This window comes from Lentzea sp. NPDC042327, from assembly GCF_040647275.1.
Classification (GTDB): domain Bacteria; phylum Actinomycetota; class Actinomycetes; order Mycobacteriales; family Pseudonocardiaceae; genus Lentzea.
The window spans coordinates 1-113,537 of record NZ_JBEZBX010000017.1; the positions used below are offsets into that span (position 1 = coordinate 1).

The window sequence follows — 113,537 nt, forward strand, 5'->3', positions numbered from 1 at the left end:
TAGCTACTCAAAGGAATACTCCTGACGAGGAGTATTCATATTACTGGCTGTGTTATCGGCACGCTGTTGAGTTCTCAAAGAACACGCGCTCACCGCAGCTCATCTCCGAGGAGAGTCACTTCCGGGGCTGTGTCAGGCTTAGAAGTCTTTCGCCGCGCTCCGTTCCGGTGTTTCCCGGCCCGTTCCGCGCTGGCAGAGAGAAATTTACACGGTGGCCTCCCAACATCCAAATCGGGGGTCCGCCACTACATCTGCGCAGGTCAGACCTCGCACGGAAGGCCTAAACACCCCAAGATCGACGCACAGTGTGACCGGGGCCACGTCGAAGATCTTGCACCTGGCCTCACCGAGGTGCGCTGGGCAGGTGCACGGTCACCGACAGGCCACCCGCCGGCACGGCCACTGCCTGCACAAACCCGCCGTGCGCGGCCACGGCGGCGCGCACGATCGAGAGTCCGAGGCCGGTGCCGGACTGGCTGGTCCGGTCCTTGACGCCGCGGCGGAACGGCTCGAACAGCTCCTCGACGCGGTCCGGGGCGATGAGCTGACCTGACGACGACACCCGCAGCACCGACCACTGCGGGCCGGTTTCGACGGTCGTCTCGATCCAGCCGTTGACGTGGTTGTGCCGGACGGCGTTCTCCAGCAGGTTGCCCGCGATGCGCTCCAGCAGTGCCGGGTCGCCGACGGCGAGTGCGGGCGCACAGCGGAAGACGGTGCGCAGATGGCGTGCCTCGGCCTCCGCGCGCACGGCCCTCCACGCCGACTCGACCAACGCCGACAGGTCGACGGGTTCGCGGACCGCGAGTCCGATGCCGTCCGTGCGCGCGAGCAACAGCAGCGCGGACACCAGTTGTTCGGCCCGCTCCCCCGCCGCGCGCACGACGCCGGCCATGCGCCGCAGCTCTTCGACGTCGGCGTCCGGGTCGGACAGGGTCACGTCCAGCTCGGTGCGCACCACGGACAGGGGGGTGCGCAGTTCGTGCGACGCGTTCGCGACGAACCGGCGCTGGGAGTCGAAGGCGGCTTCGAGGCGGTCGAGCATCGCGTCGAAGGTGTCCGCGAGCTCCGCGACCTCGTCGCGCGGCCCCTCCAGACGCAACCGCGAGCCGAGCGACTCGGCGGACAGGCGTTGTGCGGCTCCGGTGACGTCGTGCAGGGGCTTGAGCACCCGGCCGGTGAACGTCCACGCCAGCACGGCCGCGGCCAGCACCATGCACGCGAACGCCACCAGCCCCGCCCGCACGAGGTCCTGGCGAGCTGCGGTGGTCAACGCCTCCGTCAACACCGTCACGTCGACGTTGACGCCGTCAACGTTGACTTGACTGCCTGCGGGGAACGACGGTGACGAGTCGAAGACGCGGCCGACCAGCACCCACCCGAGCGCGAGCAGCACAGCACTCACCACCGCGACCAGCGCGGTGGTGAGGAGCGTGATCCGGAGCCTCAGCCCCGGCCCGCGCCGTCGCACGTGTCAGACCTCTGCAGACCCGATCGAGGCACTGGGCACCCGGTAACCGGAACCCACCACGGTGTCGATGATGCCCGGCTCGCCCAGCTTCTTGCGCAACGTCATCACGGTGACGCGCACGGTCGTGGTGAACGGGTCGGCGTTCTCGTCCCAGACGCGTTCGAGCAGCTCCTCGCTGCTGACGACGGAGCCCTTGGCGGCGAGGAGGACCTCGAGCACGCCGAACTCCTTGCGGGTCAGCTCGATCGGCGTCCCGCCGCGGGACACGGTCCGCCGTGCGGGGTCAAGCTCGACGTCCTGCGCCGAGAGCACGGGCGGCGTCGCCGGCGTCGCGCGGCGGGCCAGTGCGCGCACGCGTGCGACGAGCTCGGGGAACGCGAAGGGCTTGGCGAGGTAGTCGTCGGCGCCCAGCGAGAGCCCGGACACGCGGTCCTCGATCGACCCGCTGGCGGTCAGCATCATGACCCTGGTCAGCGCGCCGGAGCTGAGGATCTCCTTGCACAGCTCGTCACCGGACATGCCGGGCAGGTCCCGGTCGAGGACGACGACGTCGTACCTGGTGACCGTCGACTTCTCGTGCCCGGTCTCGCCGTCGTAGGCGACGTCCACGGCCATGCCCTCGCGCCTCAGGCCGCGAGCGATCGCGTCGGCCAGCGGCACCTCGTCCTCGACTACCAATATCCGCACGCCACAAAGGTGCCACAAACACCTGAGAAGGCGCTTAACGGCACCTTCACAGGCCCTGTCGGATCTGCTCCTCCGTGCGGGCGGCCGCGGTCCGCAGGAACCGCAGCACCGCGGCCAGCTCGGTCTCGTCGAACGAGCCGAGGTCGGCCAGGTGCCGTTCGTTCAGCGAGTCGTAGAGCCCGCCGACCCGGCGCACCGCGTCGTCGTCGGGTTCGATGACGACCTTGCGCCGGTCGTGCGGGTCCGGCACCCGGCGCACGTACCCGGCCCGGACGAGCCGCTCGATCATCCGCGAGGCGGAGCCGCTGGTCAGGTTGACCCGCTTGGCGAGCTCGCCCGGAGTGGCCGGGCCGTCGTTGGCCAGCACGAACAGCGCCTGGAGGTCTGTCCAGTTCATGCCGAGGCGCTCGGCGAGCATCCCGTTGAACTGGATCACCGGGATCTGCCACCTGGCCACGGCACGCAGGACCTCGTCCAGCAGCTGCGTCATGGTCGCGAGCATACGAGCGCCGCACAATCACTGCGCAACGCAGCTACTGTGCGATACAGTCACTGCGTGATGCAGCAAATCTGGTACGACCACCCCGTCTGGATCGTCACCGAACCCGGCCTGGCGAAGGAGGTGCTCACCGACAGCCGGTTCGCCAAGGACACCGCGCTCGCGCCGAAGCACTGGGACGCCGCGACAGCGGGCCTCGAACCGACAGCCGGACAACAGCTCGCGATCACCACGCTCGACGGTGAGCCGCACGCGGAGCTGCGCAAGGCCTTCGCGCCGCTGTTCAACGCCGCGAAGCTGCGCGCGTTCTACCCCCGTGTGCGATATATCGCGGAGCAGCTGCTCGGTGAGCTGCCCGACGAGGTCGACCTCGTCGAGGACTTCACGCCGCGGTACCCGCTGGCGGTGCTGTGCGAGCTGCTCGGCATCCCCGCGCACCACGTCGAGACGGCGATGACGTCGTGCCGCCTGATGCTGGTCGACTACCCGGCGCACGTCCCCGCCGCCATGGCCGGTTTCGCACGGCTGTCGGCGGAGGCGACCGCGGAGCTCCGCATGCCGCCCGGCACGACCGAGCAGGACCTGCACTACCAGGTGTTCACGATCCTGTTCGCCGGGCAGATCACCACCGACCTCGCGGCCGGCTCGCTCGTCGCCCGCCTGCTCACTACCGACGAGCCGCCGGACGTGCTGGTGCGGGAGTCGTTGCGGGAGCACCCACCGGCGCCGTACACGCTGTGGCGCTTCACCACGGCCGAGGTGGACCTCGGCGGCACGAGGGTGCCCGCGGGCTCGCCCGTGCTGGTCGACCTGACCCGCGTCCCGGACCTGGTGTTCGGGCACGGCCCGCACTACTGCATCGGCGCGCAGCTGGCCCAGCTGGAGCTGCGCGCCCTCGCGGAGACCTTCCGGACCGCCTACCCGAACGCGCGGCTGACCGCCGTCCCCACCCGCACCGAACCGGTCGGGATCATGGGCGGCCGGCTGCGCTCGTTGCCGGTCAGGCTCGCCTAGGCCGGTCCACGACGACGGTCGACGCCGCCTGCAACGCCCGCAGCTCCAGCAGCGCCGGGTGCTCCTCGGCCAGCCGGGCGGCGTTCAGCAACGACCGCAGCGCTGCGGTCTCCCCGCGCGCCCGTTCCAGCGCGGCCCGTCCCTCCGCGGCCGCGACCAGCTCGGCCAGCGCCGCACGGCGCAGCTCACCGGGCATCACGACGTCGCGCACGGCCACCTCGGCAACGGAGATGCCCAGCTCTTCGGCACGTGCGGCGACACCGGCGGCGACCTCGGCCGCGATGGCCTCGCGCTCGGGGTCCACCGCCGAATGTGCGCGCGTGAGCACCGAACCGCGCAACGCCAGCTGCACGGCCGTGTACAGCTCAGCTTCGGGAGACGCTGACTCGACGATGAACCTCGTCGGCGACGACACCGCCCACCGCACCACGACGGTCACGCGCACCAGCACACCGTCGGAGGTGGGCACGTCCTGCGCCGCCGGGGTCATCGTGCGCGGGCGGACGTCGACGCGGTGCAGCGCGGCCCGCCACGGCAGGCGGTGCCGGCCGGGACCGACCTCGCCCACCAGCACACCGCGGTCGAACCGGACACCCCGCTCCCACGGGTACAGCGTGTGCTTCACCATCTCTCCCCCCTCGGTCCGGGTACACCACGACCCCGGCCGGCGGGACGGCGGGCGGGCGTCCACAAGGGACGCGCAGGGCCCGACGTCCCCGTGTGCGACCGGGGTCGTGGTTCCAGGATTCGAACCTGGTGCTTTTAAGGCACCCAGTGCCCGCTTCGATCGTGGAACCCGGGCGAGGAAGACCTGCCGGGCCACCGGGGAGCGGGCGCGAGGAGGAGGCTAGCCGACCTGCTTGTCCGCCCGCGCGTCGATTTCCACCGGCAGGCACTCCAGGCGGGCCGCCCACTCGGTGACGCGGCGCGCCACGTCCTGCGCGGTGATGCCGCACAGCGACAGCACCTCGCCGCGCGAGCCGTGGTCGTGGAACTGCTGCGGCAGGGCGATGTCGCGCAACGGCACCTCGACGTCGGCGTCGCGCAGCGCGGCTGCGAACGCCGAACCGAAGCCGCCGTGGCGGCCGCCGTCCTCGACTGTCACGACGAGCTTGTGCGCCGCGGCCAGCTCCACGAGGTCATCCGACATCGGGTAGATCCACCTCGGGTCGACGACCGTCACGCCGATGCCCTGGTCCTCAAGCCGTTGCGCGGCTTCCAGCCCCAGCTCGCCCAGCGCGCCGACCGTGACCAGCAGCACGTCGTTGCCGGAGCGGCGGAGCACGTCGACCGAGCCCACGCGTTCCACCGCGGGCAGGTCCTTGCCCACGGACGCCTTCGGGTAGCGGATGACGGTGGGCGCGTCGGAGATGTCCACGGCCTCGCGCAGCTCCTCGACCAGCGAGGCGGCGTCGCGCGGCGCCGCCACGTGGACGCCGGGGATCACGCCGAGGATCGACATGTCCCACATGCCGTGGTGCGACGCGCCGTCCGGGCCGGTGACGCCCGCGCGGTCGAGCACGACCGTGACGCCCTGCCGGTGCAGCGCGACGTCCATGAGCAGCTGGTCGAACGCCCGGTTGAGGAACGTGGCGTAGACGGCGACGACCGGGTGCAGGCCGCCGATGGCGAGGCCGGCGGCGGAGGTCAGCGCGTGCTGCTCGGCGATGCCGACGTCGAAGAAGCGCTCCGGGAACGCCTTGGCGAACGGGTCGAGGCCGGTGGGCCCCTGCATCGCGGCGGTGATCGCCACGACGTCGGAGCGCTCGCGGCCGACGTCGACGAGCGCGTCGGAGAACACGTGCGTCCAGGTCCGGCCGGCCGGCTTCACGTCCTCGCCGGTGATCGGGTCGATGATCCCGGTGGCGTGCATCTGGTCGGCCTCGTGGTTCTCGGCCGGCGCGAAGCCCATGCCCTTGCGGGTGACCGCGTGCACGATCACCGGGCCGCCGAACGACTTCGCGCGCTGCAACGCGGACTCGAGCGTCGCCTGGTCGTGGCCGTCGACCGGGCCGATGTACTTGAGGCCGAGGTCCTCGAACATCGCCTGCGGCGCCAGCGCGTCCTTGATGCCGCGCTTGGCGGCGTGCAGGGCGGCGTAGAGCGGCTTGCCGAAGAACGGCGTCTGCTGCAGCGCGCTCTTGCCCTTCTCCAGCACGCGCTCGTAGCCGGGCCGCAGCCGCAGCGACGACAGGTGGTCGGCGAGACCACCGATCGTCGGCGAGTACGAGCGGCCGTTGTCGTTGACCACGATCACGACCGGGCGCGTCTTGTCCGCCGCGATGTTGTTCAGCGCCTCCCAGCACATGCCGCCGGTCAGCGCGCCGTCGCCGACGACGGCGACCACGTGGCCGCCGCTGCCGTTGATCTGCTTCGCCTTGGCCAGGCCGTCCGCGTAGGACAGCGCCGTCGAGGCGTGCGAGCTCTCCTGCACGTCGTGCTCGGACTCCGACCGCGACGGGTAGCCCGACATGCCGCCCTGCTGGCGCAGCCGGTCGAAACCGTCGCGCCGGCCGGTGACGATCTTGTGGACGTACGACTGGTGCCCGGTGTCGAACACGATCGGGTCCTGCGGCGAGTCGAACACCCGGTGCAGTGCCACGGTCAGCTCGACGACACCCAGGTTCGGGCCGAGGTGCCCGCCCGTCTTGGACACCTTGTCGACCAGGAAACGCCGGATCTCCTCGCACAGCTGCGTCAGCTGCGCCTCGTCCATCCGTTTCAGATCAGCCGGTCCGTGCACGGACTCCAGCAGGGTCACCACGCCACCTCACTCCTGAAGACTTCGGCTCAGTCTACGGAGACGCGACTGAGACGCATGGTCAGCGCGTCTCAGGTACGAGCAGGGCGATGCACTCCACGTGGTGGGTCATCGGGAACGCGTCGAAGGCCCGCAGCTGGTCGAGCCGGTACCCCTGAACTGTGAATTCGGCCAGGTCACGTGCCAGTGCGGCGGGGTCGCAGGCCACGTAGACCACCCGCTGCGGACGGCGCCGTGCGACTTCAGCCACAACGACCTTGCCCGCCCCCTTGCGCGGTGGGTCGAGGACCACGACCTGCGGGTCCTCCACCGGCAGCGGACGGGTCACCAGGCGTTCTACCTTGCCCACGACCCACTCGACCTGGGGCATGCGCCGCAGGTTGCGCCTGCCGTCCTCGACCGCGCCCGGGAAGGACTCCACGACCAGCACGGACCCGGTGTCGCCGACCTGGCGGCCGAGCACCGACGCGAACAGCCCGGCGCCGCCGTAGAGGTCCCACGCGCGCTGGCCGGGCTCGGCCGCGGCCCACTGCCCCACGACGGTCGCGAACGTGTCCGCCGCCGCCGGGTGGACCTGCCAGAAGCCGTCGGCGGAAATTCGCCACTTTCGGCTGGCGGCCGTCTCGACGGCCGTACCGGTTCCGGCGCGTCGCACGGTGTGTCGGCCGCGCACCTCACCCACATGGCGGTTGCCGTCACCGTCTTGGACGATCGTCAGCTCCTGCGCCCGCCACCTGCGGTCGGTCACGGCCTCGACCATGCCCGGCCGGCTGATCACACAGTGGTCGACCGGGATCACATCGTGGGAACGGGTGCCGCGGAAACCGGGTCGCCCGTCACCGTCGACGGCCATCCGGATGCGGGTCCGCCACTCCAGCGGCCCGCCCGGCAGCGCCTCCACGACCACGTCCCGCTCGATCTTGCCGAGACGGCTCAGCTGCTCGCGGACGACCTGCGCCTTCAGCTCCCGTTGCGCGTCCCACGCCACGTGCTGGAAGTCGCAGCCGCCGCACAGCCCCGGCCCGCTGAACGGACACGGGGCCTCGACGCGGTCCGGTGACGCCTGGAGGACCTCCACGGCGTCCGCACGGCAGAACGACCCGCCGTTGTCCTCGTACACGGAGGCGACAACGCGCTCACCGGGCAATGCGTGGCGCACGAACAGAACACGGCCCTCGTGCCGTGCGACGAAGTGCCCGCCGTGCGCGACGGGCCCCACCTCTACCTCGAAACGTCGTCCTACCCAGCTCACCGGTCGTCAAGTCCCCTCCGGACAGCGCCGGGCGCGATGACGTCCTTGTCGCGGACCTTGGCCGCAGACGTGAGCTGCCAGGGCACGCTCGTCACCATCACTCCCGGCTGGAAAAGCAGCCTTCCCTTGAGCCGCAACGCGCTCTGGTTGTGCAGCAGCTGCTCCCACCAGTGGCCGACCACGTACTCGGGGATGAACACCGTAACGACATCGCGCGGGTTGTCCGACCTGACCCGCTTCACGTAGTCGAGGACGGGCTTGGTGATCTCGCGGTACGGCGACTCGATGACCTTCAGCGGGACCTTGAAGTTCTCCCGCTCCCAGTCCGCGACGAGCTTGCGGGTGTCGCCGTCGTCGACGTTGACCGTGACGGCCTCCAGCACGTCCGGACGGGTGGCCTTGGCGTAGGACAGCGCCCGCAGCGTCGGCATGTGCAGTTTGGACACCAGGACCATCGCGTGGTTGCGGGCCGGCAGCGTGCGGACCCGCTCCTGCTGGCGCAGCTCCTCGGCGACGGTGTCGTAGTGCTTGCGGATCGCGGTCATCAACGCGTAGATGGCCGCCATCGCCGCGATGGCGATCCACGCGCCCTTCGTGAACTTCGTGATGAGCACGATGATCAGCACGGTCGCGGTCAGCGCCAGGCCGAAGGTGTTGATCATCTGGGAGCGGCGCATCCTGGTGCGCGCCTGGGCGTCGGTCTCGGTCCTGAGCAGCCGCTGCCAGTGCTTGATCATGCCGAGCTGGCTGAGCGTGAACGACACGAACACGCCCACGATGTAGAGCTGGATCAGCCGGGTGACCTCGGCGTCGAACGCGATCACCAGCACGACCGCGAAGCCGGCGAGGAACAGGATGCCGTTGGAGAACGCCAGCCGGTCGCCGCGGGTGTGCAGCTGGCGGGGCAGGTAGCGGTCCTGGGCGAGGATCGAGCCGAGCACCGGGAAGCCGTTGAACGCGGTGTTCGCGGCGAGCACCAGGATGAGCGCGGTGACGCCGGCGATGAAGTAGAAGCCGGGCGGGAAGCTGTCGAACACGGCGTGCGCGATCTGCGCCACCATCGTCTTCTGCTCGTAGCCCTCAGGGGCGTTGGTGATCTGCTGCGCGGGCGACTCGGCCATCCGCACGTCGGTGAGCTGGGCGAGGATGATCAGGCCCATCAGCATGACGACCGAGATGCCGCCCATCAGCAGCAACGTCGTCGCGGCGTTGCGCGACTTCGGCTTGCGGAACGCGGGCACGCCGTTGCTGATCGCCTCGACACCGGTCAAAGCGGCGCAACCGGACGAAAAAGCCCGCAGCACCAGGAACACGAACGCCAGTCCCATCAGGTGGTCCGACTCGGCGTGGATCTCCAGGCCCGAGCTCTCCGCGCGCATCTCGTCGCCCAGGACGAAGCCGCGGAACAGCCCGTAGCCGATCAGGCCGAACACGCCGATCATGAACGCGTAGACGGGGACGGCGAACGCGCTGCCGGATTCGCGGATGCCGCGCAGGTTCACCGCCGTCAGCAGCACGATGGCCGCGACCGCGAACTCGGCCTTGTGCGTGGCGACGAACGGGATGGCCGAGCCGATGTTCGCCATCGCCGCGGAGATCGACACCGCGACGGTGAGGATGTAGTCGACGAGCAGGGCGCTCGCCACCGTCAGCCCCGCCCTGCGGCCCAGGTTGACCGTCGCGACCTCGTAGTCACCGCCACCCGACGGGTAGGCGTGCACGTTCTGCCGGTAGCTGGCGACCACGGTCAGCATCACGACCACGACCGCCACCCCCACCCACGGTGCCATCGCATAGGCGCTCAAGCCCGCCACCGACAGCATCAGGAAGATCTCCTCCGGCGCGTACGCGACCGACGACATGGCGTCGGAGGCGAAGACCGGCAAGGCGATGCGCTTGGGCAGCAGGGTGTGAGCGAGGCGATCGCTGCGGAACGGCCGTCCGACCAGGAGGCGTTTGGCAGCGGTGGCGAGCTTGGACACGGCCAGAGCGTAAGGGGTCCGCTCACCGGGACGGGCTAATGCTCGGTAGGTTCTGCGCAGAGTTCGCCTGAGGAGGCATTCGGTGCACGTGGTGATCATGGGTTGTGGGCGGGTGGGGGCGTCCCTGGCCAAGGCCCTGGAACGGCTGGACCACCAGGTCGCCGTGATCGACAAGGACGCGCAGTCGTTCCGCAGGCTGGGCGGGGACTTCCACGGCCAGCAGGTCGTCGGGAACGGGTTCGACCGCAACGTGCTGATCGAGGCGGGTGTCGAGCGCGCCGGCGCGTTCGCGGCGGTCTCCAGCGGCGACAACTCGAACATCATCTCGGCGCGGGTGGCGCGGGAGACGTTCGGCGTGGAGCACGTCGTCGCGCGCATCTACGACCACAAGCGGGCCGCGGTGTACGAGCGGCTGGGCATCCCGACGGTGGCGACGGTGCCGTGGAGCACCGACCGGTTCCTGCGCATGCTGCTGCCCGAGGGCGCGGCGACGGCGTGGCGCGACCCGTCCGGCACGGTGGCGGTGCTGCCGGTCGAGGTCGACGAGCGGTGGGTCGGCCGGCCGGTGTTCGAACTGGAGGCCGCGGTGGGGGCGCGGGTGGCGTTCCTCATGCGGTTCGGCACGGGCGTGCTGCCCGACGCGAAGACCACGGTGCAGGCGGACGACACCATCTACGTGGCGGCGCTGTCCGGCACGGTCACCGACGTCGCGGCCGCGGCGCTGCAGGCACCGGAGGAGAGCTGATGCGGATCGCGATCGCTGGTGCGGGTGCGGTGGGGCGGTCCATCGCGCAGGAGCTCGTCCAGGACGGGCACCAGGTCATGCTGATCGAACGGGACCGGGCGCACTTCGACCCGAACTCGGTGGAGCAGGCCGAGTGGGTGCAGGCCGACGCGTGCGAGCTGTCGTCCCTGGAGGACGCCGGCATGCAGCTGTGCGACGTGGTGATCGCCGCGACCGGTGACGACAAGGTCAACCTGGTGGTGTCGCTGCTCGCGAAGACCGAGTTCGCGGTGCGGCGCGTGGTGGCGCGGGTGAACGACCCGACGAACGAATGGCTCTTCACCGAGTCGTGGGGGGTCGACGTCGCCGTGTCGACGCCGCGGTTGCTCGCCGCGATGGTCGAGGAGTCGGTGACGATCGGCGACGTGGTGCGGCTGCTGACGCTGCGCCAGGGCCAGGCGAACCTGGTGGAGATCACGCTCGACGAGTCGACGCCGTTCGCCGGGCGCGCGGTGTCGGAGCTGACCCTGCCGCGTGACGCCGCGCTGGTGACGATCCTGCGGGGCGGGCGGGTCATCGTGCCACAGCCGGACGACACCCTCGAAGGCGGCGACGAGCTGCTGTTCGTCACGACCGCCGCGGTCGAGCAGGACATCAAGTCCGCGCTCGGCTACTGATATACCGCATATCGGATACTGCATATCGGATATGGGCTCGGAGCTAGAGCTCATATCCGATATATCGCGTGCTGATGTACTGGATATCGGATATCAGGGTGCGTTCCAGTGCTGGTCGTCGCCGCCATGGCAGTCCCATAGCTGCACCGCGATGCCGTTAAACCGGTTGGGACCGGCGATCTCGACCGCTGCGCTGTGGCTGGTCGTTCCCGGCTTCAGGAGTGTCATGCGGCCCCGACGTCGGCATCGGACCGCATGACGCACCGATCGAGCGGTATCTGCGGAGCGCATCCGCGCACTTACCAGCTGTGAGCGATCAGTTGCCCCTGGTCGGGCGCGACGAAGCGCGGCGGGTCGAGGTCGCCCGCACGCGGGCGTCCGAGCTGTTCTTCGGTCTGGGAGACGAGGAAGCCGCTGTCGCCGTGCTGGACGAGCTGACAGCGGCGGCACTGCCCGCGGAGCTGGAACGCGCGGTCCTGCACACCGCGGCGGAGTTCGCGGTGGAGGCCGCACCAGTACCGGTGCTCCGGCTGGTCGGCGCGCTGCTGCTCGCCGTGGACGAACGGGCCGGCCGGCGGGTGCTCGCGGTCGCCGACCGGCTCAGCGGCCACCACACCGACGCCATCGCGCGGGCCGCAGCCGATGACGAGGTCTGCACGGCGAGCCTTCTGCTCTCCGGTGACCTGGCGCCGGCCGAGGAACGTGCCACGCGGACGTTGGCCGAAGAAGGGCACCGCCCGGCATCCCAGGTGTCGTCGCGGGTGTTGTTGAGCCAGAGCGCGCGCATGCGCGGACAAGCGGCGGCGGCTGTGCGGATCAGCGCCGAAGGCCTTCCCGAGCCGAACGCACCGCTGACGCTGTGGGACGTCGTGCTGCTGGCCGAGTTCGCCGCCGGAGCCGCACTGCGGGGGCAGACCGATCGCGCGCAACGCGCACTGGCCGGCGCCGAGGCCGGGTTGCGACCGGCCTGGCGCGTGGCACGGTTCGCCGTCGGTGGCGCACGGTCGTGGGTGCTCGCGAGTGCGGGACGGGTCGATGAGGCCGTGCAGGCAGCATTGGACAACGCCGCCGCCGCATGGGCCCACGGCGCACATTCCGAGGAAATCGTGTCGCTGCACGACGCCGCACGGTTCGGGGCCGACACCTCACCGCGTCTGCTGGAACTGGCGAAGTCGCGCAAAGACCCGCTCACAACCGCATACGCCACCCACGCGCAGGCGCGCGCATTGCGTGACCCGGCGGGGCTGGAGGAGGTGGCAGCGGCGTTCCTGGCGTGCGGTGCCACGTTGTTCGCCGCCGAGTCGATCGCCGAGGCCGGCCGCCTGTCCCGCCTGCACGACCGGCCCCGCGACGCGGACCGGTTGGAACGGCAGGCCGCCGCGCTCGCCGAGTCGTTCGACGGCGCGACCACACCGGGCCTGGCGGTCACGAGCACGCTCGTCGCCCTCACCCACCGCCAGCGGGAGATCGCGCGCCTGGCCGTGGCGGGGCTGACGAACACCGAGATCGCCGACCGCCTGGCCATCGCCAAGCGCACCGTCGACAACCACCTGCACACCACGTACGCGGCAGTCGGCGTCACCGGGCGGTGCGGGCTGCGCGCGCTCTTCGGCCAGTGCTAGCGAGCGACCGGTACCGCGACGAGCCCCGTGTGGAACGGGACAGGGCCGGGCTTCCTCGCGGAGGCCCGGCCCTGTCCGTGTCGAAAGTGCGTCAGTCGCGGGACTTCTCGCGCGACTCCTGCTCGACGGTGCGCTTCAGCTCGTCCATGTCCGGGGTGAGCAGGTCGTCGGCCGTGCGGGCGAGGACCTCGTCGGTCTCCGCGGCGAGCTCGGCCTCCGCCTCCCGCTCGGCTGCTTCCTCCGCGGCCTTGAGGCGCTTGTCGGCGCGGCGGACGGCCCACACGGTGGCGACGAGGGCGATGGCCATCAGCGGGTAGCCCATGCCGAGGCGGGCGACGGCCAGCCAGCCGACCTGGTCCTCCTCGTAGAGCCAGCGCTGCACGACGAAGCGGGCGAAGAAGACGAGCGCCCACACGAAGGTGGCGATGTCGTAGTCGCGCAGTGAGGCCTTGTCGGAGCGCCAGGAGCGGTCTCTGCCGTTGAGGAACGCCCAGATCACGCCGGCCAGCGGCCAGCGCACGAGGATCGACAGCAGGAACGCGCCGCCGTAGACGACGCTCTGCCAGATGCCGAACAGGAAGAAGCCCTTGGCCTCACCTGTCTTGTAGGCGATGAACGCGGCGATGCCGACGCCGAAGACGGCGGAGATGGCGGGCTGGATCGTGCCCTTGCGGACGGCGAGGACCACGCCGATCACGACGGCCGCCGCCAGGGCGCTGATGATCGCGGCCATGAGGTTCTTGGCGGCGAAGTTGACGATCACGAAGACGACGACGGGCAGCGAGGAGTAGAGCATTCCGCTCACTCCGCCCATCTGCTCGAGGACGGTGGGCTGCTTTTCTTCGGTCTTGGCTGAGGTCATGAAGCGATCTGCAACTCGTAATAGGGGTTGTAGAGCACCTTGCGCCCGTCGCGCACGGCGATGCGGCCACGGGCCTTGATCGTCCGACCAGGCTCGATGCCCGCGATGCGACGGCGGCCGAGCCAGACGAGGGTGACGCCCTCGGTGCCGTCGTAGAGCTCGGCTTCCAGGGTGGCGGCCGCGTCGCGGGGGCAGAGCTCCACGCTGCGGAGCCGGCCCAGGACGGTGACCTCCTCACCGGACTTGCAGTCGCAGGCCTTCACCGCGCCGACGGCCTCCGCTTTCCGCGACAGGTCGTCCGCGTCGAGCTCGGCGACGTCGCTGGTCAAGCGACGCACCAAGCGGTGCCAATAGCCGCCCATCCCCGACTCCTGCAGTGCCTTGGTGGCCCAGTGGTGTGGACCGTCTGACAGTGAGGGTACGCACGAGGGCGGACAATCTCGGCCGTGCCTGTCGAGACTGTCCTCCTGCTGCCCGGTACCGCCTCCGACGCCGTGTTTGTCCGTTCCGTCTTCACGGACCCGTTGTCGCAGGTCGGAGCAGTGATTGACGCTCCGCACGCCCGCACACTCAGTGAACGGTTGACGGCACTGGAACACGCCGCCGCAGAGCACCCGATCGTGGTGGGGGGCGTCTCGCTCGGCGCGCACGTCGCCGTGTCGTGGGCGGTCCGCAACCCGGACCGGTGCGCGGGGCTCGTGCTCGCGCTGCCCGCGTGGAACGGCAGCCCGGACGGCGCACCGGCCGCACTCGCGGCGAGGGCGAGCGCGCAAGTCGTTGCGGCACATGGGATCGACGCGGCGCTCGCCGGCACGTCCGGCTGGCTGCACGACGAGCTGCGGCGCGCCTGGCACGGCTACGGCGAGCTGCTCGTGCCGCACCTCGCCGAGGCGGCCGAGTCGGTCGCGCCGACCCTGGCGGAGCTGAGGTCCCTCGACGTGCCCGCGGGGATCGTCGGCTGCGTCGACGACCCGGTGCACCCGGTCGAGGTCGCACGCGCGTGGGCGGACGCACTGCCGCGCGCCGTGCTGGTGGAGACGACGCTGGACGCCTACCCGCACGCGCTGGGGCGTGCGGTGCAGGCGTGGCGTCGGGCGCAGGGGCGTTAGCCCTGCTGCTGCTGGATCTGCCGGGCGATCGCCTCCGGCAGCTCGACGGGCAGCGGGGTGCGGGGCGGCATCGGCTGCTCACCGCGCACGACCACGGTGCCGCGGATCATCTCGCGCAACGCCGCGGCGTTGTGCTCGAAGTGCTCCTCGGGACCGGCGGCGACACCGCGCAGCATCCAGCGCGGGCCGTCGATGCCGACGAAGAGGATCTGCACGCCCTGGTTGCGCGCGGTGATCTCCTCGCCCCACTCGCCGTTCTCCCGGTTGATGCGGGCGCCGTCCTCCTTGAGGCCCGCGATCAGCTCGGCGCCGACCTCCTTCCAGAGGCCACCGGACTTCGGCGCGGCGAACGCGCTCACCGTCAGCTGACCGACGGGCGTGAGGATGTGCACCGCGCGCACGGATGCGCTCTGCTGGTCCATCTCGACCTGCAGCTGGGCCTCGTCCGGCATGGGCAGCAGCACTGAACCCAGGTCGAGCCGCTGCACGTCGTCCTTCGGTGCGACGGTCGAGTCCCACGGGCCTTCCACGTCGTCGAAGACCTCGTCGTTCTCCAGGCCGGTGTCAACGCCCCCCGCGGAGTGACGACCGCGCTTGCGGCGCCTTCCGAACATCCCTTACCCCTCGGTCTCTGTGGTTGCCGTGCCGGCGAGCACCACGTGCCCGCCGGTCGAGCCGTAGCCCCCCGCACCGCGCTCCGTCTCCGGCAGCGCCGTGACCTCCCGGAACACCGCGTGCTCGACGCGTTGCACGACGAGCTGGGCGATCCGGTCGCCGCGCGAGAGGGCGATCGGCTCACGCAGATCATGGTTCACGAGGCAAACGCGGATCTCACCGCGGTAGCCCGAGTCGATCGTCCCCGGCGTGTTCACCACGCTCAACCCGACCCGCGCGGCCAGGCCGGAGCGGGGGTGCACGAAGCCCGCGAACCCGTCGGGGAGCGCGATCGCGACACCGGTGCCGACCACCGCGCGCTCGCCTGGTGGAATGACCACGTCCGACGTGGTGACCAGGTCGGCGCCCGCGTCGCCGGGACGGGCGTAGGCGGGCACGGGAACCCCCGGATCGAGCCGGGTCAGCAACACCTCGACGCTGGACACGGCGGCCGAGATTACCCTGACGACGTGAGTGAGACTGCCGTGACCGCCACTACGACCTTCCGCGAGCGCCTGTACGTGACGTGGTGGATCTGGCCGCTGCCGCTGCTGGCCGCCGCTCTGCTGGCCGCCGAGGTGCACATGGGGTTCCCCGGGGTGCGCTCCTGGCTGCCGTACGCGGTCCTGCTGCCGCTGACCGTCCTGCTGATCGTCCGGATGGGGTCGACGAAGGTCGAGGTGTCCGGCGGTGAGCTGCACGTGGGCGAGGCCCACATCCCGCTGGAGCTGCTGGGCGAGGTGGAGGTCATCGCGCCGGAGGCCCGGCGCGCCGCCATGGGTCGTGAGCTCGACCCGGCGGCGTTCGTGCTGCACCGCGGCTGGGTCAAGCCGATGGTGCGCGTGCGGGTGACCGACCCGGAGGACCCGACGCCCTACTGGCTGGTCAGCACCCGGCACCCCGAGCGGCTCGCCGCCGCGCTGAAGGCCTGAGGTTTCCCCGAAAGGCTGAAGTTCGACGGTGCCGTCGAGGTCGGTCAAACACAACTGGGCGCCACCCGTGCGGGTGAGCGCCCAGTGCTGTTGAGGCCTGCGGATCAGGCGCAGTCGCGGCAGATGTACACGCCGCCGTTGTCCTCGGCGAGCCTGCTGCGGTGGTGCACCAGGAAGCACTTGGAGCACGTGAACTCGTCGGCCTGCTTGGGCAGGACCTTGAACGTGAGCTCCTCGCCGGACAGGTCGGCTCCGGGGAGCTCGAAGTTCTCCGCGCTCGCGTCCTCGTCGACGTCGACGACGCCGGACTGCGTCTCGTTCCGCCGGGCCTTCAACTCCTCGAGGGAGTCCTCAGCGAGTTCGTCCGCCTCGCTGCGACGCGGCGCGTCGTAGTCGGTCGCCATCTTCTTCACCCCTGCGGTCTACGGAGACTGTTCGTGTCGCTGGTTAACGCTCCAGCGCCCTCTTTTGTGCCCCACGTCAAGGTGACGTAGGTCTCTCGCACTCCGTGGCAAGCCAACCCCCTTGACGTGACCGTCGGCTTGATCGACATGTGTGCGGAGCGCGCAGAGGGTAGCTCACTGCCCGAATGACCCGACATCGGGTTACCCCTTACCGACCGGACGGGTGACACAACCTTTCTACGCTGGACCGATACCCTGTGCGGGAGCACCTTCGGCTCGGCGTGCAACCTCGCTCCGGGCAGGTACCGTCCTGACTGAGAGCGACCGGGCCGGTGCGGTGGGTCACGTGCGCCGCGGCGCACGCCGGCCGGGCAGGGCCTAGGCTGATCAGAGGGTTGGAACACGGGGAGGGCTTCGGACGTGGGACCCGCATCGGGAAGCTTGACGCCGTACAAGCGGCGCCGGCCGGTACCCGCGCTCATCCTGTTCACGGTGCTGCTGGTCAGCTCCGTCTTCGTGTGGGTGGAGGTGCTCGGCAGCGCCAGTGACGTGGACGCGGCCATCAGGTGCAACCCGCCCGGCGGCACGACCACGAACGTGACGAGCGTGGTCGACCCGGCGGCGGCACCGGTCGCGCCGCCGCCCGCCCTGGGCACGGTGCTGGAGCACGACGCGCTGGACCGCACGAACCCGGTTCCGGTGGGTGACGTGAACTTCCGCGTGGTGAACGCCTCGACGCAGCGCAACCACGCGAAGGCCGTGGCGGTGATGCTCACCGAGCTCGGCATGAAGCAGGCGGCCGAACCCGGCAACGACCCGGTCTACCCCGCGGGGGACATGAACTGCCGCGGCCAGCTCCGCTTCGGTGCGCCCGGCGCCCAGGCGGCGCGGACGTTGTCGCTCGTCGAACCGTGCCTGGAGCTGGTGCGCGACGACCGCCAGGACGCGACCGTCGACGTGTCGGTGGGCAAGAAGTTCGACGAGGTCAAGCCGAACAGCGCCGCCCGCAAGGTCCTCGACCAGCTCAAGGAGTGGGCGGACCAGCAGCCGGAGCAGCAGGGCGGTCAGGTCGCCGAGCCGAACCCGCCGACGCTGAACGCCGACAACGTGGCCGCGGCCCGTGAAGTGACCTGCTGACCTCTCGTCCCGCTCCACCCGGCCGTGAGCCAGACGGCTCCAGCTGAGTCCAGGTTGACTGGACAGCGATCAGTCATCAGTTGACCGGATCAACCCACATGTTGATCCGGTCAACGTGCACGAGCCGCGTCAATCAGACCTTGCCGAAGCCCGACTCCACCAACGCCGTGTACATGGCGTCGGCGACACCGGGCGCGGCGGCGAACGTGGCGTCCTCCCCCAGCTCCGGCGACGTCCCCGGCAGCCGCACCACCGCACCCGCCTCGGCGGCGACCAGCGCGCCCGCCGCCCAGTCCCAGCGGCCCAGGCCGTGCTCGGCGTAGGCGTCGAGGCGACCGGCGGCCACCGAGCACAGGTCGAGCGAGGCGGCACCGGCACGGCGCATGTCCCGCACGCGGGTCGACATCGCTGCCCAGGTGTCGGCCTGGCGCTGACGGCGTTCGGCGCGGTACTCGAAGCCGTAGCCCAGCAGCGACAGCGACAGGTCCGTGGCCGCCGACACGCGCACCGGTTCGCCGTCGAGGAACGCGCCGTGCCCGCGCGCCGCCGTCCACATCCGGCCGGTCGCCGGCTCGAAGACCGCGCCGGCGACCGACTCGCCGTCGAGCTGCGCCGCGATCGACACCGAGTACCAGGGGATGCCGTAGAGGTAGTTGACGGTGCCGTCGATCGGGTCGACGACCCAGGTCAGGCCGGAGCCGACGGACCCGCCCTCCTCCTCGCCCAGCACCGGCTCACCGGGCCGGGCCTCGGACAGACGCGTCCGAACGAGTTGTTCCGAGGCGCGGTCGGCTTCCGTCACCACGTCGGTGGAGGTGCTCTTCGTGTCGAACGACACCACCGCGGACGCGCGCATGCGCTGGACGAGAGCACCTGCTTCCCGTCCGATGGCTGCGGCGATGTCGACGAGTGGCCGGGGATCAAGCACGACCGGTTCCCTCCTGCGTCACTAGCACGGGACTATCGGACAACGTCAGGCTAATGTCTGCGCACCACGGTTACTGAATCGAGTAGGAAGGACCACGGGGATGGGCATCACCCGCGGGTTCGGTGTGGACATCGGCGGCTCCGGCATCAAGGGCGGGCTGGTCGATCTCGAAACCGGCTCACTGGACGGCGAACGGATGCGGATCCCCACGCCCCAGCCCTCGACTCCCGACGCGGTGGCGGACGTCGTCGCCGAGATCGTCGAGAAGTTCCAGTGGGACGGACCGGTCGGCGTGACGCTGCCGTGCGTCGTCAAGCACGGCGTCGCGCACAGCGCCGCGAACGTGGACAAGGGCTGGATCGGCTGCGACGCGGCGTCGTTGTTCGCCGAACGCCTGGGCCGCAAGCCCGAGGACATCGTCGTGATGAACGACGCGGACGCCGCCGGCATCGCGGAGATGTCGTACGGCGCGGGTGTGGACAGGCTCGGGACCGTGGTGCTGCTGACGTTCGGCACGGGCATCGGCAGCGCGGTGTTCCTGGACGGCAAGCTCGTCCCGAACACCGAGTTCGGCCACCTCCAGGTCGACGGGCACGACGCGGAGAAGCGCGCGGCGGCGTCGGTCAAGGAGGAGAAGGAGCTGTCCTGGGAGGAGTGGACGCCCAGGGTCAGCCGGTACGTCAACGTGCTGGAGGACCTCATCTGGCCGGACCTCGTCATCGCGGGCGGCGGCGTGAGCAAGAAGGCGCACAAGTGGCTGCCGTTGCTCAAGGTGCGCACGGAGGTCGTCGCGGCCGCGCTGAAGAACGACGCGGGCATCGTCGGTGTCGCGTGGGCCGCGGCGCACGGCGCCCGGCCGTAGCGGGTAACCGACACCGAAACGTGTCCGTTCCTCTCGACTGGATCTAGCTGCGAGAACGCAGGTGGGAGCGCCTCGAACAGCCTCGGGGCGCAACACCGCGTCACGGACGTCGTTACAATGGAACGCACACCCGCCAGTCAAGATCGGCGGGGAGATCCCCTGAACTCTGGCGACCGAGGTTTCGCGCCCTCTGGTCAGCCTTGAACGACCGTCGCGAAAGGGCGTACGTGGCAGCCGCAGAAACCGCAACCCGACGCTCCAGCTCCGCCGCGAGCGCCGCCAAGACCACCAAGTCGACCGCGGCCGGCGAGGCCGAGGAGACGACGAAGCGCAAGACGACCGCTGCGGCAGCCAAGAAGCCCGCAGCCAAGGCCGCCGGCGCCAAGACCACCCGCGCTCCGCGCAAGGCAGGGGCCAAGGACGCCGCCGCCAAGGGCGGGCCGAAGAAGGCCGGCGAGGGCGACGAGCCTGAGGACGTGGAAGGCGCTCCCGGCGAAGGCGACCTGGAGGACGTCGAGCTGGTCGACGAGCCGATCGCCGACGAGCCGGAAGAGGCCGAGGACCCCAAGAGCGAGGGCGACTTCGTCTGGGACGAGGAGGAGTCCGAGGCCCTGCGCCAGGCGCGCAAGGACGCGGAGCTCACCGCCTCGGCCGACTCGGTCCGCGCCTACCTCAAGCAGATCGGCAAGGTCGCCCTCCTCAACGCCGAGGAGGAGGTCGAGCTGGCCAAGCGCATCGAGGCCGGTCTCTACGCCGCCGAACGCGTGCGCCGCTCCGAGGAGGAGGCCGAGAAGCTCACGCCGCAGCTGCGCCGCGACCTGCGCTGGATCGTCCGCGACGGCGAGCGCGCCAAGAACCACCTGCTCGAGGCGAACCTCCGCCTCGTCGTGTCGCTGGCCAAGCGCTACACCGGCCGCGGCATGGCGTTCCTGGACCTGATCCAGGAGGGCAACCTGGGCCTGATCCGCGCGGTCGAGAAGTTCGACTACACCAAGGGCTACAAGTTCTCCACGTACGCCACGTGGTGGATCCGCCAGGCGATCACCCGCGCGATGGCCGACCAGGCCCGCACCATCCGCATCCCGGTGCACATGGTCGAGGTCATCAACAAGCTGGGTCGCATCCAGCGCGAGCTGCTGCAGGACCTGGGCCGCGAGCCCACTCCGGAAGAGCTCGCCAAGGAAATGGACATCACGCCGGAGAAGGTGCTGGAGATCCAGCAGTACGCGCGTGAGCCCATCTCGCTGGACCAGACGATCGGTGACGAGGGCGACAGCCAGCTCGGTGACTTCATCGAGGACTCGGAAGCCGTCGTCGCCGTGGACGCCGTCTCGTTCACGTTGCTGCAGGACCAGCTGCAGTCCGTGCTCGCGACGCTGTCCGAGCGCGAGGCGGGCGTCGTCCGGCTGCGCTTCGGCCTCACCGACGGCCAGCCGCGCACGCTCGACGAGATCGGCCAGGTCTACGGCGTCACGCGGGAACGCATCCGGCAGATCGAGTCGAAGACGATGTCGAAGCTGCGGCACCCGTCGCGGTCGCAGGTCCTGCGCGACTACCTCGACTAGGACAGCGTCTTACAAAGACATACGCACGACGGCCCCGCACCGGTTCGGTGCGGGGCCGTCGTGCTTCCAAGTCAGGTGCTTGCGAGGGCGTTTTGATCACGGTTCCGCGTCCGAATCGTGGGACGTTCGTGACCTGTTCGCTGCGGGCGGACAAGAGCAACCGATATCACACTCCCGGTTGCACGCAACCGACCGAACGGCCCTGAAGGGCTGCTCCACCAGCACGTTTTCGGTTGCTGTGGGTACCTGTCAAGCCGGTGAACCGGTGGCAAACCCAGGTGTGAGCCTGCGTCAAGCGGGTAAATCCCGGAGTGACGCGAGTCGCCACGCACACGGGAACACTGACTATCGCCAAAACGTCTGTCAGAGTGGAGCCAGCGAGCACGCGCACCAAGCCAGGGGCGCTGTGGTCGCAGCTTGGTAAGAGGGCACCGGAACACAACGTTTCGTTGCTGGGACGGAGGGAGATTCATCATGACTGCAGCACTCACCCGCCCCGAGTTGACCGCTGCCGACCGCTGCGACCGCTGCGGGGCTGCTGCCCAGGTTCGCGCCTTGCTCCCGTCCGGGGGCGAGCTGCTGTTCTGCGGGCACCACGCTCGCGCGCACAGTGAGAAGTTGCGCGAACTCGCTGCTGAGATTCAGCAGGGCTGACTTCCACCCCACCTAGCCGCTCGGGCCGGAGATCCACTGGATCTCCGGCCCCTTCGCTTCCGCGGGTGGTCTCCCCCCAGCGGTCAGATGGTGTCGAGCACCGGTTCGAAGGCCAGCTCCGCTGCGCCGACGAGCTTCGCGTCCCTGCCCAGCGGGGACGTGACGACCTGGGTGCCGCCGACGGCCCTGGAGACGAGGCTGCGCCGCTGCACGGCCGCGCTGACCCCGTCGACCACCGACGCCGGCAGCGCCGTGTAGAGGTCGCCCAGCACGACCATCTCCGGGCCGAGGACGTTGACGATGTTCGCGAGCCCCAGTGCGAGCCAGTCGGCGAACTCGTCGAGCACGGACGGGTCGTCGAGTGCCCGCAGCGCCGCGACGACAGCGCCGCGCGGGGCGTCGTCGGGCAGGCCGAGTGCCCGGCACAGCGCCGGTTCCCCGACCTCGGTCTCCCAGCAGCCGGTGCAGCCGCAGTAGCACTGCCGCCCGCGCGGGTTGACCACCATGTGCCCCAGCTCGCCGACGTAGCCGCCGGTGCCGCGCAACGGCTGCCCTGACAGGATCACGCCGCCGCCGACGCCCACGTCGGCGGAGATGTAGACCATGTCCGAGGACTGCTGCGCCGCGCCGCGCACGTGCTCCGCGAGCGCACCGAGCTCCGCGTCGTTGCCGACCTGGACGGGCACTTTCAGCACCGCCTCCAGGCGTGTGCCGAGGGCCACGTCCGTCCAGTGCAGGTTCGGTGCCTCGTGCACGTGCCCGTCGGCACGCCGCACGACTCCGGGCACCGAGACGCCCACTCCGACGGCGGTGGCGTCGAGGTCGTCGGCCATGAGGCGCGCCGAGTCGACGATGTGCGTGATGACCTCACCCGGATCACGCGTCCGGTGCAGGTTCCAGCTGTCCCGCCCGAGGATCTCCCCACCGAGGCCGACGAACCCCATCGCCACGTGCTCCACGCGCACGTCGATCGCGATCACGACCGCCGCGTGCGGCTGGGGCAGGACGAGCAGGGACGGGCGGCCCGCTCCGCTGCGCAGAGCGGGCACGCGTTCGGCGACCACGCCGGCTTCGGCGAGACCGTCCACCAGTGCCTTGATCGTGCTGCGGTTGAGCCCGAGCTCGGCCGCGAGCGACGCCCTGGTGGACGGTCCGTCGACGTGCAGGCGGCGCAGCAGCGCCGTCCTGTTGTGCCTGCGGATCTCGTCGGGACGGGTGCCGGACGTGGGTCCAGTCACCGCGTCAGCGAGCCGAGTTCGCCGCTCGGCGTCGGGACAGGGCGTCGACGCTCGCGGCGAGCAGCAGGACCAGACCGGTCACGATGAACACGACCGCGGCGGGCTGCTTGAGCAGGCCCATGCCGTTCTGGATGATCGCGAGCACGGCGCCACCGATGACGGCGTCGCGCAGACGGCCCTTGCCACCGAACAGCGACGTGCCACCGATGACGGCCGCGCCGACCGACAGCAGCAGCGTGTTGCCACCACCGGCGTTCGGGTCGACCGAGCCGACCTTCGACGAGTACACGATCGCGCCGATCGCGGCGGCGGAGGAGGCGATCACGAAGACGCTCATCCGGATCCGCTCGACGTTGATGCCGGCCCGGCGCGCGGCTTCCTTGTTGCCACCCACGGCGTAGACGTGGCGGCCGTAGGAGGTGCGGTCGAGCACGAAGGTGCCGATCACCAGCAGCACGAGCACCAGCGGCACCACGTACGGCACACCCTCGATGACGACGAGGTTGCTCGGCGCGCGGTTGAGCGAGAGCGCGTAGGTGATGACGGCGGCCAGCACCGCGAGGGCACCGATCTTGGCCAGCACCAGCGTGGTCGGCTGGGCCACGAGGCCCCGGCGCAGGCGGGAGAAGTGCCGGGTGAGCACGACCGCCGCGTAGCCGCCGACGGCGACGACGAACAGCACCCACGAGCCGACGAAGTTGAGGTTGCCGTTGGCGACGTTGAAGATCGTGTCGTCCCGCAGGCCGAGCGTGCCGCCCTGGCCGATGAGCTGCAGCACGACACCGCCCCACACGAGGAACAGCGCCAGGGTCACGACGAACGACGGGATGCCGACCTTCGCGACCAGGAAGCCGGTGATGCAGCCGATGGCCGCGCCGACGCAGACGGCGAGCAGCATCTCCAGCCAGGCGTTCGCGGGAACGCCGACGGCGGCGATCACCAGTGCGATGGCCGACAGCGCGGCGCCCGCCCAGATCTTCATCACCACGGCGAGCACGATCGCCAGCACCAGCAGGCCGCAGAACACGTAGAACACCGTGTCGCCCATGCCGCCGAGCAGGTTGCCGTTGTGGATCAGGTGCAGCGCCATCACCGCGGCGGTCACACCGGACGCGGTACCGGCCGACAGGTCGATCTCGCCGAGCAGCAGCACGAACACCAGGCCCATCGCGATGATGGTGATGCTGGCGCCCTGCTGGAGCAGGTTGGCGAGGTTGCCCAGGGTGAAGAACGTGTCGGACAGCGAGCTGAACACGATGAGCAGCACCACGAGCCCGAGGAGCGCGGGGAGCGAGCCGAGCTCGCCGCCGCGGACCCTGGCCCAGTAGTCGCGCACCGCTTCGCCGGTGGACATGGAGGTCGTGTCGATGCCGAAGTCGGAGATCGCGCCCTGCTGGGCGGTCTCCGCCTCGTGCGTTTCAGTGGTGTCGGTCATGCTGGCCTCTTCGGAACTCATCAGATCGTCGCCGCCTCGGGGCGGGCGATGCCCAGGTCACCGGAACGTCCGGCGGTGATCAGCTCGACCACCTGGCCGTGCGTGACGTCCTTGGACCCCACGACGGCGGCCATGCGACCCAGGTACAGGCACGCGATGCGGTCGGCGACCTCGAAGACGTCGTTCATGTTGTGGCTGATCAGGACGACGCCCAGGCCCTGCTCGGCGAGCCGGCGGACCAGGTCGAGCACCTGGCGCGTCTGCGCGACGCCGAGTGCGGCGGTGGGCTCGTCGAGCAGCACGACCTTGCTGTTCCACAGCACGGCCTTGGCGATCGCCACGGTCTGGCGCTGACCACCGGACAGCGACGAGACCTGCGTGCGCACCGACTTCACCGTGCGCACCGACAGCGACGCCAGCGTCTTGCGCGCCGCCTGCTCCATGTCGGTCTCGTCGAGCAGACCGCCCTTGGTGCGCTCGCGGCCGAGGAACATGTTCTGGACGATGTCGAGGTTGTCGGCCAGCGCGAGGTCCTGGTAGACGACCTCGATTCCGAGCTCTGCGGCGTCGCGCGGGCCCTTGATGTGCACCGGTTCGCCGTTGAAAAGGACCTCACCCGAGTCCGTCGGGTGGATGCCCGCAATGCACTTGACCAGCGTCGACTTGCCCGCGCCGTTGTCGCCGACGAGGGCGGTGACCTCGCCGGGGTTCACGACGAGGTCGATGTCGTGCAGGACGTGCACGGGACCGAAGCTCTTGTTGATGCCGCGCAGCTCGAGAATCGGCTCGCTCACTGGGGGTTCCTCCGGAGTTACCACGCGCCGAGGCGGGGTGCGCAGTCCGCACCCCGCCTGGACGCAAGCGGTCCTACTACTTGATGCCGAGCTCGGTGCAGGCGGCCTGGGTGTCGGCCACGCAGATCTCCGAGGCCTTGACGAAGCCCGCGTCGACCACGGACTTGACCTTGTCCTTGGTGATCAGCTGAGCGGTGAGCAGCACGGACTTGACGTCGCGGTTGGCCTTGCCGTCCTTCGTCGTGCCGGTCGCGAGGGCGTCGGCGGCGGCCGTGTCGCCCTTGGCGAGGGCGGCGGCCAGCTTGGCGGCGGCCTCGGCCTCGTCCTTGATCGGCTTGAAGACGGTCATGTACTGGTCACCGCGGAGCACGGCCTGCAGACCGTCCGGGGTGGCGTCCTGACCGGTGACCGGGACCTTGCCGTTCAGGCCGACCTTCTTGAGGACCGTGATCACCGCGCCGGCGAGGCCGTCGTTCGCGGCGACGACGCCGTCCACCTTGCCGCCGTTGGAGGTCAGGATCTGCTCGAAGACCTGGCCACCCTTCTGGTTGTCCCAGTTGTCGATCGGCTGGGACTGCACGAGCTTGAGCTTGCCGGACTCGTAGAGCGGCTTGAGGACCTTCTGCTGCCCCTCGTGGAACAGGGTCGCGTTGTTGTCCGTCGGCGCGCCCTCGACCTCGATGACGTTCGCGCCCTGCGGCGCGGCCTTCAGCGCGTCCGCGAGGCCCTGGCCCTGCAGCTCGCCGACCTTCACGTTGTCGAACGACACGTAGTAGGACGAGGAGCCACCGGTGTTCAGGCGGTCGTAGTCGATGACCTGGATGCCCTGGGCCTGCGCCTTCTTGGCGACGGAGGCGCCGACCTCGCTGTTGGGCGTGGCGATGATCAGGACCTTGACGCCGGCGTTGATCATGCCGTCGGCGAGGGTGCTGAACTTCTGGACGTCGCCCTGGGCGTTCTGGATGTCGGGGACGAGCCCCTCCTTCTCCAGAGCGGCCTTGAGGAGCGGCTTGTCGAAGCCCTCCCAGCGTGCGGAGGAGGCGGTCTCAGGAAGGATCACGCCGACCTTCGCGCCACTGCCGCTGCCAGAGTTCGTTTCGGTGCTTCCCCCGGTGCCGGAGGACGTGTTGGCGCCGCACGCCGAGACCGCCAGGGCGAGGCCCGCGGTAACGGCGATGGAAGCGAGAGTCTTGCTGCGCATCCGCCATCCCTTTCACTGCGCTGTGTCACAGAGAATGTTGTGGCGCACAACGTATGCCCGACATACGCGTGACCGGAACCACACTGCATCGATTAAGTCGTCACGATGCGGTAACTCTGCCGCAATTTAGCTACCGAGCGTTGTGAGAGCGTTACCAAGGCACTACTGCAACCAGTACTGATATATCGGATATCAGTTGTCGGCCGAGGAATCGACGGCCGGTCGAACGACCCGTCGAACCAGCTGTCGAACGCTCTCCGCGTCCGGCCGCGCCTGCCGGTCGGCGAACAACAGGTGGGCGCTGCCGATGAGCATCGGCGCCAGCCCGTCGACCTCGACGCCGGCCTCGACCCGGCCGAGCCGCTGTTCCGCGGCGAGGTAGGCCGCGATCAGCTCGACCGCCTCGGTCAGCACCGGCACCCCGGCGGGCCAGGTGTCACGCAGCCGGGCGCGCAACTCGTCCCGGGAGGTGATCAGCGCGACCACCGACACGGCGACGGACGTGAAGACCGCCTCGACAGCCTCGGCCAGGTTGCCGACGACCGTCCCCTCACCCGCGGTCAGCTCCGCGAGCCGTCGTTCCGTCCTGGTCGCGCGGTCCACGACGAACGCGGCGAGGAACGCGTCGAAGTCCGCGAAGTGCCGGTGCAACACACCTTTGGCGACGCCCGCGGTCTCCGTGACCGCGCGGCTGGTCAACGCGCTGGGCCCGCCCTCGCGCAGCACTTGCTCGGCCGCACCGAACAGCTGTTCCCGCACGTCACGCAGATGCACCCCGGTCGGCACGGCTCGCGCCTCCACCCTCGCTCGGTTCACAAGTGGGCGCATGCCCACTATGGTGGGCACATGCCCACTCTAGCCGGGTGGTCGCAGAGCTTCGGCTCGGACGCCGACCGCTACGACCGCGCTCGCCCGCCCTACCCCGCCGAGATGGTCGACCGGATCGCCCGCATCGGACGCGGTCCTGACACGGGCTCGGGCCGGAGCCCCAGCGCGAGTTCCGACACGGGCTCGGGCCAGGGTCTCGACGCAGGCTTGGGCCGGGTTCCCGACGCGAGTTCCGGCCGCAGTTCCGCCATGGGCTCCAGCCGGGTTCCCGACGCGAGTTCCGGCCGGGGTTCCGACACGGGCTCCGGCCACAGTCTCGACATGGGCTCCGGCGCAACCTCCGAACGCGGGCCCAACACAGACTCCGGCCTGGGCTACGCCACTGGCTCCGGCGCGAATCCCGACATGGGCTTTGGCCATGGCCCCGACACCGGCTCCGCCCCGGGCCTCGGCACCGGTCCGCGCGTGCTCGACGTCGGCTGCGGCACGGGCATCGCCGCCCGGCAACTGCGGGACGCGGGCTGCACCGTGCTCGGTGTCGAGCCCGACGAGCGGATGGCCGAGTTCGCCCGCGGCACCGGTGTGATCGTCGAGACGGCGGCGTTCGAGAGCTGGGACCCGGCCGGCCGCACGGTCGACGCCGTCGTCGCGGCCCAGTCGTGGCACTGGGTCGATCCCGCTGTCGGCCCCGCTCAGGTCGCGCGGGTGCTGCGGTCCGGTGGGTTGTTCGTCGCGCTGTGGCACGTGTTCACGCCGCCGGACCCGGTTGCCCAGGCCTTCGCCGATGCGTACCGGCGCGTCGTGCCCGACGCACCGTTCCAGCTCAGCACCACGGCCGAGCAGGCGCTGCAGAGCTACGCGGCTGGCTGCACCCGGACCGCCGACGCGTTCCTGGCCACCGGCGAGTTCAGCGGTGCCGAGCAGTGGCGTGCCGACTGGGAGCACAGCTACACGACCGGCAGCTACCTCGACCTCATGCTCACAACGGGCTCGCTCACGCCGCTCGCCCGCGACAAGGTCGATGTCGTCGTCGACGCCGTCAGCAACGCGATCGACGCCATGGGTGGTGGCTTCACCGCGAGCTACAGCACGCTCGCGGTCGCCGTCGTCCGAGCTTGAGCGATATATCGCATACGGGATATCGCATACTGGATACCGGATATGGCATATCGCCTGATCAGCGATGTGCCATATCCGATATATCGGCGCTCACCAGGAGCGGAGCGTCGCGATCCGCTCTTCGAGCTGCTCGATGCTCGCCATCGCCGTCACCGGGCCACCGCAGTACTCGCGCAGCTGGTTGTGGATCTTGCCGTGCGGCTTCTTCGTGCGGTGGTGGTGCATGGCGACGAGGGTGTTGAGCTCCTTGCGCAGTGAGGCGAGCCGTTCCTGGACGCTGGCCGTCCGCACCTCCCGCACCTGGGCTTCCGCCTTGGGGCGCTTGGCCGCTGACGCGAGCTGCTCCTCCTGGCGTTGCAACAGGAGCGTGCGCACCTGGTCGGGCTCCAGCAGCCCCGGCAGGCCGAGGTACTCCTGCTCCTCCTGCGAGCCCGCGAACGCCGCCGTGCCGAACGACGAACCGTCGTAGATGACCTGGTCGAGCTCGGCGGTGGTGCCCAGCGCGGTGAAGGCGCGTTCCTCCTCGCCGGGTTCGTCCTTGGTCTGGTTCGCGTCGGCGAGCAGCTCGTCGTCCCAGCCGTCCTTCTCCCGGTGCGGCTTGCCCAGGACGTGGTCGCGCTGGGCCTCCAGCTCGGCCGCGAGCTGCAGCAGGATCGGCACCGAGGGCAGGAACACCGACGCGGTCTCGCCGGGTTTGCGGGCGCGCACGAAGCGTCCGACGGCCTGCGCGAAGAACAGCGGGGTCGACGACGACGTGGCGTACACGCCGACCGCGAGCCGCGGGACGTCGACGCCCTCGGACACCATGCGGACGGCGATCATCCAGCGTTCGTTCGTCGCGGCGAACTCGGCGATCTTGCCGGAGGCCTTCGGGTCGTCGGAGAGGACCACGGTCGCGGTGTGGCCGGTCACGCGCAGGAGCACCTGCGCGTAGGCCTTCGCCGTCTCCTGGTCGGTCGCGATCACCAGGCCGGCGGCGTCGGGGATGCCGTTCTCGCGCTTCTGCGTGAGCCGCTGGTCGGCGGCGCGCAGCACGGAGGCCATCCAGTCGCCGGCCGGGTCCAGCGCGGTGCGCCAGGCCCGCGCGGTCTGCTCCTGGGTGAGCGGTTCGCCCAGCCGTGCCGTGAACTCCTCGCCCGCGCTGGTCCGCCACGACGCCTCACCCGAGTACGCCATGAAGAGCACGGGCCGGACGACGCCGTCGCGCAGCGCGTCGGAGTAGCCGTAGGTGTGGTCGGCCTTCGAGGTCTTGAACCCGCCCGCGCCCTCCTCGTACTGCACGAACGGGATCGGCGAGTCGTCGGAGCGGAACGGCGTGCCGGTCAGGCACAGCCGGCGCACGGCGGGCGTGAACGCCTCGCGGATCGCGTCACCCCACGACTTCGCGTCACCGCCGTGGTGGATCTCGTCGAGCAGCACGAGCGTCTTGCGGTTCTCCGTGCGCACCCGGTGCAGCGACGGGTGCGCGGCGACCTGGGCGTACGTGACCGCGACACCGTGGTAGTCGCGGGAGGTGATCGCGTTGGTGTTGCGGAAGTTCGAGTCGATCGCGATGCCCTGCTCGGCCGCGGACTTCGCCCACTGGTGCTTGAGGTGCTCGGTGGGCGTGACGATCGTGACGGCCTCGATCGTGCGGTCGGCGAGCAGCTCGGCCGCCACCCGGAGGCCGAAGGTCGTCTTCCCCGCACCGGGCGTGGCGACGGCGAGGAAGTCCTGGGGCTTCGCCGCCAGGTACTTGGTCAGCGCGCGGCGTTGCCATGCCCGCAGCGGTCGCATTGCTGCTGTCGCTGTCGCTGTCGCTGTCACAGACGTGTTTCTCCTCGTTTGCGCAGGTCGAACGTGGTTTCGACACAAAACTGCCCTCAGGCAGGCCGTCGCCGAGGGCACCCCGACCCTACCTGTTCCGGACGCCGATGCCGCGAAACGTGGCCACATGCACCATGCTTGACCTTGCGATGGGCTCGCCTACCGACAACGACGCACGCAGGTCCGGCCGCAAGACGCCGCTGCGTCTACTGGCGCGCACGCTGTCGAAGGCGTGGCAGGGAAACATCTTCTCAGAAGCCGCCGAGGCCGCGTTCTGGCAGACGCTCTCGTTCCCCCCGCTGCTGCTCGGAGTGCTGGGCGCCATGGGTTACCTCGGCGACTGGTTCGGCTCCGCGGTCGTGAGCGCCGTCCAGGACAGGATCATCGGGTTCACCCGGACGATCTTCAGCGGGGACGTGGTGAACGGGGTGATCCAGCCGACGGTCACCGAGATCCTGAGCACCGGCAAGGGCGAGATCGTCTCCATCGGCTTCCTGATCTCGCTGTGGGCGGGGTCTTCGGCGATGTCGTCGTTCGTGGACGCGATCACGGTCGCGCACGGCCAGTACGGCGTGCGCAACGAACTGTGGCAGCGCCTGTTCGCCCTGCTGCTGTACATGGTGTCGCTGGTCGCGCTGGTGGTCGGCCTGCCGGTGCTGGCACTGGGCCCGGAAATCCTGCCGCAGCTGTTCCCGGCGTCGTGGCAGCCCTACGTCGAGACGTGGGTGAGCCGCTTCTACTACCCCGGTGTGGGGCTGCTGCTCGTGCTGTCGCTGTCGATGCTCTACAAGCTCGCCCTGCCGCGGAAGCTGCCGTGGCACCGGGTGCTGCCCGGCGCGGTCCTCGCGATGGCGGTGTTCATCCTGTCGTCGATCGGCCTGCGCCTGTACATCCAGTGGATCACCACTACCGGCTACACCTACGGCGCGTTGGCGACGCCGATCGCGTTCCTGCTGTTCGTGTTCTTCATCGGCCTGGCGATCACGATCGGCGCGTACTTCAACAGCGCCATCCAGGACATGTGGCCCGCGAAGATGACCCGCCGCCAGCGCCGCCGGTGGCGCCGCCTGGAGCTGGAACGCGCCGCGTCGCGCATCCGCGAGGAGGCCGCGCGGCCCCGGCCGGCCAGGCCGGAGCAGACCGCCCACACCGCGCCCTCTCCCGCCGACACGCAGCTCACGACACCGTTACCGGTCCAGGCCGTCAAGCAGGAACGCGAACGCACCAGCGGCCCCTGACAGGTCCGCGACGCAGGCGAGCCCCGGCGCCTGAGCAGCAGGCGCCGGGGCTCGCGTCGCAGGACAGGAGGGCTACTCCTCGCCGCCGCCCTCGGGCAGGTTCTCGTAGATCTTCTTGCAGTCCGGGCACACCGGCGAACCGGGCTTCGGCGACCGCGTGACCGGGAAGACCTCGCCGCACAGTGCGACCACGTGGGTGCCCATCACGGCGCTCTCGGCGATCTTCGCCTTGCGCACGTAGTGGAACATCTTCGGGGCGTCGTCCGAGGACTGGTCGGTCTCATCCGGCCGTACGTCGACCTCGGGGAGAGTCTGGGTGCTCACCCGCCCAGAGTACCTGGGAAGATGCCCTCTCGTGACTACGCTGCACATCGCTGAGGAAGTTGCCGCCGCACTGGCCGAGAACCGGCCGGTCGTCGCACTTGAGAGCACGATCCTGTCCCACGGGCTGCCCGCCCCGCGCAACCTGACCGTCGCCGCACGCCTGGAGCGCGTGGTGCGGGAGGCTGGTGCCGTCCCGGCCACGATCGCCGTGCTCGACGGCGTGCCGCACATCGGCCTCACCACCGCCGAGCTGGAGCGGGTCTGCTCCGAGGAGCTGCTGAAGCTGTCCCTGCGCGACCTGGGCGCCGCCTGCGCGCTCGGCCGCAGCGGTGCCACGACCGTGGCGTCCACGACCGCGCTCGCCCATCGAGCCGGCATCCGCGTGTTCGGCACCGGCGGCCTCGGCGGTGTGCACCGCGGCGCGCACGAGACGTGGGACGTCTCGGCCGACCTCGACGTGGTCGCGACGACGCCGGTGCTCGTGGTGTCCTCCGGGGTGAAGTCGATCCTCGACATGGGCGCGACGCTGGAGGTGCTGGAGACCCGGTCCGTGCCGGTCGTCGGCTACCGGACCGACCGCTTCCCCGCGTTCTACCGGCGCGAGTCGGAGTTCGGCGTGCCGTGGCGGGTCGAGGACGCGAAGCAGGCGGCCGCGGTGTTCGCGGCGGGCGAGCGCGGCATGCTGCTGGTCAACCCGATCCCGGAGGCGTTCGAGATGGACGCCGGGCTGCACGACCGGCTGCTCGCCGAGGGCCTGCGGAAGCTCGTCGACGGCGACGTGCGCGGCAAGGACGTCACGCCGGTGCTGCTGGAGCACTTCCACACCGCGAGCGGGGGCGTGAGCCTCGACGCGAACGAGGAGCTCGTCGTCAGCAACGTCCAGGTCGCGGCCGAGGTCGCGGTGGAGCTGTGCCGGTGAGGCCGGTCGTCGTGGTCGGCGATGCCGGCCTGGACGTCGTCGCCCGCCACTCCGGCCCCATCGCGCACGGCGGTGACGTGCGCGCGAAGGTGACGATCGAACCCGGCGGCGCGGGCGCGAACACGGCCGTGTGGCTGGCCGCGTGCGGTGCGTCGCCGGTGCTGGTCGCGCGCGTGGGCGCCGACTCGGCGGGACGGCAGGTGCACGCCGAGCTGACCGCCGCGGGTGTGCGGTGCGCGTTCGCGGTCGACCCGGACCTCGCGACGTGCTGCGTGGTCGTGCTGGTCGACGAGAACGGCCAGCGCTCGATGCTGCCCGACCGCGGAGCGAACGCCCGGTTCTCCCCCGCCGACCTCGACCCCGGCCTGCTCGCGGGCGCGGACGGCCACCTGCACCTGTCCGGTTACGTGCTGCTCGACGCCACCTCGCGGCCCGCCGGGCTGGCGGCGCTGGCGGCGGCGCGGGCGGCCGGCTGGACCACGTCGGTGGACCCGCAGGCCGCGGTGCTGATCGAGGCCACGCCGTGGTTCCTGGAGGACGTGCGGGGCGTCGACGTGCTGATGCCCAACGCCGACGAGCTGGCGGCGCTGGCGGGCTCACCCGACCCGGCCGCGGCCAAGCAGCTGCTCTCGCACGTCGGGACCGTCGTGGTCACCTCCGGCCCGGACGGTGCCTCGTGGGTCGACGCCGACGAGATCGTGTCGGTTCCGGCCGAGCGCGCCGAGTGCGTCGACTCGACCGGTGCCGGTGACGCGTTCGACGCGGGGTTCCTCGCGGCGTGGCTCTCGGGTGCGTCCAAGCGCGACGCGCTGCTCGGTGGCGTGCGCGCGGGTTCGCGGGCGGTCGCCGTCGTCGGCGCCCAGCCGCCCCGTTAACCGTCGATGACGGTCGTGCTCTTCGGTGCGATCGCGCGGCGTTCGACCTGGTGCCGGTTCACCTTCTCGGACTTGCGCGGCGGCCGGTCGTTCGCGATCAGCACGGCCATCCACGGCAACGGCACGGACAGCACGATGAAGAACAGCGCGAGCCACCACGTGTGCGCGAACAGCGCCGCGAGGATGAGGCACGGGAAGCGCAGGCTCATCATGATCGCGTACTTGCGGCGCCGGGCGGCGTGCTGTTCCTCGTAGGACGGGGCCGCCTCGGTGATCAACACCGGGGTGTCGTTCCGGTCTGGACTGCTCACGACACCACCTCCGGCATCCATGGTCGCACGTCCGAGTGACGACCGGGACGGCCGGTCGGCGGTTAACATCCGCGGGTGGTCGCCCTTGATCGCCTCGTGGACGTGCTCGGCAGCCTGGGCACGCACCTGGCGTGCGCGCCGAGGGGCCGCGCCGCCGAGCTGCGCGGGGTCGCCCTGCACGACCCGGCCGAGAACACGCCCGCCGCCGCGGGGGACGTGCTGCTGGGCCTGGGCACGCCGTCGGTCGCCGCGGCGGCCAGGCTGGTGTCGTCGACCGCGGCCTCCGCGGTGGTGCTGCACGGCAGGCCGCCGCTGGACGAACGGGTCGTGGTCGCCGCGAAGAAGTCCGGCGCGGCCGTGCTGCTCGTGGACCCCTCGGTGCCGTGGAGCCAGCTCGCGAACGTGACGCAGACACTGGTCAACGGCGGCACGCGCACCGGTGACCTGTTCGGGCTGGCCGACGTCATCGCGGGCGTGGTCGGCGGACCGGTGACGATCGAGGACCAGCAGTCCCGCGTGCTCGCCTACTCCTACCGCCAGCAGGACGTCGACCCGGTGCGGGTGCAGACCATCCTGGGCCGCCGGGTGCCGGAGGAGGCCCGGCGCGCGCTCGACGAGTACGGCGTCTTCACGCACCTCGCCTCGTCCGACGAACCGATCTTCGTGCCCAAGCTGACCCCGCAGCTGGGCAACCGCCTGGTGGCCGCCGTGCGCGCCGGACGCGAGCTGCTCGGTTCGGTGTGGGTGGAGGTGACCGGCCCGGTCGACGCGGCCCGCACGGCGGCGTTGGTGGACGGCGCGCGCACAGCCGCGTTGCACCTGCTGCGCTCGCGTGCCTCGACCGACCTCGAACGCCAGGCGGAGGCCGACCTGGTCATCCGGCTGCTCGAACACCCGGAGTCCGCGGACGTCGCCCGGCTCGGCCTGCCGTCGGCGGACCTGCGGGTGATCGCGGTGCAGGCGCACGCGGGCGAGGGCGAGCACGGGGCGGCGGTGCTGGCGTTCCAGCGGGCGACCGCGGGCTTCGGCTGGTCGCGGCCGGGGCGCAGCGCGTTGTTCGGCAACGTCCTCTACACGGTGATCCCCGCCGCCGACGACGCCGTCGACTGGGTGCGCTCGCTGGTGCGGGAGCTGCCGGCGGAGGCGACGGTGCTGGCCGGTGTCGGCGGGCCGGCCGAGGCGACGCAGCTGCCGACCTCGCGCCAGGAGGCCGACGAGTGCCTGGCGCTGTCGACGGGTGAGCCGGTCGTGTACGACGACGCGTGGGCACGGGTGCTGCTGCACCGGCTCGCGGCCGTCGCCGACGCCGGACGGCTGCCGACCCGTGGACCGATATCCAATATATTGCAACACGACGAGGAGTTCGGGACGAACTACGCATCGACGCTGAAGGCGTGGCTCGCAGCCCAGGGTGACGTGCGGGCCGCCGCGCGGGAGCTCAACGTGCACCCGAACACGCTGCGGTACCGCATGCAGAAGATGGCGGAGGTGACACCGCTTCCGCTCGACGACCCGGACCAGCGGCTGGCGATGGCGATCGCGCTGTCGGTGATGAGGCTGTCGGCCACGCGCTGATCCCGGTGCCGTGAAAACATGTGCAGCCGTGCACCCTGATCTTTCCGCCGACCTGTGCGCCCGCCTGCGCGAGGCCTTCGAGAACGCCGGCTACACCGCGGACGGCGTGGTCGACGCGCTCGGCCCGCAGGCCCACGCCGCCCTCGGCAGGGGCGAGCCGGAACCCGCCCGCCGCGCCAGCAGGGACGCCGGGACCCTCGGCACGCTGATCCGCCTGTTCCTGCTCGGCGACACCGAACCCGAGCAGGACGTCCGCAGGGCGCTGGCCGGGACCGACATCGACGACCTCGTCGCGAACGAGGTGCTGACGAGCGAGCTGACCGCCGGGCTGGACGTGCGGCCCTACGAGGACAACTGGTGGGTCATCGCCGACCTCGACTCCGACCTGCGCGGCGGTTCCGTGCCCGAGGACCACGTCCTGGGCGTCGGCCACGCCTCGATCAGCCTCGCCCGCGCCACCCGGCGCACCCCGGTCGGCTCGCTGCTCGACCTCGGCACCGGCTGCGGTGTCCAGGCGTTGCACGCCAGCAAGCACGCCGAACGCATCACGGCCACCGATCTGTCCGAGCGCGCGCTACGGCTCGCACAGGGCACGTTCCGCATCAACGGGCTGGACGTGGAGACGTTGCAGGGCGAGTGGTTCGGCCCGGTGCGCCACCGGCGGTTCGACCAGGTCGTGTGCAACCCGCCGTTCGTCGTCGGGCCGCCGCGGGTCGACTACGTCTACCGCGACTCCGGTCTCGGCGGTGACGACGCGTCGGCGCTGGTGATCCGGCAGCTGCCCGCGTTCCTCAACGAGGGCGGCGTGGGGCAGCTGCTCGCGTCCTGGCTGCACCGCAAGGGCGAGGACTGGGAGGAGCGCGTCTCCGGCTGGCTCCCCCGCGGCGGTGTGGACGCGTGGTTCGTGCAGCGCGACATCGCGGAGCCGGCGCTGTACGTCGGCACGTGGCTCAAGGACGCGGGCGTCGACCCGCGCAGTCCGGAGGGGCGGGCGAAGGCCGCCGCGTGGCTCGACTGGTTCGAGGAGAACGACGTCCAGGGGGTCGGCTTCGGGTACGTGACGCTGCGGCGCACCGACGAGCTGCACTCCGAGGTCGTGTGCGAGGACCTGCGGCACGCGTTCGACGACCCGCTGGGCCCGGAGGCGGCGCGGTGGCTCGACAACGTGGCGTGGCTGCGCGCGAACCCCGACCTGCTGGACCGGACGTTCCGGGTCGCGGACACCGTGCTGCTGGAGGAGGTGTCCGAGGCGGGCGAGGAGGGCTGGCGCAAGGTCGTGGCCCGGCTGCACCGCACCGACGGGCCAGGCTGGCAGCACGAGGTGGACGAGGCGACGGCCAAGCTCGTCGCCGGGTGCACGGGTGCGCTGCCGTTGGCGGACCTGCTCGCGTTGCTGGAGTTCGCGTATGGAGAAATCGATTCGGAAGCCGCGTTGCCGATCGTTCGTGATCTCATCCGGCACGGAATGTTGATTCCCGCGTGAAAGCCGTTGTGGCGCGCGTCACAGAGGCGAGTGTGGAAGTCGAAGGGGAGGTCGTCGGGGCGATCACCGAGCCCGGATTGCTGGTCCTGCTCGGCGTCCACCACGACGACACGGCGGCCCACGCCGCCAAAATGGCGCGCAAGTTGCACGGGCTGCGGATCCTCGATGACGAGCAGTCGTGCGAGTCGACCGGCGCTCCCCTGCTGGTCGTCAGCCAGTTCACCCTCTACGGGGACACGCGCAAGGGCCGCCGCCCGTCCTGGACGGCGGCCGCGCGGCCCGAGCACGCGGAACCGTTGGTGAACGCCGTCGTGGCGGAGCTGCGCCAAATGGGCGCACGGGTCGAAACGGGACGTTTCCGGGCGGAGATGAAGGTGCGGAGCGTGAACGACGGTCCGTTCACGGTGCTCGTGGAGGTCTGAGGAAAGGCTTCTCAGCCAATCCTCAGATTACTCGCGCAACCGTTGTGACAGCGGCGACGTCTTCAGGTCAGGAAGTCGGGAACGAATTCGGAATCCGGTTCGTTACCCCGGATGAGAGCCAGCAAGCGATGGGATCCACAGAGCGGGCCCGCCGCGAACCGGCACCAGGGCGCAGCGCCGCGCCGCCTTGACCACCGTGCCCGCGACCGCGTCGCCCGCAGCAGGGGGAGGGAGATCCATGACCGTCACCAGGATCTTCGACCGTGAAGTCGGAGACAACACCGCCGTCGAAGCAGCCGACCTCGACGCTCAGGGGCCAGCGGCCGACCTCGTTCGAGTCTACCTGAACGGAATCGGCAAGACAGCGCTGCTCACCGCCGAGGAGGAAGTCGACCTCGCGAAGCGCATCGAGGCGGGCGTGTTCGCCCACCACGTCCTGGAGACGGCCAAGCGCCTGACTCCCACCCGTCGCGAAGAGCTGGGGGAGCTCGTCCGCGACGGCCGCCGTGCCAAGGACCACCTGCTCAAGGCCAACCTGCGCCTCGTCGTGTCGCTCGCGAAGCGCTACACGGGCCGCGGCATGCCGCTGCTGGACCTGATCCAGGAGGGCAACCTGGGCCTGATCCGCGCGGTGGAGAAGTTCGACTACACCAAGGGCTTCAAGTTCTCGACGTACGCGACGTGGTGGATCCGCCAGGCCATCACCCGCGGCATGGCCGACCAGGGCCGCACCATCCGCCTCCCCGTCCACCTGGTCGAGCAGGTGAACAAGCTCGCGCGGATCAAGCGCGACCTGCACCAGTCGCTGGGCCGCGAGGCCACGCACGAGGAGCTCGCCAAGGAGTCGGGCATCTCCGTGGACAAGGTCTCCGACCTGCTCGACCACGCCCGTGACCCGGTATCGCTCGACATGCCGGTCGGCACGGAGGAGGACGCTCCCCTCGGTGACTTCATCGAGGACTCGGACGCGACCGACGCCGAGAGCGCCGTCATCTCCGGCCTGCTGCAGGACGACCTGCGCCGCGTGCTCGCCACGCTGGAGCCGCGCGAGCAGGCCGTGATCCGGCTGCGTTACGGCCTCGAAGACGGTCAGCCGCGCACCCTCGACCAGATCGGCAAGCGGTTCGGCCTGTCCCGCGAGCGGGTGCGCCAGATCGAGCGCGAGGTCATGTCGAAGCTGCGCCAGGGCGAGAGGGCCGCGAAGCTGCGGGCATACGCCTCCTGAGACCCGTTGGGCCAGGTGGTGTCACGGTCGGATCTCAGGCGACCGCGAGCATTGACTTGTGACTCAACGCACGGCACGGTCGGGCGTTACCAAGCCACGCGACGCCCGCCGAGAGCCGGACGTCGCACACGGAGGAAGGTCGGGGCAGCCGGGGGCTGCCCCGGCCTTCCGCGTTTCCGGCAGCCGTAGCGAAGAACACGGTGGACGGGGCGTGGTACGTCCCTTTGGTGGCGGTACGGTTTTCTGATCCGAACTGCACACCGTTGGAGTTGTGTACGCCGTGCCCACCACTTTCGAGTACACCGACGTCCTCCCGCTCGCGAAGGACACCGAGACCGAGTACCGCCTCGTCACCTCCGACGGGGTGAAGCTGATCGAGGCCGGCGACCGCAGGTTCCTGGAGATCGCGCCGGAGACCCTGACGCTGCTCGCGAAGGAAGCCGTCCGCGACATCCAGCACCTGCTGCGCCCGTCGCACCTCGCCCAGCTGCGCAAGATCATCGACGACCCCGAGGCGTCCGGCAACGACCGCTTCGTCGCGATGGACCTGCTGCGCAACGCGGCCATCTCCTCCGGCGGCGTGCTGCCGATGTGCCAGGACACCGGCACGGCGATCATCATGGGCAAGCGCACGGAGACGGTCCTGACCGGCGGCGACGACGAGCAGGCCCTGGCCCGCGGCGTCTACGAGGCCTATCAGGAGCTCAACCTGCGCTACTCGCAGATGGCGCCGCTGACGTTCTGGGACGAGAAGAACACCGGCACCAACCTGCCCGCGCAGATCGAGGTGTTCCACAAGCCCGGCCAGGACCCGGTGTACGAGTTCCTGTTCATGGCCAAGGGCGGCGGCAGCGCGAACAAGACGTTCCTGTACCAGGAGACGAAGGCGGTGCTGAACCCGAAGCGCCTCGCGTCGTTCCTCGACGAGAAGCTGCGCTCGCTCGGCACCGCCGCCTGCCCGCCGTACCACCTCGCGGTGGTGGTCGGTGGCCTGTCTGCGGAGCAGAACCTGAAGGTCGCGAAGCTGGCGTCGGCCCGCTACCTCGACAACCTGCCGTCGGAGGGTTCGGCGTCGGGCCACGCGTTCCGCGACCGCGACCTGGAGCAGCAGGTCCTGGAGCTGACCCGCAACTTCGGCATCGGCGCCCAGTTCGGCGGCAAGTACTTCTGCCACGACGTGCGCGTCATTCGCCTGCCCCGCCACGGCGCGTCCCTGCCGGTCGGCATCGCGGTGTCGTGCTCGGCGGACCGCCAGGCCAAGGCCCGCATCACCGCCGAGGGCGTGTTCCTGGAACAGCTCGAACGCGACCCGGCCCAGTTCCTGCCCGAGGTCGAGGGCGAGGACCTGTCCGACGAGGTCGTCCGCATCGACCTCACCCGCCCGATGGCCGAGATCCGCGAGGTCCTCACCCAGCTGCCGGTGAAGACCCGCGTGTCGCTGACCGGTCCGCTGGTCGTGGCTCGCGACATCGCACACGCCAAGATCAAGGAACGCCTCGACGCCGGCGAGGAGATGCCGCAGTACCTGAAGGATCACCCGGTCTACTACGCGGGCCCGGCCAAGACGCCGGAGGGGTACGCCTCCGGGTCGTTCGGCCCGACGACCGCCGGCCGCATGGACTCCTACGTCGAGCAGTTCCAGGCCGCGGGCGGCTCGCTGGTGATGCTCGCGAAGGGCAACCGCTCCAAGCAGGTGACGTCCGCGTGCGCCACGCACGGTGGCTTCTACCTCGGTTCGATCGGCGGCCCGGCGGCACGCCTGGCGCAGGACTGCATCCGCAAGGTCGAGGTGCTGGAGTACCCCGAGCTCGGCATGGAGGCGGTCTGGAAGATCGAGGTCGAGGACTTCCCGGCGTTCGTCGTCGTCGATGACAAGGGCAACGACTTCTTCGCCGAGACCTCCGCCCCGACCCTGCAGATCAGCTTCCGCCGCTAGCTCGCACAGCGGCTTCCAGCCGAGCTGCCGCAACACCTCAACGGCCGGGCCAACTGATATATCGGTTGACCCGGCCGTTGCTTGGCCCACCCCTTTGCAACGACTCTTTTGCGGTCGTCGTCCAAAGAGTCGTTGCAAAGGTGCAGCTAGGAGCTGGTCGAGGACGGCGGGCACGTGGGTGAGCACGGAGATGCGGCCGTCGTCGGCGAACAGGCGGAGCTCGGCGCCGGGGATGCGGCCGGCCAGCCAGCGGGCGTGTGCGGCGGGGGCGATGCCGTCGCGTTCGCCGTGCAGCAGCACGGTCGGTGCGGTGATGGCCGACGGGTCGAAGCCCCACGGGGTCACGTGGGCGAGGTCGTCGTCGATGAGCGGGCCAGGGCCGTTGGCGAGGGCGGGACCGACGACCTGCTCGAACCACGACCAGTCACCGCGCAGCACGGCGAGGTCGGCCTCGATGAACTCCGGGTCGTACTCGGCGCCGGAGGACTCGTGCTGCTCCTTCGCCGCACGGCCCGCAGCCGCAGCACGCAGCGAGGCCGAGCCGGAGGGGATCATGCCGGCGAAGTGGTCGAGGCCGGCGGCGTCGAACGGCGCCAGGCACGCGGCGGCGACGACTGCGGTGACGCGGTCACCGAGCAGAGCGGCACGACCAAGGCGTGCGGGCCTCCACCGGAATAGCTGACGACCGCGAACGCCGACAGGCCGAGCTCGTCGGCGATGTGCGATATGTCAGTCGCGGCCGACACCACCGAACGACCGGGCAGCGGGGTCGACGTGCCGTAGCCGGGCCGGTCGTACGAGAGCCAGCGGACACCCGGCCGGAACAACGGCTCGGGCGGGAGGCCGAGGTTGGGCGTGCCGTGGTGCCAGAAGACCGGCACGCCCTCCCCGACGTCGTGCACGTGCAGCTCGCGGTCCCCCAGGCGAAGTCCATACATCAGTGGCCCAGCCGTCAGCCGGACTCCTCGCGGGACTCCAGTACGAGCCGGCGGTCGCCCAGCGGCGCGTCGAGGCGGACGGTCAGCGGGACCTCGCGGACCTCCTGCGTGCAGACCGTGCCCGGCGGCTGCTTGGTGATCGTCACCAGCGTCACCTGCACGACCTCGGCGGACTGCGCGGTCACCTCGGCGCGGGCCTCCTTGCAGCCACCGCCGACGCCGAAGACCTCGACGTCGCGACCGTCGCCGAACACGTAGGCCTCGGTGCGGAAGGTCTCTGACAACGATGTCGAGTCGACCTTCTCCTGAGGCACCGGCGTGACGTCCGGCGGCACGACCGGCTTCTCCTGCGAGATCGACACCGGCGGCTGCACGGGGGCGGAGGGCGAGCTCGACCCCGGCGTCGACGTGCCGGGCGCGGAGGTCCCGGTCGGCGCGGCACCGGACGAGGAGCTCGAACCCGGCGCGCTCGACGTGCCACCGGACGAGCACCCGGCGACCACGACAGCGAGAGCAACGGCAGCGACGACGTTTCTCATGCGCACCATCCTTGCAAACGGAGCTGAGCGCGGGTGGTGCCCGGCCGACGGGGCAGGTGCCGGCCGGGCACCGGGGGAGGGAGGTCTACTTCTGTTCCTGCCGCGACGTCAGCACGACCGTGCGCTCACCCAGGGGCTCGTCCAGCTGCACCTTCAGCGGGGGGAAGCGGATGTCCATCGTGCACATCTGCTTGGTGAGCGGCAGCGTCTCCAGCAGCTCGATCTTCACGACCGACGCCGACTGCTCCAGCACCGACGCGCTGGCCTTGCCGCACCCGGCCTCCTGGGCCACGACGGTGACGGTCTTGCCATCACCCTGGGTCCACGCGGTGCGCGGGTAGTCCGACGCCAGGGCGTTGGTGTCCAGCTTCGTCACCGGTGTGCCGTCGGGCGGCACCTCACCGGGCGCGATGCCCGGCGGCACCTCCGAGGAGGACGAGGTGGCGGTCGGCAAGGTTGGACCGCCACCTGCTCCAGTGCCGGTGTTCTGCGCACTGCCACAGGCGGTCATCACCAGCAGCAGGGCGCCAGTGCCAACTACGGTTCCGATGTGCCTCATGCACCAAGGACGGAACCGCGCTCACAACGGGTTGCAGCGAGTTCGCTTCACAGTTACCGGGAAACGGCCGCGACCGCCTCGCGCAGCGCCTCCAGCCGGGCCGCCGACGCCAGTCCACCGTGGTAGAGGTGGAACTCCTCAACCCCCGCGTCCGCGTACGCCAGCCACTCCTTCGACAGCGCCGCTCCGTCGGCCGGTTTCGGCGGCAGTCCCAGCACGTACGCGGCGATCCGCGTGTCCGGGGCGGCCGCGCGCAACGCCTCGATGCCCGGCACCGCGACCTCCGGGCCCGGCCAGCACATGGTGGTGAGCACGTCGACGTCCGCGTCCAGCCCGCCGGCGACGGTCGCGAACGGCCCGGTGCCCCACGGGTCCGCCGTCACGTGCATGCCGATCCGGACGGAAGGCGCGGCGGCACGGATCTCACCGACGACGCGTTGCCGCAACGACCGCACCACACCCGTGCGCACCGCGCGGACGTCGTCCGCGAGCGCACCCAGCGCTTCCTCGACGCCGGGTGCGCCGCGGTCGACCCCAGCCCGCACCGCTGCGCGCACGGCGTCCGGGTCGGCGTACAGGGCGGTGCAGGCCGAGCAGAAGCAGAGCGACAACAGCTTCTGCTGCACCGCGTTCCAGTCGGTTCCGTCGGTCTTCTCGTGGTGCCCGCCGTGGACGAACCCCAGCGGCCCGCAGGCCTCCAGGACGACCCCGTCCGGCGCGCCGAGCTCCAGCACCTCCGACACCAGCGCCGACGTGTACTCCACGACGTCGGGCTGCGCCGTGCACAACGCGTACGGGTACCGGTCGCCGAACGCGTTCACCACGGTGACGTCCAGGTGCAGGTCGCCCAGCCGCGAGCTGTGCGTCAGCACGGTCCACGCGTACACCGGCAGCCCGGCCGCACGGACCAGGGCGGCCGCCTCGCCGAACGAGTCGGGACCGTCCACCCAGGACGGTTCCGCCGGCACGAGCCGCCCGTACTTCTCCGGGCGCACGGGCAGGTAGAGCGCCGCGTGCCGCGCGTCGACCAGACGGTGCTCCGGGTGCAAGGGGGTCGCCGCCCGCACCGTGTGGTACGAGGCGGCCAGGGCGACCGCGTCGACACCGAGGTCCCGGTACCGCGCAACGGCGTCAGGATCACCGATCAGGTCCCACGGGTAGGCGTGGACAACCGACTTCACCACCGGGGGCGCTTCCTCTCGTAGCTCGGGTCGAACTTCTGCATGTACCCCGTGTCGTCACGGGCCGTGATGCCGCACCGCTCGTAGTTCTCCGCCAGCCGGGCCAGCGCGTCCCGGTCGAGCGACACGCCCAGGCCCGGAGCGGTGGGCACCGGCACCGCACCGTCCACGAAGGACAGCACGCCGGGTTCGACGACCTCGTCGGCCGCGTTCCACGGGTAGTGCGTGTCGCAGGCGTAGTTCAGGTTCGGCGTCGCGGCGGCCAGGTGCGTCATGGCGGCGAGCGAGATGCCCAGGTGCGAGTTCGAGTGCATCGACAGGCCGATGCCGAACGTCTGGCAGATCATGCCCAGCTGCCGCGACCGCTGCAGCCCGCCCCAGTAGTGGTGGTCGGACAGGATCACCTGCACGGCACCCTGCTCGACCGACGGCCGCAGGTGCTCGAACGCGACCACGCACATGTTGGTGGCCAACGGCATCGGCGCCTGCGCGGCCACCTCGGCCATGCCGGCGATCTGCGCGGTCGGGTCCTCCAGGTACTCCAGGACGCCGTCCAGCTCGGCCGCGACCCGCAGCGACGTCGCCGGGGACCAGGCCGCGTTCGGGTCGAGCCGCAGCGGGTGGCCGGGGAACGCCTCGCGCAGCGCGCGGATCGCCTCGACCTCCTGCTCCGGCGGGAAGACGCCGCCCTTGAGCTTGATCGACCCGAAGCCGTACTGCCCGATCATCTTCTGCGCCTGCGCCACGATGCCCGCGGGGTCGACCGCCGCGCCCCACTCGTCGGGTTCGGCACCGGGGTGCCCGTCCCACTTGTAGAACAGGTAGGCGGAGTACGGCACCGCCGGGCGGACGGCGCCGCCCAGCAGGTCGTGCACCGGGCGGCCCAGCGCCTTGCCCTGGATGTCCAGGCACGCGACCTCGAACGGCGAGAACACCCGGTCGACGGTGCTCTCCGCGGTGATCTGGCCGGTCAGGCCGTGCTTGTCGAGCCCGACGGTGCCGCCGAGCACGGCGGAGACGCGCGCGTGCATCTCGTTGAGCGCGAACACGTCCAGGCCGACGAGCGAGCCGACGACGGACCGCGAGCGCTCCAGGTGCCCGAGGTCGCCGTAGGTCTCCCCCAGCCCGGAGATGCCCTCGTCGGTGTGCACCTCGACGATCGTGCGCAGCGCCCACGGCTCGTGCACACCGGCCGAGTTCAGCAGCGGCGGGTCGCGGAACGCGATCGGTGTCAGAACAATCTCGGTGATCTTCACGGCGACCGTCCCCTCAGGCCAGCAGGGCCTTGCCCGCGGCGATGATCTTGTCCAGTGCGGCGAGGTGCTCGTCGGACGGGTCGACCAGCGGCGCGCGCACGCCGCCGACGTCGAGGCCGTTCGCGCGCACGGCCGCCTTCACCAGGGCGACGGCGTAGCCGGGGACCTGGTCGCGCAGCTCGACCAGCGGCTTGTAGAACTCGTGCAGGAACCGGTTGACCAGCTCGGTGTTCCCCGACTGCACGGCCTGGTAGAAGCCGAGGGAGATCTCCGGCGCGAAGCAGAACACCGCCGACGAGTACAGCTCGACGCCGATGGCCCGGTAGGCGAGCTGGGTCATCTCCGCGGTCGGCAGGCCGTTGAAGAACTGGAACGGCTTGTCGACGCCGGCGCGCACCGAGAGCACGATGCGCTGCATCTGGTCGAGGTCGCCCAGGCCGTCCTTGAGGCCGATGACGTTCGGGATCGACGCGACCTCGACGGCGGTGTCCGGCGTGAACCGCGCGTTGTTGCGCTGGTACACGATGATCGGCAGCTCCGTGGCGCCCGCGACCTCGGCCACGTACCGCACGAGGCCGGCGGCCGGGTTCGTCACGAGGTACGGCGGCAGCAGCAGGATGCCGTCGGCACCGGCGCGTTCGGCGGCCTGCACGAACTGCTTGGTGAACGCCACCGAGCCACCGGCACCGGCGAACACCGGCACCCGCCCGCCGGTCGCCTCCACCGCGACCGCCACCGCGCGTTCGAACTCCGCCAGCTCCAACGCGTGGAACTCGCCGGTGCCGCAGGCGACGAACACCGCGCCCGGACCGGCCGACACACCGTGCTTGACGTGCTCGGCGAGCACGTCGCAGGCGATGTTTCCCTCGGTGTCGAACGGGGTCACCGGAAAGAACAGCACACCATCGAGTTGCATACCAGCACTCATCCCTTGATCGCTCCCGTGGTGATCCCACGCAGGAAGGACTTCTGCAGCGACAGGTACACGACCAGGCTCGGTACCAGCGCCAGCAACGCACCGGCCAGCACGATCCCCGTCCCGACCATGTCGTCGGAGCGGAGCGCGAGCAGTGCGACCGTGAGCGTGTAGTCGGAGGGGTCGGCGGCGACGATCAGGGGGAGCAGGTACTGCTCCCAGATCATGTTGAAGCCGAACACGGCGATGACGCCCAGCGCCGGCCTGCACAGCGGGAGGATGATCTGCGCGAAGAGCCGCAGCTCCCCCGCACCGTCCACTTTGGCCGCCTCCTCCAGCTCCGCGGGGATCTCCCTCATGAACTCCGTCATGACGAAGATGGAGAAACCCCACGCCCCCAACGGGAGGATGACGCCGAGCAGGGTGCCCCTGAGGCTCACGTGCAGCAGCGGGAGGTCGCCGATCACCAGGGACAGCGGGATCGCGATGACCTCCTCCGGCAGCATCATCGTGGCGAGGATGACCAGCAGCGCGATGGCCTGTCCGCGGAACTTCTTGCGCGCCAGCGCGTAGGCGGCGAACACGCTGACCGCGAGCTGCAGCAGCAAGGCGCCGCCGGCGATGATCAGCGAGTTGGCCAGGTAGTGCCAGATCCTGTTCTCCGCCGCGACCCGGAAGTTGATCAGCGACGGGTCGTCCGGTACCACCGACAGCTTCGTCGGGTCCGGGTTGTGGTCGAAGGCGCCCGAGAAGATGACCAGCAGCGGCCCGCAGAAGAGGACCACCGCGAGGGCGCTCAGGACGAAGCGGAGACCCCGGCTGAACCACGCGCCGGTGTGGGTGGACCAGCCGAGGGCGCTGTCGAAACGGCTTGAGTTGACGCTGCTCATCGCGCCTCCCTCCGGCGGCGGTACCACTGCACGCTGACCGTCAAAAGCAAGGTAACCAGGAACAACAGCACGGAGCCAGCGGAGGCGAGGCCGGCTTCGGACTGCTCGAACGCGGTGGTGTAGACGCGGGTCATCCAGACGTCGGTCGACCCGGCCGGTCCGCCGCCGGTCAGCACGTACACCTCGGTGAACACGCGCAGGCCGCGGATCGCCGCCAGTGTCAGCAGGATCGTGATGACGGGCCGCAACGCGGGCAGTGTCACGTTCCAGATCCGCTGGGGCGTCGAGGCACCGTCGATCGCGGCCGCCTCGTACTGCCGGCGGTCGATGCCGGCCAGACCGGCGAGGATCAGCACCATGTCGTACGGCGCGTGCTTCCAGATGCCGACGAACATCACCGACACCAGCGACGTGCCGGGGTCGTGGATGTACTCCCACGGGCCGAGCCCGACCCACGAGATGAGCTCGTTGAGGAAGCCTTCCGGTGCCGGGTAGAAGAAGAGCCGCCAGATCTCACCGATGACCGCGGTGGCCGCCACGACGGGCAGGAACACCGCGGACCGCACGAACCACAGCGTCTTGGTGTGGCCTTCCAGCAACAACGCGAGGAAGAAGCCGATCACCATCGCACCGGCCGTCTGACCGCCGGCCAGCACGAGGGTGTGCCAGCCGGCGGTCAGGAACTTCTCGTCCCGCAGGATCGTGGCGTAGTTCTCGAACCCGACGAAGATGTCACCGAGGAACGGCCGCACCTGGTACAGCGAGAGCCGGATGCCCTCTGCCATCGGGATGAACTTGAAGACCAGGAAGATCAGCGCGGCGGGGAGCAGGAACAGCCAGGGGATGAAGGTGGCTCCCGTGAGGCGGCGCCGGCGGCGCCGCCTCACGGGGTGGGTCTCGACGGCACCGCCGCCACTAGCCGTCAAGCCCACGTCTCGGGTGTCGCCGGGTGACCGCACTGCCGTCACTTCGACGCCTTCTGGTTGTCGAGCTCCTTCTTGAGCGCCTCCGCGAGCGACCTCAGCTCGGCCGAGGAGTCGGCGGGGCACTTCGCGAGGATGGAGTTCAAGGTCTCCGAGGTCTTCTGCCGGAACGGCGCGAAGTTCGGGACGCTCGGGAACGGCCGCGCCTCGCTGGAGTACACGCCCGCCACGGTTGCCCAGCGCGGGTCGTCGTAGGTCGCGTCGACGTCGACGTTCTTGTTGACGGGCAGGCGGACCACGGGCTGCGGGTCGCCCTTCATGCCGGCCTGCTGCGCCTCGGGCGTGATGAGGTACTCGGCGAGCTTCTCCTGGTCGGCGGTCTTCGCGGAGCCGGCCATCCGGTAGATGTTCTCGCCCTCACCGAGCACGGTGGCACCGGCCGGGCCGCGCGGGGACGCGATGACCTCGTACCTGTCCTTGCCGACCGACTTGTCGAAGCGGCCGATCATGTAGGGGCCGGTGAGGTAGATGCCGCTCTTGCCGGCCTCGAACAGCGGGTGCGCGTCGTTGGTGCCCAGCGTCAGCGAGCCGGGCTGCACGACCTTGTCCTCGCAGAAGAGCTTGCGCAGCCGTTCGACGGCCTTGACCGACTCCGGGGAGTCGATGCCGACGCGGAACTTGCCGTCGCCCTGCTCCTCCAGGATGTCGCCGCCGCCCTGCCAGATGTAGCTCGACGCCCACCAGGCGAGGTAGCCGCGGTCGGTGGTGCCGGGGACGAGCATGCCGTAGGTGTCGTTCTGCCCGTTGCCGTCGGGGTCGTCGCGGGTGAAGGCCCTCGCGAGGTCGTCGAGCTCCTCCCACGTCGTGGGGATCGGCTTGCCGAGCTTCTCGCGCCAGTCCTTGCGGATCAGCGTGACCATCGCCTGGGTGGAGTAGGGGATGGCGTAGAACTTGCCGTCCGCGCCCTTGGCGTTGTTCCACGCCCGGTCGACGACGTCGGAGCCGCCCTCGACGTCGCCGCGGTTCACCTCGGTCGTCCAGCCCTGCTTGACGAAGTTGCCGAGCGAGCCGGTGTCGGTGATGACGACGTCGGGGAGGTCCTTCGACGCGGCGCGCTGCTGCACCTGCTTGTCGAAGTCGTTGAAGATCGGCTTGTAGTCGACCCGCACACCGGTCTTCTCGGTGAAGGACTTGAAGATCTTCTCGTAGACCTTCGCCGTCGCCTCGGTCGAGCGGGTCCACACCTCGAGGGGCTTGTCCGGGTCCTTGGCCGACGAGGCCGTGCTGCCGCTGCCACACCCCGCGAGCAGGGCGGCCACGCTGAGCGTGGCGACGGTGGTGGCTGTTCTACGGCGCATCGTCAGGCCCTTCGAGTTCAGGTATGTGAACCTGGGTCGTACTTGTGAACCTGGTGCAGGACTGTAAGAATCAGGACAGCAACGTGTCAAGGGCAAGTTGCTTTCCTGTTTCGAGGAGGCCAGGTGGCGTCGCCGATCGACAAGGGCACGGCTCGTCCGGGTGCGGTGAAGTCCGCCGACCGCACGGTGGAGCTGCTCGAGGTGCTGTCCGCGTCAGACCGCAGGCTGACGCTCACGGAGCTGCACCGCGAGCTCAGCTACCCCAAGTCCAGCCTCTACATGCTGCTGCAGACGCTCGTCGCGCGCGGCTGGGTGGAGGTCGACTCGGACAGGGGCACCTACGGCATCGGCGTTCGCGCGCTGCTCGTCGGTACGTCCTACCTGGACCACGACCCCGTCGTGCGGGCGGCCATCCGGGTGATGGAGCAGGTGCGCCAGGAGATCAACGAGACCGTGCACCTCGCCCGTTTGGACGGTGCCGACGTCGTCTACCTGGCGAGCCGCGAGTCCGAGCACCACCTGCGCGTCGTCTCGCGCGTCGGCCGCCGGCTGCCCGCGCACTCCACGTCGCTGGGCAAGGCCGTGCTGTCCACGCGGACGCCGGAGGAGGTCGACCTGATCCTCCCCGACGGGCTGGCGCCGCTGACGCCGAACACGGTAACCGACCGGGCGGCCCTGCACGAGCAGCTCGCCGGGTTCCGCAACGCCGGGTACGCCCACGAGCGCGAGGAGAACACGCCGGGGCTCGGCTGCTTCGCCGTCGCCCTGCCGTACCGCAACCCCGTGCTGGACGCGATGAGCTGCTCTGTCCCGCTGGGCCGGCTGACCCCGGAACACGAGCGGCAGGTCATCGCCGCCCTGCTGGACGCCGCCAGGACGATCACCGAGCTCCTCCGCCAGTTCGGCCGCTGAACCCGAGCTCCACCAGACACACGCACACGACGGAGGGGTCGAACCCGTGACCGCACGCATCCTGATCACCGGCGCGGCCGGCGTGGTGGGAACGCTCATGCGTCCCCGGCTCGCCGCACAGGGCCGTGTCCTGCGGCTGCTGGACATCGCCGAGCTGCCCGCCGCGGCGGACGGCGAGGACGTCGAGCTCGTCCAGGCGTCGGTGACCGACATGGCCGCGATGGAGGCGGCGATGCGGGACGTGGACGCCGTGATCCACCTCGGCGGGCACAGCCTGGAGGAGTCGTGGGAGAAGATCCTGCGGGTCAACATCGACGGCACGCACACGGTCCTGGAGGTCGCGCGCCGCTGCGGTGTGCGGCGGGTGGTGCTGGCGAGCTCCAACCACGCCGTCGGGTACGTCGAACGCGCCGACGGCGAGGCCGGTGACTACCTCTTCCCGCGCCCGGACACCTACTACGGTGTGTCGAAGGTGGCGCTGGAGGCGCTGGGGTCGTTGTACGCCGACCGCTACGGGATGGACGTGATCGCACTGCGCATCGGCTCGTGCTTCCCGAAGCCGCGCGACGTGCGGATGCTGTCGACGTGGATGTCACCCGACGACGGCGCCCGGCTGTTCGAGGCGGCGCTGTCGGTCGCCTCACCGGGGTTCCGGATCGTGTGGGGCGTCTCGGCCAACACGCGCGGCTGGTTCTCGCTCGACGAGGCCCGCGCACTGGGCTACGAACCGCAGGACGACTCCGAGGTGTTCGCGGAAGAGGTGCTGGCCGCGCACGGCGGTGAGCTCGACCCGTCGTCGTATGCGGGCAAGTACGTGGGCGGGGCCTGGTGCGGCCCCGATTTCGACACGGCAGTCAAGGAGGCAGGGCGTTGAGCCACGTCGTTCAGGGATACAACCCGCGCACCGGTGAGCCGTTCGGCGAACCGGTCGCCAAGACCCCGGACAGCGAGGTGGACCGGATCGCCTCGGCTGCCGCCGTCGCGTTCCCGGCGTGGTCGCTCGCGCCGGCCGCCGACCGCGCGGTGGTGCTGGAGGAGGTCGCCGACGCGCTCGACGCGGAGTCGGAGCTGCTGGTCTCCACGGCGGACAGCGAGACGGCGCTGGGCGTGCCGCGGCTGACCACCGAGCTCAAGCGCACGACGAACCAGCTGCGGCTGTTCGCGGAGGTGCTGCGCGAGGGCAGCTACGTCGAGGCGACGCTGGACTCGGCGAACCCGGACATCATCCCGCCGCGCCCGGTGTTGCGCCGCGTGCTGCGTCCACTGGGGACGGTCGCGGTGTTCTCCGCGTCGAACTTCCCGTTCGCGTTCTCGGTGGCCGGCGGTGACACGGCGTCCGCGCTCGCGTCCGGCTGTTCCGTCGTGGTGAAGGCACACTCGGCGCACCCGTCGACCTCGCGGGAGACCGCCCGCGTGGTCGTGGACGCGCTGCGCGCGGCCGGTGCGCCCGAGGGCGTGTTCGGGATCGTCTACGGCACCCAGGCCGGTGTGGCCCTGGTGCAGCACCCGGTCGTGCGGGCCGTCGGCTTCACCGGGTCGACCGGTGGCGGGCGGGCGTTGTTCGACCTGGCGCAGGGCCGGCCGGACCCGATCCCGTTCTACGGCGAGCTGGGCAGCGTGAACCCGACGGTGATCCTGCCGGGTGCGGCGACCCCGGACGTCGCCGCCGGTTTCGCGCAGTCGCTGACGATGGGCGTCGGCCAGTTCTGCACGAACCCCGGCCTGGTGTTCGCGCCCGCGGAGCTGGTGCCCGCGCTGGGCGAGGCGGTGGCGGCGACGGCCGGTGGCGCGATGCTCAACGAGCGGATGTGCGACTCCTACACCGCCTCGACGGACGCGCTGGCCGCGTCGGACCTGGTGACCGTCGTGTCGACCGGCAGCCGGCCGGACGAGGCGTGGGCGGTGTCGCCGCGGCTGTTCAGCGTGCCGATCTCGGTGTTCGAGCAGAACCTGGAGAAGCTGACCGAGGAGCACTTCGGCCCGGCGGCGCTGGTCGTGACGTACTCGTCGCCCGCGGAGCTGCACCCCGTGCTCGCGAAGCTGCCGGGAACGCTGACCGGCACCGTGCACGCGGCCGAGTCGGACCACGCCGAGGCCGGTGCGGTCGCCGAGGTCCTGCGGCACGTCGCGGGCCGCATCATCTTCAACGCCTGGCCGACCGGTGTCGCCGTGGCGTGGGGCCAGCACCACGGTGGCCCGTGGCCGTCGACGACGAACCCGCTGCACACCTCGGTGGGCGCGACGTCGATCCGCCGCTGGATCGCACCGGTGACCTACCAGTCGTGGCCGGACGCCCTGCTGCCGGCCGAGCTGCAGGACGCGAACCCGCTGGGCATCCCGCGCCGCGTCGACGGCGTGCTCGGCGTGCACTGACCCGTTCGCCCGAAGGGGGCGGCCGGCATCACGCCAGCCGCCCCCTTCGTCGTGCTTGACCCTGGAGTGCACTCCCAGGTTTAGCGTGGGCGGCATGAGAGTTGCGGAGCTCGCACGGGAGGTGGGGGTCGCGCCGGACACGGTGCGGTACTACGAGCGGGCGGGGTTGCTCGCTCCCCCGCCGCGCACGTCGTCGGGCTACCGGCAGTACCCGGAGGCGGCCGCCGAGCGGATCCGGTTCATCCGCGACTGCCAGCGGTTCGGGCTCACGTTGCGCGAGATCGCCTCGCTGCTGGCCGTCCGCGACACCGGCGAGTGCCCGTGCGAACCCGCCTCGGAGCTGCTGCGGCGGCACATCGCGGACATCGACGCCGAGATGACGCGGCTGGCCCGGCTCCGCACCGAGCTGGCGGAGATGGTCGAGAGCACCGACTGTCCCCCGTGGTGCCCACCGGAGGGGAGGTGATCCCGATGACGGACGAGTGCTGCACGTGCTGCGAGTGCTGCTGACCTGAGTCCCGTTCACCGGTTCGGTGTGGCGCCCACCGAACCCCCTGGCTCAGCCGTTCTTGCTGCTCAGGAAACCCGCAATCGCTTTCGCGCAGTCGAGCGACTCGGTGTGCGTGGTGTCGACCTCGACGTCGTAGGTCATGTCCCGGTGCACCAGGTCCGCCTGCGCCTCCGCCATTCCGGTCACCCGGTCCCCGCGGGCTAGCTCACGCCCGGTGGCGACGGTCGCGTCGCACCGCACCCCGACCCAGACCACGTCGAGCCCGTGCAGCGCTTTCTCCCACCGCGCCCGCGACTCCGTGCCGCCGAGGAACACCTCGTCCACGATCACGCGCGCCCCGGCCCGTGCCATCGCGGCGACACCGCCGATCCACGCGTCCTCCAGCTCGCGGAACTCCCCGCCGACGGTCACCTCACCGTCGTCGGCGAACCCGATGCCCTCCTCGCCGAGCCGCAACCGCGCCGGCATCGCGTCGATCAGCGTGTCCACCCCGAACGCCAGCCACGGCTCCGGGAACACCGCCTGCAGGCACCGCGCGATCCCGGACTTGCCCGCGCTGGACCCGCCGTTGAGCACGATCACCTGAGCCACACCTGGACCGTACCCAGCCCGCTCCCCTGTCACGCCTGCCCCAGCCTTCCCGTAGCTCACCACCCGTCAGCTCACCACCGTCAGCTCACCTCCAGCTAGCTGCTGCCCTGCCCCTTTGCAACGATTCTTTTGCAGTCGTCGTCCAAAGACTCATTGCTAAGATGCAGGTCAGCAGGGTGTCGTGAGCTACGAAGCAGCCGATATATCAGTGAGCGGGCGTGCGGCGCCGTTCCGCCAGCAGCTCCCGCTGGTACCCGAGGAAGTCGACCTCCAGGGTGTGCCGCTTCGACGCGACGTACCGGCTGCGCAGCCCCTGCCGGTACGCGAGGACCTCCGCTTTCATGTCCGGCACCGGCGGCAGCACCGCCCGTCCGGTGAGCAGGTCGGCGACCCACTCGGCCTGCGCCTCCGCGAGCGGCATGACCGCTCCGAGCGGCTGGATCAGCCCGAGGAAGTAGAGCCCGGGGTGCTCGGGGTCGACGACCCGCCTGTAGAGCGACACCTCGTTGTCGGCCGACGACACCGAGGGGAACGCGGACGCCTCCAGGAACGGAAACTCGACCTTGTAGCCGGTGCAGTAGACGATGACGTCGACGTCCTCGCGGCTGCCGTCGGTGAAGACGACACCGGTCCCGTCGAGCCGGGCGACGTTCGGCTTCACCGTGATGTCGCCGTGCCCGAGCCGGGTGAGCAGGTCGTCGGACACCGTCGGGTGCGCGGCGAGGATGCCGTGCGCGGGCTGCGGCAGACCGTAGTCGGTGAGCTTGCCGCGCGAGATCCGCAACATGAGCCGCAGTGACAGCGCCTGCAGCCACGACGGCGCGAACCGGGCCAGCGGCGAGGTCGTCAGGTGGTCGGTCGGCATGCCGAACAGGAACTTCGGCATGATGTGCGCGCCGCGGCGCATCGCCAGGAACGTCCGCGCGGACACCCGCGACGACTCGACGGCGATGTCGCAGGCCGAGTTGCCGATGCCGAGCACCAGGACCTTCTTGCCGGCGAACCGCTCCGGCGTCTTGTAGAAGTGCGCGTGCATCTGCTCGCCGTCGAACGTGCCCTCGAACGCCGGCTCCGGCCAGCGCGGCGACCAGTGGTGCCCGTTCGCGACGACGACCGAGCCGTACGGGGTCGTGACCGGCTCCCCCGTGTCCCGGTCGCGCGAGGTGACCGCGTAGCCACCGGCGGTGGGCACCACGGACGTGACCTCGGTGCGGAACCGGATGCGGTCGCGGAAGCCGTGGTGCTTCACGAAGTCGTCGAAGTACTCGGCGATCTGGAAGTGCGACGGGTACGCCGGCAGGTGCGCCGGCATCGGGAAGGACCTGAACTCCATCATCTGCCGCGAGGTGTTGATGTGGAGCGAGCGGTAGGCGGACGACATGCCGTTGTCGTTGAGGTAGCGCCAGTTCCCGCCGATGTCGGAGCCGGCCTCGTAGCAGTCGTAGTCGACGCCGCGGGCGCTCAGCACCTGACAAGCGGCGATGCCGGACGAACCCGCTCCGATGACACACACGCGATCCATGGCTGAAGGATTCTCACGTTCTGTGCGGCTGTCAATGATCGACCCGGCCCGCCTGCTGGGATTCCGCACGCCGACCGGCTCGGGCCAATACCTTGACGCGCATGCGAAAACTACTCGTTGCAGTCACGTCGGTGCTGGCGTTCTCGGTCTCCACCGGAACGGCGGCGGGCACCCCGTTGCCGTTGCCGGAGATCTTCGCGACGAACAACACCGCGATCATCACCGACCCCGCCGACTCCCGCCTGCGGGACCGGCTGACCGGCTTCGACCGCGAGGTCCGCGGCATCGTCTTCGCCCACGGCGGCGTCACCACCCGCTCCACGCTGCTCGACGGCGTGTTCTGGTCGAGCGAGCAGCAGCGGACGACGTTCGAGCGCTCCCGCAAGTTCGACGTCACCCTCGGCGAGGAGGGCCTGCGGCACGCCGCCGCCACGATCGGCAAGCGGTTCCGGCAGGAGTCGGTGCTGACGTTCCGCTTCCTGCCCGCGAACTCGCCGCAGGTCGACGCCGTGCAGGTCGAGGTCGACGGCATCACCGCGCAGCAGCTGCGGGAAGGCCTGCTCAACGACGTCGTGGCGCGCGAGACGCTCGGTGGCGGCAGCGTCACGCTCCAGAACCGGGCGATCCTCATCGCGGGCGTCGTAGACCTGCCGGTCGTGCGCGCGTTCGTCACGTCCCTGGGCGGCGACATGAGCAGGGCGAAGGTGCGCAAGGGCACCTGGGAGTTCGTGTCGGCCGCGGAAACTCCTTTGTGGATCAACGAGAACGCGGCCTAACCTCGTTCCCATGGCAGCAACCGTCGTCCGCGGCCAGAACGTGGACATCCGCATGTGGACCCGGCCCGACGAGGTCGAGGAGTTCGCCATGCGACAGCTCCAGAACATCTCCGCGCTGCCGTGGGCCGTCAAGCACATCGCCGTGATGCCGGACGTGCACTACGGCAAGGGGGCCACGGTGGGCTCGGTGATCGCGTTGCGCGACGCCGTCTCCCCCGCGGCCGTCGGCGTGGACATCGGCTGCGGCATGACCGCCGTGCGCACGTCGCTCACGGCGAGCGATCTGCCGGAGACGTTGCGTGGTCTCAGGTCGCGCATGGAGTCGGTCGTGCCCGTCGGGTTCGGCCAGCACAGGGCGACGGCGTTCACCGAGAGGGACGCGTCCGACTGGGGATCGTTCTGGCGGCGGTTCGACGACCTGACGCCGGCCGTGAAGGCGCGTGCCGACAAGGCGATGCACCAGATGGGCACGCTCGGCGGCGGCAACCACTTCCTGGAGGTCTGCCTCGACGGCGACCAGCGGGTGTGGGTGATGCTGCACTCCGGGTCGCGCGGGATCGGCAACGAGCTGGCGCAGCACCACATCGCGGTGGCGCGCACGCTCGCGCACAACGCCGAGCTGCCGGACCCGGACCTGGCGGTGTTCCTAGCGGGCACGCCGGAGATGGCGTCCTACCGGCACGACCTGTACTGGGCGCAGGACTACGCGCGGCGCAACCGTTCGGTCATGCTGCGCCTGGTGTCCGACGTGCTGCGCGCGGAGTTCCCGCACATCGCGTTCGAGGAGCCGATCTCCTGTCATCACAACTACGTCGCGGAGGAGACGCACTTCGGCGAGGACGTGCTGGTGACCCGCAAGGGCGCGATCCGCGCCGGCCGCGGTGAGCTGGGCATCATCCCCGGTTCGATGGGCACCGGTTCGTACATCGTGCGCGGGCTCGGCAACCCCGACTCGTTCCAGTCGGCGTCGCACGGCGCGGGCCGGCGGATGTCGCGCAACAAGGCCCGCAAGACGTTCACGACGCAGGATCTCGCCGACCAGACAAGTGGGGTGGAGTGCCGCAAGGACTCCGGTGTGGTGGACGAGATCCCGGGCGCCTACAAGGACATCGACACCGTGATGGCGAACCAGTCCGACCTGGTCGAGGTGGTCGCCAAGCTCAAGCAGGTGGTTTGTATCAAGGGTTGAATGTTTCCCCGGCGCGCGCATTGGAAAGCCTCCGGACAGCAGAGTTCCTGCCTGTCTTGGAGGTTTTTCCATGTCAACGGGCGCCATCATCGGTCTGGTGGTCGCGGTTCTCGTGGTGCTGGTGGTCCTGGCGTTCGTGCTGAGGCCCGCCATGCAGCGCAAGAAGCTGCGCGACCGCTTCGGCCCCGAGTACGACCGCGCGGTCGCGGAAAGTGACGACAGGACGGCCGCGGAGAAGGAACTCGCCGAGCGGGAGCACCGCCACAGCGAGTTCGACCTGAAGCCGCTTTCCCCTGCGGCGCAGGAGAGTTACCGCCGGCACTGGGCCACCGTGCAGGCCAAGTTCGTCGACTCGCCGAACACGGCGATCGCGGACGCCGACCGACTGGTGACCGACCTGATGGCCGAGCGCGGGTACCCCACCGAGGGGTACGAGGCGCAGCTGAGCGTGCTGTCCGTCGAGCACGCGCGGACGCTGGAGCACTACCGCAAGGCACACGACATCTCCGAACGCCAGGAGATCGGCGAGGCGAGCACCGAGGACCTGCGCACCGCGATGGTGCACTACCGCGAGCTGTTCGACGACCTGCTCGAACGCGGCGCGGGTTCCCGCAAGGACGTTCCCCGGAAGGAGAAGAGCGATGTCTGAGGCCGTCCACTCACGGGCCGCGGCAGCGCAGGCACAGCAGGAGCAGAAGGACCAGACGGTGCGCGAGGAGCGGCGTGAGGAACGCGCCGCGCACGCCCAGCGCGAGGACATGCAGCGCGCCGACGCCCAGCGCACCGAGGCCCAGCGGGTCGACGCTCAGCGGGTCGACGCCCAGCGCGAGGGTACGCAGCGTGAAGGCGTGCAACGCGAGGGTGGTCAGCACGAGAACCTGGCCGCGCAACGGGAAACCCACCAGCGCGAGGTCGTGCCGCAGCAGGCCCAGCGTCAGGAAACGCAGCGCCACGAGCCCCACCGCCAGGACGCCGCGCGTCACGACGGCCAGGCGCAGGAGTCCGGACGCCAGACCCACACCCAGACCGCGCACACGGCGCAGATCGAGCGCTCCCAGTCCGAGCGCCCCCAGGCCGAGCGGTTGCCGGGCCGGCTCGAGGACGAGTGGCAGGCGGTGCAGTTCGAGTTCGTCGACGACCCGCACGCCGCGGTGCGCAAGGCGGACGACCTCGTGCAGAAGGCGATCGAGGAGCTGACCTCGCGCCACCGCACGCTCTCCCACCAGTGGAAGGGCGAGGGCAAGCACGAGACCGAGGAGCTGCGACTCGCGCTCCACCGCTATCGGGAACTGTTCAGGTCGCTCGTAGCGACCAGGTGATCCAACGCCCCGGCGCCGCGGCCGTAACAGGTTGCGGCGCCGGCAGGCATGTCCGCACCAGCTCGCCGGCGGTCAGCTGGGCAGCTCGCGGATCTCCATCTCCAGCACGTCGATCTCGTCGCTGATGGCCTCGTCGAGCATGTCGTCGAGCAGCTTGCGGCACTCCGCCGACCCGCACCGGGCCAGTCCCGTCCCGAAGCGCGGCACCTGCTCCCACCACACCGCCGGGTTGTTCCAGAACGACCCGGACCCCTGGTCGACGCCTTCGAGGCACCGCAGTCGCTGGTCGGTCTCCGGAAGTGAGCGGACGAACTCCACGAACAACGCCAGCGCGTCGGGGTTGCTCACCGGAACCGCGCCATAACCGCGCAGGCAGTCCTCCAGCTCAGCGAGGAACTCCGCCTTGAAGGACACGGCACACCCCCGCTCCTCCGCACCGCTGCGGACGTCTTGAGTTCGTGCCGTCAACAGTACCTCCGCAGCCTTTCCCGGAAACGAGTGCGAACGGGCGGTATCTTCTCGGGCCCAGGCGGGATTCCGGTGACCTTCAGTCACTTCTCCTGCCGGTCACGTGCCCTCGTGCGCAACGTGCCGGGACACGAGAACTCCGTTGTCCAGCTTGACGACCTGCGCGACGACCAGCTTGTCGACCGGGTCGCAGCCGGACGTGCCGCTCGCGTCGTCCCGGGCGAACGTCAGCCTCCCGGACGCGCCGTCGAAGTCACGCAAAGTGCGCAGGTACTGGAAAACAGCCTGCCGGGCCTCACCGTGTTCAGCGGCGCGCGCGACGACCTTCACCGCGTCATAGGCGAGGAGGATGTGTCCGTTGGGGCCCGAAAGAAATGCGCGCCGCACGTGCCGGTTCTGCGCTGTTTCGTAAAGCCGGAAGAACTGTTGCGTCGTTTGCGGAACTTGCGCCATGTCCGGCGTCCACGCGAACGTGGAGAAGTACAACCTCCCGTCGGCGAATTGTTTGACGCCCTCCAGGTCCGCGAAGTTCGTCGTCTCCAGCTGGGTGAGGTCGTCACCGCCGAAGACGACGGGGTCCTGGCAGTTGCCGTTGCCGCTGAGCTCGGTCAGCAGCCCGCCGATCTCCGCGGTGCGGCCGGTGTAGAGGATGAGCGGGTTGCGGGACTTGCCGCAGATGTCCATGACGACGTGCGCGAGCTGCGCGGCCACGGTTGTGCTCTCGTCGTAGCCGTGCATCCTGGGACGCAGCCGGCGTTCGAAGAGCTGCGCCAGATCGGCGCTGTACTCGTCTCCCGGGCTGTGCACGAGGTGCAGCGGGCGGCCGCGCAACGCCTCGGTGCGTTCGATGATCCGCGCGACGACCTCCGCCTGCCGGTCGTTGGACGGCGCGATGCGGAAGAAGTACGGCTTCTGGCTGTAGGTCGTCGACGACAGCGCCGACCCGACCATCGGGACGCCGACCTGGCGGTCCTTCGTGGGTGCCAGCGCCTGCAGCGCCGCGGCGGTGGAGACGCGGCTCTGCCCGAGCCCGGTCACCGCGACGACGGTGCGGTCGCGTTCGGCGTAGGCCTTGATCTGCTCGGCGACCACCCTCGCGTGCGCCGACTCGCCGCCGAAGTTCGCGAGCACCAGGCGCACCAACGGGTTGCGAGCGATGCCGTCGAGCTGGTTCCACTCGTGCTGGGCGAGGTAGGCGCCGCGCAGCTCGTTCACGCCGGCCGACAGGTCGCGCTTCACCCGCTCCGTGGAGCTGAGCATGGTGGCGACGACGATCGTGACGCTGGGGCGGTCCTTGGCCTTCGCGACCCTGGCGTTCTCGTCGGCGATCAGCTGGGCCAGCTCGCCGACCTCGGCGTCGTCGCTGTTCTGCAGGGTCGGGTCGCCGTGGGCGAACCGGCCGGGTCGCTCGCTCATCCCGACGCACTGCACGTCATCCACTTTGGACAGACGGGTGCGGTGGCCGGACAGGTCGGCGACGAGCTCACCGGGTTCGTAGATGCCGTAACGCAGGCAGTGCGTGCTGTTCTGGAGGTAGAACGCCGCGCCGTACCCCACGAGCAGCACCGCGACGAGGTAGACGACGACGCGGCGCACGCCGTTGCGGCCGGGCCAGTGCCGCGGGTACGGGTGGACGCCGACGGTGGACTGGCGCGGCAGCGGCGCGGGCGGTGAGGCGGGCGTGTTGTGCTCAAGCGCCCTCTTCGTCGCGCGGTAGGAGGTCAGGCGTTCCTCGGGACCGTGGAGCTCCTGGTGCGAGCGCAGCACCCGGTCGTACATCTCGACGGTCGGCCGCGCGGTGCGGCTGCGGGAACGCAGGTCCCACGTCGCGAGGACGGCGTCTTCGAGCAGCGCGGTCTCCGGGCGCACGACGCGGTCGACGTGGCGGTGCAGGGTGCGGCGGGCGCTGGTGCCGCGCAACCGCTGCCACCACGCGCGTGATTCCTCCTCACGTGGCTCCTCTCCCTCACCCGGCGGCATCGGGGCCTCGGCGATGGTGGCGAGCTCGGCGATCCAGCCGTCACCGCGTTCGTCGACGTGCGGCCGCAGCCGTTGTGCGACGAAGTGGACCTCGCCGAGCGCGAGCGCGTGGTAGAGCGCGTCCTCACGGCGGCCGAGGCTGTCGAAGCGCTCCTTCAGCAGCCGGTGCACGCCCACGTGCGAGAACTCGCCGTCCGGTGCCTCCCGCAGCCGCCGGGCAAGCAGGTCGCGCAACAGCGGGTGCAGCACGAAGTCGTCGCCGTGGCGGGACGCGAAACTGAGCTGTGCCAGCAGAGCGCGCATGTTGTCGCGGTCCCACTCCCGCGGCAGCAGCGCGTGGACCACGTGCCGGTCCAGCACGCGCGGCGCGGCCAGGCGGGCGAAGATCTCGCGGGCGGCCTGGCGTTCCGGCATCTCCTCCGCACCGGGAATCCGCTGGAAGAACCGCAGCAGCAGGTAGTCGCCTACCGTGGCGTCCTGGAACGTCGTGGTCTCGTCGACCGGCAGGCGTTCGTCGAACACCGCGCGCACCGACGGCAGCACCTGGTCGCGCGCGAACATGTACTGGACGAGCTGGATGGCCAGGCGGACCGCGAGCGGGTGCCCGTGCGTGACCTCGTGCAGCTCCTCGACGAGCGCCTCGGACTCCACGGTGCTGTTGCGGGCCCGGTTCCACTCGGCGAGGAACTGCCGCGTCTGCTCCGGTGTGAACGGCTTGAGCTGCACCGGCAGGAACATCGACTGGGCAGTCCGTTCGTTCTCGCACCGTTCCAGCCAGGCCGTGTGGTCGAGCTCGGCCTCGGGCAGCGGCGGGGCGGCCTGCTTCGTCGCGATGACGAGCAGCGGCACGTCCGGTTGCACGAGCCGGCGTTCCGCGAGCAGGTGCAGGAAGTCGGTGGGACGCGCGGCGGGCCGCGGGCGTTTCGGCGGCAGGTAGGAGTCGATGCCGTCGAGCAGGTCGGCGCCGTCGAGCAGCAGCAGGGAGTTCATCCTGCGGTAGCGGCGGAACCGGTACGCGGCCTGGACGTCCGCCAGGAACGCGGCGACCAGCACCCGGTCGAGTTCCAGCGTCTCCCCGGAGCGGTGCAGGCCCCACAGGTGCACGAGCGCCGCGTCGAACTTGGGCCGGTGCCCGCCCTTCAGCTCCTTGCCGGTGTGGTTCTCGAACCACCGCAGGGCGCGCGCGACCCGCGGCCCGCCGAGCAGCCACCGCAGCGGCTGCGGTGCGACGACCGCGAGACCGATGAGCCACAGCAGCAACGGCCGCAGCACCTTGCCCAGGCCCTGGGCCGGGGGCAGCACCTCGACGACCTCCGCGGCGTCGGCGACCGCGACCAGCCGGGTCATCTGCTTGGCGGCGAGCTCGCGGGCGCGGTGGTGCGGGTCGTCGGCCGGTTCGCCGTGGAACGCGAGGCGGGCGAGGTCGTAGCGCGGCAGCCGCATCCGGCCGAAGTCGGCGTGCCGGTAGGAGCGCAGCTGCTCGGCGGCGACGTCGAGGATGTCCTTGCAGGAGCGAGAGCCGGCCTTGTCGAGGTCGACGTGGGCGACCGGGGCCTCGCGGTAGCGCCTGCGGACGTGGTCGAGCAGCGAGGTCTTGCCGCTGCCGCCGGGACCGTACGCGACGACCACCGGCAGGGGGTGGTTGCCACGACGTTCGACCAGCGACTCGACCAGTCTGGTCAGCTCGTCTCTGCCGACGAGCCCGATCTCCGGTTCCAGCGCCATGGTCCCTAGACGCTCGCGGAGATGTATTTGTTCCGTTCCTAACGGTCTGCGTGCAGGCGTGCGACGAAGCTGAATCGATCACCCCGGTACAGCGAGCGCGCGCGTTCGATCGGATGGCCTTCCACGTCGTAGGAGACGCGGTGCAGCAACAGCATCGGCAAAGCGGGGTTCGTGCCGATCAGCAGTGCCTCGCGCGGGGTGGCGAGGACCGTCTCGACGCGTTCCTCTGCCTCGGCGAAGCGCACGCCGAGGCGTTCGGTGAGGCACGCGTAGAGCGAGCCGCCCGGGTCGAGCTTGTCGAGCAGGTCGGGGAAGCGGCGGCTGCTCAGGTAGGTCGACTCCAGGCCGATGCGCTCGTCGTCGGCGAGCAGCACGCGTTCGAGGTGGACGACCTTCTCGCCCGGTTCGAGCACCAGGTCGCGGGCGAGGCCCTCGTCGGCGCTGAGCTCCTCCAGCGTGATCACCGTGCGGGTGGGCTCCACCCCCTGCCTTCGCATGCCCTCGGTGTAGCTGACCAGCGACAACGGTTGCACGAGCTTGGGCGGGGCGACGAACGTGCCACTGCCCTGGCGGCGGAGGAGCTTGCCTTCGAGCACGAGCTCGCTGACGGCCTGGCGCAGCGTGACGCGCGAGACGGAGAACCGTTCGGCGAGCTCGCGTTCGGACGGCAGCACGGTACCTTCGCCGAGGGTCTCGACGAGGTCGAACAGCTCGGCCTTGACCGCGTAGTAGCGCGGAACTCGGCCGTGTTCTGGGATGCCCGCGCGAACAGGTCGATCAGCGCGGTGCGGCGGGACGCGGTTCACGTGGCGTGAGCCTACGTCACGCCCCGTGTGATCAGGCCGCGAGCTTCGGCGGGTCGGGGATCTTGTAGCCGGAAGATCCGATGTTGGCCTCCAGCGACTTGCGCCAGGCTCCCGTGTCGATCATCTTCTGCAGCGCGGCCTGGACCTTCGCCTTGCTCTCGGGGTCGTCGCGGCGCAGGCCGACGCCGTACTCCTCCTTGCTGAACGGCTCGCCGACGACCCGCAGCAGCTCCGGGTTCTGCGCCGCGTATCCCGCCAGCAGGACGTCGTCGGTCGTGACGGCGTCGACGTTGTTGGCCAGCAGGGCGGTCACGCAGTCGCTGAACTTGGCGTACTCCTCCAGCTTCACGTCCTTCGCGAACTGCTCCTTCACGTAGGCCGCCGACGTGGAGCCGGCAGTGGAGCACAGCCGCAGCGTCGCGTTGAGCGACTTCGGGCCGGTGATGCGGTTCTCGTTCAGGCGCACCAGGAGGTCCTGGCCTGCGACGAAGTACGGGCCGACGAAGTCGATGACCTGCTTGCGCTTCTCCGTGATCGAGTAGGTCGAGACGACCATGTCGGCCTCACCGGTGGTCAGCAGCGTCTCCCGGTTGCCGGGCTGCGCCTCCTTCCAGGTGATGTTCTGCTCGTCGATGCCGATCTCCTTCGCGATGAACTTCGCGACGTCGACGTCGAACCCGCGGTAGGTGCCGTCGAGCCGGCGCACCGCCATGCCCGGCTGGTCGTAGGACACGGCGATGACGATGCGTTCGTTCTTGCTGACCCGGCCCACCATCGTGGACTCGTCACTGCCCGCGCACGAGGCCAGGAGCAGCACGGCCGCACATGTCGTCGCTACCAGGCGGAGGAGCGCTCTCGGCGTCATTCGTCCCTCTTACAGCTGGATTCCACGGGCATGCGCCGATGCAACTTCCTGTGTGCGCTCGGCGATGTCGGAAACCTAGGCGGCCCGTGGACGCATGTCCATACCTCAGCGTGGATGAAACCTGCAGAATCGTTGCCGTAACCGGGTCAGCGCAGCCGCCGCGGACCCGCGTCGTGCAACGAAGGAGGAGGTCCGAGCACTATTCGGGCACTGCTGACGAAAGCGCCTGCGGCAGAAGCAAGAACTGGTTCGAGCTTCAGCGAACGCACCTCCGGCAGGTCCTCCGCCAATGCCGCCAAACGGAGTACCAGGTCCTGGAGGGCTTTCAGGTCAGCGGGTTCGTCGCCGCGGTAGTCCGTCAGCAACGGTGCCGCCTTCGGTGCCGCGACGAGCTCCGCCGCGTCGGTGTCGGTCAGCGGTACCGCCCGGTAGGCCCGGTCGCCGAGCAGGTCGCTGACGACGCCGGACAGTCCGAACGAGACCAGCGTGCCGAAGCTGGGGTCGTCCTGCAGGCCCAGGACGCAGCTGACTCCCTTGGGCGCCATGCGTTGCACGTACACGTCCGGTTTGCCGGACAGCGCCGCGAGGTCCCGGTAGGCGGCCTTGACCGATTCCACCTGGGCGATGTCGAGCCGCACGCCGACGAGGTCCGTGCGGTGGCGCAGCCGTTCGCTGGTGGCCTTCATCGCGACCGGGTAGCCGAGCCCGGCCGCGGCCTGAGCAGCCTCTTCCGCGCTGTGGGCGATGCGGAACGGGACGACGTCGATGCCGTAGCACCTCAGCAGCTCGACGGCCGTGCGGTCGTCGATCGCGCGGTCGGTCGCCTCGATCCTCTCGTCCACAATGGATCTGGCCGCGGCCGCGTCGATGCCTTCCGGCCGCATGAAGTGACCCTGGGGCGCGGCGCGCCACCGTGCATAACGAACCGCTCGCGCCAATGCGAGAACCGCGCGTTCCGGGCTCGCGTAACTGGGAATGGAGCCTTTCCCGGGAACCTTCAGCTCCTCGGGAATTCCTTCGACCGCGAGGAACGTCGACACGATCGGTTTCGTGCGGTGCGCGGCCTCTTTCAACGCGCGGGCATAGGCGGTGCCCGGAACCGCCACCGGCGGCACGAACACGACCACCAGCGCGTCGGTCTCGGGCCGTTCGAGGGCTTCCCGCACGGCCTTCGCGAACTCCTCCGGCGTGGCCTGGGCGCCGACGTCGACCGGGTCGCCCGCGAGCGCGAGGTCCTGGGCGAGCAGCGTGTCCGCGGCGAGCAGGCCGATGGCGGTGGAGTTGCCGACGACGGCGACCCGCCTGCCCTTCGGCAGCGGCTGGTGGGCCAGCAGCAGGGCGGTGTCGAAGAGCTGGGCCAGCGAGTCAACCCTGATCACGCCGGCCTGCTCGAACAACGCCTGGACGCTCGCCTCGTCGACCTTGACGCCGGTCGCGGCCAGGCCGGGCGTGACGGCGTGCCGGCCGGACTTCACGGCGACGATCGGCTTGGTGCGGCCGAGCCTGCGAGCGAGCCGGGCGAACTTGCGCGGGTTGCCGAAGGACTCCAGGTAGAGCAGCACGACGTCGGTGGCGGGGTCGGTCTCCCAGTACTGCAGCAGGTCGTTGCCGGAGACGTCGGCCCGGTTGCCTGCCGACACGAACGTCGACAGCCCCAGGCCCCAGCCGGCGGCGTTGGCGAGGATGGCCGTGCCGAGCGCGCCGGACTGGCAGAAGAACCCCGCGCGGCCCTTCTCCGGCAGCTTCGGCGCGAGGCTCGCGTTCAGGCGGACCCTGGGGTCGAGGTTGAGCACGCCGAGGGCGTTGGGCCCCACGACCCGCATGCCGTGTGCCCTGGCCTCGGCCGCGAGCCGGCGTTCGGCGGACAGCCCGTCGGGCCCCGTCTCGCCGTAGCCGCTCGACACGACGACCAGCGCCTTCACGCCCTTCGCGAGGCACCCGTCCATGACCTCGTCGACACTGGCCGCCGGTACGGCGACGACGGCGAGGTCGACGTCGTCGGGGATGTCGAGCACGGTCGGGTACGCCCGCACGCCCCGCACCGCGCGGTGCTCGGCGTTGACCGGGTAGACGGGCCCGTTGAAGTCGGCTTCGAGCAGGTTCTTGAGCACCGCGTGCCCGATCTTCGTCGGGTCGGTGGACGCCCCGATGACCGCGACGCTGCGCGGGTGCAGCAGGTTGTGCACGCTGCGCGCCTCGGCGGCCTGCTCGCGCGCCCTGGCGACCGCGACGGACTCGTCGGTCGGGTCGATAGCGAACTCCAGGTGCAGCACGCCCTCCTCGAACGCCCTGCTGACCTGGTAGCCGGCGTCGCGGAACACCCGGACCATCTGCCCGTTCTCGGCCAGCACCTCGGCCTCGAACCGGGCGAGCCCGACCTCCCTGGCCGCGGCCGCGAGGTGCTCCAGCAGGATGCTGCCGAGCCCGCGCCCCTGGTGCGCGTCCTCGACGACGAACGCGACCTCCGCCGACTCCCCGCGGTGCAGCCGGTCGAACCGGCCGACCGCGACGATGTCGTCGCCGAGCACCGCGATGAGCGCCACCCGGTCGTGGTGGTCGACCGTGCTGAACCGCTCGAGGTCGCGCTGCGGGATCCGCGGGTAGGGCCCGAAGTAGCGGAAGTACCGCGTCCGCTCGGACAGCCTGCCGTGGAACTCCCTGAGCTGCTCGGCGTCGTCCGGCGTGATCGGCCGCAGGTGCACGGTGCCGCCGTCGCTGAGGACGACGTCGGCCTCCCAGTGCCGCGGGAAGTCGAACGGATCCCTGTGCCCGTTCGTGTCGTCGGCCACTGGTGTCAGTCCCTCGGGTCGTCCGGGTCGAGTCCGTGCAGGGGGAACACCGCACGACGCGTCTCGCGGATCGCCCGGTCCACCGGCTCCTCCGCGTCCCCGCCCCACGGCTGGTGTCCAGGGTCGCACTCATCGGTCATCGACGCAGGCAGCGGCCAGCCGGGCGCGATGCGCGTCGCGTGCGCCACCCACTCCGCGGGCAACGGCCGGTGCACGTCCACATCGCGGTCCAGCACCGTCGCGAGCAGGTGCGTCCACGACCGCGGCACCACCCGCAGCAGCTCGTACCCGCCGCCGCCGAGCGCCAGCCACTTGAACCCGTGCTCGGTCACCAGCTCGCGGAACGCCTGGTAGATGGCCCGGTGCCCGTCCACGCTCAGCTCGAGGTCCGCCAGCGGGTCCTCCTTGTGCGTGTCGACACCGCACTGCGTGACCAGCACCTGCGGCCGGAACGCCGTCAGCAGCGCCGGCACCGTCGCGTGGAACGCCCGCAACCACGCCCCGTCCTTCGTACCGGCCGGCAACGCGACGTTGACCGCGCTCCCCTCGGCCCCCGCGCCGCCGACCTCACCGGCCCACCCGGTGCCCGGCCACAGGCTCATCGGGTGCTGGTGCAACGACACCGTCAACACCCGCGGGTCGTCCCAGAACGCCGTCTGCACTCCGTCCCCGTGGTGCACGTCGACGTCCACGTACGCGATGCGCTCAACCCCGTTGCGCAACAGCCACTCGATGGCCACCGCGCAGTCGTTGTAGACGCAGAACCCCGCCGCGCTGTCGGGCATGGCGTGGTGCAGCCCACCGGCGATGTTGACCGCCCGGTCGGCCTCCCCGCTCGCGATGGCCCGCGCCGCCCTCAGCGATCCGCCCACCACCAGCGCCGACGCCTCGTGCATCCGCTCGAACACCGGGTTGTCCGGCGTCCCCAGCCCGTGTCCCACGTCCCACCCGGCGGTGGGCGCCGCCTGCACCGCGCTCAGGTACCCCGGCCGGTGCACCAGCTCGATCTCCTCGTCGCCGGCCGGCTCCGGGACGAGCAGCTCCACGTCCCGCAGCACCCCGAGCGCCGTCGCGAGCCGCACCGTGAGGTCGAGCCGCACGGGGTTCAGCGGGTGGTCGCCACCGAGGTCGTACCCGAGGAAGGACCTGTCCCAGACAACAGCGGCTGGCTTACCCATGCCTGCAACCTACCCACCGATCGGCCCAACCCGTGATCACAACATGGTCGCCCCGTGTGCCCGTGCCCCGCCCGGCGCCTACAGTCCCCTCGCCGGGCGTGAACCCCCCACGGCCCCGGAACCGAACCCACCGAACAGGGGTCAGAGGCGACATGCACCCGCGACCAGCAGCAGCCCTCCTCCTCGCACTGGGCCTCGTCCTCACCGCCGCCACGGGCTGCGCGGAGCAGGTCAAGGGCTCGGCCGTCGCCGACACCAACGCGGCCCCCGAACCGGAGGCCCCGGCCTCCACCTCGAAGAAGCCGTCCACCAGCACCACGCAGAAGACTCCCTCCACCAGCAGCGCCCCGACGAAACCGGGCGACATCAAGATCGCCACCAAGAAGAAGACCGCCGGCCTCGAAACCTGCGGCGTCCTCAAGGCCGCCGACGTCGAGGCCGCGACCGGCGGCAAGTCCGCGGCGGACGGCGGCTGCATCCACACCCTCTCCAACCCCTCCGTGGTGGTGACCCAGATGGTCACCGTCCCCGAGGTGGTCGACGAGGAGGGCGAGAAGAAGCAGATCGAGATCGGCGGCAACACCGCCTGGCAGGTCGCCACCTCCAAAGAGGACTGCCAGGTCACCGTCATGCTGACCGACGACCCCACCGCCATCACCACCGCCTTCTCGGTGAGCGTTCTCGCCCTCGACGAACTGGACACCTGCGGCGCCGCCCTGAAACTCGCCACCGCCGGCTTCGACCGCATCCCGAACGCCTGACCCCGGACCAGCCATCCCGGCTGGTCACCCGTCAGCCCGTCGCCACCTCCCTGTCCAACGCACACCAGTTCGACCACGACCCGGCGTACAACGCCGCCGGCTTCTCCGCCGACGTGATCCCCGCCACCTCCAACGCGAGCACCACGGACGACGCGGTCACGCCCGACCCGCAGTACGCGCCGACGGCCACCGCACCGCCCGCCTCCGCCGGCACCCCGATCCCGGCGAACCGCTCCGCCAGTTCCTCCGCACCGAGCCACCGCCCGTCGGCCCCGACATGCCCGGCCGACGGCGCGTTGAGCGCCCCGGGAACGTGCCCCGCCTTCGGGTCCACGGGCTCGGTCTCCCCGCGGTACCGCTGCGGCGCCCGCGCGTCCAGCAGCACCCCGTCCCGCGCCAGCGCCGCCGCACCGTCCGCGTCCAGCACCGGCATCTGCCCGGCCCGCACCACGACGTCCCCCTCCTCCGGCACGACCTCCTCGGCGCTCACCGGCAACCCCGCCGCCTCCCAGGCGGCGAACCCGCCGTCCAGCACCGCCACGTCCCTGAACCCGGCCCACCGCAGGAGCCACCACACCCGCGCCGCCACCGAACCGTCACCCCCGTCATAGGCCACGACCCGGCCACTCTCACGCACCCCGGCACGCCGCAGCACCTCCTGCAGCCGCTCCGGATCGGGCAGCGGATGCCTGCCGCCCACCCCCGGCGGGGCGGACAACTCGGTGTCCAGGTCCACGTACACCGCGCCGGGCACGTGGCTGACCTCGTAGTCTTGGCGTCCGGGCGGCCCACCGAGCCGCCACCGGACATCCAGCACAACGGCCGCCGGCCGCGCACTCAGCGCGTCAGCGAGGGCTTCAGGAGTGATCAAGGCATGCACGGGTCACATCCTGCACCGCGCGGACACCTGTGTCCCCCGGCACGACTACCATTGACACCACACGAAGGGGAGCGGGTGTGAACGACCTCATCGACACCACGGAGATGTATCTCCGCACGATCTACGAGCTCGAAGAAGAAGGCGTGGTGCCCCTGCGCGCCCGCATCGCCGAGCGCCTCGGCCAAAGTGGACCGACCGTGAGCCAGACCGTCGGCCGCATGGAGCGCGACGGCCTGGTCGTCGTGGCGGAAGACCGTCACCTCGAACTCACCGACCAGGGCCGCAACCTGGCGATCGCCGTCATGCGCAAGCACCGGCTCGCCGAGCGCCTCCTCGTGGACATCATCGGGCTCGAGTGGGAGCACGTCCACAGCGAGGCCTGCCGCTGGGAACACGTCATGAGCGAAGCGGTCGAACGCAAACTCATCAAACTCCTCGGCAACCCCACCACCTCCCCTTACGGCAACCCCATCCCGGGCCTCGACAAGCTGGGCGACGGCGAGCCCGCCCCGCCCGCCGAGGCGGACCTCGTGCGCATTGACGAGGTGGCCCGCCGCGGCGGTGGCCCCGTCGAGGTGCGCCGCATCGCCGAGCACGTCCAGCTCGACCCGGACCTGATGGCCGAGCTGAAGGAGGCCGGCGTCATCCCCGGCGGCACTGTCCAGGTGGAGTCGCTCGGCAACGCCAAGGTCATCCAGGTGCGCGGCCCGAACGGCAACCTGGCCGAACTCGACCCGGCGGTCGCCCACGCCGTGCTGGTGCTCGCCCGGTGACCCAGGCGACGACGACTCCGGCCGCCAAGGCGGCGGAGACGTTCCACCGCCTGCACGGACGTGCACCTCACGGGGTCTGGTCGGCACCCGGCCGCGTCAACCTCATCGGCGAGCACACCGACTACAACGACGGCTACGTGCTGCCGTTCGCCCTGCCCCACCGCACCGCGGTCGCGGCATCGCCCCGTGCCGACGGTGTGCTTGCTGTCAGCACGCTGGGCGACGACGGCGGGGTGCAGCACGCGGCGCCGGTCGCGGTCGCCGACCTAGCGCCTCGTACCATCCGCGGGTGGGCCGCGTACCCCGGCGGCGTCGCCTGGGCCCTGCGCGAGCAGGGCCTCCCGGTGACCGCTGGAGCGGACCTCGTGATCGCGGGCGACGTGCCCGCCGGCGCGGGCCTGTCGTCCTCGCACGCCCTTGAATGCGCAGTCGCGCTCGCGCTGCTGGGCCTGGCGGACGTGACCGCCGAACGGCCGGACATCGCGCGCTGGGTGCAGCGGTCGGAGAACGACTTTGTGGGCGCGCCGACCGGCGTCCTGGATCAGACGGCATCGCTGTCCTGCATCGAAGCGCACGCATTGTTTTACGACGTACGCTCCGGCAAGTCGGAGCAGGTCGCGTTCGATGCCGCCGCCAGCGGCCTTGAGGTGCTGGTCATCGACACCCGCGCCAGCCACTCCCACGTCGACGGCGGCTACGGCGCCCGGCGGGCGGGCTGCGAGCGGGCCGCCGGCATTCTCGGCGTTCCCGCGCTGCGCGACGTGGACATCACCGAGCTCGACGAGGCGCTCGTCAGGCTGCCCGAAGAGCTGCGTCCGCTGGTGCGGCACGTGGTGACCGAGAACGATCGCGTCCTGCGGACCGTCGACCTGCTGCGCGCGGGCCGGCTCGCCGAGATCGGCCCTCTTCTTTCGGCGTCGCACGTGAGCCTTGACGAAGACTACCGAGTCTCCTGCCTCGAACTCGACGTCGCGGTCGAGGCGTCGAGGGCGGCCGGGGCGCTCGGCGCCCGGATGACCGGCGGCGGCTTCGGCGGCTCCGCGATCGCCCTCGTGCCCGTCGAACGGCACAACGCGGTCGAGCGGGCAGTGCTCGTCGCCTTCGCCGCGCGCTCGCTCGTGCGGCCGCGACTTTTCACGGCGGTTCCCTCCGCGGGCGCGGGCCAGGACAGGTAGCGGAAACCGATCTTGACGAGGATTGCGAGGACTGTGGTGAAGCTGCTCGTGACGGGCGGGGCCGGCTACGTCGGCAGCGTCTGCGCTGCGCGCCTGCTCGAAGCTGGGCACGAGGTGGTCGTGCTCGACGACCTCTCCACCGGCCACGAGGACGCCGTTCCCGCGGGTGCGCGCTTCGTGCGGGGTGACATCGCCGAGGTGATCGGCGACGTCCTCGCCGAGGGCTTCGACGGTGTGCTGCACTTCGCCGCGAAGTCCCTCGTCGGTGAGTCCATGCAGGACCCCGGGAAGTACTGGACGGGCAACGTCCTCACCGCGGTTCGTCTGCTCACCGCGATGAAGGAGCATGGCACGCCGAAGCTCGTCTTCTCCTCGACTGCCGCGACGTACGGCGAGCCGCGGGAGGTGCCGATCCCCGAGACCGCGCCCACGCAGCCCACCAACACCTACGGCGCCACCAAGCTGGCCATCGACCACGCGATCACGTCGTACGCCGCCGCTCACGGGCTGGCCGCGACGAGCCTGCGGTACTTCAACGTCGCCGGCGCCTACGGCAGCATCGGCGAGCGGCACGCGACCGAGACCCACCTGATCCCGCTCGTGCTGCAGGTCGCGCTCGGTCAGCGGGAGCACATCTCGATCTACGGCGAGGACTGGCCGACCGAGGACGGCACCTGCGTCCGCGACTACATCCACGTCACGGACCTCGCCGACGCCCACCTCCTGGCGCTCGACCACGCTACTGCCGGCGAGCACCGGATCTACAACCTCGGCAACGGCACGGGCTTCTCGGTGAAGCAGGTCATCGACACGTGCCGCGAGGTCACCGGCCACCCGATCCCCGCAGTCGTCGCACCGCGGCGGGCAGGAGACCCTGCTGTTCTCGTCGCCTCCGCCGAGCGGGCCCGCACCGAGCTCGGGTGGAAGCCCGAGCGCGCCGACCTCGCCGGCATCGTCCGCGACGCGTGGGAGTTCACCCGCGCCCGACACGGAGCCTGAACCACGATGACCGACTTCGCCTCTTTCGAGAGCTACAACTCCACCCCGCGGCTCGCGTCGCTCGCGCTGTCCCCGGACGGCACGCGGCTCGTCACCGTCGTCTCCTCGCTCGCGCCGGACGGCAAGACCTGGCAGGGCGCCCTCTGGGAGGTCGACCCCACCGGTGAGCGGGACGCCACCCGCCTCACCTACTCCACGAAGAGCGACGCCGCGCCGGTCTTCGCGCCGGACGGTTCGCTGCTGTTCCTGTCGAAGCGCCCGGACCCGCTCACGAAGCCGGACGAGGCCAAGGACAAGACGGCGCTGTGGCGGCTGCCGGTCCGCGGCGAGGCCGCCGAGGTGCTGCGGCCCGGCGGCGGGGTCGGCCAGGTGCGTGTCGCGGGCGAGACGCTGTTGCTGACGTCGTACGCGCACCGCCTCGTGGAGTTCGGCGGCGAGGACGACGCCAAGCGCAAGGCCCGCGAGGACGCCGGCGTGACGGCGATCCTGCACGAGTCCTACCCGATCCGGTACTGGGACTCCGACCTCGGCCCCAGCTACCCGCGACTGTTCTCCGTCCCGCTGGACAGGCCGGCTGCCGAGCACGTCACCGCCCTCAGCGACGACTCCGAGAGCAGGCTGAGCGACGAGGACATCGCGCTCAGCCCCGACGGCAGGTGGGCCGTCCACGGGTACGCCGTCGACGTCAGTGCCGCCTACGGCCGCCGGACCGAGCTGCGGCTCGTCGCCACCGACGGCAGCTCCTCGCGGGTCATCGCCTCCGAGGAAGGCTTCTCGTTCTTCGACGCCGCGTTCACCCACGACTCCTCGGCCGTGATCGCCATCCGGTTCCGCGAGTCCACCGCGGACGCGCCGTACCGCAGCAGCCTGGTGCGCATCGACCTGGCCGACGACTCGATCACGCCACTGGCGCCGGACTTCCAGGAAGAACCGGCGCACCCGGTGGTGAGCCCCGACTCCTCGGCCGTCTTCTTCGTCGCGAGCCACCTCGGGCACCAGCCGGTGTGGCGGCTCGACCTCGCCACGGGCGAGGTCACGAAGCTGACGCTCTCGGGTTACTACAGCGACGTGGTCGTGAGCCCGGACGGCGAGACGCTGTACGCACTGCGCAACTCGGTCGACCACCCGCCACAGCCCGTGCGGTTCGCCAGCACCGGAGCTGACCAGGACCCGGCGCGGCTGCCCGCCCCCGGTGCCCTGACCTCGGTGCCCGGCACGCTCACCGAGGTCTCCACCGTCGTGGCCGACGGCAGGACCGTCCGCGCCTGGCTGGTGCTGCCCGACGGTGCCTCCGCGGACTCCCCCGCCCCGCTGCTGCTCTGGGTCCACGGTGGACCCGTGATGAGCTGGAACGGCTGGACGTGGCGCTGGAACCCGTGGCTCATGGCCGCCCGCGGCTACGCCGTCCTGCTGCCCGACCCCGCGCTGTCCACGGGGTACGGGCCCGACTTCATCGCGGCCGGCTGGGGTCGCTGGGGTGCCGAGCCCTACACCGACCTCATGGCCATCACCGACGTGACCGTCGAGCGGCCCGAGATCGACGGCTCGCGCACCGCCGCCATGGGCGGGTCCTTCGGCGGTTACATGGCCAACTGGATCGCCACCCAGACCGACCGGTTCCGCGCGATCGTCACCCACGCCTCGCTGTGGCACCTCGACGCGTTCTCCGGCGCCACCGACGACTCGTACTTCTGGATGCGGGAGATGGGTGACCCCATCACCCGGCCCGAGCGGGTCCTCGCCAACTCCCCGCACCTGCGGGTCGCCGACATCAAGACGCCGATGCTCGTCATCCACGGGGACAAGGACTACCGGGTCCCCATCGGCGAGGGGCAGCGGCTGTACTTCGACCTGGTCCGGCACGGCATCACCGCGAAGTACCTTTACTTTCCTACGGAAAACCACTGGATTCTCACCCCCGGGAACTCTCGGGTCTGGTACGAGACGGTGTGGGCGTTCCTGGCCGAGCACGTCCTCGATCAGGAGTGGGAGCGGCCGGAGCTGCTCTGAGTTCCCGCGGAGAGCAGCTTGCGGGCGTTCAGGACGGCCTTGTCCGCCAGTGTTTTGAGCTCTTCGGGAGGCAGCGCGGCGCTCAGTGCGCCGCGCAACAGCCGCGCCAGCGCGTGGCCGAAGCAGGCTTCTTCGGCCACGTCGAGCGCGACCGACGCGAGTCCGCCGTCGCCGCGGTGGTAGGCGAAGAACGCCAGGAGACACGCGGGTTCCGCGCGTTCCGGTGACGGGCAGGACCTCGTGAGGTCGAGCCACAGCCGTTCGGCCGCCCTGGCGTTGTTCTGCACCGCGTACGACAGGCAGGCGTCACGCACCTCCGGGTGCGCCAGGGCTCTGCTCAACGCGACGATCTCCACATCGGGCAACGGTCCCTTGCGCTGCTCCGTGGCGTCGATCGCGGCACGCACGCGACGGAGTTCCGCTGCCGGCTCAGGCGGTTCCTCGGTGTTCATGAGCTCGTCGAGCAGCACGGACCTGCGTTCGCGGGCCTCCACCGAGTCGAGCGTGACCACCGCTGCCAGCGCGGCGCGCGACTCGAACGTCACGTTGCCGTCGCTCGCGCACGCCGCGGCCACCGCGGACACCTGCGGGTCCGGCAACCGCCCGTGGCAGTCGAGGTCGAAGTAGCAGTACCACGGGGCGTCCTTCTCGCACGCGTGCAGCCACACGGCTTCGAGGACATCGATACCGTGCCCGCCGAGACTGTTCGCAAGTGCGGTGATCAGCGGCTCGTGCGGAAGCTCCTCCGGCATGTGCTCAGAGGGTGCACTGATGACCGCGAGGATCACGCCCTCCGCGCCTTGCTCCAGGAGCGGCATTTCCAGCTGGGCCACCAGAAGCCCTCTATGTCGCGGGCGGGGCAGGTCGACGCGCATGGTCATGGAGACCGCGCCGTCCCTCAGGACCAGCACGACGAGCGACTCCGTCGGGTGGAAACCCATCAGATGCGGGATGGCCGCGTAGAGGTCGCCGGGGGCGCGGAGGCGGATCGGTTTGGGGAGGGTTGTGGGCATGGTGCCACTGTGGTGGGTGGCTGGGCTGTGGGGCTTCGCTGATGTGGAAGCTGTGGATTACTCGTGAGTTGTGGACAGGTTGAGATCTTGGGGCGCTCGGGTTCGGGAGTGAGTGCTATCGTGCCGCGCTTCAGCCCTTCACGAGACCGAAGCGCGGCACCACAGCTCAGAACGTCTGGAACAACGCGCGCCAGCCGCCGACAACCGGCAGTTCGACCGAGGTCCTGGCGAGGTCCAGCGAGAGGCCGGCCCCCGGCTTTGGGCGCAGCGTGTAGTCGTAGTCGCTGGAGATCAGCACGAACTCGAGCCGGTGCCCGGCCTGCAGGACGTAGTCGTCCGGCACGATCGGCACATCGACGTCGTAGAACTTGCCCGGTTTGACCGGCGAGGTCTTGTCGGGGCGTTCGCGGTTCTGCGGGTCGGTCCAGCCGCGAGTGATGACGTGCGACCTGTCGTCCGGAGCGCGGTCGACGAGCAGCGTCGTGACGTTGGCGGCGGGACGGTCGAACGCGACCCGCAGGTGCGCGGTCGACTTGCCGGACAAGCGCAACGGCTTCTGCGTCGGCTCGGTCGCGTAGGACAGGCGGTTCGGCGAGGTGGCCTGGTCGATCAACGACTCAGCCGTCTTCGTCGCGTCGTCGGTCAGGTTCTCCACGCCGTGGCCGGGTCGCAGGCCGAGGCCGCCCTTGGCCGGTCCGCCCGCGGACAGCCGCAGCCGCACGTCGGACGTGCCGGGTGCCGGCCAGTCCTTCTCGTCGACCCACGTCTTGTCCTCGCGCTGGATCGTCGCGCGCGGCTCCTTGTCGATGCCGTTGCGGTGGCCCCACAGGTACTGGGTGAACCAGCGGTTGAGGGTGCGGCGCCACTCGACCGAGCGGAGCGTGTCGGCATCGGTGTGGCCGGACTGGTGCAGCCAGATCTTGTGCGGCACACCGACCTTCTTCAGCGCCGAGTACCACTGCTCGACGTGCGTCATCTTGACGTTCCAGTCGTTGAGCCCGTGGACGGCGAGAACGGCCGCACGCACCTTGCGGACGTCGTTGAGGTAGTTGCGCTTGTCCCAGAACCGGCTGTAGTCGCCGGTGATGCGGTCCTGGTCCTTGGCGATCTCGGCGATGATCGGCTTGCAGATCTCGCGGTCCGCGCGGGTGTAGACGTAGTCCGCGAGCACGTCGGCGTCCTCGCCCTGGAACGTGCCGGGGGCGACGACGGCGCCGTCCGCGCGGTAGTAGTCGTACCAGCTGGAGATCGCGGCGATCGGCACGATCGCTTCGAGGCCGCGGACGCCGGTGGAGGCGACGGCGTTGGGCAGCGTTCCGTTGTAGGAAACGCCCATCATGCCGGTTTTACCGGTCGACCACGTCGCCTTGATCGCCTCGCCCGTGGCGGTGCGTGCGGACGCACGGCCGTTGAGCCAGTCGACGACGACACGCGCGCCGATCGTCTCGTTGACATCGCCCGTCGTCGGGCACCCCGTGGACTTGCCGGTGCCGAGCGACTCGGCGTACACGACGGCGTAACCGCGTGAGATGAAGTAGGACTCGTAACGGCCCGACGTGATCGGGTTAGGGCCGAGGGCCGCGGTGACGCGTTCGTCGGAGGAGGCCTTGAGTAGCCGGCCGTTGCGCTTGTCGGGGACGTACAGCTCGACGTCGACGTTGTGGTTGGGAACGTCGTTGCCGCCGGAGAAGTACGGGCTGATCATGTAGACGACGGGGACCTTGAGCCCTCGTTCGGTGGCGCGCGGCCGGACGACCTCGGTGTAGACCTCGTCGTCCTTGCCGTCGCGGTCGCTGTCGACCGGTGCGCGGACCCAGAGGCTCTCCTTGACCACGTCCTTCGGGTCGAAGACGGGTTGCGCCTCGCCGTCCTTGAACACCGGCCCCTCGGCAGCGGTGGCCGTGGCGGGCAGGAACGGCAGAACTAGCACCGCGGTCAGCAGTGCGACTCTTCGTGCGCCCCTCACGAGGCACCCCCAATGCGAAGCCGGGGACAGGGATTCGCCCTGCACCCTTCCCCGTGACTGCAAGACATGTCACCCGTCGAACGGCTCTTGACCTGAGAGCATGGACCGTGCCCATTTCCGACTTCGTCCACGCGTTGCCGAAGGCCGAGCTGCACGTCCACCTCGTGGGCGCGGCTTCCGTCGACACCGTCCTCGCGCTCGCCCGCAACCACCCGGGCGGTCCGGTTCCGACCGACGAGGCCGAGCTGCGGAAGTTCTACGAGTTCACGGACTTCCGGCACTTCATCACCGTGTACGGCATCGTCAACGACCTCGTCACGACCGGTGAGGACGTTCGCACACTGGTCGTCGGGTACGCACGTGACGCTGCGCGGACCAACGTCCGGTACGCGGAAGTCACCGTGAGTGCGACGAGTCACCTGCGGGCCGGCATCGCGCCCGACGAGCTCGTCGAGGCGTTGGCCGTGGGACGGGCTGAGGCGTTGGAGCTGCACGGCGTGACATTGCAGTGGATCTTCGACGTGCCCGGCATCTGGGATCGCGACTGGGGCATGACGAGTGCGCGGTTCGCCACCGAGCACCGGCCGGAGGGGCTGGTCGGGTTCGGGCTCGGCGGGTTCGAGGCGGACTCGCCGCGGACGAGGTTCCGCGAGGCGTTCGCGATGGCGCGTGATGCCGGGCTGCACATGGTGCCGCACGCCGGCGAGACGATGCCGCCCAGCGAGATCTGGGCCGCGGTGCGGGACCTGCGTGCCGAGCGGATCGGGCACGGCGTCAGCGCGGTGCAGGACCCGGAGCTGCTGCGGTACCTCGTCGGCGAGGGCGTCGTGCTGGAGGTGTGCCCGACGTCGAACATCCGGACCGGCGCGGTCGCGTCGCTGGACGAGCACCCGTTGCCGCGGCTGGTGGAGGCCGGGGTGCCGGTGACGGTCAGCACCGACGACCCCGGCATGTTCCACACCGACCTCGACCGCGAGTACCTGGTGTGCCACGAGCGGTTCGGGTTCGGGCGCGATGAGCTCGCGGAGCTGGCGCGAGCGGGAGTTCGGGCGTCGTTCGCGCCGGATGCGTTGAAGAAGCAGCTGTTGAAGGAGATCGACGCCGTATGAACGCCGTGAACGTGGTGACGACGACCGTGGACTCCGCCGAGGCGGCGGAGTCGTTGGCGAGAGGGGTCGTCGAGGCACGGCTGGGCGCGTGTGTGCAGATCGTGCCGATCCGCAGCGTCTACCGGTGGGACGGTGAGGTGCGCGTCGACGACGAGTGGCAGTGCGTCGTGAAGACGTCTGCCGCTCGCATCGACGAGCTGATCGCGCACATCAAGAACCAGCACAGCTATGACGTGCCGGAGGTCGTCGTCACCCCCGTCGTCGGGGGCAACGACGACTACCTCCGCTGGGTCTCAGAGGAGACTTCGTAGGTGACGCGGGAGCGGCTCGGTGTGCAGGACGCCGAGTCGTTGCGTCGCCCTCGTCAACGCCACGTACAGCTCGCTCGGGGTCATGAGCTGCGGTTCGACGACGATGACGACGTCGAACTCCAGCCCCTTGGACGACCTCGGCGGCATCCAGCCGTCGCCGATCACGGCGATCGTGCGGCCGGGCAAAGCTTCGGCGTGTGCGTCGAGCTCGTCGCGGACCGCCGCTGAGAGGTCGGTGACGCGGCGGGCCCAGGGGCGGACGCCGGTGCTGCGCACTGACGTCGGTGCGGCGGCGTCGGGGTCGACGAGCTTCAGCACCGGGGTGGCGACGGCCATGATCTCGCCGGGAGTGCGGTAGTTGACCTCCAGCCTGCGGTAGGTGAAGCGGTCGAACACCGAGCCCCAGCTGCGGGCGCCGCCTGCGGCTTGGCGTTGCGCCAGGTCGCCGACGACGGTCATCGACCTGTTGGGGCAACGGCGGAGCAGGACGCGCCAGTCCATTGCGGACAGCTCCTGTGCCTCGTCGACGACGACGTGGCCGTAGGTCCAGGTGCGGTCGTCGGCAGCTCGTTCGGCGAGCGTGCGATGATCACGCATCTCGTGCCGGTACGCGAGCGTCTCGGCGTTGACGAAGTCGGTGACGATGTACTCGTCGTCGTCGGCGCGTTCGTCGATCGACAGCACATCCATGACACCGCGGGCGTAGGCAAGTCCTTCCTCTTCCTCCCGCCGTGCCGCGCGTTCGGCTGAGCCGTCCGAGCCGAGCAGGTCGGCGAGCTCGTCGAGCAGCGGCACGTCGGACACCGTCCACGTGTCGGCGGCTTCGCGGTACAGCTCGGGTGCGCCGATGCGGTAGCACCGGCCCGCGTACAGGTCGGCGAGCAGTTGCTCGGGTGTGAGCTCCGGCCACAACCGGTCGACGGCGTCGCGCAATGCCGTGCTGTGGCGCAGCTCGTGCCGCACGTCCTCCTCGATCTCGGGCCAGTCGACGCCGATCAGCTTCATTGCCGGAGCGACGAGCTCTTCAGCGAGAGCGAGGAAGAAGTACTTGCGTGCCGCGTTGTGCGGTAGCTCGTAGTACCGCGTCTTCTCGCGTGCGACGGCGGCGACGTGCGCGTCGAGGGGGACGACGACGTCCTCGAGCTCGATCTCGATGGGCTCGTCGGGGAGCTCCTGCCGGTCGGCCACGGCGACGGCCAGCAGGTCCAGCACTGATACATGGCCTTTGAGGTGTTGCAACGACGGGGTGTCCTCGACGTCGGTGACCACTCCGGGATAGAGCTCGCCGGGTGTTGCGAACACGACGTCGGTCTCCCCCAGCGATGGCAGCACGTCGCTGACGTAATGCAGGAAACCGGTGTTCGGTCCGACGATCAGGACGCCGTGGCGGGAAAGGCGCTCGCGGCGCGTGTACAGCAGGTACGCGACGCGGTGCAGCGCGACCGCGGTCTTGCCCGTGCCGGGGCCGCCTTCGATCACCAGCACGCCGGGGCCGGAGTAACGGATGATCTCGTCCTGCTCGGCCTGGATGGTCGAGACGATGTCGCGCATCGTCGCGGTCCGCGGCGCGTTGAGGGCGTCGAGCAATGCGGTCGCGTCGGCCAGCAGCTCGTCGTCGTGGAAATCGCGCAGCTCCCGGTCGCGGACGCGGAAGTGGCGGCGCAACACGAGGCCTTCCGGATTCGCGGCGGTCGCGGTGTAGAACGGCCGCGCCGCCGGCGCGCGCCAGTCCAGCAACAGCGGCTGGAACTCGTCGTCGAACAGGCCGACGCGCCCGATGTAGGTGCTTTCGCCGTTCTCCGAGTCGATCCGGCCGAAGCACAGACCGTCCTCCGCTGCGCGGTACTTGCCGATCTGCCTGGTCAGCACCTGGACGCTGGCTTCACGGTCCAGCCGTCCGGTGTGGGTGTCCCGCAGGGCGGCCGCAAGATCGGCGGCCGCTTTGTTCCGTTCCTGGTCGAGCTTTTCATACAGAGAGGTGATCCGTGCCTGTTCGCTCGCCAACACCTTGCCCCCTGTGATACAATAAATCTATCTTTCCGGAATATTCATTCCGAAACCCCAAAGCCATTCTTTGTAGCACAGATTTGGCGTGCGCGGGAACCCCTTCGGGACTTACTTTCAACGCCATGCGTGGGCGGTCCAAGCTGCGGTAACTGCCGCCGTCGTCGTAAGCGGCCCAAGGATCTTGCTGATGCCTGTGCAGCGTTGGTTGTACGGTGCGTACTGCGGGAGAAATGTCGCCGGTGCGGAGTGGTGGGCATGAAGCTGGTTGTTCTCGGTGGCGGTGGGTTCCGCGTGCCGCTCGTATATCGCGCTTTGCTCGCCGACCGGTCCCCCGGCCGCGTCACCGAGGTCGTGCTGCACGACGTCGACGCCTCCAGGCTCGTGGCGGTCAGCGGCGTTCTCGCCGAGCTCGCCGCTGATGTGCCGGATGCTCCCGTGGTGACGACGTCGATGGATCTCGACGAGGCGGTGCGCGGGGCGGACTTCGTGTTCTCGGCGATCCGCGTGGGCGGACTCGACGGACGCGCGGCCGACGAAAGTGTCGCGGCCGGGTGCGGGGTGCTCGGGCAGGAGACGGTCGGGGCCGGCGGTGTGGCGTACGGGTTGCGTACTGTGCCGGTCGCGCTCGACATCGCACGTCGTATCTCGGTGCACGCGCCGGACGCGTGGGTCATCAACTTCACCAACCCCGCCGGCATGGTCACCGAAGCGATGGCCACCCATCTCGGCCACCGGGTCATCGGCATCTGCGACTCCCCCGTCGGGCTCGGCCGGCGGGTCGCCCGCGCGGTCGGCGCGGACCTCGGTGACGCGTGGCTCGACTACGCCGGACTCAACCACCTCGGCTGGCTGCGGGGTGTGCACGTGTGCGGGCGGGACGTGCTGCCGGATCTGCTGGCCGACACTGAGCGGCTGGAGTCGTTCGAGGAGGGCAAGCTCTTCGGCGCGGAGTGGCTGCGGACGCTGGGCGCGATTCCGAACGAGTACCTGCACTACTACTACTTCACCCGCGAGGCGGTGGAGTCCGGTGCGTCGCGTGGGGCGTTCCTGCTGGAGCAGCAGAAGCAGTTCTATGCGGCGCCGTCGTTGGCGAGCTGGGACCGGACGCGTCTGGAGCGCGAGCAGACGTACATGGCGGAGACGCGTGACGAGGAGCGGGACAGCAACGACCTCGACGGTGGCGGGTACGAGCAGGTCGCGCTCGCGTTGATGCACGCCATCGCGGCGGACAAGCGGACGACGTTGATCCTCAACGTGCCGAACAGGACGACGCTGTCGTGCCTGGACGCCGATGCGATCGTCGAGGTTCCGAGCTTGGTCGACGCCAACGGCGCGCGGCCTGTAGCGGTCAGCCAGCTGCCGGACGAGGGCGTCGGGCTCGTCACCGCGCTCAAGGTCGTCGAGCGCGCGACGATCAAGGCGGCTATCAGCGGCGAGCGCGCGCATGCCGTGAAGGCGCTGGCGCTGCATCCGCTGGTTGATTCCGTCAACGTTGCTCGGCGGATCGTGGACGCCCACCCGTTGCTGTCCGGGGCGTTCGGAGCACGCGGCGACTGATGTACCGGTGGCCGTTGCCGCACGGTGCCGGCGGCTTAACTACGCTCGTCGGCAAATGGACACCACCACTTCTCGCCGCGTGCCGCTCGTGATGGGCATCGCCGTGCTCGTGCTGCTGCTGGACCAGGCCACGAAGTTCTGGGCCGAGAACGCGCTGACCGGGCGCGCGCCCATCCCGGTGCTCGGGGAGTTCTTGCAGCTCAGGCTTCTCTACAACCCCGGTGCCGCGTTCTCGATCGGCGCGGGGTCGACGTGGGTCTTCACCATCGTCGCCGCCGTGGCCGTCGTGTTCCTGGCGCGGTACGGGCTGCAGCCGCAGACCCGGCTGCGGGCGGTCGCACTGGCGTTGATGCTGGGCGGCGCGACGACGCACCTGCTCGACCGGTTGTTCCGGCCGCCGGGTTTCGCGCGCGGGCACGTCGTCGACTTCATCGACTACAACGGCTGGTTCGTCGGCAACGTCGCGGACATCGCGTTGGTCTGCGGTGCGATCCTGCTCGTGCTGCTCAGCTTCCAGCCGCAGAAGCAGCCTGCCGAGTGAGTGCGTCGGCGCGGCGGGTCGTCTCAGGCAGCCGGTAGCGCGGGGCCAGGCGGAGCACCTCGGCGCACGCGCGGTCCAGGTCGATCTTGTGCCCGACCGACACGAACACCGGCTTCACACCGTCCTGCGTGCGCAGTGCGCGGCCGACGACCTCGTCGCCGTCGGCGCCGTCCATGACGAGGTCGCTCGTCGAGCCGCGCTTGTCGCCGGGCGGGTCGAACCTGCCCATCGGGTTCTTGGCCACGCCGATGCTCGGGATGCCGGTGTGCACGCCGAGGTGGCAGGCGAGACCGAACCGGCGCGGGTGGGCGACGCCCTGGCCGTCCGCGACCAGCAGGTCGGGGGTGACGGTGAGCTGGTCGAGGGCGCGTAGCAGCACCGGCATCTCGCGGAACGCGAAGAGCCCGGGGATGTACGGGAAGTCTGTGGTGTCCTCGACGACGACCTCATCGAGGACGGCCAGCGTCTTTGCATCGAACACCACGCAGACGCCGACAACCGAGTCGTTGCAAAGGCCGGTGTCGCGGTAGCCGACGTCGAGGCCGGCGACGGTGTCGATGTGCAGGTCGGGGGCGCTGGTGGTGATCACCTGGTTGCGCAGGTGTTCTTGCAGCGCGATGGCGTCGTCAACCGTTCTGGGCCATTCCACGGGCGACAGTGTGCCGTGACGTGTCGTAGTGGGCGGCGAGGAGGTCGGCGCCGAAGTCACCGGAGTGGCGGCGCCACACGGTGTGGATGTGGTTGGCCTCGTTGGCCGTGTTGTCGTATTCGATGAGCAGCTCGGGACCTTGGACGCGGTAGTAGTGGCCTTCGCCGCGGCGTAGCGAGCCTTCCCACGAGAAGTGCAGGCGGTCGGGGTCGAGGGCGGCGAACTCGTCGTCGGCGAGCTCGAACGCGAGCCGGTCCAGGTAGAGGCGGACGATGTCGACGAGCAGCTCGCCCGCCTGTTTGCCGAGCTGTGCGGGTGTCACGCCGACGGGGTCGGACGGCGTGATGCGCGGGGCGTTGCCGGTGCGGATGTCGTGCGGGGCGGTGTCCGAGACGACGGCCAGGCCGCGGGCGGTCGGGCCCATCCGGTCGAGCAGCTCGCGGGCCAGTTCCTCCTCCAGCCGCAGCGGCTGGCTGACGACGCGGCCTCGGTAGGTGACGCGGGACGGGTTCGCGCCGAGGAAGAACGGGGTCGCCGAGACGCGGCCGTCGGCGACGATGACGTTCACGGACAGGTGGTGCCCCTCGACTCGCCACCCCCACGGTTCGTCGCCGCCGGGCGTGCCGAAGAGCACCGTCCAGTAGTCGCCGCTGTGCCGGTCGCGGTGGCCGCCCTCGCGGTGGTCGAGCACGTCTTCCAAAGCCATCACCGCCGCGACTTGTGCGTAGGCGTGTGGGCTCAGCACGGTCGCGAGCATGCCGTGAACGGCTTTGCGCTGATCACGTCGTAGCCCGCCGAACACGAGGCCGGGGCGGTCGCCGGGGGTGTAGGCCCAGCGGTGCCTGAGGTCGTCGTCGGTGATCGCGCGGACAGCTCGGTCGCGCTGGTCGTCGGCGAGCAAACGAATGTATTGGCGCGTGGCGTCAGCGACGTCGTGCAGCATCACTCGAACTTATAGGCCGCGCAGTTCGTTGCGCTTCCGATGACGTCGGGGTTCGTGTCACCGGGTGAGCACCGGGGCCTGCTTTCGTTCGATCCGGCGGGTCAGCGGTAGCAGCACCAGCGGGACCAGGACGGCGGCGGCCAGCGAGACGACGTTGCCGATCCGGTCAGCCACCAGCATGTGCTCCAGGTGGAACAGGTGGAAGGTCATGTGCGGCACCGCGAACACCAGGTAGCCGACCAGCACGGCTTGGGTCAGCGCGCGTTCGAGTGTCACAGCCGCGAACACCAGCATCACGCACAACGCGAGGTTCAGTGAGCCGAAGTCGCGCAGCAGGTGTTCGTTGAACGGCGGGAAGTAGGACACCCATGGGTTCGTGGGCAGCGGGAAGTTGTCGTAGAAGCTCTGCGGCGCTGCCAACGGCCAGACGCCGATGACGGCTTGGACGACGGCGAGGAACGCGAGACCTGCGCGGAGTGTGCTCATGCAGGTACGGACGAGACGCGAGCCCGTCTTGTGACGCGCTCGGGTGCTGGAAGCGATCCTCGGCGTGCTCGTGGAGCCGGAAGCGGGGCAATCATCTGAGGGCGCCGGCGGTACCGCGCGTCACGTTGCGCAGCTCCGGCTGGCCGGAGAGCGCCGAGCGGCTCGACAAGGTCGACGCGACTTGGAACAGCATCCTCGCGTGCTCAAGCAGCTCGTTGAGACCGCGCAACGTGAAAACCGCTTTTGCAATGAGTCTTTGGACGTCGTCGTCCAAAGACTCATTGCTAAGCAGCAGGTGAGGGCGGGGTGGTGAAGGTGATATATCGGTCGCGAGCTAAGCGTGGCAGGTGATGGGGCCGCCGTGGAGGATGGTCATGTCCTGCCAGACGCGGAGCAGTTCGAGGCGTTCGGAGAGCGGTTTGCCGTCGAGCTCGTGGTACGCGCGGTGGAGGTTGCCGACGAGTCGTTCGGACTCCTGCCACGACGAGAAGCGGGACGGGCCCGCGTCCTGGACGACCTGCAGAGGGGCGCGTCCGGCGGCGTGACCGGTGGCGGCGAGCTCGGACAGGTACGTCGTGTAGGCGACGAGGTCGTCGAGGACGCGGGTGATGTCGGCGCCGCGCAGCAGTGGGCCGTGGCCGGGCACGAGGACCTCGGCGTCGAACGCGCGCAGAAACTCCAGGGCCGACAGGTAGCCGCTGATGCTGCCCTCCGCGAGGAACGGCTGGCCGCCCGCGAACACCAGGTCACCGGTGAACAGCACGCGCTCGGCGGGCAGCCACACGACGCTGTCGCCGCGGGTGTGGGCGGGACCGGGGTGGTGCAGCTCGACGACGCGGTCGCCGAGGTGCAGCGTCAGGGACGCGGTGTAGGTGAGCGACGGCGGGCGCACTTCGAGGTGGCCGTAGTCCGGGCCGGTCAGCACCTGCGCTGCGAGCAGGCCAGCGGAGAGCACCTCTTCGCGGCAGGCGTCGTGGGCGACGATCACCGTCGACGAAGGGACCAGCCAGTTGCCGAACGTGTGGTCGCCGTGGTGGTGGGTGTTCACGACGTAGCTGGGTGCGGCGTCGGACACCGTCGCCACCGAGGCGAGCAACGCGCGGTTGCGAGCCTCGGTGGACGTGGTGTCGACGAGCAGCAGCGTGCCGTCGGAGCCGACGACGACACCGGTGTTGTTGATCATCCAGGACCCGTCGGGCTGGATGTAGGCGTGGACGGACGGCGCGACCTCGACCAGTTCGGGCTTGCCGGGAGAAGGCTTCACCCGGCTGAGCCTAGTGAGGGCCGAGCCCGGTGAGGTCAGCCCTGGGCGATGTAGGCCTGGAGCTGGTCCTGGTTCTGCTCCAGCTGTCCGATGCGGCTCTTCACGACGTCGCCGATGGACACGATGCCGACCAGTTCCCCTTCTGCCACAACGGGAACATGGCGGAACCGCCGTTCGGTCATCACGACGGTCAGACTGTCCACTGTGTCCGAAGGCGTGCACGTGAAGACCTCGGCGGTCATGATCGACGACACCGGTGAGGTCAGCAGCCCGGCACCGGTTTCGTGCAGCCGGCGCACGACGTCGCGTTCCGACACGATGCCCACGACACCGGACGGGCCGACGACCACGATGGCGCCGACGTTGTGCTCCGCGAGTGTTCTGAGGAGATCGGACACCGGTGCGTCCGGGGCGATGGTCGCAACCGCCGAGCCCTTGGTCCGCAACACGTCAGCGATCCTCATCAGGCGCCTCCGATCCTGTCGGTCCGGTAGCACCTCAGGCTAGAGCGGATCCGGACAGAACGGGAGATCGTCCCACGAAGGGAGCAGGGGGACACGAGCAACGCGCGTCCCCCTGCCGTGGCCGCACCGGTTCGGGCGTCGGCTACGCGGATCCGCGGCGACGGGCGGCGAACTGGCGCGGCGGGACCACCGGAACCCGTTGCTGGGGCAACGCGAACCGGGTGTTCTGCTCGGCCGGCTGCTGACCGCGCTTCTGGGCGCGGCGAGCGGCTCGGTTCGAGGGCGGGGTGGCAGCAGGCATGCGAAAGCCTCCTCTGTGACGAGGGCGTGCAAGGGCACGGCGGAAACGACAGCCGTGGAAAAGGACCCGCGAGAAGGGTCACCAAGAGCACACGCGGCAGCGGCGGAAGCGCTGCGGGGCTTCTCAGATGATGAGCATGACGGCAACGGTAGCGGCGCCGACCGGCGCCGCCAACCGATTTATCCGCGGGCGCGTGCGGCGGCCGCTCCGGCCCCCAGCATCACCAGGACGACTGTGACGATCGCCCACTTGCGGGACTTGGTCATCGGCGTGGTCTTCGGGTCGAGCGGGAGCTCCGCGCGGGGCTGCGGTTCCCGCCGCGCCGCGCGTACCGGGACCGGCTGCGGCGAGGGTGCAGGTGCGGATGGCACCACCGCGGCGGGCGGGACGGCGGGGGCGACCGGTGCGGCCGAAACCGGGGCGGGCGTCGACACCCGGGGCGGCACAACGGGAACAGGTGCGGGCGCCGGTGGGACGTCCGGCTTCGGCGTGGGCGGTACCACCTGCGGTGGCATCGGCGCGGGCAGGCACCCGGCGCCGTCGATCAGGCCGAACGGCTGGTCGGTGGACAGCTCCACGGCGGCGCCGTCCGCGATCCGGTAGACGCGGCTGCGACCTTTGTAGCCGTTGTTCACCGCGTAGATCGTGCCCGCCGAGTCGATCGCGACGGCACCGTAGGTCGACTTGCCGGGCAGCCCCGCCACCTCGGCCCGCCGCACCGACCGCCCCGACACCGGGTCGAACGTCACGACCTCGCCCGGTCCGTGGCCCGCCGCCGAGACCCCGGTCAGCCCGCCGCCGGGTCCGGGGGTGAAGTCGTCCAGCGCGAGCGCCGGCCAGTCCAGCGCCACCGACCGCACGATCCGCAGGTAGGACGCGCTCGCCGGGTCGATGTCGATCGCGTGCAACCGGGCGTTGTCGCGCACGTAGAACGTCGTCCCCACGACCGCGCCCGCGGACACGTCGTCGGTGCGGAACCACGGCGCCACGACTGGTCCGAGATCGTTGACCACGCCTTTGGTGTCGATGAGCACAACGTGCGTGGGATGCATCCAGCTGTGGTGGCCCTTCGAGGTGAGACCGACCAAGCGGCCCAGCACGGAGGAATAACCCAACGCATTCACCGAGTAGTCGATTCGCGCTACCGGGGTCACCCCACCGGATGACACGTCGAGCCGCGTGAGCGTCGACCACCCACCACGGTGAACCGCGCGGACCTGGAACGCGTCGCACGCCACCGGTGCGGCTTGGGCAACAGCGCTGGTGAGCGGGGTGGAAAGCGCGAGAAGAGCGGTGACGCCACCCAGGGCGAACGCATTCCTGCTCCACCGGAATGGAGCAGCTTGATACGACAACCGGGTAATTCTGCTGTTGCCGCGCATTCCCACCTGACCATTGCTCGTGACCGGACCGCGCTGTACCGGCCACAGTAGACCGTGGTCTAATCCCACACCAGAAAGGGGCCGAATTGAGTATTTACGTGTCCGGTCTGCTCTGGGTTCTCGGCGCGGCCGTGGTCTCGTCCGTCATCGTCGTCTTCACGCGCCGGTTCAACTCGGAGGAGGTCGGCGAGAAGAACCTCGCTGTCGGCGGCTCGGTGTTCAGCATCGTCGCCGGCCTGCACGCGGTGCTGACCGCGTTCATCCTCATCTCCCTGTTCGACGCGGCCAACGCCGCCGAGGAGCAGGTGCAGAAGGAGGCCAACGCGCTGGTCGCCGTCACCTGGTCGACCGGCTCGCTGCCCGAGCCGGCGAAGTCCCGCGTCGACCAGCTGGTCCGCAGCTACGTGCAGACCGTCGTCGACGAGGAGTGGCCGAAGATGCGCGAGGGCGAGAACGTCGACGGCAAGGGCTGGAACACCCTCAACCAGCTGCGGGACACCATCGCGGCGACCGCGCCGGACGGCGGCTGGCAGGAGGACCGCAAGACCGAGGCCGCGAACCAGCTGTGGGAGGTCTACCAGGCCCGCCAGGAGCGCGTCGACGCGGCCGACGGCGGCGTCAACCCCGTCGTCTGGCTCGCGCTGCTCATCGGCACCGGCCTGTCGCTGCTGTTCCCGTACCTGTTCGGTGGCCCGAACCTGGTGTCACAGCTGCTCATCACGGTCACGCTGAGCTCGACGCTGGTGCTGCTGCTGTTCGCGATACATCAGTTGCAGAACCCGTTCAGCGGCGGTGTGCAGATCTCACCGGACGCGTTCACCTCGACGCTCGACCGGCTCAGCTGACGGTTACCGCGACTCGGCCGTTCCGCCCGCTTCCTCGATCTCCACGGACAGCACCTCACCGTCGATGACGCTCGGCAACGGGTGCTCGCGGTCCGTCTGGGTGAAATAGCGGTTCGCGAACGCGCCGACCGCCCTGGTGGAAGCGGCGTCGACGCCACCGCCGATGACGCCGCCCAGGACCGGAACGCCCTTCACGACGACCGAACCGAGCTTTTTTGTACCGTATTTTGTGATGAGCGCCGAGGCGGCCTTCTTCGTGAACTGCTTGATGCCGACCTTTTTGAACAGTTCGGTTCCGGCATTGCCGAGCAGGCACAGCAGGATGGCCGTCTGCACTTCCTCGCTGTCCACGTCGTGGCCGCGCAAGGACGCGATCGACGCGATGAGGTGCGTCTGGATCACGTACGCGGCCGCGACGTTGGACGGCAGCGAGATCGGCAACGTGATCAGCCCGCCGAGGTTCGTGATGAACCCCTGCGCACCGGCCAGCGCCACGTGCGTGCGGATCAGGTGCCGGACCGCGGCGGTCTCGTCGCCCTTCTTCGCCAGGGCGTCGGTCGCGGCTTCGCGAGCGCTCTTGAACGGGCCGAACCCGTCCACACCGGCGCGCAGCAGGTAGTCGGCGATGCCCTGCTGAGCCTTGCTCAGCTCACCCTTGGAGTCGGCCACGACCCCGAGATTACGCGTCCGGGCGCCGCGGCGACGTGTCAACGGCCGGTAGCAGCGTTGTTCGTCGCCCTCAGCCGGAGGTGGTCACCGCTCCGGTGCTGCCGTCGACCGTGATGCGGTCACCGGTCCTGATCCGCGTCACGGCCTCGCGCACACCGACCACGGCGGGGATGCCGTACTCGCGGGCCACGACGGCGCCGTGCGAGTTCGCGCCGCCCATCTCCATCACGAGCCCGCCCGCCGTGAGGAACAAGGGCGTCCAGCCGGGGTCCGTCGACGGCGCCACGAGGATCTCGCCGGGTTCGAGGTGTGCGCCGACGGGGTCCATCACGACGCGCGCGGCTCCGGTGACGGTACCCGCCGACGCCGGTGTGCCGACGAGGTCACCTTCCACCGCGGTGCCGTGGTGCACGGCTTCGGCGTCGGTGCCGTCGGAGAGCAGCACGCGCGGGATGTGCCGGCGCCGCATCTCACGGTCGTACACCTCACGCCGGCGGGCCACGACCTCGCGCAGATCACCCTGCGTGGAACGCAGTTCCTCGAAGTTCAGGAAGAACACGTCGTCGGCGGCCCGGAGCCGGCCCTGCGCCACCAGGTCCTCCCCGGCTCGGGTGATCCGCTCGCGCAGCACACCGAACAGGGTGATCACCAGGTACTTCGGGTGCTCCCGCAGACCGGCGAGCACCCTCGTGCGGCGCAACGCGAAGCGCACGAACCAGCCGCGGCCCCACGAGCGCCGCGCCAGCGTCTCGATCATCGCCTCGGCCTCGGCGGCACCGCGGGCGAACACCGCGTCGGGAGCGGCATCTGCGTCCTCCAGCAGCAGGAGGTTGCGCACCACGCCGATGACGTGCGCCGGGTCGTCCGACCAGCGCGGCAGTCCCAGGTCGATCTCGGCGACCGCCCGGTGCCCCCACTTCGCCAGGAACGCGTCCAGCGCCGCCGGGCGTTCACCGTTGCGGAACTGCCGCAGGGCGGCCGGGTCTCGGCGGATCTCCCGCGCGAGGTCCCACATCGCCAGGTCCATCTCGGTGGTGACGTTGTTCGGCAGGCCGCGCAGCACCGCCTGCAGCTCCCCCGGCCTGACGTCGGCGACCTTGCCGACGAGCCCGAGCAGCGCGAACCCGGCGAGAGCGGTCGGTGCGAGTCGCGGCAGCACCGGGACGACGCACTGCCGCAACGCGTGCTCGACCGTCAGACCGGCGGCCTTTTCCAGGACCTCGCGTTCCAGCGCACGAGCGCCGCGTGCGGCCTTCTCCGGGTCGGCGAGCGCCCTCAGCACGGTCTGCGGCGCGTGGAAGCGGCGTGCGAGCCGGAGGACGCGCCGGAGCGCCGGCATCGGCGAGGAGCTCGTGACGGCGAACCGCGGGTCGTCGAACAGCCCGCGCAGCACCTCCGCCGACCGCGCCTCCATGACCCCGAGCAGCCGGGTGACGAACTCGCGGCCCACCCGGCTGCGCAGCACCTTGGTGACATCGAAGAAGATGCGCTCACCGACCTCCACATAGGACTGACTGGCCGGGTCGCCGATGACGATCTCGAACGCCGACCCGGCGATCTCCCGGAACACCGCGCGGCCCATCGGCGTGATCGGCCGTTCCAGCCCCTGGGCGAGGCTGAAGCAGAAGTAGGCGTGACCGGCTTTGTTGTTCTCCGGCAACGGGAACAGCGTCGTGATCGGCCGCGCCTGGGTGAGGTGGAGCGCGCCGGCGGCGTCGATCGCCCACTCGACGTCCTGCGGGCTGCCGTAGTGCGCCTGCGTCCTGCGGCCCAGCTCGGCGAGCGCGTGGACCTGGTCGTCGGTCAGGCACGGCCCGTCGGCGGCGTCGACCTCGACGTGCTCGGTGCCGCCGCCGGGCAGCGACCTGATGAGGAACCGCTTGTCCCCCGGGCGCCTCTGCACGATCTCGGTGCCGTCGACGACGAAGTGGTCCGGGTTCACCGCCCCGGACACGACCGCCTCGCCCAGGCCGGGGCTCGCGTCGATGACGACCTGGTCGCGCGTGCCGGTGACCGGGTTCGCGGTGAACAGCACGCCGGACACCGCGGACTGCACCATCCGCTGCACCACGACGGCGAGGTAGGTCGTGCGGTGGTCGATGCCGTTCGTCTCGCGGTAGCTGACGGCGCGGCCGGTCCACAGCGAGGCCCAGCACCGGCGCACCGCGTCGACCACGGCGTCCTCACCGACGACGTTGAGGAACGTGTCCTGCTGGCCCGCGAAGCTCGCGAACGGCAGGTCCTCGGCCGTGGCACTGGAACGCACCGCGACCGGGACGTCGTCGCCGAAACCCCGGTACGCGGTGACGACCGCGTCCCTGATCTCCTGCGGCACCGGGGTTTCCAGCACGGTGCGGCGCGCGTTCTCCGGTGTGGTGCCCGCCGGCGCGCCGGCTTCCGCGACCGCGCGGTACGCGTCCGTGGTGACGCAGAAGCCCTGCGGCACCGGCAGGCCCGCTCGGGTGAGCTCGCCGAGGTTCGCCGCCTTGCCGCCCACGACGGCCGTCATCGTGCCGTCGATCTCCTCGAAGTCCCTGACGAACGCCATCGCAACCCCTCCGCGGTCTGCCCAGGGGATGACGCTACGAGCACGCGACCAAAAACTCAACACCTGATGAATAAATCACCTCTTCGCGGCGAACTCCCTGATCAGCGCGGCGATCTCGGTCAGCTCCTCCTCCAGCGCGAAGTGGCCGGTGTCGAACAGGCGCAGCCGCGCGCCGGGCAGGTCGCGCAGGTAGGCCCTGGCGCCGGGTTCGAGGAAGAACGGGTCGCCCTGGCCCCACACGATCAGCGTGGGCGGCTGGTGCTCGCGGAAGTACGCCTGCCACTGCGGGTACCGGGCGACGTTGGTGTGGTAGTCGAGGAACAGGTCCACCTGGGGCTGCGGGCGCAGGTCGAGGTGGTGCTGGTCCAGCGTCCAGGTGTCCGGCGAGATCGACTCGGGGTCGCGGGCACCCTCCAGGTAGCCGAACCTCGTGTGCTCCGGCGCGAGCAGGGCGCGCGCGGCCTGCGGGTCGCTGTTGCCGATGAAGCCCTTGGCGACGTCGGAGAGGCCGTCCTCGTAGGCGTTGCCGTTCTGGACGACGAGCCCCTTCACCCACTCCGGGTGGCGGGTCGCGACGCGGAAGCCGACCGGTGCGCCGAAGTCGAAGACGTACATGGTGAAACCGGTGGAGTTCAGCGCCTGCAAGAACTTCTCGACGGTGTCGGCGAGGAGGTCGAACGTGTGGTGCCGCTCCCCCGGCACCACGGTGTGGCCGGAGCCGGGGTGGTCGGGCGCCACGACGTGGAAGTCGTCCTTCAGCTCCTCGATGAGCCGCGCGTACTGGTGCGACGCGGACCGGAAGCCGTGCAGCAGCAAGAGTTTGGGCGCCGCGGGATCGCCCGCCTCCCGGTAGAAGACGGTGATCCGGCTGCGCAGGGGCTGGCCGAGCAGGGTCTGCCCTGGTCGGAGGCCGTGGTGGAGCTGCGGGGGCAGGTGGAGGCGGCGGTGCTCGCCGCCCGTGACGGCACCGAACCGGACCTGGCGCCGTTGAACGCGGCGTTGCGCGGCGCTCCGGCGTTCGAGGTGCTGTCGTGGTCCGACGGCGTCGTGGTGTCCCGCGAACGCGGCGGGAACGAGGTCGCGCGGGCGCTCGGCCTGCTCGCGGGCGCGGCGGCGGAGCTGCTGGCGTCACCGGTCGTGCGGAAGGTGAAGACGTGCGAGGGGCCGGGCTGCCGGCTGCTGTTCGTGCCCGCCCACCCGCGACGCCGGTGGTGCGACCCCGCGACGTGCGGGAACCGGGTGCGGGTGGCGCGGTACTACCAGCGGCACAAGGACTAGCGCGCCGCCCTGGGCGTGAAGCGGTTCACCGGGACCGCCCGGCGGGGGTGAACAGGAAGCTGTCGCGGAAGTCGCCGTCACCCCGCCTCGTCGCCATCAGCCGCAGCTCCGGCATGAAGTGGAAGAACACCAGGGCACCCGACCGGTCCGGGTAGCCGAGCGTCTTCGGGAACGCCGGGTTCGTGCCGCCGAACCACAGCGGTGGCGCCCCGAACTCCTCGACCACCTCGGTCAGCACGCAGTCGCCCTCCCCGAGCACACCGGGGATCCGGCTGTCGGTGTCGAGCGTCAGCCAGCCCTGCCGGTGCGCGAGGTCGGCGTACACCGACGCCATCACGTCCTCGCTGCGGTACCCGAGCACCTCGTGCACGGCACCGGTCACCATCGCCGCGTTCGCCGCACCGCGCGTCACCAGTGCCTCCAGCTCGGCCTGCCACCGGTCCGTGCGGCTGTCGGCGAACGCCAAGGCGTCGAACAACGTCAGGATCACCGGCTCGCCGCCGTGCATGCCCGGCCGCCTGATCGCGGCGTTGAGCTGCTCGGACAGGTAATCGCGCAAGTCGTCGAACGAACGCATCCATCCCCCTGCGACAACACGGAAAGGGACGGCCGGGAGATGGCCGCCCCTTTGCCGTTGTTCTATCAGACGGCCCACATGCGAAACGCAAATGGCTCCACCGACGACAGGATGGTCAACAACCGGGGAGGGCAGATGGACGCCGAGCAGATCGTCGGGCACTGGGCGCCGCTGGAGCGGGTCGCCGTCGACTGGAGCGAAGCCTGCGAACGGTGCTGGCGCTGCGGATACCGGGCCTCGCTGGAACAGTGCCACATCGTGCCGACGTCGCTGGGTGGCACCGATGTGGTGTCGAACCTCGTGCTGCTGTGCGGCCGCTGCCACCGCGAGGCCCCGACGCACACCGATCCGCGCTACCTGTGGCGATGGCTGCGTGCGACGTCAGTGTCCTCGCACGACACTTACTGGACCATCCGCGGGTGGGCGGAGTTCGAGGTCATCTTCGGCCGCAAACCGTTGGAGTGCTTCAAAGAAGCCGCGGTCGACCACGGGACGTTGAACGCGGAGTGCCGCGAGCTGGCGGCGGACGAGTTCGCGAAGACCGTCGTGCAGTTCGGGGAGGGCAGGCTCAACCCGTCGACGATCGCGTGCGTGATCGCGGAGATCGAGAGGAAGCTGGCGGACCGCCACGGCATCGAGCTGCCGTGACGGTCCGCTCACCGCATCAGCTGCAGCCGGAGGTGCTGCCGCAGCCCTCGCACAGGTAGCACGAGCCGGCCGGACGCATCTTCGTGCCACAGGTCATGCACAACGGCGCGTCCGCCGCCTTGCCCAGGTGCAGCTCCAGCAGCTCGGTCGAGCTGCCGACCTGCTTCGGCGCCTCCGCGGGCGCGTCGACCTGGGTCGGCGCCGCCTCGACGGAACCACGCAGGCCCTCGAGGTCCACATCGGACGTCACCGGGGCGCCGTACTCGCCGGCGACCTGTGCCGAACGCTCGTCGGCGGTGAAGATGCCGAGCTGCGCGCGCTTGTCGTACGGCAGGTAGTCGAGCGCCAGGCGGCGGAACAGGTAGTCCAGGACCGAGGTCGCGATGCGCACGTCCGGGTCGTCGGTCATGCCCGCCGGCTCGAAGCGCAGGTTCTGGAACTTCGAGACGTAGAACTCCAGCGGGATGCCGTACTGCAGGCCCACCGAGATCGACATCGAGAACGCGTCCATCACACCGGCCAGCGTGGAGCCCTGCTTGCCGAGCTTGACGAACACCTCGCCGAGACCGTTGTCCGGGTAGGAGCCGGCGGTCAGGTAGCCCTCGGCGCCACCGACGGTGAACGACACGGTCTGCGACGGGCGCTTCTTCGGCAGGCGCTTGCGGACCGGGCGGTACTCGACGACCGTCTCGGTCGCGGCCTTCTTCTCCTCGGTCGCCTTCGCGCCCTTGCCCGCCGACAGCGGCTGGCCGACCTTGCAGTTGTCGCGGTAGATCGCGAGCGCCTTCAGGCCGAGCTTCCAGCCCTGGTAGTAGATCCCTTCGACGTCCTCGACGGTCGCCGTCTCCGGCATGTTGACCGTCTTGGAGATCGCGCCGGACAGGAACGGCTGCGTGGCCGCCATCATCCGCACGTGGCCCATGGGCGCGATGGAACGCTCGCCCATGGCGCAGTCGAAGACCTCGTAGTGCTCGCGGCGCAGGCCCGGCGCGTCCACGACGTGGCCGTGCTCGCCGATGAACTCGACGATCGCCTCGATCTGCTCGTCCTGGTAGCCCAGTGCCTTCAGCGCGCGCGGGACCGTCTGGTTGACGATCTGCATCGAGCCGCCGCCGACGAGCTTCTTGAACTTGACCAGCGCCAGGTCGGGCTCGATGCCGGTGGTGTCGCAGTCCATCATCAGGCCGATGGTGCCGGTGGGGGCCAGCACGGACGCCTGGGCGTTGCGCCAGCCGTTCTTCGCGCCGACCTCCAGGGCCTGCTGCCACGCCTCGGTCGCGACCTTGTGCACCGCCGAGTCGTTCGCGTGGTAGGTGCGGATCAGGTCGTTCGCCGCGGCGTGCTTGCGCATGACGCGCTGGTGCGCGGTGGCGTTGCGCTTGTAGCCGTCGTACGCGCCGACGATGCCCGCGAGCTCCGCGGAACGGCGGTAGGACACACCGGTCATCAGCGAGGTGATGGTCGCGGCGAGCGCGCGGCCGCCCTCGGAGTCGTACGCGTGGCCGGTGGCCATCAGCAGCGCGCCGAGGTTGGCGTAGCCGATGCCGAGCTGGCGGAACCTGCGGGTGGTGTCCGCGATCGGCTCGGTCGGGAAGTCCGCGAAGCAGATCGAGATGTCCATCGCGGTGATGATCAGCTCGACGGCCTTGGCGAACGTGACGGCGTCGAACTTGCCGTCGGCGCCGAGGAACTTCATCAGGTTCAGCGAGGCGAGGTTGCAGCTGGAGTTGTCCAGGTGCATGTACTCCGAGCACGGGTTGGACGCGGTGATGCGGCCCGACTCGGGGCAGGTGTGCCAGTCGTTGATCGTGTCGTCGTACTGGATGCCGGGGTCGGCGCACTCCCACGCGGCCTTGGCGAGCTTGCCGAACAGCTCCTTGGCGTCGATGCGCTCGATGACCTCGCCGGTCTGGCGGGCGCGCAGGCCGAAGTCGCCTCCGCTCTCGTAGGCGTGCATGAACTCGTCCGACACGCGGATCGAGTTGTTCGCGTTCTGGTACTGCACCGACACGATGTCCGCGCCACCGAGGTCCATGTCGAACCCGGCGTCGCGCAGCGCGCGGATCTTGTCCTCCTCGCGCGCCTTGGTCTCGATGAACTCGACCACGTCGGGGTGGTCGACGTCGAGGACGACCATCTTCGCGGCACGGCGGGTGGCGCCACCGGACTTGATGGTGCCCGCGGACGCGTCGGCGCCGCGCATGAACGACACCGGGCCGGACGCGGTGCCGCCGGAGGACAGCAGCTCCTTGGAGGAGCGGATGCGCGAGAGGTTCAGGCCGGCACCGGAGCCGCCCTTGAAGATCAGGCCCTCCTCGCGGTACCAGTTCAGGATCGACTCCATGGTGTCGTCGACCGCGAGGATGAAGCAGGCGCTGACCTGCTGCGGCGACGACGTGCCGACGTTGAACCACACCGGCGAGTTGAAGCTGAACACCTGGTGCAGCAGCATGTACGTCAGCTCGTGCTCGAAGATCTCCGCGTCCTGCTCGCCCGCGAAGTACCCGTGCTCCTTGCCGGCGCCCACGTAGGTCTTCACCACGCGGTCGATGAGCTGGCGCAGCGACTGCTCGCGCTTCTCGCTGCCGACGGCACCGCGGAAGTACTTGCTGGTGACGATGTTCGTGGCGTTCACCGACCAGAACTCGGGGAACTCGACACCGCGCTGCTCGAAGTTCACCGAGCCGTCACGCCAGTTCGTCATGACGACGTCGCGGCGCTCCCACGTGACCTCGTCATAGGGGTGGCGGCCCTCGGTGGTGTAGACGCGCTGGACCTTCAGCGCGGCAGCAGGCTTGGCAGCCGCCCGTGCGGCTGTCTTCTTGGCTGAGCCGCCGACGGTCTCGGTCACGGTGGATCTCCCTCGTGCTGGTGCTTCAGAAAGATGGTGTTGTCGCGCGCACTCAATGCGCGCGAATCACTGCTCCTGGGCCGCTTCGGCCCGGGCAGTGCGAAGATCGAGGATTTCCTTCTCGAAGTCCTCGACGGACGAGAAGGACCTGTAGACGCTCGCGAAGCGCAGATAAGCGACCTCGTCGAGCTCGCGCAGGGGCCCCAGAATGGCCAGCCCCACCTCGTGGCTCGGGATTTCCGCACATCCCGTCGACCGGATCGACTCTTCCACCCGCTGTGCGAGCACCTGGAACGCGTCCTCGTCGACCGGGCGGCCCTGGCACGCCCTGCGCACGCCGACGACCACCTTGTCGCGGCTGAAGGGCTCCGTCACCCCGGAGCGCTTGACCACGGCGAGAACCGCTTCCTCGACCGTGGTGAACCTGCGGCTGCAGCTGTTGCAGGAGCGGCGACGACGGATCACCTGACCCTCGTCCACCTCACGGGAGTCGACCACCCGCGAGTCCGAATGGCGGCAGAACGGACACCGCACGCCACCTCACCCCTTCCCCCGCGCAGCATTCGTCGCAGTAACCACACTGGTCGGGTTACCCACAACCTGTGGACTACTTACAACGGTGCAACCACTAGATGTAGGGGTAGAACCTAGATCGACGCCTGCGGGGATGCAAGTCGACACGACGCGTCGGCCATCACCCGGTTGGCGGAACCGCGAATGATCAGCGGTGATTACGCAAAGACGCCCGCACATGACGCTGCGTTGGCGTCACTGCGGGCGTGTCGGACACAAGATGTGGTGGCGCCTTACGGCGTGACCCCCATCTGCTGGAGGTAGAGCACCCCAAGGGCGACGACGGTCAGCGCGCTCAGCACGCCGACGGCGACGAGCTCCAGGGTGGACTCGCGCTTCGACCGGACGTCGCACGAGCTCGACTCGCGCGCGTCCGGGACGACAACCGGGTGCGGCTTGGTGGCGGGGCGCCTGGGCATGACGCGGGGACCCGAACGGAGTGGGCGGCCCGCTGCGACGTCCGCGTCTTCGACAACGCGCAACCGCTTCTCGACCAGAACCGCCATGACGCCCTCCATCGCAGGTCAAGCACCTTGATCGAACATGCGTTCTATCGAACGTCCGTGCGAATTTCTACCAGACCGCCTCCCGGGACGCCACAACACGCCGTCAAATACCTCGAACAGGTGTTTGATCTGCGCAGCAAACACGACTACCGTCGGGCAGGAAGATCGACGGAGGCCGGAATCCCATTCGAACTGGGGGCGGCGAGGAGGACAGCGACCGTGGCAGGCAAGACGATCGACCCAGACCCCGCTCTTGTCGAGCCGGCGGTGAGTGAGATCGCGGGCAACGCCGGTCTGACCCTGCGGCAGCGCAAGGTGCTCGACGTGATCCGCGACTGGGTCGACCGCTTCGGCTACCCGCCGAGCGTGCGGGAGATCGGTGAGGCCGTCGGCCTGACCTCGACCTCGTCGGTGGCCTACCAGCTGCGCGCGCTGGAGCGGAAGGGCTTCCTGCGCCGCGACCCGAACCGCCCGCGCGCGGTGGGGATGCTGCCCACCGAGATCGACGCCGGTCTCGACCCGATGTCCAAGCCGACGCCCGCGTACGTGCCGATGGTCGGCCGGATCGCGGCAGGTGGCCCGATCCTGGCCGAGGAGTCGATCGAGGACGTGTTCCCGCTGCCGCGCGAGATCGTCGGTGAGGGCGAGCTGTTCCTGCTGCGCGTCGTCGGCGACTCGATGATCGACGCCGCGATCACCGACGGCGACTGGGTCGTGATCCGCAAGCAGCCGACGGCCGACCAGGGCGAGATCGTGGCCGCCATGATCGACGGCGAGGCCACGGTGAAGACGTTCAAGCGCAAGGACGGCCACGTGTGGCTGATGCCGCACAACCCGGCCTACCAGCCGATCAACGGCGACGAGGCCACCATCCTCGGCAAGGTCGTCACCGTGCTGCGGAGGCTTCCCTAGCTGCTCGGGCTGTCTCCGCGGGCGCGCTTCTTCTTCTCGAAGAAGTCGAGCCATTTCTGCCGCGTGGCCTCCATGTCCACGACGACGAAGCTGAAGAACTGCCCCATGTCCTTGAGGCGTGCACCCACTGGCGTGCCGAGACCGAAGATCTCGGCACCGTCCAGTGCGGTGTGCGCCCAGGTGGAGTTGCGCTGGGCGCTCGACAGCCACGCCCGGTACCAGATGTCGTCGTCGAGGTAGTAGCGCATGCGCTTGCCGTCGCGCTCGGCGCGCAGCAGGTCGAGTTCCTGCAGGTGAGCGGTGGAGCGTGAGATCGTGCCCGGGCTGACCGACAGCCGCAGCACCAGCTCCGTCGCGGTCAGGCTGCCCCTGTCGCACATGAAGACCTCGGCGAGGATCCGCGCCGCCGTGCGCGTCAGCCCGGTCTGCCGGAACACCGCGACCAGCCGCAGGTGGAACTCCTGCACCTCGCCGGGGCTGCGGTCGAACGAGTAGGCCTCGTCGTCGACGTCCAGGTCGTCCACCGCCGGTATCCGGCGCATGGCCCGTTCGCTCGCGGCCCGGTGCGCGGCGCCCGGCAGGTAGTTGTTGTGGCCGCCGTTGCGCAGCACCTCGCGCTGGATCGTCGAGGCCGGCCTTTGCAACCGCCTGCCGATCTCGGAGTACCCCAGCCCGTCCCACAGCCATTGGGCGATGAGCTGCCGTTCCTCTTCATCCAGCCGTTTACCAGGCACGACCTCATCGTGCCTTGCCCTTCAAGCCATTGCAACGAGTCTTTTGACGACGTCCGCAAACGTTTTTAGCTTGAACGGGAGGGAAACGGACTCGTTGCAAGGGGGAGCAATGCCGCTCAGTCCGATGACGTACCCGGACGGGCACGTCGGCTGGCGCGCGCACGACCACGCGAGCGTGCGTGCCGTGCTCGCGGACCACCGGTTCAGCATCCGGCCGGACCTGATGCACAACCCGCTCGGGCCGGGCAGTCCCGGTGACGCGCCGCCGTCGCCGCCCGGTGCGTTCACCGACCACGACCCGCCAGAGCACACCCGCTACCGCGGCCGGCTGACCGGGCAGTTCACCGTGCGGCGGATGCGGTTGCTCGCGCAGCGGCTGGAGGAGATCACCGCGGCGCAGCTCGACGAGCTCGCGGGTGCGGGGTCGCCGGCGGACCTCGTCGAGCACGTTGCGTCGCCGGTGCCGGGGCTGATGATCTGTGAGCTGCTGGGCGTGCCCTACGAGCGGCGCGCCGAGTTCCAGCAGGACGCGGTGCTGCTGACCGGTGCCAGCGGCGCGGAGGCCGGTGAGGCCGAGGCGATGTTCGCGGCGTTCGAGCGGTTGCAGCGGTTCATGCTGGAGATGGTCGCGGCGAAGCGGGCTGCGCCGACCGACGACGTGCTCAGCGACCTGGTCAACTCCGAGGCCGACGGCGGAGCTGCCGACCCGCTCTCCGACGACGAGATGGCCACGATGGGCATGGCGTTGCTCGGAGGTGGACTCGACACGACGACGAACATGCTGTCGCTCGGCACGCTGGAGCTGCTGCGCGACCGGGCACGGGTCGACGCGATGCTCGCCGGTCCCGACGCCGCAGTAGAGGAGCTGCTGCGATATATCAGTCTGACGCCGGTGACCGTGCGCACGGCGTTGGAGGACGTCGAGCTCGACGGCGTGCTCGTGCGCAAGGGCGACACCGTCAAGGTCGAGCTGGGCTCCGCGAACCGCGACCCGGCGCGCTACGCCGATCCCGACGTCCTCGACCTGGCTCGCGGCTCGGCGGGACATGTCGCGTTCGGGCACGGCATCCACCAGTGCATCGGGCAGCACCTGGCGCGGGTCGAGCTGAGGATCGCGTTCCCCGCGTTGTTCACGCGGTTCCCGAAGCTGCGGCTCGCCGTCGCGGAGGAGGAGCTGCCGCACCGCGCGAGCTTGGTGATCGGCGGCTTGGAGCGCCTGCCCGTCGCCTGGGACTGAGCAGCTGATACATCGGTTCTCAGGCTCGGCGGCGCAGGCGCAGGCCGACGACGAGGGCGACGACGAGCACGATGCCGCCGAGGCCCAGCGCGAGCGGCCAGTTCTGCCACGACGAGCTCGTCGCGGTCTCCGCCGGCGACGCCTGCGGCTGGTCCGCGGCGGGTGCCGGGGCCGTCGTCGTCGGCGGCGGAGCTGATTTCGCCAGAGCGGCGGCACCCGCGACCGCGCGGATCGGCGTGCCGGCGCCTTCCGAGGCGGAGAGCAGGGTGCCGTCGGGGTCGAAGGCGATGGCCTCGCCCTGCGGCTCGTTCGGCAGCGGCACGCGGACCGGGTCGCCGGACAGCGCCTTCACCAGGTCTCCGTCGGGGACCGGGTAGAGGTAGGCGTCGGTGTAGGTGCGCAGGGCGATGACGGAACCGTCGGCCGTCGACGCGGCACCCGTCACCAGGCGCGAGTCGAGGGTGCCCTCCAGCGGGCCGCCCGGCGTGTCGGTGGTCGACAGCGACACGCGCGCCACCTGCTCCAACGGCACCGATATATCAGTGCGCAGTGCTGCTGCCGGGCGGTAGACGAGCGCGGAGCCGAGCGGTTCCTTGGTGATGATGTACGGCGTGCCGGACCTGTCGAGGAGCAACGCCTCGGCGTCGTGCTTGCCGTCCGGGTACGTGAGGCGGAACCGCTCCACGGCACCTGTCGGTGAGACCTTGTGCAGGGCGACCGTGGAGCGGGTCTTGCCGTTGTCGCCGGTGTCGGACGCCCACAGGGTGCCGTCCGGCGCCATCGCCAGGTCCTCGACGTCGTAGGGGTCGACGGCCGCGGTGATCGTGCGCTTCACGACGCAGTCGCGGCCCATGACCTGGATGCGCAGCGTCCCGTTGTCGCTGTCGCTGACGGCGTAGAACTGCTTGCCGTCGGACGTGAGCCCGGAGAGCTCCTGCATGGCTACCGGGCACACGTCCACCGGTGGAGGCGGGAGGATCAAGCAGGTGACCCGTTCGTCGCGAACTCCTCAAGCACACCCGCGAGGTCCGGGCGCACGCGAGCGCTGAGCAACGTGCCCGACTCGGTGTGCTTCTCGGACAGCACCTCGCCGTCACGGTGCACGCGGGCGACGACCTCGCCGCGCGCGTACGGCACGTGCGCCTCGACCACGACCTCGGGCCGCGGCATCAGCTCGGCGACGCGGACCTTCAGCTCCTCGATGCCCACGCCCGAGTGCGCCGACACGAACGACGCGTCCGGGAACAGGTGCCGCAGCCGGGCCAGGCCCAGGTCGCCCACCGCGTCGATCTTGTTGACGACCAGCAGCTCGCGCGGCATGGGCACGTCGTTGCGCTCGTTGATCTCGGCGAGCACCTCGCGCACCGCCTTGACCTGGCTCTCCGGCATGGCGTCGGAGCCGTCGACCACGTGCACGAGCAGGTCGGCCTGGCCGACCTCCTCCAGCGTGGAGCGGAACGCCTCGACCAGCTGGTGCGGCAGGTGCCGGACGAAGCCGACCGTGTCGGTCAGCGTGTACGGCAGGCCCTCGGGCGTCAGCGCGCGGCGCGTCGTCGGGTCGAGGGTGGCGAACAGCGCGTCCTCCACCAGGACACCGGCGCCCGTCAGCGCGTTGAGCAGCGACGACTTGCCCGCGTTCGTGTACCCGGCGATGGCGACGCTCGGGATCTCGTTCGCGGTGCGGCGGCCCCGCTTGGTCTCGCGGATGACGCCGATCGCGGCGATCTCGCGGCGCAGCTTCGAGATGCGCGCGCGGATCCGGCGGCGGTCGGTCTCGATCTTGGTCTCACCGGGACCGCGCAGACCCACGCCGCCGTTGCCGCCGCCGGCACGACCACCGGCCTGCCGGGACAGCGACTCACCCCAGCCGCGCAGCCTCGGCATCAGGTACTGCAGCTGGGCCAGCTCGACCTGCGCCTTGCCCTCCTTGGACTGCGCGTGCTGCGCGAAGATGTCCAGGATGAGCGCGGTGCGGTCGATGACCTTGACCTTGAGCTTCTCCTCCAGCTGCCGCAGCTGGCCGGGCGAGAGCTCACCGTCGCAGATCACCGTGTCCGCGCCGGTCGCCTGCACCACGTCGCGCAGCTCGGAGACCTTGCCGGAGCCGATGTACGTCGCCGCGTCCGGTTTGTCACGCCGTTGCACGACGCCTTCGAGGACCTCGGAACCCGCGGTCTCGGCGAGGCGCGCGAGCTCGGCCATCGAAGCGTCGGAGTCGGCGGCCGTGCCCTCGGTCCACACCCCGACGAGCACGACCCGCTCCAGGCGGAGCTGCCGGTACTCGACCTCGGTGATGTCCTCGAGTTCGGTGGACAACCCCGCGACACGGCGCAGCGCGGCGCGTTCGGCGCGTTCGAAGTCGCCCGTGGAGAGGTTCTCCTCTTCCCACGTCGAGTCGAACTCCGGGTCGAACTCTGTGCTCTGGATGTTTTCCGTCATTTGCCCTTCATCGTCCCATGGACCGTCAGTCCCCCGGATACACCGCGAGGTAGATCGCCACACGGGGAACGTCCGGTCTGACCGGTTGCGCGGCCAGCTCATCCATCAACGCTGCGAGCCGCTGCTTTAGTTCCTCGGGGTCGACGGTGACGACCAGACGGCTCTGATCCACGTCACTGAGCCCGATGTCGGCGACCTCGCCGAGGAAAGCGTGCAACATCGCCTCGCCGACGGCCACCATGTTTTCGCTGTTGTCGAGCTCCCGTGACAATCCGGTCGACCGGTAGGGGATCTCCTTCGCGCCCCGGTTGCCCGCGCGCGGGGGCATCGCCTCCATGAACCCGGCGGCGACGAGCTTGCGCACGTGGTGCAGCGTCGTGGCCGGGTCCTTGCCGAGGCGCTGCGCCAGCTCCTTGTTGGTGAGGGGGCGCTCGAACGTCATGCGGATCATCCGCAGCCGCAGGTCGGAGCTGAGCGCGGCGGCCTCCTCGCTCGTCGCGGGACGCCGGTCCTTGTAGAGGGGCACGGGCGCAGTCTAAGTGATTGACAGTTTCCAATCACTGGGCGCAGACTCGCCGCCATGACGCTTTGGGGGCATCGGGACTTCCGCAGGCTGTGGGCCGGCGACACGATCAGCCAGTTCGGGTCGACGATCGGCCTGACGGTGATCCCGCTGCTCGCGGCGGGGGTGCTGAACGCGACTCCGTTCGAGATGGGCCTGCTGGCGGCGGCGGGCACGATGGCGTTCCTGCTGATCGGGCTGCCCGCGGGCGTGTGGGTCGACCGGGTGCGCCGCAAGCCGTTGATGATCGCGATGGACGTCGCCCGCGCCGTGCTCATGCTGAGCGTGCCGGTGGCGTGGTGGCTGGGCGTGCTCGACCTGCCGCAGCTGGTCGTCGTGAGCCTGGCGGTGGGCGTGTGCACGGTGTTCTTCGACGTGGCCTACCAGTCGTACCTGCCATCGCTGGTGGGGCGCGACCAGCTCGTCGAGGGCAACTCGAAGCTGCAGGCCAGCATGTCGGTCGCGGAGGTCTCGGGGCCCGCGATCGGCGGGTACGTCGCGCAGTTCCTCGGCGCCGCCAACGGCGTGCTCGCGACCGGCGTGGGCTACCTGAGCTCGGCGTTCTTCCTGTTCCGGATCTCCGCGGTGGAGCCGGTGCCGCACCGGCACGCCACGCCGGACCTGCGCCGCGAGGTCATGGAGGGGCTGCGGTTCGTCTTCGGCAACGTGAACCTGCGCGCGATCGTGGCCTGCACCGGCACGTCGAACTTCTTCCACGGCGTCCAGAACGCCGTGCTGGTCCTCTTCCTGCTGAACGTCGCCGGGCTCAGCGAGGGCACCGCGGGGCTGGTGCTGAGCGCAGGCGGCGTCGGCGGCGTGGCCGGCGCGGCGGTGGCGTTCCGGCTGGGCACGGTGTTCGGGCAGGCCAGGATGATCTGGCTCGTGCCCGTGCTGACCTGGCCGTTCACCTTGGCGCTGCCGTTCGTCTCCGGCGGCTGGGGGCTCGTGCTGCCGATGGTGGGGCTCGCGATCTCGGTGTTCGGCGTCGTCGTCTACAACGTGGGCCAGGTGAGCTACCGGCAGGCGATCTGCCCCGACCACCTGCTGGGCCGGATGAACGCCTCGATCCGCTGGGTGGTGTGGGGTGCGACGCCGCTGGGCGCGCTCACCGGCGGTGCGCTCGGGTCGTGGATCGGCGTGGTGCCGACGCTGTGGGTCTCCTTGGTCGGCGCGGTGCTCGGGATGGTGTGGCTGCTGGTGTCGCCGCTGCGGTCTATGCGGGACCTGCCGGCCGCTACTAGCGTCGACGCCCATGGCTGACACGACGGTGCTGCGGGACGGTCTGCACTTCGGCGAGGGACCGCGGCGCGGCCCCGACGGTCGCCTGTACTACTCGGACTTCTACGCGGGCGAGGTGCACGCGCTCGACCTCGCGTCCGGTGCGGACGAGGTCGTCGTCGCCTTCGACGGCCAGCCGTCCGGGCTCGGCTGGCTGCCCGACGGCCGGCTGCTCGTCGTGTCGATGCTCGACCGCACCGTGCGGCGGCTGGAAGGCGACGACCTCGTCCTGCACGCCGATATATCGGATATCGCGAGCTACCACGCCAACGACATGCTCGTCGACGACGAGGGCCGCGCCTACGTGGGCAACTTCGGCTTCGACCTGCACGGGCTGATCGACGAGGTCGGCCTGCCGCGGTTGCTCGAACCGGACTTCGTCCCGCAGGGCGCGGCGCTCGCGCTGGTGCGGCCCGACGGGTCGGTCTCCGCCGCCGCCGAGGACCTCAAGTTCCCGAACGGCATGGCGCTGCTGCCCGACCCGACCGGTGAGTCGGAGAGCGGCAACATCCTCGTCGTCGCGGAGACCGTTGCGTTCAAGCTCACTTCGTTCGCGGTCGACCGCAACGGATCGTTGCACAACCGCGGGACGTGGGCGGAGGTGGCAGAGCTCGGCATCGCGCCCGACGGCATCGCCGGCGACGGGGACGGCGTGTGGGTGGCGCCGTCGGTGCAACCGGCGGTGTTCCGGGTGACCGAGGGCGGCACGGTCACGCACCGGGTGGAGACGACGCAGAACTGCTTTGCCGTCGCCGTCGTCGGCGACAAGCTCGTCTGCCTCACCGCACCCGACTCGCACCCGAACGTGGTCAGGGCGGAACGGCTCGGCCGGGTCGAGGTCTGCGACCTGAGGTGAACCGGAACTGATATATCGGATATCGCCCTAGGCGAGGGCGTCCCACCACGACTTGTCGAGCTCACCGCGTGCCACGAACACCGCGGGACCGGTGAGTGTCGACGTCGTCGGCTCGATCGTGACGATGACCTGGCCGCCGAGGACGTCGACGGTGGCCGAGCCGGTCGTCCTGCCCTGACCGGCGAGCCACGACGCGACGGCCGCGACGGTGCCGGTGCCGCAGGAGCGGGTCTCGCCGACGCCGCGTTCGTGGACGCGCATCTTCAGCGCACCGCGGGTGGTGCCGCCGGAGCCGGCGTCGAGGACGTTGACCAGCTCGACGTTGACGCCGTGCGGGAACATCACCGGGTCGTGGCCGGGCGGGACGGTGAGGTCGAAGCCGTCGACCGGGACGTCGGTGACGCAGGCGAGGTGCGGGTTGCCGACGTCGACCGCGAAGCCGCCGATGCCGTGGCCGTCGACCGCGGCGATGGAGGTGCCGGTGACGCGCGCCGGGCCCATGTCGTTGGTGACCGAGCCGTCCGGGTGCGTGGTCACGGTCCGGTCCCCCGCCCGCGTGGCGACGACGAACGTGCCCTGCGGCTGGTGGCCCGCGTCGACCAGGTAGCGGGCGAAGACGCGCAGGCCGTTGCCGCACATCTCGGCGATGGAGCCGTCGGCGTTGCGGTAGTCCATGAACCACTGGCCGTCGGTCCGCACGACGCGCAGCACGCCGTCCGCGCCGAGGCCGCGCTGCCGGTCGCACAGCGCCTGCACGCGCGCCACCGTCAGGTCCAGCCGGTCGTCGAGGTCGGGCAGGACGACGAAGTCGTTCTCCGTGCCGTGCCCCTTCAGGAACTCCACGGCACCAGGTTACCGGCGGCCGCCACCAGGTCGGGGCGCGCACCGTCCAACCAGGTGATGCGCTGGTCGCGCCGGAACCAGGACCGCTGCCTGCGCACGAACCGGCGGGTGGCGCGCTTGGTCTCCTCGGCGGCGAAGTCGATCGTGCAGGCTCCGTCCATCGCGGACAGCACCTGCTGGTAGCCCAGCGCCCGCGAGGCGGTCCTGCCGTCGCGCAGGCCGAGCTTCACCAGCGCGCGGACCTCGTCCTCCAGGCCCGCCTCGAACATCAGGTCCACCCGCCGGTCCACGCGCGCGTCCAGTTCGGACACCTCGCGGTCAATGCCGATCTGGACGGTGCCGTAGCGGGCGGGACCGGGCTTGGGCAGGTTCGCCGAGAACGGCTGCCCGGTCAGCTCGATGACCTCCAGCGCGCGCACGATGCGGCGGCCGTTCGACGGCAGGATCGCGATCGCGGCGACCGGGTCGAGCTCCCGCAGGCGCCGGTGCAGCACCTCGGGGCCGGCCGAGGCGAGCTCGGCCTCGAACCGCTCGCGCACGGCGTCGTCGGTGCCGGGGAACTTCAGGTCGTCGAGCACGGCCTGCACGTACAGCCCCGAGCCGCCGACGAGGACCGGCGTGCGTCCGGCGGCCAGGAGGCGTTCGACCACGGCGCGGGTCTCGCGCTGGTAGGCGGCGACGGAGGCGGTCTCGGTCACGTCGAGCACGTCGAGCAGGTGGTGCGGGACGCCGCGGCGGTCGGCGAGGGGCATCTTGGCCGTGCCGATGTCCATGCCGCGGTAGAGCTGCAGGGCGTCGGCGTTGACGACCTCTCCCCCGAACCGCTCGGCGAGGGCGACGGCCAGGTCGGACTTGCCGGTCGCGGTGGGGCCGACGACGGCGATCGGACTGATCACGGGCGCTCCCAGACTGCGACGTGGTAGCCCACGCCGAACGGTGCGAAGAACTCGGCGCTCGCGCAGCGCCACGGACCGGGCACGCCGGCGAGGACCTGCCACGCCGCGCGGCCCTGCGCGCCCAGCTCGCGGGCGAGGCCGGGGTCGAGTGCGAGCAGGCCGGCGGTGTCCGCGGCGGCCAGCAGGCGGTGGACGTGCTCGTCGAACGGTCCCGAACGCCCGTCGTCCGAACCGGGTGAGCGCGGGCCGTGACGGGTGGAGCCGTCACCGAGGACGAGCAGACCGCACTCCTCGTCCGCGAGCTGCCGTCCGAACGAGACGCAGTCGGCCGCGGACCAGCCGGGCGGGACGAGCTCGACGCGTGACACCTCGACCGCGCAGCGTTCCCTCAGCCACGCGGTGACCAGCACCGGCAGCGGCAGCCGGGGGTCGGCGGGAGCATCACCCCCGAGGGTCACCGGCACGTCGACCCCGTAGCCGAGAAAAGTTCCCGACAGCGGCGGCCGGTACGTCGCCCGGCCACCGGCGTCGACCGCGACAGCGATCCACGGACCAGGCAACTTCCCTGCCGCGGCAACGGTTGCGGCTCGCACGGGGGCGGTTTCTGCGGCGGCTCCGGCGACCAGTTCTGGCACCAGAAGCGGCGGGTGCGGCACCACCGCGGCACGGGTGATCACGACGAACCAGGCTACCTATCGTGGACTCCCAGTACCGAGTCGAGCCCTGACCTGTTTGAATGCGCGCGGGGAACTGGGGACGGGAGACCCTCCAGCGCCCGTATTGCATCGGCCCCGCCGCTGGCGGGGCGCTCGTGGCTGGCACGGGCGTCAGATGGGAGGAACCGGCGATGTCGGAGCAGGACAGCACACCGGAGACCGTCGCGGTCGCGACCGAGGTCGAGACCGTCACCGAGGTCGAGGGTGGAGTCGAGGAAACGCCGAAGGAGACCGCGGCGGCAACGCCTCCGGCCGTCCCCGTGGCGTCGGACCACCCTGACCGCTGGGGGCGCGTGGACGCCGACGGCACCGTTTACGTGAAGACCGAGGACGGCGAGCGCGCCGTCGGGTCGTGGCAGGCGGGCGAGCCGGTCGAGGGCCTCGCGCACTTCGCGCGCCGGTTCGACGACCTGCGCACCGAGGTCGAGCTGCTGGTGACGCGGCTCGCGTCCGGTGCCGGCGACCCGAAGCACGCCCTGACCAGCGCGAAGCACGTCAAGGAGCAGCTCGCCGAAGCCGCGGTGGTCGGCGACCTGAAGGCGCTGGCCGCCCGCGTCGAGCACGTGCTGGAGCGGGCCGAGGCGGGCATGGAGAAGGCGAAGGAGGCCAAGGAGGCCGCCCGCGCCCAGTCCGTCGCGCGCAAGCAGGCGCTGGTCGACGAGGCCGAGTCGATCGCGAACGAGTCGACCCAGTGGAAGGTCGCCGGCGACCGGCTGCGCCAGATCCTCGACGAGTGGAAGACCATCCGCGGCGTCGACCGCAAGACCGACGAGCAGCTGTGGCGCCGGTTCTCGAAGGCCCGTGACGCGTTCAACCGCCGTCGCGGCTCGCACTTCGCGGACCTCGACCGGCAGCGTTCGGTGGCGAAGTCCTCCAAGCAGTCCCTCGTCGAGGAGGCGGAGAAGCTCGTCGACTCCGACGACTGGGGTGCCACGGCCGGTCGCTACAAGGAGCTCATGGTCGAGTGGAAGGCCGCCGGGCGTGCGCCCAAGGAGGCCGACGACGCGCTGTGGCAGCGCTTCCGCGCCGCGCAGGACGCGTTCTTCCAGAAGCGCTCCGAGGCCTTCAGCGAGCGGGACGCCGAGTTCACGGCCAACGCGAAGCTGAAGGAGGAGCTGCTCGCCGAGGCCGAGACGATCGACCCGTCGGGCGACCTCGAGGCGGCCAGGGCACACCTGTACAAGATCCAGGAGCGCTGGGACGCCATCGGCAAGGTGCCGCGCGAGCGGATCCGCGAGCTCGAGGGCAAGCTGCGCTCGATCGAGGAGAGGGTGCGCGGCGCGGTCGACGCCCAGTGGCGTCGCTCCGACCCCGAGGCCGAGGCCCGCGTGGCGCAGTTCCGCGAGCGCGTGGAGCAGTTCGAGGCGCAGGCCGCCAAGGCCCGTGCCGCGGGCGACAAGCGCCGCACCGAGCAGGCAGAGGCGCAGGCCGCGCAGTGGCGTGAGTGGCTGGCCGCCGCTGAGCAGGCGCTGGCGACCCGCTAGTCAGGTTTGACGCACCGAGGGGCCCCTCCCATGCGGGAGGGGCCCCTCCCATGCGGGAGGGGCCCCTCGGTGCGTTCAGCGGGCAATTCGCCAGCGTTGGCTCACGTCGTCGAGGCACTCTCCCGGCCTCCGCGTTCACCTTCGAGGCAAGAGGAAGCCGGGACCGTGCACCCGCTCAGAGCTGCGGCGGGCGGGACGCGGCCATCCGCAGCCACTTCACCAGCAGCACCAGCACGGCGACGACGGCGATGGTCAGGCCGAGGCCCGGACCGGGGCCGATCGTCTTGTTGCTGGTGGTGGTCTGCTGGGTCCAGATCGACAGCACACCGGTGACCGACGCCGCGAACAGGCCCAGCGAGCACACCCACGCGAGCGTCCAGCGGCGCACGGCGAGCGTGAGGCCGGAGCCGACCACGCCGACGCCGAGGGCGAGGAACGCGAACAGGCGCGGCAGGAACGTCTCGGACTCGCCCAGCACGACCTGCAGGCCGGTGTGCTCGCCGACCCACGGCAGGATCAGCGAGACGAGCAGGGCGAGCACCGCGATGGAGATCGTCAGCGCTCCGGTGCCGGGGTCGATGCGGCGGGCGGCGGTGCGTTCCACCTCGTCGATCTCCCTGCGCAGGTACTCCTCGTCGCTCACTGGGCAGCACATCCCGACACGGCGACGGGCAGCGGGGCCGGCTTGCCGAACGACGGCAGGCCCAGGCCGACGCCCTGGGTCTTGGGCTTGAGGCCCGCCTCCGACCGGTCACCCGCCCTGGTGCGGCGCCACGACAGCGGTTCGCCGTCGGCGACCAGGTAGTGCGGGGCGGCGTAGGTGACGACGGTCTCGACGACGTCACCGGGGCGCGGGGCGGTGGTGCCGGGCGTGAAGTGCACGAGCCGGCCGTCGCGGGCGCGCCCGCTCATGCGGTGGGTCTCGGCGTCGCGCTTGCCCTCACCGGTGGCGACCAGGACCTCGACGGTGCGGCCGAGCTGCTCGGTGTTGAGCGAGTGGGTCATCTCGTTCTGCACCGCGACGAGGCGGTCGAAGCGTTCCTGCACGACGGCCTTCGGCAGCTGGTCGGGCAGGTCGGCGGCCGGGGTGCCGGGGCGCTTCGAGTACTGGAACGTGAACGCGGAGGAGAACCTGGCCCGGCGCACCACGTCGAGGGTGCCCTGGAAGTCCTCCTCGGTCTCGCCGGGGAAGCCCACGATGATGTCCGTGGTGATCGCGGCGTCCGGCATGGCGGCGCGGACCTTCTCGATGATGCCGAGGTACTTCTCGGTGCGGTACGAGCGGCGCATCGCCTTCAGCACCCGGTCCGAACCGGACTGCAGCGGCATGTGCAGCTGGTGGCACACGTTCGGCGTCTCGGCCATGGCGGCGATGACGTCGTCGGTGAAGTCCTTGGGGTGCGGCGAGGTGAAGCGCACCCGTTCGAGGCCGTCGATCTCGCCGCAGGCGCGCAGCAGCTTGCCGAACGCGAACCGGTCGCCGAACTCGACGCCGTAGGAGTTGACGTTCTGCCCCAGCAGCGTCACCTCCAGCACGCCCTCGTCGACCAGCGTCTGCACCTCGGCGAGCACGTCGCCGGGACGGCGGTCCTTCTCCTTGCCGCGCAACGACGGCACGATGCAGAACGTGCAGGTGTTGTTGCAGCCCACCGAGATCGACACCCAGCCCGAGTAGGCGGAGTCGCGGGCGGCCGGCAGCGCCGACGGGAACGTCTCCAGCGCGTCGAGGATCTCGACCTGCGCCTCCGAGTTGTGGCGGGCGCGTTCGAGCAGCACCGGCAGCGAGCCGATGTTGTGCGTGCCGAACACGACGTCCACCCACGGGGCGCGCCGCACGATCTCGCTGCGGTCCTTCTGCGCCAGGCAGCCGCCGACGGCGATCTGCATGCCGGGCTTGGCCGCCTTCTGCGGGGCCAGGTGCCCGAGGGTGCCGTAGAGCTTGTTGTCGGCGTTCTCGCGCACCGCGCAGGTGTTGAAGACGACGACGTCGGCCTGCTGGTCCTCAGCGGCCCGCTCGTACCCGGCGTCCTCCAGCAGACCGGCGAGCCGCTCGGAGTCGTGCACGTTCATCTGACACCCGAACGTGCGGATCTGGAAGGTCTTCTGAACCTGCACCGTGCTCACACCGACACGATAACGCCTGGTCAGCAGCCCCTCTCCGGCGGACCGGACGCGCGGGCGCCCACGTCCGCCCTGACCAGGGGTTACCCGTTGACCACCGGTGAGCTGGTGAGACGGCTACCAACCTTTCGTCGGGTGCAGGCGGCGAACGTCCGCGTGGCACGATGCGCTGGTGCTGGGACGAGTGCATGCCGCCGTGAGCCTGCTGGCCGCCGCAACGGTCCTGACGGGCTGCAGCAGCACGCTCGAGGACGTCAAGATCACGATGGCGACCGGCCCGCAGG

General features: G+C 70.2%; 112 protein-coding genes (1 of these 112 running past the window's edge). 45 read left to right on the plus strand and 67 right to left on the minus strand.

What is annotated here, in order from left to right; all coding sequences use genetic code 11:
- Window positions 1-343: 343 nt before the first annotated feature.
- The 3 genes from AB0A63_RS33305 to AB0A63_RS33315 are packed head-to-tail and all read right to left on the minus strand — an operon-like array spanning window position 344 to window position 2,648.
- Window positions 344-1,471: a HAMP domain-containing sensor histidine kinase gene (locus tag AB0A63_RS33305; protein ID WP_360398277.1), complete on the minus strand. Its 1,128-nt coding sequence runs from the start codon at window positions 1,469-1,471 to the stop codon at window positions 344-346.
- Window positions 1,472-1,474: 3 nt separating this feature from the next.
- Complete coding sequence (locus AB0A63_RS33310; protein WP_065913330.1) at window positions 1,475-2,158, minus strand: response regulator transcription factor; 684 nt, start codon at window positions 2,156-2,158, stop codon at window positions 1,475-1,477.
- A 46-nt stretch (window positions 2,159-2,204) separates the two neighbouring features.
- On the minus strand, window positions 2,205-2,648 hold the full coding sequence (locus tag AB0A63_RS33315) for a MarR family transcriptional regulator (RefSeq protein ID WP_360398280.1): 444 nt from the start codon (window positions 2,646-2,648) through the stop codon (window positions 2,205-2,207).
- 66 nt (window positions 2,649-2,714) lie between these two features.
- On the opposite strand from AB0A63_RS33315, the gene AB0A63_RS33320 reads away from it, so the two are divergent.
- On the plus strand, window positions 2,715-3,671 hold the full coding sequence (locus tag AB0A63_RS33320; RefSeq protein WP_360398282.1) for a cytochrome P450: 957 nt from the start codon (window positions 2,715-2,717) through the stop codon (window positions 3,669-3,671).
- Here the strand turns inward: AB0A63_RS33320 and AB0A63_RS33325 are convergent.
- The 4 genes from AB0A63_RS33325 to AB0A63_RS33340 form a co-directional block, all read right to left on the minus strand.
- Complete coding sequence (locus AB0A63_RS33325) at window positions 3,658-4,299, minus strand: SPFH domain-containing protein (RefSeq protein WP_360398284.1); 642 nt, start codon at window positions 4,297-4,299, stop codon at window positions 3,658-3,660. The genes AB0A63_RS33320 and AB0A63_RS33325 overlap by 14 nt on opposite strands.
- 219 nt (window positions 4,300-4,518) lie before the next feature.
- Complete coding sequence (gene dxs / locus AB0A63_RS33330; RefSeq protein WP_360398286.1) at window positions 4,519-6,432, minus strand: 1-deoxy-D-xylulose-5-phosphate synthase; 1,914 nt, start codon at window positions 6,430-6,432, stop codon at window positions 4,519-4,521.
- Between the two features lie 61 nt (window positions 6,433-6,493).
- Window positions 6,494-7,684: a class I SAM-dependent RNA methyltransferase gene (locus tag AB0A63_RS33335; protein ID WP_360398288.1), complete on the minus strand. Its 1,191-nt coding sequence runs from the start codon at window positions 7,682-7,684 to the stop codon at window positions 6,494-6,496.
- Window positions 7,681-9,666 (minus strand): APC family permease, encoded by a 1,986-nt coding sequence (locus AB0A63_RS33340; protein WP_360398290.1) that lies wholly within the window; start codon window positions 9,664-9,666, stop codon window positions 7,681-7,683. Before AB0A63_RS33340 ends, AB0A63_RS33335 begins: the two co-directional genes overlap by 4 nt.
- Before the next feature lie 82 nt (window positions 9,667-9,748).
- Here AB0A63_RS33340 and AB0A63_RS33345 point away from each other — a divergent pair, with 82 nt between their 5' ends.
- Both AB0A63_RS33345 and AB0A63_RS33350 read left to right on the plus strand, forming a co-directional pair.
- The gene (locus AB0A63_RS33345) at window positions 9,749-10,411 is read left to right on the plus strand and encodes a TrkA family potassium uptake protein (RefSeq protein ID WP_360398292.1); all 663 of its coding nucleotides are present in this window, start codon (window positions 9,749-9,751) and stop codon (window positions 10,409-10,411) included.
- Complete coding sequence (locus AB0A63_RS33350) at window positions 10,411-11,067, plus strand: TrkA family potassium uptake protein (protein WP_053738527.1); 657 nt, start codon at window positions 10,411-10,413, stop codon at window positions 11,065-11,067. The genes AB0A63_RS33345 and AB0A63_RS33350 overlap by 1 nt, the downstream gene beginning before the upstream one ends.
- Before the next feature lie 93 nt (window positions 11,068-11,160).
- Here the strand turns inward: AB0A63_RS33350 and AB0A63_RS33355 are convergent, their stop codons facing one another.
- Complete coding sequence (locus AB0A63_RS33355; protein ID WP_360398294.1) at window positions 11,161-11,295, minus strand: hypothetical protein; 135 nt, start codon at window positions 11,293-11,295, stop codon at window positions 11,161-11,163.
- Window positions 11,296-11,375: 80 nt separating this feature from the next.
- Between AB0A63_RS33355 and AB0A63_RS33360 the strand changes: the two genes are divergently transcribed.
- Complete coding sequence (locus AB0A63_RS33360) at window positions 11,376-12,689, plus strand: LuxR C-terminal-related transcriptional regulator (protein WP_360398296.1); 1,314 nt, start codon at window positions 11,376-11,378, stop codon at window positions 12,687-12,689.
- A gap of 91 nt (window positions 12,690-12,780) precedes the next feature.
- Here the strand turns inward: AB0A63_RS33360 and AB0A63_RS33365 are convergent, their stop codons facing one another.
- Window positions 12,781-13,551, minus strand: coding sequence for a DUF3159 domain-containing protein (locus AB0A63_RS33365; protein ID WP_360398298.1), 771 nt, complete (start codon window positions 13,549-13,551; stop codon window positions 12,781-12,783).
- Entirely contained in the window at window positions 13,548-13,913 is a 366-nt protein-coding gene (locus AB0A63_RS33370; protein ID WP_065913341.1) for an OB-fold nucleic acid binding domain-containing protein, read from the minus strand. The genes AB0A63_RS33365 and AB0A63_RS33370 overlap by 4 nt, the downstream gene beginning before the upstream one ends.
- Window positions 13,914-14,132: 219 nt before the next feature.
- Here AB0A63_RS33370 and AB0A63_RS33375 point away from each other — a divergent pair, with 219 nt between their 5' ends.
- Entirely contained in the window at window positions 14,133-14,660 is a 528-nt protein-coding gene (locus tag AB0A63_RS33375; protein WP_360398300.1) for an alpha/beta hydrolase, read from the plus strand.
- Here AB0A63_RS33375 and AB0A63_RS33380 read toward each other — a convergent pair.
- Complete coding sequence (locus AB0A63_RS33380) at window positions 14,657-15,274, minus strand: DUF3710 domain-containing protein (RefSeq protein WP_360398302.1); 618 nt, start codon at window positions 15,272-15,274, stop codon at window positions 14,657-14,659. The genes AB0A63_RS33375 and AB0A63_RS33380 overlap by 4 nt on opposite strands.
- A gap of 3 nt (window positions 15,275-15,277) precedes the next feature.
- The gene (gene dut, locus AB0A63_RS33385) at window positions 15,278-15,760 is read right to left on the minus strand and encodes a dUTP diphosphatase (protein ID WP_360398304.1); all 483 of its coding nucleotides are present in this window, start codon (window positions 15,758-15,760) and stop codon (window positions 15,278-15,280) included.
- A 24-nt stretch (window positions 15,761-15,784) separates the two neighbouring features.
- Between dut and AB0A63_RS33390 the strand changes: the two genes are divergently transcribed.
- Window positions 15,785-16,246, plus strand: coding sequence for a DUF3093 domain-containing protein (locus tag AB0A63_RS33390; protein ID WP_360398306.1), 462 nt, complete (start codon window positions 15,785-15,787; stop codon window positions 16,244-16,246).
- Window positions 16,247-16,350: 104 nt separating this feature from the next.
- Here AB0A63_RS33390 and AB0A63_RS33395 read toward each other — a convergent pair whose 3' ends face one another.
- Window positions 16,351-16,650 carry a DUF4193 domain-containing protein gene (locus AB0A63_RS33395; RefSeq protein WP_086667480.1) on the minus strand — a complete coding sequence of 100 codons (300 nt, stop codon included), beginning with the start codon at window positions 16,648-16,650 and terminating at the stop codon, window positions 16,351-16,353.
- Window positions 16,651-17,091: 441 nt separating this feature from the next.
- On the opposite strand from AB0A63_RS33395, the gene cei reads away from it, so the two are divergent.
- Window positions 17,092-17,787, plus strand: a complete 696-nt coding sequence (cei, locus tag AB0A63_RS33400) for an envelope integrity protein Cei (protein WP_360398308.1) — start codon at window positions 17,092-17,094, stop codon at window positions 17,785-17,787.
- Between the two features lie 133 nt (window positions 17,788-17,920).
- Here the strand turns inward: cei and AB0A63_RS33405 are convergent, their stop codons facing one another.
- Complete coding sequence (locus tag AB0A63_RS33405; RefSeq protein ID WP_360398310.1) at window positions 17,921-18,715, minus strand: inositol monophosphatase family protein; 795 nt, start codon at window positions 18,713-18,715, stop codon at window positions 17,921-17,923.
- 100 nt (window positions 18,716-18,815) lie between these two features.
- On the opposite strand from AB0A63_RS33405, the gene ppgK reads away from it, so the two are divergent.
- The 3 genes from ppgK (at window position 18,816) to AB0A63_RS33420 (ending at window position 21,796) form a co-directional block, all read left to right on the plus strand.
- Window positions 18,816-19,577 (plus strand): polyphosphate--glucose phosphotransferase, encoded by a 762-nt coding sequence (gene ppgK, locus AB0A63_RS33410; RefSeq protein ID WP_360398312.1) that lies wholly within the window; start codon window positions 18,816-18,818, stop codon window positions 19,575-19,577.
- Between the two features lie 227 nt (window positions 19,578-19,804).
- Window positions 19,805-21,142 (plus strand): RNA polymerase sigma factor, encoded by a 1,338-nt coding sequence (locus tag AB0A63_RS33415; protein WP_360398314.1) that lies wholly within the window; start codon window positions 19,805-19,807, stop codon window positions 21,140-21,142.
- Window positions 21,143-21,613: 471 nt separating this feature from the next.
- On the plus strand, window positions 21,614-21,796 hold the full coding sequence (locus tag AB0A63_RS33420; protein WP_045316573.1) for a hypothetical protein: 183 nt from the start codon (window positions 21,614-21,616) through the stop codon (window positions 21,794-21,796).
- Between the two features lie 83 nt (window positions 21,797-21,879).
- Here AB0A63_RS33420 and AB0A63_RS33425 read toward each other — a convergent pair whose 3' ends face one another.
- The 5 genes from AB0A63_RS33425 to AB0A63_RS33445 all read right to left on the minus strand — a co-directional run bounded on the left by AB0A63_RS33425 (window position 21,880) and on the right by AB0A63_RS33445 (window position 27,250).
- Window positions 21,880-23,034 carry an ROK family protein gene (locus AB0A63_RS33425; RefSeq protein WP_360398316.1) on the minus strand — a complete coding sequence of 385 codons (1,155 nt, stop codon included), beginning with the start codon at window positions 23,032-23,034 and terminating at the stop codon, window positions 21,880-21,882.
- A gap of 4 nt (window positions 23,035-23,038) precedes the next feature.
- Entirely contained in the window at window positions 23,039-24,469 is a 1,431-nt protein-coding gene (locus AB0A63_RS33430; protein WP_360398318.1) for an ABC transporter permease, read from the minus strand.
- Window positions 24,470-24,489: 20 nt separating this feature from the next.
- Window positions 24,490-25,263, minus strand: a complete 774-nt coding sequence (locus AB0A63_RS33435; protein ID WP_053738513.1) for an ATP-binding cassette domain-containing protein — start codon at window positions 25,261-25,263, stop codon at window positions 24,490-24,492.
- A gap of 76 nt (window positions 25,264-25,339) precedes the next feature.
- Window positions 25,340-26,464 (minus strand): substrate-binding domain-containing protein, encoded by a 1,125-nt coding sequence (locus AB0A63_RS33440; RefSeq protein WP_360398319.1) that lies wholly within the window; start codon window positions 26,462-26,464, stop codon window positions 25,340-25,342.
- Window positions 26,465-26,656: 192 nt separating this feature from the next.
- Complete coding sequence (locus AB0A63_RS33445) at window positions 26,657-27,250, minus strand: TetR/AcrR family transcriptional regulator (RefSeq protein WP_360398602.1); 594 nt, start codon at window positions 27,248-27,250, stop codon at window positions 26,657-26,659.
- A 363-nt stretch (window positions 27,251-27,613) separates the two neighbouring features.
- Here AB0A63_RS33445 and AB0A63_RS33450 point away from each other — a divergent pair, with 363 nt between their 5' ends.
- The gene (locus AB0A63_RS33450) at window positions 27,614-28,411 is read left to right on the plus strand and encodes a class I SAM-dependent methyltransferase (protein ID WP_360398321.1); all 798 of its coding nucleotides are present in this window, start codon (window positions 27,614-27,616) and stop codon (window positions 28,409-28,411) included.
- A 90-nt stretch (window positions 28,412-28,501) separates the two neighbouring features.
- Here the strand turns inward: AB0A63_RS33450 and AB0A63_RS33455 are convergent, their stop codons facing one another.
- Complete coding sequence (locus AB0A63_RS33455) at window positions 28,502-30,187, minus strand: DEAD/DEAH box helicase (RefSeq protein ID WP_360398323.1); 1,686 nt, start codon at window positions 30,185-30,187, stop codon at window positions 28,502-28,504.
- Window positions 30,188-30,351: 164 nt separating this feature from the next.
- Between AB0A63_RS33455 and AB0A63_RS33460 the strand changes: the two genes are divergently transcribed.
- Entirely contained in the window at window positions 30,352-31,455 is a 1,104-nt protein-coding gene (locus AB0A63_RS33460; RefSeq protein ID WP_360398325.1) for a YihY/virulence factor BrkB family protein, read from the plus strand.
- Between the two features lie 72 nt (window positions 31,456-31,527).
- Here AB0A63_RS33460 and AB0A63_RS33465 read toward each other — a convergent pair whose 3' ends face one another.
- On the minus strand, window positions 31,528-31,779 hold the full coding sequence (locus AB0A63_RS33465; RefSeq protein ID WP_360398327.1) for a DUF3039 domain-containing protein: 252 nt from the start codon (window positions 31,777-31,779) through the stop codon (window positions 31,528-31,530).
- A gap of 31 nt (window positions 31,780-31,810) precedes the next feature.
- Between AB0A63_RS33465 and AB0A63_RS33470 the strand changes: the two genes are divergently transcribed.
- A complete protein-coding gene (locus AB0A63_RS33470; protein ID WP_360398329.1) occupies window positions 31,811-32,698 on the plus strand; it encodes a pseudouridine-5'-phosphate glycosidase in 888 nt (295 codons plus the stop codon).
- Window positions 32,695-33,573 (plus strand): sugar kinase, encoded by an 879-nt coding sequence (locus AB0A63_RS33475; RefSeq protein WP_360398331.1) that lies wholly within the window; start codon window positions 32,695-32,697, stop codon window positions 33,571-33,573. The genes AB0A63_RS33470 and AB0A63_RS33475 overlap by 4 nt, the downstream gene beginning before the upstream one ends.
- Here the strand turns inward: AB0A63_RS33475 and AB0A63_RS33480 are convergent.
- Window positions 33,570-33,905, minus strand: coding sequence for a DUF3099 domain-containing protein (locus AB0A63_RS33480; RefSeq protein ID WP_360398333.1), 336 nt, complete (start codon window positions 33,903-33,905; stop codon window positions 33,570-33,572). The genes AB0A63_RS33475 and AB0A63_RS33480 overlap by 4 nt on opposite strands.
- 54 nt (window positions 33,906-33,959) lie before the next feature.
- Between AB0A63_RS33480 and AB0A63_RS33485 the strand changes: the two genes are divergently transcribed.
- The 5 genes from AB0A63_RS33485 to AB0A63_RS33505 all read left to right on the plus strand — a co-directional run bounded on the left by AB0A63_RS33485 (window position 33,960) and on the right by AB0A63_RS33505 (window position 40,525).
- Window positions 33,960-35,459, plus strand: coding sequence for a helix-turn-helix domain-containing protein (locus AB0A63_RS33485; RefSeq protein ID WP_360398335.1), 1,500 nt, complete (start codon window positions 33,960-33,962; stop codon window positions 35,457-35,459).
- A 28-nt stretch (window positions 35,460-35,487) separates the two neighbouring features.
- Window positions 35,488-36,942 (plus strand): methyltransferase, encoded by a 1,455-nt coding sequence (locus AB0A63_RS33490; protein WP_360398337.1) that lies wholly within the window; start codon window positions 35,488-35,490, stop codon window positions 36,940-36,942.
- Window positions 36,939-37,364: a D-aminoacyl-tRNA deacylase gene (gene dtd / locus AB0A63_RS33495; RefSeq protein ID WP_360398339.1), complete on the plus strand. Its 426-nt coding sequence runs from the start codon at window positions 36,939-36,941 to the stop codon at window positions 37,362-37,364. The genes AB0A63_RS33490 and dtd overlap by 4 nt, the downstream gene beginning before the upstream one ends.
- Before the next feature lie 238 nt (window positions 37,365-37,602).
- Entirely contained in the window at window positions 37,603-38,589 is a 987-nt protein-coding gene (locus AB0A63_RS33500) for a sigma-70 family RNA polymerase sigma factor (protein ID WP_360398341.1), read from the plus strand.
- Window positions 38,590-38,869: 280 nt separating this feature from the next.
- Window positions 38,870-40,525: a fumarate hydratase gene (locus tag AB0A63_RS33505; protein WP_360398343.1), complete on the plus strand. Its 1,656-nt coding sequence runs from the start codon at window positions 38,870-38,872 to the stop codon at window positions 40,523-40,525.
- A gap of 551 nt (window positions 40,526-41,076) precedes the next feature.
- Here AB0A63_RS33505 and AB0A63_RS33510 read toward each other — a convergent pair.
- The 9 genes from AB0A63_RS33510 to AB0A63_RS33550 all read right to left on the minus strand — a co-directional run bounded on the left by AB0A63_RS33510 (window position 41,077) and on the right by AB0A63_RS33550 (window position 49,085).
- On the minus strand, window positions 41,077-41,463 hold the full coding sequence (locus AB0A63_RS33510) for an alpha/beta hydrolase (RefSeq protein WP_360398345.1): 387 nt from the start codon (window positions 41,461-41,463) through the stop codon (window positions 41,077-41,079).
- Between the two features lie 14 nt (window positions 41,464-41,477).
- Complete coding sequence (locus AB0A63_RS33515) at window positions 41,478-42,002, minus strand: hypothetical protein (protein WP_360398347.1); 525 nt, start codon at window positions 42,000-42,002, stop codon at window positions 41,478-41,480.
- 85 nt (window positions 42,003-42,087) lie between these two features.
- On the minus strand, window positions 42,088-42,456 hold the full coding sequence (locus AB0A63_RS33520; RefSeq protein WP_360398349.1) for a hypothetical protein: 369 nt from the start codon (window positions 42,454-42,456) through the stop codon (window positions 42,088-42,090).
- 158 nt (window positions 42,457-42,614) lie between these two features.
- Window positions 42,615-43,745: a hypothetical protein gene (locus AB0A63_RS33525; protein ID WP_360398351.1), complete on the minus strand. Its 1,131-nt coding sequence runs from the start codon at window positions 43,743-43,745 to the stop codon at window positions 42,615-42,617.
- Window positions 43,739-44,998: a glucarate dehydratase family protein gene (locus AB0A63_RS33530; protein ID WP_360398353.1), complete on the minus strand. Its 1,260-nt coding sequence runs from the start codon at window positions 44,996-44,998 to the stop codon at window positions 43,739-43,741. The genes AB0A63_RS33525 and AB0A63_RS33530 overlap by 7 nt, the downstream gene beginning before the upstream one ends.
- A gap of 13 nt (window positions 44,999-45,011) precedes the next feature.
- Complete coding sequence (locus AB0A63_RS33535; RefSeq protein ID WP_360398355.1) at window positions 45,012-45,914, minus strand: 5-dehydro-4-deoxyglucarate dehydratase; 903 nt, start codon at window positions 45,912-45,914, stop codon at window positions 45,012-45,014.
- Window positions 45,915-45,922: 8 nt separating this feature from the next.
- Window positions 45,923-46,804, minus strand: a complete 882-nt coding sequence (locus tag AB0A63_RS33540; protein ID WP_360398356.1) for a carbohydrate ABC transporter permease — start codon at window positions 46,802-46,804, stop codon at window positions 45,923-45,925.
- Window positions 46,801-47,691 (minus strand): sugar ABC transporter permease, encoded by an 891-nt coding sequence (locus AB0A63_RS33545; protein ID WP_360398358.1) that lies wholly within the window; start codon window positions 47,689-47,691, stop codon window positions 46,801-46,803. The genes AB0A63_RS33540 and AB0A63_RS33545 overlap by 4 nt, the downstream gene beginning before the upstream one ends.
- A gap of 77 nt (window positions 47,692-47,768) precedes the next feature.
- Window positions 47,769-49,085, minus strand: coding sequence for an extracellular solute-binding protein (locus tag AB0A63_RS33550; RefSeq protein ID WP_360398360.1), 1,317 nt, complete (start codon window positions 49,083-49,085; stop codon window positions 47,769-47,771).
- A 123-nt stretch (window positions 49,086-49,208) separates the two neighbouring features.
- Between AB0A63_RS33550 and AB0A63_RS33555 the strand changes: the two genes are divergently transcribed.
- The 4 genes from AB0A63_RS33555 to AB0A63_RS33570 all read left to right on the plus strand — a co-directional run bounded on the left by AB0A63_RS33555 (window position 49,209) and on the right by AB0A63_RS33570 (window position 52,836).
- Entirely contained in the window at window positions 49,209-49,997 is a 789-nt protein-coding gene (locus AB0A63_RS33555; protein ID WP_360398362.1) for an IclR family transcriptional regulator, read from the plus strand.
- A gap of 46 nt (window positions 49,998-50,043) precedes the next feature.
- Window positions 50,044-50,871 (plus strand): NAD(P)-dependent oxidoreductase, encoded by an 828-nt coding sequence (locus AB0A63_RS33560; protein ID WP_360398364.1) that lies wholly within the window; start codon window positions 50,044-50,046, stop codon window positions 50,869-50,871.
- Window positions 50,868-52,370, plus strand: coding sequence for an aldehyde dehydrogenase (NADP(+)) (locus AB0A63_RS33565; RefSeq protein ID WP_360398366.1), 1,503 nt, complete (start codon window positions 50,868-50,870; stop codon window positions 52,368-52,370). The genes AB0A63_RS33560 and AB0A63_RS33565 overlap by 4 nt, the downstream gene beginning before the upstream one ends.
- A gap of 94 nt (window positions 52,371-52,464) precedes the next feature.
- Window positions 52,465-52,836, plus strand: a complete 372-nt coding sequence (locus tag AB0A63_RS33570) for a heavy metal-responsive transcriptional regulator (RefSeq protein WP_360398368.1) — start codon at window positions 52,465-52,467, stop codon at window positions 52,834-52,836.
- A gap of 93 nt (window positions 52,837-52,929) precedes the next feature.
- Here the strand turns inward: AB0A63_RS33570 and cpt are convergent, their stop codons facing one another.
- Together cpt and AB0A63_RS33580 are read right to left on the minus strand one after the other, a co-directional pair.
- Entirely contained in the window at window positions 52,930-53,472 is a 543-nt protein-coding gene (gene cpt / locus AB0A63_RS33575; RefSeq protein ID WP_360398370.1) for a chloramphenicol phosphotransferase CPT, read from the minus strand.
- Between the two features lie 205 nt (window positions 53,473-53,677).
- On the minus strand, window positions 53,678-54,994 hold the full coding sequence (locus tag AB0A63_RS33580; RefSeq protein WP_360398372.1) for an NAD(P)-binding domain-containing protein: 1,317 nt from the start codon (window positions 54,992-54,994) through the stop codon (window positions 53,678-53,680).
- Between the two features lie 101 nt (window positions 54,995-55,095).
- Here AB0A63_RS33580 and AB0A63_RS33585 point away from each other — a divergent pair, with 101 nt between their 5' ends.
- From AB0A63_RS33585 to AB0A63_RS33600, 4 genes are all read left to right on the plus strand, one after another.
- Window positions 55,096-55,770, plus strand: coding sequence for a hypothetical protein (locus AB0A63_RS33585; protein WP_360398374.1), 675 nt, complete (start codon window positions 55,096-55,098; stop codon window positions 55,768-55,770).
- 10 nt (window positions 55,771-55,780) lie between these two features.
- A complete protein-coding gene (locus AB0A63_RS33590) occupies window positions 55,781-56,959 on the plus strand; it encodes an RtcB family protein (RefSeq protein ID WP_360398376.1) in 1,179 nt (392 codons plus the stop codon).
- 70 nt (window positions 56,960-57,029) lie between these two features.
- Window positions 57,030-57,608 (plus strand): hypothetical protein, encoded by a 579-nt coding sequence (locus tag AB0A63_RS33595; RefSeq protein ID WP_360398378.1) that lies wholly within the window; start codon window positions 57,030-57,032, stop codon window positions 57,606-57,608.
- A complete protein-coding gene (locus AB0A63_RS33600) occupies window positions 57,601-58,278 on the plus strand; it encodes a hypothetical protein (protein WP_360398380.1) in 678 nt (225 codons plus the stop codon). The genes AB0A63_RS33595 and AB0A63_RS33600 overlap by 8 nt, the downstream gene beginning before the upstream one ends.
- Before the next feature lie 72 nt (window positions 58,279-58,350).
- Here the strand turns inward: AB0A63_RS33600 and AB0A63_RS33605 are convergent, their stop codons facing one another.
- The 6 genes from AB0A63_RS33605 to AB0A63_RS33630 form a co-directional block, all read right to left on the minus strand.
- A complete protein-coding gene (locus AB0A63_RS33605) occupies window positions 58,351-58,692 on the minus strand; it encodes a hypothetical protein (RefSeq protein ID WP_360398382.1) in 342 nt (113 codons plus the stop codon).
- A gap of 153 nt (window positions 58,693-58,845) precedes the next feature.
- Window positions 58,846-62,451 (minus strand): hypothetical protein, encoded by a 3,606-nt coding sequence (locus AB0A63_RS33610; protein ID WP_360398384.1) that lies wholly within the window; start codon window positions 62,449-62,451, stop codon window positions 58,846-58,848.
- 38 nt (window positions 62,452-62,489) lie between these two features.
- Window positions 62,490-63,257, minus strand: coding sequence for a GntR family transcriptional regulator (locus tag AB0A63_RS33615; protein ID WP_360398386.1), 768 nt, complete (start codon window positions 63,255-63,257; stop codon window positions 62,490-62,492).
- A 31-nt stretch (window positions 63,258-63,288) separates the two neighbouring features.
- Entirely contained in the window at window positions 63,289-64,074 is a 786-nt protein-coding gene (locus tag AB0A63_RS33620) for a glutamate ABC transporter substrate-binding protein (protein WP_360398388.1), read from the minus strand.
- Between the two features lie 194 nt (window positions 64,075-64,268).
- Window positions 64,269-66,911, minus strand: a complete 2,643-nt coding sequence (locus tag AB0A63_RS33625) for a GNAT family N-acetyltransferase (protein WP_360398390.1) — start codon at window positions 66,909-66,911, stop codon at window positions 64,269-64,271.
- A 5-nt stretch (window positions 66,912-66,916) separates the two neighbouring features.
- The gene (locus tag AB0A63_RS33630) at window positions 66,917-68,089 is read right to left on the minus strand and encodes an acetoin utilization protein AcuC (protein ID WP_360398392.1); all 1,173 of its coding nucleotides are present in this window, start codon (window positions 68,087-68,089) and stop codon (window positions 66,917-66,919) included.
- Window positions 68,090-68,241: 152 nt separating this feature from the next.
- On the opposite strand from AB0A63_RS33630, the gene AB0A63_RS33635 reads away from it, so the two are divergent.
- Entirely contained in the window at window positions 68,242-68,850 is a 609-nt protein-coding gene (locus tag AB0A63_RS33635) for a hypothetical protein (RefSeq protein WP_360398394.1), read from the plus strand.
- Between the two features lie 31 nt (window positions 68,851-68,881).
- Here the strand turns inward: AB0A63_RS33635 and AB0A63_RS33640 are convergent, their stop codons facing one another.
- A complete protein-coding gene (locus AB0A63_RS33640; protein WP_360398396.1) occupies window positions 68,882-69,730 on the minus strand; it encodes a sulfurtransferase in 849 nt (282 codons plus the stop codon).
- A 77-nt stretch (window positions 69,731-69,807) separates the two neighbouring features.
- Between AB0A63_RS33640 and AB0A63_RS33645 the strand changes: the two genes are divergently transcribed.
- From AB0A63_RS33645 to AB0A63_RS33660, 4 genes are read left to right on the plus strand one after another with little or no spacing between them, the layout of a single operon-like run.
- The gene (locus tag AB0A63_RS33645; protein ID WP_360398398.1) at window positions 69,808-70,503 is read left to right on the plus strand and encodes an iron dependent repressor, metal binding and dimerization domain protein; all 696 of its coding nucleotides are present in this window, start codon (window positions 69,808-69,810) and stop codon (window positions 70,501-70,503) included.
- Entirely contained in the window at window positions 70,500-71,678 is a 1,179-nt protein-coding gene (galK, locus tag AB0A63_RS33650; protein WP_360398400.1) for a galactokinase, read from the plus strand. Before AB0A63_RS33645 ends, galK begins: the two co-directional genes overlap by 4 nt.
- A 36-nt stretch (window positions 71,679-71,714) precedes the next feature.
- Window positions 71,715-72,677, plus strand: a complete 963-nt coding sequence (galE, locus tag AB0A63_RS33655) for a UDP-glucose 4-epimerase GalE (protein WP_360398402.1) — start codon at window positions 71,715-71,717, stop codon at window positions 72,675-72,677.
- A gap of 6 nt (window positions 72,678-72,683) precedes the next feature.
- Complete coding sequence (locus AB0A63_RS33660; RefSeq protein WP_360398404.1) at window positions 72,684-74,687, plus strand: S9 family peptidase; 2,004 nt, start codon at window positions 72,684-72,686, stop codon at window positions 74,685-74,687.
- Here AB0A63_RS33660 and AB0A63_RS33665 read toward each other — a convergent pair.
- Together AB0A63_RS33665 and AB0A63_RS33670 are read right to left on the minus strand one after the other, a co-directional pair.
- The gene (locus AB0A63_RS33665; RefSeq protein ID WP_360398406.1) at window positions 74,657-75,700 is read right to left on the minus strand and encodes a DUF4192 domain-containing protein; all 1,044 of its coding nucleotides are present in this window, start codon (window positions 75,698-75,700) and stop codon (window positions 74,657-74,659) included. The two genes, AB0A63_RS33660 and AB0A63_RS33665, sit on opposite strands and share 31 nt — an antisense overlap.
- Before the next feature lie 166 nt (window positions 75,701-75,866).
- Entirely contained in the window at window positions 75,867-77,666 is a 1,800-nt protein-coding gene (locus tag AB0A63_RS33670; RefSeq protein WP_360398408.1) for a Xaa-Pro dipeptidyl-peptidase, read from the minus strand.
- A 107-nt stretch (window positions 77,667-77,773) separates the two neighbouring features.
- Between AB0A63_RS33670 and add the strand changes: the two genes are divergently transcribed.
- Both add and cutA read left to right on the plus strand, forming a co-directional pair.
- Window positions 77,774-78,775: an adenosine deaminase gene (add, locus tag AB0A63_RS33675; protein WP_360398410.1), complete on the plus strand. Its 1,002-nt coding sequence runs from the start codon at window positions 77,774-77,776 to the stop codon at window positions 78,773-78,775.
- The gene (gene cutA / locus AB0A63_RS33680) at window positions 78,772-79,086 is read left to right on the plus strand and encodes a divalent-cation tolerance protein CutA (RefSeq protein WP_360398412.1); all 315 of its coding nucleotides are present in this window, start codon (window positions 78,772-78,774) and stop codon (window positions 79,084-79,086) included. Before add ends, cutA begins: the two co-directional genes overlap by 4 nt.
- Here the strand turns inward: cutA and AB0A63_RS33685 are convergent.
- Window positions 79,069-81,093: an ATP-binding domain-containing protein gene (locus AB0A63_RS33685; protein ID WP_360398414.1), complete on the minus strand. Its 2,025-nt coding sequence runs from the start codon at window positions 81,091-81,093 to the stop codon at window positions 79,069-79,071. The two genes, cutA and AB0A63_RS33685, sit on opposite strands and share 18 nt — an antisense overlap.
- Before the next feature lie 255 nt (window positions 81,094-81,348).
- Here AB0A63_RS33685 and AB0A63_RS33690 point away from each other — a divergent pair, with 255 nt between their 5' ends.
- Both AB0A63_RS33690 and lspA read left to right on the plus strand, forming a co-directional pair.
- Complete coding sequence (locus tag AB0A63_RS33690; protein WP_360398416.1) at window positions 81,349-82,650, plus strand: 6-phospho-beta-glucosidase; 1,302 nt, start codon at window positions 81,349-81,351, stop codon at window positions 82,648-82,650.
- A gap of 55 nt (window positions 82,651-82,705) precedes the next feature.
- Window positions 82,706-83,191: a signal peptidase II gene (gene lspA, locus AB0A63_RS33695; RefSeq protein WP_360398418.1), complete on the plus strand. Its 486-nt coding sequence runs from the start codon at window positions 82,706-82,708 to the stop codon at window positions 83,189-83,191.
- On the opposite strand, the gene AB0A63_RS33700 is transcribed toward lspA, so the two are convergent.
- The 8 genes from AB0A63_RS33700 to AB0A63_RS33735 form a co-directional block, all read right to left on the minus strand.
- Complete coding sequence (locus AB0A63_RS33700; protein WP_360398420.1) at window positions 83,157-83,840, minus strand: endonuclease V; 684 nt, start codon at window positions 83,838-83,840, stop codon at window positions 83,157-83,159. The genes lspA and AB0A63_RS33700 overlap by 35 nt on opposite strands.
- Window positions 83,818-84,783 (minus strand): DUF3500 domain-containing protein, encoded by a 966-nt coding sequence (locus tag AB0A63_RS33705; RefSeq protein ID WP_360398422.1) that lies wholly within the window; start codon window positions 84,781-84,783, stop codon window positions 83,818-83,820. The genes AB0A63_RS33700 and AB0A63_RS33705 overlap by 23 nt, the downstream gene beginning before the upstream one ends.
- A 57-nt stretch (window positions 84,784-84,840) precedes the next feature.
- The gene (locus AB0A63_RS33710) at window positions 84,841-85,269 is read right to left on the minus strand and encodes a hypothetical protein (RefSeq protein WP_360398424.1); all 429 of its coding nucleotides are present in this window, start codon (window positions 85,267-85,269) and stop codon (window positions 84,841-84,843) included.
- Between the two features lie 91 nt (window positions 85,270-85,360).
- The gene (locus AB0A63_RS33715) at window positions 85,361-85,543 is read right to left on the minus strand and encodes a hypothetical protein (protein ID WP_360398426.1); all 183 of its coding nucleotides are present in this window, start codon (window positions 85,541-85,543) and stop codon (window positions 85,361-85,363) included.
- Window positions 85,544-85,603: 60 nt separating this feature from the next.
- A complete protein-coding gene (locus AB0A63_RS33720) occupies window positions 85,604-86,533 on the minus strand; it encodes an MBL fold metallo-hydrolase (RefSeq protein ID WP_360398428.1) in 930 nt (309 codons plus the stop codon).
- 35 nt (window positions 86,534-86,568) lie between these two features.
- Entirely contained in the window at window positions 86,569-86,997 is a 429-nt protein-coding gene (locus AB0A63_RS33725) for a CBS domain-containing protein (protein ID WP_360398430.1), read from the minus strand.
- A 142-nt stretch (window positions 86,998-87,139) separates the two neighbouring features.
- A complete protein-coding gene (locus tag AB0A63_RS33730) occupies window positions 87,140-87,298 on the minus strand; it encodes a hypothetical protein (RefSeq protein WP_360398432.1) in 159 nt (52 codons plus the stop codon).
- Between the two features lie 179 nt (window positions 87,299-87,477).
- A complete protein-coding gene (locus AB0A63_RS33735; RefSeq protein ID WP_360398434.1) occupies window positions 87,478-88,350 on the minus strand; it encodes a hypothetical protein in 873 nt (290 codons plus the stop codon).
- 416 nt (window positions 88,351-88,766) lie between these two features.
- Between AB0A63_RS33735 and AB0A63_RS33740 the strand changes: the two genes are divergently transcribed.
- Window positions 88,767-89,525 carry a DUF4239 domain-containing protein gene (locus AB0A63_RS33740; RefSeq protein ID WP_360398436.1) on the plus strand — a complete coding sequence of 253 codons (759 nt, stop codon included), beginning with the start codon at window positions 88,767-88,769 and terminating at the stop codon, window positions 89,523-89,525.
- A 3-nt stretch (window positions 89,526-89,528) separates the two neighbouring features.
- Here AB0A63_RS33740 and AB0A63_RS33745 read toward each other — a convergent pair whose 3' ends face one another.
- The 3 genes from AB0A63_RS33745 to AB0A63_RS33755 form a co-directional block, all read right to left on the minus strand.
- Complete coding sequence (locus AB0A63_RS33745; RefSeq protein WP_360398438.1) at window positions 89,529-90,194, minus strand: EcsC family protein; 666 nt, start codon at window positions 90,192-90,194, stop codon at window positions 89,529-89,531.
- A gap of 70 nt (window positions 90,195-90,264) precedes the next feature.
- Window positions 90,265-92,742: a PEP/pyruvate-binding domain-containing protein gene (locus AB0A63_RS33750; RefSeq protein WP_360398440.1), complete on the minus strand. Its 2,478-nt coding sequence runs from the start codon at window positions 92,740-92,742 to the stop codon at window positions 90,265-90,267.
- 75 nt (window positions 92,743-92,817) lie between these two features.
- Window positions 92,818-93,558 (minus strand): alpha/beta hydrolase, encoded by a 741-nt coding sequence (locus AB0A63_RS33755; protein ID WP_360398442.1) that lies wholly within the window; start codon window positions 93,556-93,558, stop codon window positions 92,818-92,820.
- On the opposite strand from AB0A63_RS33755, the gene AB0A63_RS33760 reads away from it, so the two are divergent.
- Entirely contained in the window at window positions 93,547-94,020 is a 474-nt protein-coding gene (locus AB0A63_RS33760) for a CGNR zinc finger domain-containing protein (RefSeq protein WP_360398444.1), read from the plus strand. The genes AB0A63_RS33755 and AB0A63_RS33760 overlap by 12 nt on opposite strands.
- 25 nt (window positions 94,021-94,045) lie before the next feature.
- Here the strand turns inward: AB0A63_RS33760 and AB0A63_RS33765 are convergent, their stop codons facing one another.
- Window positions 94,046-94,579: a hypothetical protein gene (locus AB0A63_RS33765; RefSeq protein WP_360398446.1), complete on the minus strand. Its 534-nt coding sequence runs from the start codon at window positions 94,577-94,579 to the stop codon at window positions 94,046-94,048.
- Window positions 94,580-94,732: 153 nt separating this feature from the next.
- Between AB0A63_RS33765 and AB0A63_RS33770 the strand changes: the two genes are divergently transcribed.
- Complete coding sequence (locus AB0A63_RS33770; protein ID WP_360398448.1) at window positions 94,733-95,245, plus strand: HNH endonuclease signature motif containing protein; 513 nt, start codon at window positions 94,733-94,735, stop codon at window positions 95,243-95,245.
- A 16-nt stretch (window positions 95,246-95,261) separates the two neighbouring features.
- On the opposite strand, the gene AB0A63_RS33775 is transcribed toward AB0A63_RS33770, so the two are convergent.
- The 3 genes from AB0A63_RS33775 to AB0A63_RS33785 all read right to left on the minus strand — a co-directional run bounded on the left by AB0A63_RS33775 (window position 95,262) and on the right by AB0A63_RS33785 (window position 99,175).
- Entirely contained in the window at window positions 95,262-98,096 is a 2,835-nt protein-coding gene (locus AB0A63_RS33775; protein ID WP_360398450.1) for a vitamin B12-dependent ribonucleotide reductase, read from the minus strand.
- 66 nt (window positions 98,097-98,162) lie between these two features.
- On the minus strand, window positions 98,163-98,630 hold the full coding sequence (gene nrdR / locus AB0A63_RS33780; RefSeq protein WP_065913411.1) for a transcriptional regulator NrdR: 468 nt from the start codon (window positions 98,628-98,630) through the stop codon (window positions 98,163-98,165).
- A gap of 272 nt (window positions 98,631-98,902) precedes the next feature.
- The gene (locus tag AB0A63_RS33785) at window positions 98,903-99,175 is read right to left on the minus strand and encodes a hypothetical protein (protein WP_360398452.1); all 273 of its coding nucleotides are present in this window, start codon (window positions 99,173-99,175) and stop codon (window positions 98,903-98,905) included.
- A 234-nt stretch (window positions 99,176-99,409) separates the two neighbouring features.
- On the opposite strand from AB0A63_RS33785, the gene lexA reads away from it, so the two are divergent.
- Window positions 99,410-100,087 carry a transcriptional repressor LexA gene (gene lexA, locus AB0A63_RS33790; protein WP_360398604.1) on the plus strand — a complete coding sequence of 226 codons (678 nt, stop codon included), beginning with the start codon at window positions 99,410-99,412 and terminating at the stop codon, window positions 100,085-100,087.
- Here the strand turns inward: lexA and AB0A63_RS33795 are convergent.
- The gene (locus tag AB0A63_RS33795) at window positions 100,084-100,821 is read right to left on the minus strand and encodes a helix-turn-helix domain-containing protein (protein ID WP_360398454.1); all 738 of its coding nucleotides are present in this window, start codon (window positions 100,819-100,821) and stop codon (window positions 100,084-100,086) included. The genes lexA and AB0A63_RS33795 overlap by 4 nt on opposite strands.
- 109 nt (window positions 100,822-100,930) lie before the next feature.
- On the opposite strand from AB0A63_RS33795, the gene AB0A63_RS33800 reads away from it, so the two are divergent.
- Window positions 100,931-102,058: a cytochrome P450 gene (locus tag AB0A63_RS33800; protein WP_360398456.1), complete on the plus strand. Its 1,128-nt coding sequence runs from the start codon at window positions 100,931-100,933 to the stop codon at window positions 102,056-102,058.
- Window positions 102,059-102,077: 19 nt separating this feature from the next.
- Here AB0A63_RS33800 and AB0A63_RS33805 read toward each other — a convergent pair whose 3' ends face one another.
- The 3 genes from AB0A63_RS33805 to AB0A63_RS33815 are packed head-to-tail and all read right to left on the minus strand — an operon-like array spanning window position 102,078 to window position 105,023.
- Window positions 102,078-102,998 (minus strand): hypothetical protein, encoded by a 921-nt coding sequence (locus tag AB0A63_RS33805; RefSeq protein WP_360398458.1) that lies wholly within the window; start codon window positions 102,996-102,998, stop codon window positions 102,078-102,080.
- A 38-nt stretch (window positions 102,999-103,036) separates the two neighbouring features.
- Window positions 103,037-104,497, minus strand: coding sequence for a GTPase HflX (hflX, locus tag AB0A63_RS33810; RefSeq protein WP_360398460.1), 1,461 nt, complete (start codon window positions 104,495-104,497; stop codon window positions 103,037-103,039).
- 25 nt (window positions 104,498-104,522) lie between these two features.
- Window positions 104,523-105,023 carry a winged helix-turn-helix domain-containing protein gene (locus AB0A63_RS33815; protein WP_360398462.1) on the minus strand — a complete coding sequence of 167 codons (501 nt, stop codon included), beginning with the start codon at window positions 105,021-105,023 and terminating at the stop codon, window positions 104,523-104,525.
- 54 nt (window positions 105,024-105,077) lie between these two features.
- On the opposite strand from AB0A63_RS33815, the gene AB0A63_RS33820 reads away from it, so the two are divergent.
- Window positions 105,078-106,319: an MFS transporter gene (locus AB0A63_RS33820; RefSeq protein ID WP_360398464.1), complete on the plus strand. Its 1,242-nt coding sequence runs from the start codon at window positions 105,078-105,080 to the stop codon at window positions 106,317-106,319.
- Complete coding sequence (locus AB0A63_RS33825) at window positions 106,312-107,193, plus strand: SMP-30/gluconolactonase/LRE family protein (RefSeq protein ID WP_360398466.1); 882 nt, start codon at window positions 106,312-106,314, stop codon at window positions 107,191-107,193. Before AB0A63_RS33820 ends, AB0A63_RS33825 begins: the two co-directional genes overlap by 8 nt.
- Before the next feature lie 27 nt (window positions 107,194-107,220).
- Here AB0A63_RS33825 and dapF read toward each other — a convergent pair whose 3' ends face one another.
- Genes dapF through AB0A63_RS33840 form a run of 3 tightly spaced genes read right to left on the minus strand, consistent with a single transcriptional unit; the run spans window position 107,221 to window position 109,609 of the window.
- Window positions 107,221-108,036 (minus strand): diaminopimelate epimerase, encoded by an 816-nt coding sequence (gene dapF, locus AB0A63_RS33830; protein WP_360398468.1) that lies wholly within the window; start codon window positions 108,034-108,036, stop codon window positions 107,221-107,223.
- Window positions 108,024-108,932, minus strand: a complete 909-nt coding sequence (gene miaA, locus AB0A63_RS33835; RefSeq protein ID WP_360398470.1) for a tRNA (adenosine(37)-N6)-dimethylallyltransferase MiaA — start codon at window positions 108,930-108,932, stop codon at window positions 108,024-108,026. Before miaA ends, dapF begins: the two co-directional genes overlap by 13 nt.
- Window positions 108,929-109,609, minus strand: coding sequence for a class III extradiol dioxygenase subunit B-like domain-containing protein (locus AB0A63_RS33840; RefSeq protein WP_360398472.1), 681 nt, complete (start codon window positions 109,607-109,609; stop codon window positions 108,929-108,931). Before AB0A63_RS33840 ends, miaA begins: the two co-directional genes overlap by 4 nt.
- Before the next feature lie 170 nt (window positions 109,610-109,779).
- Here AB0A63_RS33840 and AB0A63_RS33845 point away from each other — a divergent pair, with 170 nt between their 5' ends.
- Window positions 109,780-111,132 carry a DUF349 domain-containing protein gene (locus tag AB0A63_RS33845; RefSeq protein WP_360398474.1) on the plus strand — a complete coding sequence of 451 codons (1,353 nt, stop codon included), beginning with the start codon at window positions 109,780-109,782 and terminating at the stop codon, window positions 111,130-111,132.
- A gap of 175 nt (window positions 111,133-111,307) precedes the next feature.
- Here the strand turns inward: AB0A63_RS33845 and AB0A63_RS33850 are convergent, their stop codons facing one another.
- Together AB0A63_RS33850 and miaB are read right to left on the minus strand one after the other, a co-directional pair.
- Window positions 111,308-111,775, minus strand: a complete 468-nt coding sequence (locus AB0A63_RS33850) for a hypothetical protein (protein WP_360398476.1) — start codon at window positions 111,773-111,775, stop codon at window positions 111,308-111,310.
- Complete coding sequence (gene miaB, locus AB0A63_RS33855) at window positions 111,772-113,247, minus strand: tRNA (N6-isopentenyl adenosine(37)-C2)-methylthiotransferase MiaB (RefSeq protein ID WP_360398606.1); 1,476 nt, start codon at window positions 113,245-113,247, stop codon at window positions 111,772-111,774. Before miaB ends, AB0A63_RS33850 begins: the two co-directional genes overlap by 4 nt.
- 178 nt (window positions 113,248-113,425) lie before the next feature.
- Here miaB and AB0A63_RS33860 point away from each other — a divergent pair, with 178 nt between their 5' ends.
- Window positions 113,426-113,537, plus strand: partial view of a TAXI family TRAP transporter solute-binding subunit gene (locus AB0A63_RS33860; protein ID WP_360398478.1) — the start only. Its footprint extends 806 nt past the window's final position; 112 of the gene's 918 nt are visible here — the first part of the coding sequence; the start codon lies at window positions 113,426-113,428; the stop codon falls past the right edge of the window.

Excerpts from the sequence above, each read along its gene's own strand:
- AB0A63_RS33315 (WP_360398280.1), bottom strand. The coding sequence starts at position 2,648 with ATGACGCAGCTGCTGGACGAGGTCCTGCGTGCCGTGGCCAGGTGGCAG.
- AB0A63_RS33325 (WP_360398284.1), bottom strand. The coding sequence starts at position 4,299 with ATGGTGAAGCACACGCTGTACCCGTGGGAGCGGGGTGTCCGGTTCGAC.
- AB0A63_RS33350 (WP_053738527.1), top strand. The coding sequence starts at position 10,411 with ATGCGGATCGCGATCGCTGGTGCGGGTGCGGTGGGGCGGTCCATCGCG.
- AB0A63_RS33355 (WP_360398294.1), bottom strand. The coding sequence starts at position 11,295 with ATGACACTCCTGAAGCCGGGAACGACCAGCCACAGCGCAGCGGTCGAG.
- AB0A63_RS33365 (WP_360398298.1), bottom strand. The coding sequence starts at position 13,551 with ATGACCTCAGCCAAGACCGAAGAAAAGCAGCCCACCGTCCTCGAGCAG.
- AB0A63_RS33370 (WP_065913341.1), bottom strand. The coding sequence starts at position 13,913 with ATGGGCGGCTATTGGCACCGCTTGGTGCGTCGCTTGACCAGCGACGTC.
- AB0A63_RS33380 (WP_360398302.1), bottom strand. The coding sequence starts at position 15,274 with ATGTTCGGAAGGCGCCGCAAGCGCGGTCGTCACTCCGCGGGGGGCGTT.
- AB0A63_RS33395 (WP_086667480.1), bottom strand. The coding sequence starts at position 16,650 with ATGGCGACCGACTACGACGCGCCGCGTCGCAGCGAGGCGGACGAACTC.
- ppgK (WP_360398312.1), top strand. The coding sequence starts at position 18,816 with ATGGGCATCACCCGCGGGTTCGGTGTGGACATCGGCGGCTCCGGCATC.
- AB0A63_RS33430 (WP_360398318.1), bottom strand. The coding sequence starts at position 24,469 with ATGACCGACACCACTGAAACGCACGAGGCGGAGACCGCCCAGCAGGGC.
- AB0A63_RS33440 (WP_360398319.1), bottom strand. The coding sequence starts at position 26,464 with ATGCGCAGCAAGACTCTCGCTTCCATCGCCGTTACCGCGGGCCTCGCC.
- AB0A63_RS33450 (WP_360398321.1), top strand. The coding sequence starts at position 27,614 with ATGGGCTCCGGCGCAACCTCCGAACGCGGGCCCAACACAGACTCCGGC.
- AB0A63_RS33455 (WP_360398323.1), bottom strand. The coding sequence starts at position 30,187 with ATGCGACCGCTGCGGGCATGGCAACGCCGCGCGCTGACCAAGTACCTG.
- AB0A63_RS33460 (WP_360398325.1), top strand. The coding sequence starts at position 30,352 with ATGCTTGACCTTGCGATGGGCTCGCCTACCGACAACGACGCACGCAGG.
- AB0A63_RS33480 (WP_360398333.1), bottom strand. The coding sequence starts at position 33,905 with ATGGATGCCGGAGGTGGTGTCGTGAGCAGTCCAGACCGGAACGACACC.
- AB0A63_RS33500 (WP_360398341.1), top strand. The coding sequence starts at position 37,603 with ATGACCGTCACCAGGATCTTCGACCGTGAAGTCGGAGACAACACCGCC.
- AB0A63_RS33510 (WP_360398345.1), bottom strand. The coding sequence starts at position 41,463 with ATGTATGGACTTCGCCTGGGGGACCGCGAGCTGCACGTGCACGACGTC.
- AB0A63_RS33515 (WP_360398347.1), bottom strand. The coding sequence starts at position 42,002 with ATGAGAAACGTCGTCGCTGCCGTTGCTCTCGCTGTCGTGGTCGCCGGG.
- AB0A63_RS33535 (WP_360398355.1), bottom strand. The coding sequence starts at position 45,914 with ATGCAACTCGATGGTGTGCTGTTCTTTCCGGTGACCCCGTTCGACACC.
- AB0A63_RS33540 (WP_360398356.1), bottom strand. The coding sequence starts at position 46,804 with ATGAGCAGCGTCAACTCAAGCCGTTTCGACAGCGCCCTCGGCTGGTCC.
- AB0A63_RS33550 (WP_360398360.1), bottom strand. The coding sequence starts at position 49,085 with ATGCGCCGTAGAACAGCCACCACCGTCGCCACGCTCAGCGTGGCCGCC.
- AB0A63_RS33570 (WP_360398368.1), top strand. The coding sequence starts at position 52,465 with ATGAGAGTTGCGGAGCTCGCACGGGAGGTGGGGGTCGCGCCGGACACG.
- AB0A63_RS33580 (WP_360398372.1), bottom strand. The coding sequence starts at position 54,994 with ATGGATCGCGTGTGTGTCATCGGAGCGGGTTCGTCCGGCATCGCCGCT.
- AB0A63_RS33585 (WP_360398374.1), top strand. The coding sequence starts at position 55,096 with ATGCGAAAACTACTCGTTGCAGTCACGTCGGTGCTGGCGTTCTCGGTC.
- AB0A63_RS33590 (WP_360398376.1), top strand. The coding sequence starts at position 55,781 with ATGGCAGCAACCGTCGTCCGCGGCCAGAACGTGGACATCCGCATGTGG.
- AB0A63_RS33595 (WP_360398378.1), top strand. The coding sequence starts at position 57,030 with ATGTCAACGGGCGCCATCATCGGTCTGGTGGTCGCGGTTCTCGTGGTG.
- AB0A63_RS33600 (WP_360398380.1), top strand. The coding sequence starts at position 57,601 with ATGTCTGAGGCCGTCCACTCACGGGCCGCGGCAGCGCAGGCACAGCAG.
- AB0A63_RS33610 (WP_360398384.1), bottom strand. The coding sequence starts at position 62,451 with ATGGCGCTGGAACCGGAGATCGGGCTCGTCGGCAGAGACGAGCTGACC.
- AB0A63_RS33630 (WP_360398392.1), bottom strand. The coding sequence starts at position 68,089 with ATGGGTAAGCCAGCCGCTGTTGTCTGGGACAGGTCCTTCCTCGGGTAC.
- AB0A63_RS33635 (WP_360398394.1), top strand. The coding sequence starts at position 68,242 with ATGCACCCGCGACCAGCAGCAGCCCTCCTCCTCGCACTGGGCCTCGTC.
- AB0A63_RS33660 (WP_360398404.1), top strand. The coding sequence starts at position 72,684 with ATGACCGACTTCGCCTCTTTCGAGAGCTACAACTCCACCCCGCGGCTC.
- AB0A63_RS33665 (WP_360398406.1), bottom strand. The coding sequence starts at position 75,700 with ATGCCCACAACCCTCCCCAAACCGATCCGCCTCCGCGCCCCCGGCGAC.
- cutA (WP_360398412.1), top strand. The coding sequence starts at position 78,772 with ATGAACGCCGTGAACGTGGTGACGACGACCGTGGACTCCGCCGAGGCG.
- AB0A63_RS33690 (WP_360398416.1), top strand. The coding sequence starts at position 81,349 with ATGAAGCTGGTTGTTCTCGGTGGCGGTGGGTTCCGCGTGCCGCTCGTA.
- lspA (WP_360398418.1), top strand. The coding sequence starts at position 82,706 with ATGGACACCACCACTTCTCGCCGCGTGCCGCTCGTGATGGGCATCGCC.
- AB0A63_RS33705 (WP_360398422.1), bottom strand. The coding sequence starts at position 84,783 with ATGCTGCACGACGTCGCTGACGCCACGCGCCAATACATTCGTTTGCTC.
- AB0A63_RS33710 (WP_360398424.1), bottom strand. The coding sequence starts at position 85,269 with ATGAGCACACTCCGCGCAGGTCTCGCGTTCCTCGCCGTCGTCCAAGCC.
- AB0A63_RS33725 (WP_360398430.1), bottom strand. The coding sequence starts at position 86,997 with ATGAGGATCGCTGACGTGTTGCGGACCAAGGGCTCGGCGGTTGCGACC.
- AB0A63_RS33730 (WP_360398432.1), bottom strand. The coding sequence starts at position 87,298 with ATGCCTGCTGCCACCCCGCCCTCGAACCGAGCCGCTCGCCGCGCCCAG.
- AB0A63_RS33735 (WP_360398434.1), bottom strand. The coding sequence starts at position 88,350 with ATGCATCCCACGCACGTTGTGCTCATCGACACCAAAGGCGTGGTCAAC.
- AB0A63_RS33750 (WP_360398440.1), bottom strand. The coding sequence starts at position 92,742 with ATGGCGTTCGTCAGGGACTTCGAGGAGATCGACGGCACGATGACGGCC.
- AB0A63_RS33770 (WP_360398448.1), top strand. The coding sequence starts at position 94,733 with ATGGACGCCGAGCAGATCGTCGGGCACTGGGCGCCGCTGGAGCGGGTC.
- AB0A63_RS33785 (WP_360398452.1), bottom strand. The coding sequence starts at position 99,175 with ATGGCGGTTCTGGTCGAGAAGCGGTTGCGCGTTGTCGAAGACGCGGAC.
- AB0A63_RS33800 (WP_360398456.1), top strand. The coding sequence starts at position 100,931 with ATGCCGCTCAGTCCGATGACGTACCCGGACGGGCACGTCGGCTGGCGC.
- AB0A63_RS33805 (WP_360398458.1), bottom strand. The coding sequence starts at position 102,998 with ATGCAGGAGCTCTCCGGGCTCACGTCCGACGGCAAGCAGTTCTACGCC.
- hflX (WP_360398460.1), bottom strand. The coding sequence starts at position 104,497 with ATGACGGAAAACATCCAGAGCACAGAGTTCGACCCGGAGTTCGACTCG.
- AB0A63_RS33820 (WP_360398464.1), top strand. The coding sequence starts at position 105,078 with ATGACGCTTTGGGGGCATCGGGACTTCCGCAGGCTGTGGGCCGGCGAC.
- AB0A63_RS33825 (WP_360398466.1), top strand. The coding sequence starts at position 106,312 with ATGGCTGACACGACGGTGCTGCGGGACGGTCTGCACTTCGGCGAGGGA.
- AB0A63_RS33845 (WP_360398474.1), top strand. The coding sequence starts at position 109,780 with ATGTCGGAGCAGGACAGCACACCGGAGACCGTCGCGGTCGCGACCGAG.